95 protein-coding genes and 1 pseudogene (2 of these 96 cut by a window edge) are annotated in these 115,343 nt (G+C 62.3%); 53 read left to right on the top strand and 43 right to left on the bottom strand.

Going from position 1 to position 115,343, the window contains the following annotated elements:
* Positions 1 to 51, bottom strand: partial view of a MazG-like family protein gene (locus HBO24_RS16495; RefSeq protein WP_057437589.1) — the start only. The gene continues 258 nt to the left of window position 1, outside the view; only the first 51 of its 309 coding nucleotides appear in the window; its start codon is at positions 49 to 51; the stop codon falls past the left edge of the window.
* 157 nt (positions 52 to 208) lie between these two features.
* Positions 209 to 2,539, bottom strand: coding sequence for a peptidoglycan glycosyltransferase PbpC (gene pbpC / locus HBO24_RS16490; protein ID WP_170060011.1), 2,331 nt, complete (start codon positions 2,537 to 2,539; stop codon positions 209 to 211).
* Between the two features lie 99 nt (positions 2,540 to 2,638).
* Between pbpC and HBO24_RS16485 the strand changes: the two genes are divergently transcribed.
* A complete protein-coding gene (locus HBO24_RS16485) occupies positions 2,639 to 2,932 on the top strand; it encodes a hypothetical protein (protein ID WP_057437585.1) in 294 nt (97 codons plus the stop codon).
* 127 nt (positions 2,933 to 3,059) lie between these two features.
* On the opposite strand, the gene HBO24_RS16480 is transcribed toward HBO24_RS16485, so the two are convergent.
* From HBO24_RS16480 to HBO24_RS16470, 3 genes are all read right to left on the bottom strand, one after another.
* Positions 3,060 to 7,955 (bottom strand): alpha-2-macroglobulin, encoded by a 4,896-nt coding sequence (locus HBO24_RS16480; RefSeq protein WP_170060010.1) that lies wholly within the window; start codon positions 7,953 to 7,955, stop codon positions 3,060 to 3,062.
* 130 nt (positions 7,956 to 8,085) lie between these two features.
* The gene (locus HBO24_RS16475; RefSeq protein ID WP_170060009.1) at positions 8,086 to 9,039 is read right to left on the bottom strand and encodes a LysR substrate-binding domain-containing protein; all 954 of its coding nucleotides are present in this window, start codon (positions 9,037 to 9,039) and stop codon (positions 8,086 to 8,088) included.
* Complete coding sequence (locus HBO24_RS16470; RefSeq protein ID WP_170060008.1) at positions 9,039 to 9,887, bottom strand: EamA family transporter; 849 nt, start codon at positions 9,885 to 9,887, stop codon at positions 9,039 to 9,041. The genes HBO24_RS16475 and HBO24_RS16470 overlap by 1 nt, the downstream gene beginning before the upstream one ends.
* A 216-nt stretch (positions 9,888 to 10,103) precedes the next feature.
* Here HBO24_RS16470 and HBO24_RS16465 point away from each other — a divergent pair, with 216 nt between their 5' ends.
* Positions 10,104 to 11,447 (top strand): MATE family efflux transporter, encoded by a 1,344-nt coding sequence (locus tag HBO24_RS16465; protein WP_057958218.1) that lies wholly within the window; start codon positions 10,104 to 10,106, stop codon positions 11,445 to 11,447.
* 117 nt (positions 11,448 to 11,564) lie between these two features.
* On the top strand, positions 11,565 to 13,058 hold the full coding sequence (locus HBO24_RS16460) for a M91 family zinc metallopeptidase (protein WP_170060007.1): 1,494 nt from the start codon (positions 11,565 to 11,567) through the stop codon (positions 13,056 to 13,058).
* 4 nt (positions 13,059 to 13,062) lie between these two features.
* Here the strand turns inward: HBO24_RS16460 and speA are convergent, their stop codons facing one another.
* The 4 genes from speA to HBO24_RS16440 form a co-directional block, all read right to left on the bottom strand.
* Entirely contained in the window at positions 13,063 to 14,976 is a 1,914-nt protein-coding gene (gene speA / locus HBO24_RS16455; protein ID WP_029297633.1) for an arginine decarboxylase, read from the bottom strand.
* Positions 14,977 to 15,172: 196 nt separating this feature from the next.
* Positions 15,173 to 15,544, bottom strand: coding sequence for a translation initiation factor Sui1 (locus tag HBO24_RS16450; RefSeq protein ID WP_029297635.1), 372 nt, complete (start codon positions 15,542 to 15,544; stop codon positions 15,173 to 15,175).
* A 182-nt stretch (positions 15,545 to 15,726) separates the two neighbouring features.
* Complete coding sequence (locus HBO24_RS16445) at positions 15,727 to 16,263, bottom strand: NUDIX hydrolase (RefSeq protein ID WP_057437578.1); 537 nt, start codon at positions 16,261 to 16,263, stop codon at positions 15,727 to 15,729.
* Between the two features lie 3 nt (positions 16,264 to 16,266).
* Positions 16,267 to 17,334: a DUF2333 family protein gene (locus tag HBO24_RS16440; RefSeq protein WP_057437575.1), complete on the bottom strand. Its 1,068-nt coding sequence runs from the start codon at positions 17,332 to 17,334 to the stop codon at positions 16,267 to 16,269.
* A gap of 274 nt (positions 17,335 to 17,608) precedes the next feature.
* On the opposite strand from HBO24_RS16440, the gene HBO24_RS16435 reads away from it, so the two are divergent.
* The 13 genes from HBO24_RS16435 (at position 17,609) to HBO24_RS16375 (ending at position 34,648) form a co-directional block, all read left to right on the top strand.
* Positions 17,609 to 19,279 carry a PleD family two-component system response regulator gene (locus HBO24_RS16435; RefSeq protein ID WP_115127297.1) on the top strand — a complete coding sequence of 557 codons (1,671 nt, stop codon included), beginning with the start codon at positions 17,609 to 17,611 and terminating at the stop codon, positions 19,277 to 19,279.
* Between the two features lie 54 nt (positions 19,280 to 19,333).
* Positions 19,334 to 21,295: a methyl-accepting chemotaxis protein gene (locus HBO24_RS16430; protein ID WP_170060006.1), complete on the top strand. Its 1,962-nt coding sequence runs from the start codon at positions 19,334 to 19,336 to the stop codon at positions 21,293 to 21,295.
* 300 nt (positions 21,296 to 21,595) lie between these two features.
* Positions 21,596 to 22,051, top strand: coding sequence for a type II 3-dehydroquinate dehydratase (gene aroQ, locus HBO24_RS16425; protein ID WP_057437567.1), 456 nt, complete (start codon positions 21,596 to 21,598; stop codon positions 22,049 to 22,051).
* A gap of 24 nt (positions 22,052 to 22,075) precedes the next feature.
* Positions 22,076 to 22,540: an acetyl-CoA carboxylase biotin carboxyl carrier protein gene (accB, locus tag HBO24_RS16420; RefSeq protein WP_057437565.1), complete on the top strand. Its 465-nt coding sequence runs from the start codon at positions 22,076 to 22,078 to the stop codon at positions 22,538 to 22,540.
* 17 nt (positions 22,541 to 22,557) lie between these two features.
* Positions 22,558 to 23,919, top strand: coding sequence for an acetyl-CoA carboxylase biotin carboxylase subunit (gene accC / locus HBO24_RS16415; protein WP_003188188.1), 1,362 nt, complete (start codon positions 22,558 to 22,560; stop codon positions 23,917 to 23,919).
* 273 nt (positions 23,920 to 24,192) lie between these two features.
* On the top strand, positions 24,193 to 25,071 hold the full coding sequence (gene prmA / locus HBO24_RS16410) for a 50S ribosomal protein L11 methyltransferase (RefSeq protein ID WP_057958210.1): 879 nt from the start codon (positions 24,193 to 24,195) through the stop codon (positions 25,069 to 25,071).
* 30 nt (positions 25,072 to 25,101) lie between these two features.
* Positions 25,102 to 26,310, top strand: coding sequence for a DUF3426 domain-containing protein (locus HBO24_RS16405; RefSeq protein ID WP_057958209.1), 1,209 nt, complete (start codon positions 25,102 to 25,104; stop codon positions 26,308 to 26,310).
* A 186-nt stretch (positions 26,311 to 26,496) separates the two neighbouring features.
* Complete coding sequence (gene dusB / locus HBO24_RS16400) at positions 26,497 to 27,510, top strand: tRNA dihydrouridine synthase DusB (protein ID WP_057437552.1); 1,014 nt, start codon at positions 26,497 to 26,499, stop codon at positions 27,508 to 27,510.
* On the top strand, positions 27,507 to 27,827 hold the full coding sequence (gene fis / locus HBO24_RS16395) for a DNA-binding transcriptional regulator Fis (protein ID WP_003186237.1): 321 nt from the start codon (positions 27,507 to 27,509) through the stop codon (positions 27,825 to 27,827). The genes dusB and fis overlap by 4 nt, the downstream gene beginning before the upstream one ends.
* 81 nt (positions 27,828 to 27,908) lie before the next feature.
* On the top strand, positions 27,909 to 29,516 hold the full coding sequence (purH, locus tag HBO24_RS16390; RefSeq protein ID WP_057958208.1) for a bifunctional phosphoribosylaminoimidazolecarboxamide formyltransferase/IMP cyclohydrolase: 1,608 nt from the start codon (positions 27,909 to 27,911) through the stop codon (positions 29,514 to 29,516).
* 131 nt (positions 29,517 to 29,647) lie between these two features.
* Positions 29,648 to 30,940 carry a phosphoribosylamine--glycine ligase gene (gene purD, locus HBO24_RS16385; RefSeq protein ID WP_057437548.1) on the top strand — a complete coding sequence of 431 codons (1,293 nt, stop codon included), beginning with the start codon at positions 29,648 to 29,650 and terminating at the stop codon, positions 30,938 to 30,940.
* Positions 30,941 to 31,042: 102 nt separating this feature from the next.
* The gene (locus tag HBO24_RS16380; RefSeq protein ID WP_057958207.1) at positions 31,043 to 33,820 is read left to right on the top strand and encodes a hybrid sensor histidine kinase/response regulator; all 2,778 of its coding nucleotides are present in this window, start codon (positions 31,043 to 31,045) and stop codon (positions 33,818 to 33,820) included.
* A 231-nt stretch (positions 33,821 to 34,051) separates the two neighbouring features.
* Positions 34,052 to 34,648, top strand: a complete 597-nt coding sequence (locus tag HBO24_RS16375; RefSeq protein WP_057437546.1) for a MarC family protein — start codon at positions 34,052 to 34,054, stop codon at positions 34,646 to 34,648.
* Positions 34,649 to 34,656: 8 nt separating this feature from the next.
* Here HBO24_RS16375 and HBO24_RS16370 read toward each other — a convergent pair whose 3' ends face one another.
* From HBO24_RS16370 to cobG, 5 genes are all read right to left on the bottom strand, one after another.
* The gene (locus HBO24_RS16370; RefSeq protein WP_120731444.1) at positions 34,657 to 35,439 is read right to left on the bottom strand and encodes a hypothetical protein; all 783 of its coding nucleotides are present in this window, start codon (positions 35,437 to 35,439) and stop codon (positions 34,657 to 34,659) included.
* Between the two features lie 298 nt (positions 35,440 to 35,737).
* On the bottom strand, positions 35,738 to 37,375 hold the full coding sequence (cobJ, locus tag HBO24_RS16365; RefSeq protein ID WP_170060005.1) for a precorrin-3B C(17)-methyltransferase: 1,638 nt from the start codon (positions 37,373 to 37,375) through the stop codon (positions 35,738 to 35,740).
* Entirely contained in the window at positions 37,375 to 38,106 is a 732-nt protein-coding gene (locus tag HBO24_RS16360; protein ID WP_029297692.1) for a precorrin-2 C(20)-methyltransferase, read from the bottom strand. The genes cobJ and HBO24_RS16360 overlap by 1 nt, the downstream gene beginning before the upstream one ends.
* The gene (locus tag HBO24_RS16355; protein WP_170060004.1) at positions 38,106 to 38,732 is read right to left on the bottom strand and encodes a precorrin-8X methylmutase; all 627 of its coding nucleotides are present in this window, start codon (positions 38,730 to 38,732) and stop codon (positions 38,106 to 38,108) included. The genes HBO24_RS16360 and HBO24_RS16355 overlap by 1 nt, the downstream gene beginning before the upstream one ends.
* The gene (cobG, locus tag HBO24_RS16350; protein ID WP_170060018.1) at positions 38,725 to 40,023 is read right to left on the bottom strand and encodes a precorrin-3B synthase; all 1,299 of its coding nucleotides are present in this window, start codon (positions 40,021 to 40,023) and stop codon (positions 38,725 to 38,727) included. Before cobG ends, HBO24_RS16355 begins: the two co-directional genes overlap by 8 nt.
* A gap of 111 nt (positions 40,024 to 40,134) precedes the next feature.
* Here cobG and cbiE point away from each other — a divergent pair, with 111 nt between their 5' ends.
* From cbiE to HBO24_RS16295, 11 genes are all read left to right on the top strand, one after another.
* Complete coding sequence (cbiE, locus tag HBO24_RS16345) at positions 40,135 to 41,340, top strand: precorrin-6y C5,15-methyltransferase (decarboxylating) subunit CbiE (RefSeq protein ID WP_170060003.1); 1,206 nt, start codon at positions 40,135 to 40,137, stop codon at positions 41,338 to 41,340.
* Positions 41,337 to 42,047: a cobalt-precorrin-6A reductase gene (locus HBO24_RS16340; protein ID WP_115127290.1), complete on the top strand. Its 711-nt coding sequence runs from the start codon at positions 41,337 to 41,339 to the stop codon at positions 42,045 to 42,047. Before cbiE ends, HBO24_RS16340 begins: the two co-directional genes overlap by 4 nt.
* A gap of 272 nt (positions 42,048 to 42,319) precedes the next feature.
* Positions 42,320 to 42,715 carry a DUF2946 domain-containing protein gene (locus HBO24_RS16335; protein WP_057437532.1) on the top strand — a complete coding sequence of 132 codons (396 nt, stop codon included), beginning with the start codon at positions 42,320 to 42,322 and terminating at the stop codon, positions 42,713 to 42,715.
* 45 nt (positions 42,716 to 42,760) lie between these two features.
* Positions 42,761 to 43,243: a copper chaperone PCu(A)C gene (locus HBO24_RS16330; protein WP_115127288.1), complete on the top strand. Its 483-nt coding sequence runs from the start codon at positions 42,761 to 42,763 to the stop codon at positions 43,241 to 43,243.
* 19 nt (positions 43,244 to 43,262) lie between these two features.
* Positions 43,263 to 43,685 carry a DUF2946 domain-containing protein gene (locus HBO24_RS16325; protein WP_115127287.1) on the top strand — a complete coding sequence of 141 codons (423 nt, stop codon included), beginning with the start codon at positions 43,263 to 43,265 and terminating at the stop codon, positions 43,683 to 43,685.
* 93 nt (positions 43,686 to 43,778) lie between these two features.
* Complete coding sequence (locus HBO24_RS16320) at positions 43,779 to 45,854, top strand: TonB-dependent copper receptor (RefSeq protein ID WP_170060002.1); 2,076 nt, start codon at positions 43,779 to 43,781, stop codon at positions 45,852 to 45,854.
* Positions 45,855 to 45,954: 100 nt separating this feature from the next.
* Positions 45,955 to 47,337: a PepSY domain-containing protein gene (locus tag HBO24_RS16315; protein ID WP_170060001.1), complete on the top strand. Its 1,383-nt coding sequence runs from the start codon at positions 45,955 to 45,957 to the stop codon at positions 47,335 to 47,337.
* A gap of 153 nt (positions 47,338 to 47,490) precedes the next feature.
* Positions 47,491 to 49,599 carry a TonB-dependent receptor gene (locus HBO24_RS16310; RefSeq protein ID WP_170060000.1) on the top strand — a complete coding sequence of 703 codons (2,109 nt, stop codon included), beginning with the start codon at positions 47,491 to 47,493 and terminating at the stop codon, positions 49,597 to 49,599.
* A 37-nt stretch (positions 49,600 to 49,636) separates the two neighbouring features.
* On the top strand, positions 49,637 to 50,425 hold the full coding sequence (locus HBO24_RS16305; protein ID WP_170059999.1) for an ABC transporter ATP-binding protein: 789 nt from the start codon (positions 49,637 to 49,639) through the stop codon (positions 50,423 to 50,425).
* On the top strand, positions 50,422 to 51,369 hold the full coding sequence (locus HBO24_RS16300) for an ABC transporter substrate-binding protein (RefSeq protein WP_170059998.1): 948 nt from the start codon (positions 50,422 to 50,424) through the stop codon (positions 51,367 to 51,369). Before HBO24_RS16305 ends, HBO24_RS16300 begins: the two co-directional genes overlap by 4 nt.
* On the top strand, positions 51,366 to 52,376 hold the full coding sequence (locus HBO24_RS16295; protein ID WP_169959872.1) for an iron ABC transporter permease: 1,011 nt from the start codon (positions 51,366 to 51,368) through the stop codon (positions 52,374 to 52,376). The genes HBO24_RS16300 and HBO24_RS16295 overlap by 4 nt, the downstream gene beginning before the upstream one ends.
* A 52-nt stretch (positions 52,377 to 52,428) precedes the next feature.
* Here the strand turns inward: HBO24_RS16295 and HBO24_RS16290 are convergent, their stop codons facing one another.
* Entirely contained in the window at positions 52,429 to 58,356 is a 5,928-nt protein-coding gene (locus HBO24_RS16290) for a DUF4329 domain-containing protein (RefSeq protein ID WP_170059997.1), read from the bottom strand.
* A 301-nt stretch (positions 58,357 to 58,657) separates the two neighbouring features.
* Here HBO24_RS16290 and urtA point away from each other — a divergent pair, with 301 nt between their 5' ends.
* From urtA to HBO24_RS16230, 12 genes are all read left to right on the top strand, one after another.
* Positions 58,658 to 59,923 carry an urea ABC transporter substrate-binding protein gene (urtA, locus tag HBO24_RS16285; RefSeq protein ID WP_057437515.1) on the top strand — a complete coding sequence of 422 codons (1,266 nt, stop codon included), beginning with the start codon at positions 58,658 to 58,660 and terminating at the stop codon, positions 59,921 to 59,923.
* A 92-nt stretch (positions 59,924 to 60,015) separates the two neighbouring features.
* A complete protein-coding gene (urtB, locus tag HBO24_RS16280) occupies positions 60,016 to 61,518 on the top strand; it encodes an urea ABC transporter permease subunit UrtB (RefSeq protein WP_128593127.1) in 1,503 nt (500 codons plus the stop codon).
* Positions 61,518 to 62,597, top strand: coding sequence for an urea ABC transporter permease subunit UrtC (gene urtC / locus HBO24_RS16275; protein ID WP_057437513.1), 1,080 nt, complete (start codon positions 61,518 to 61,520; stop codon positions 62,595 to 62,597). The genes urtB and urtC overlap by 1 nt, the downstream gene beginning before the upstream one ends.
* 23 nt (positions 62,598 to 62,620) lie before the next feature.
* Complete coding sequence (gene urtD / locus HBO24_RS16270) at positions 62,621 to 63,454, top strand: urea ABC transporter ATP-binding protein UrtD (protein ID WP_169960030.1); 834 nt, start codon at positions 62,621 to 62,623, stop codon at positions 63,452 to 63,454.
* Between the two features lie 181 nt (positions 63,455 to 63,635).
* A complete protein-coding gene (gene urtE / locus HBO24_RS16265) occupies positions 63,636 to 64,334 on the top strand; it encodes an urea ABC transporter ATP-binding subunit UrtE (protein WP_170044485.1) in 699 nt (232 codons plus the stop codon).
* A gap of 31 nt (positions 64,335 to 64,365) precedes the next feature.
* On the top strand, positions 64,366 to 65,205 hold the full coding sequence (locus HBO24_RS16260) for an urease accessory protein UreD (protein ID WP_057444483.1): 840 nt from the start codon (positions 64,366 to 64,368) through the stop codon (positions 65,203 to 65,205).
* An 86-nt stretch (positions 65,206 to 65,291) separates the two neighbouring features.
* A complete protein-coding gene (locus HBO24_RS16255) occupies positions 65,292 to 65,594 on the top strand; it encodes an urease subunit gamma (RefSeq protein ID WP_032862374.1) in 303 nt (100 codons plus the stop codon).
* 9 nt (positions 65,595 to 65,603) lie between these two features.
* A complete protein-coding gene (locus HBO24_RS16250; protein WP_115127280.1) occupies positions 65,604 to 66,134 on the top strand; it encodes a GNAT family N-acetyltransferase in 531 nt (176 codons plus the stop codon).
* 5 nt (positions 66,135 to 66,139) lie between these two features.
* Positions 66,140 to 66,673, top strand: a complete 534-nt coding sequence (locus HBO24_RS16245; RefSeq protein WP_057437504.1) for a GNAT family N-acetyltransferase — start codon at positions 66,140 to 66,142, stop codon at positions 66,671 to 66,673.
* A complete protein-coding gene (locus HBO24_RS16240) occupies positions 66,670 to 66,978 on the top strand; it encodes an urease subunit beta (RefSeq protein ID WP_057958190.1) in 309 nt (102 codons plus the stop codon). Before HBO24_RS16245 ends, HBO24_RS16240 begins: the two co-directional genes overlap by 4 nt.
* Positions 66,979 to 67,119: 141 nt before the next feature.
* Positions 67,120 to 68,820: an urease subunit alpha gene (ureC, locus tag HBO24_RS16235; protein ID WP_170059996.1), complete on the top strand. Its 1,701-nt coding sequence runs from the start codon at positions 67,120 to 67,122 to the stop codon at positions 68,818 to 68,820.
* A gap of 100 nt (positions 68,821 to 68,920) precedes the next feature.
* Entirely contained in the window at positions 68,921 to 70,045 is a 1,125-nt protein-coding gene (locus HBO24_RS16230; protein WP_057958188.1) for a HAMP domain-containing sensor histidine kinase, read from the top strand.
* Positions 70,046 to 70,822: 777 nt separating this feature from the next.
* Here the strand turns inward: HBO24_RS16230 and HBO24_RS16225 are convergent.
* A complete protein-coding gene (locus tag HBO24_RS16225) occupies positions 70,823 to 71,767 on the bottom strand; it encodes a DnaJ C-terminal domain-containing protein (protein ID WP_057437496.1) in 945 nt (314 codons plus the stop codon).
* Between the two features lie 272 nt (positions 71,768 to 72,039).
* Here HBO24_RS16225 and HBO24_RS16220 point away from each other — a divergent pair, with 272 nt between their 5' ends.
* On the top strand, positions 72,040 to 73,308 hold the full coding sequence (locus tag HBO24_RS16220; RefSeq protein WP_170059995.1) for an Hsp70 family protein: 1,269 nt from the start codon (positions 72,040 to 72,042) through the stop codon (positions 73,306 to 73,308).
* Positions 73,309 to 73,345: 37 nt separating this feature from the next.
* On the opposite strand, the gene HBO24_RS16215 is transcribed toward HBO24_RS16220, so the two are convergent.
* The 4 genes from HBO24_RS16215 to HBO24_RS16200 all read right to left on the bottom strand — a co-directional run bounded on the left by HBO24_RS16215 (position 73,346) and on the right by HBO24_RS16200 (position 76,181).
* Entirely contained in the window at positions 73,346 to 73,687 is a 342-nt protein-coding gene (locus HBO24_RS16215; RefSeq protein ID WP_057437492.1) for a thioredoxin family protein, read from the bottom strand.
* A gap of 123 nt (positions 73,688 to 73,810) precedes the next feature.
* Complete coding sequence (locus HBO24_RS16210; protein WP_057958180.1) at positions 73,811 to 74,824, bottom strand: AI-2E family transporter; 1,014 nt, start codon at positions 74,822 to 74,824, stop codon at positions 73,811 to 73,813.
* A 197-nt stretch (positions 74,825 to 75,021) separates the two neighbouring features.
* A complete protein-coding gene (locus tag HBO24_RS16205; protein WP_057437488.1) occupies positions 75,022 to 75,321 on the bottom strand; it encodes a PsiF family protein in 300 nt (99 codons plus the stop codon).
* A 71-nt stretch (positions 75,322 to 75,392) separates the two neighbouring features.
* Positions 75,393 to 76,181 (bottom strand): helix-turn-helix transcriptional regulator, encoded by a 789-nt coding sequence (locus HBO24_RS16200; RefSeq protein ID WP_120734393.1) that lies wholly within the window; start codon positions 76,179 to 76,181, stop codon positions 75,393 to 75,395.
* Positions 76,182 to 76,278: 97 nt separating this feature from the next.
* Here HBO24_RS16200 and HBO24_RS16195 point away from each other — a divergent pair, with 97 nt between their 5' ends.
* The gene (locus HBO24_RS16195) at positions 76,279 to 77,151 is read left to right on the top strand and encodes a DMT family transporter (protein WP_115127276.1); all 873 of its coding nucleotides are present in this window, start codon (positions 76,279 to 76,281) and stop codon (positions 77,149 to 77,151) included.
* Here the strand turns inward: HBO24_RS16195 and HBO24_RS16190 are convergent.
* Positions 77,148 to 78,038 (bottom strand): triacylglycerol lipase, encoded by an 891-nt coding sequence (locus HBO24_RS16190; RefSeq protein WP_170059994.1) that lies wholly within the window; start codon positions 78,036 to 78,038, stop codon positions 77,148 to 77,150. The genes HBO24_RS16195 and HBO24_RS16190 overlap by 4 nt on opposite strands.
* Before the next feature lie 175 nt (positions 78,039 to 78,213).
* On the opposite strand from HBO24_RS16190, the gene HBO24_RS16185 reads away from it, so the two are divergent.
* The gene (locus HBO24_RS16185; protein ID WP_029297770.1) at positions 78,214 to 78,744 is read left to right on the top strand and encodes a ferritin-like domain-containing protein; all 531 of its coding nucleotides are present in this window, start codon (positions 78,214 to 78,216) and stop codon (positions 78,742 to 78,744) included.
* A gap of 132 nt (positions 78,745 to 78,876) precedes the next feature.
* Here HBO24_RS16185 and HBO24_RS16180 read toward each other — a convergent pair whose 3' ends face one another.
* Entirely contained in the window at positions 78,877 to 80,946 is a 2,070-nt protein-coding gene (locus HBO24_RS16180; protein ID WP_057958176.1) for an AsmA family protein, read from the bottom strand.
* 367 nt (positions 80,947 to 81,313) lie between these two features.
* On the opposite strand from HBO24_RS16180, the gene HBO24_RS16175 reads away from it, so the two are divergent.
* Together HBO24_RS16175 and HBO24_RS16170 are read left to right on the top strand one after the other, a co-directional pair.
* Positions 81,314 to 81,733, top strand: coding sequence for a hypothetical protein (locus tag HBO24_RS16175; RefSeq protein WP_169959877.1), 420 nt, complete (start codon positions 81,314 to 81,316; stop codon positions 81,731 to 81,733).
* A gap of 152 nt (positions 81,734 to 81,885) precedes the next feature.
* Entirely contained in the window at positions 81,886 to 82,518 is a 633-nt protein-coding gene (locus tag HBO24_RS16170; RefSeq protein ID WP_057958175.1) for a TetR family transcriptional regulator, read from the top strand.
* A 5-nt stretch (positions 82,519 to 82,523) separates the two neighbouring features.
* On the opposite strand, the gene HBO24_RS16165 is transcribed toward HBO24_RS16170, so the two are convergent.
* Positions 82,524 to 83,042: a C40 family peptidase gene (locus HBO24_RS16165; protein ID WP_057437473.1), complete on the bottom strand. Its 519-nt coding sequence runs from the start codon at positions 83,040 to 83,042 to the stop codon at positions 82,524 to 82,526.
* Positions 83,043 to 83,384: 342 nt separating this feature from the next.
* On the opposite strand from HBO24_RS16165, the gene ureE reads away from it, so the two are divergent.
* The 5 genes from ureE to HBO24_RS16140 all read left to right on the top strand — a co-directional run bounded on the left by ureE (position 83,385) and on the right by HBO24_RS16140 (position 87,070).
* On the top strand, positions 83,385 to 83,885 hold the full coding sequence (gene ureE / locus HBO24_RS16160) for an urease accessory protein UreE (protein ID WP_057437471.1): 501 nt from the start codon (positions 83,385 to 83,387) through the stop codon (positions 83,883 to 83,885).
* Positions 83,882 to 84,556, top strand: coding sequence for an urease accessory protein UreF (locus HBO24_RS16155; protein ID WP_170059993.1), 675 nt, complete (start codon positions 83,882 to 83,884; stop codon positions 84,554 to 84,556). The genes ureE and HBO24_RS16155 overlap by 4 nt, the downstream gene beginning before the upstream one ends.
* A gap of 9 nt (positions 84,557 to 84,565) precedes the next feature.
* Positions 84,566 to 85,180, top strand: coding sequence for an urease accessory protein UreG (gene ureG / locus HBO24_RS16150; protein ID WP_003217431.1), 615 nt, complete (start codon positions 84,566 to 84,568; stop codon positions 85,178 to 85,180).
* 21 nt (positions 85,181 to 85,201) lie between these two features.
* Positions 85,202 to 85,774 (top strand): HupE/UreJ family protein, encoded by a 573-nt coding sequence (locus HBO24_RS16145; RefSeq protein WP_170059992.1) that lies wholly within the window; start codon positions 85,202 to 85,204, stop codon positions 85,772 to 85,774.
* 174 nt (positions 85,775 to 85,948) lie between these two features.
* Positions 85,949 to 87,070, top strand: coding sequence for an AGE family epimerase/isomerase (locus HBO24_RS16140; RefSeq protein ID WP_057437461.1), 1,122 nt, complete (start codon positions 85,949 to 85,951; stop codon positions 87,068 to 87,070).
* A 120-nt stretch (positions 87,071 to 87,190) separates the two neighbouring features.
* On the opposite strand, the gene HBO24_RS16135 is transcribed toward HBO24_RS16140, so the two are convergent.
* The 9 genes from HBO24_RS16135 to HBO24_RS16095 all read right to left on the bottom strand — a co-directional run bounded on the left by HBO24_RS16135 (position 87,191) and on the right by HBO24_RS16095 (position 98,280).
* Complete coding sequence (locus HBO24_RS16135; RefSeq protein ID WP_057437459.1) at positions 87,191 to 88,096, bottom strand: cation diffusion facilitator family transporter; 906 nt, start codon at positions 88,094 to 88,096, stop codon at positions 87,191 to 87,193.
* Positions 88,097 to 88,268: 172 nt separating this feature from the next.
* Positions 88,269 to 89,033 (bottom strand): SDR family oxidoreductase, encoded by a 765-nt coding sequence (locus HBO24_RS16130; protein ID WP_057437457.1) that lies wholly within the window; start codon positions 89,031 to 89,033, stop codon positions 88,269 to 88,271.
* A gap of 800 nt (positions 89,034 to 89,833) precedes the next feature.
* A complete protein-coding gene (locus tag HBO24_RS16125; protein ID WP_170059991.1) occupies positions 89,834 to 90,550 on the bottom strand; it encodes an ABC transporter ATP-binding protein in 717 nt (238 codons plus the stop codon).
* On the bottom strand, positions 90,547 to 91,422 hold the full coding sequence (locus tag HBO24_RS16120) for an ATP-binding cassette domain-containing protein (protein WP_057437448.1): 876 nt from the start codon (positions 91,420 to 91,422) through the stop codon (positions 90,547 to 90,549). Before HBO24_RS16120 ends, HBO24_RS16125 begins: the two co-directional genes overlap by 4 nt.
* Entirely contained in the window at positions 91,419 to 92,696 is a 1,278-nt protein-coding gene (livM, locus tag HBO24_RS16115; RefSeq protein WP_115127266.1) for a high-affinity branched-chain amino acid ABC transporter permease LivM, read from the bottom strand. The genes HBO24_RS16120 and livM overlap by 4 nt, the downstream gene beginning before the upstream one ends.
* Before the next feature lie 2 nt (positions 92,697 to 92,698).
* Positions 92,699 to 93,613 (bottom strand): branched-chain amino acid ABC transporter permease, encoded by a 915-nt coding sequence (locus tag HBO24_RS16110; RefSeq protein ID WP_057437447.1) that lies wholly within the window; start codon positions 93,611 to 93,613, stop codon positions 92,699 to 92,701.
* Between the two features lie 222 nt (positions 93,614 to 93,835).
* The gene (locus tag HBO24_RS16105) at positions 93,836 to 94,972 is read right to left on the bottom strand and encodes a branched-chain amino acid ABC transporter substrate-binding protein (protein ID WP_057437446.1); all 1,137 of its coding nucleotides are present in this window, start codon (positions 94,970 to 94,972) and stop codon (positions 93,836 to 93,838) included.
* Between the two features lie 389 nt (positions 94,973 to 95,361).
* The gene (locus HBO24_RS16100) at positions 95,362 to 96,645 is read right to left on the bottom strand and encodes an FAD-binding oxidoreductase (RefSeq protein WP_170059990.1); all 1,284 of its coding nucleotides are present in this window, start codon (positions 96,643 to 96,645) and stop codon (positions 95,362 to 95,364) included.
* A gap of 144 nt (positions 96,646 to 96,789) precedes the next feature.
* Positions 96,790 to 98,280 carry an aldehyde dehydrogenase family protein gene (locus tag HBO24_RS16095; protein ID WP_057437443.1) on the bottom strand — a complete coding sequence of 497 codons (1,491 nt, stop codon included), beginning with the start codon at positions 98,278 to 98,280 and terminating at the stop codon, positions 96,790 to 96,792.
* 154 nt (positions 98,281 to 98,434) lie between these two features.
* On the opposite strand from HBO24_RS16095, the gene HBO24_RS16090 reads away from it, so the two are divergent.
* From HBO24_RS16090 to nadE, 3 genes are all read left to right on the top strand, one after another.
* Entirely contained in the window at positions 98,435 to 99,325 is an 891-nt protein-coding gene (locus HBO24_RS16090) for a LysR family transcriptional regulator (protein ID WP_057437442.1), read from the top strand.
* Between the two features lie 169 nt (positions 99,326 to 99,494).
* Positions 99,495 to 100,709 (top strand): nicotinate phosphoribosyltransferase, encoded by a 1,215-nt coding sequence (pncB, locus tag HBO24_RS16085; RefSeq protein WP_057958168.1) that lies wholly within the window; start codon positions 99,495 to 99,497, stop codon positions 100,707 to 100,709.
* Positions 100,710 to 100,712: 3 nt separating this feature from the next.
* Positions 100,713 to 101,540 (top strand): ammonia-dependent NAD(+) synthetase, encoded by an 828-nt coding sequence (gene nadE / locus HBO24_RS16080; RefSeq protein WP_057437440.1) that lies wholly within the window; start codon positions 100,713 to 100,715, stop codon positions 101,538 to 101,540.
* Between the two features lie 133 nt (positions 101,541 to 101,673).
* Here the strand turns inward: nadE and azu are convergent, their stop codons facing one another.
* Positions 101,674 to 102,120: an azurin gene (azu, locus tag HBO24_RS16075; RefSeq protein WP_057437438.1), complete on the bottom strand. Its 447-nt coding sequence runs from the start codon at positions 102,118 to 102,120 to the stop codon at positions 101,674 to 101,676.
* Positions 102,121 to 102,502: 382 nt separating this feature from the next.
* Between azu and HBO24_RS16070 the strand changes: the two genes are divergently transcribed.
* Complete coding sequence (locus tag HBO24_RS16070; RefSeq protein ID WP_057437435.1) at positions 102,503 to 102,691, top strand: hypothetical protein; 189 nt, start codon at positions 102,503 to 102,505, stop codon at positions 102,689 to 102,691.
* A gap of 193 nt (positions 102,692 to 102,884) precedes the next feature.
* Here the strand turns inward: HBO24_RS16070 and HBO24_RS16065 are convergent, their stop codons facing one another.
* From HBO24_RS16065 to HBO24_RS16025, 10 genes and pseudogenes are all read right to left on the bottom strand, one after another.
* Positions 102,885 to 103,775, bottom strand: a complete 891-nt coding sequence (locus HBO24_RS16065; protein WP_115127263.1) for a transglutaminase family protein — start codon at positions 103,773 to 103,775, stop codon at positions 102,885 to 102,887.
* On the bottom strand, positions 103,775 to 106,261 hold the full coding sequence (locus tag HBO24_RS16060) for a circularly permuted type 2 ATP-grasp protein (protein ID WP_057437433.1): 2,487 nt from the start codon (positions 106,259 to 106,261) through the stop codon (positions 103,775 to 103,777). Before HBO24_RS16060 ends, HBO24_RS16065 begins: the two co-directional genes overlap by 1 nt.
* A gap of 194 nt (positions 106,262 to 106,455) precedes the next feature.
* A complete protein-coding gene (locus tag HBO24_RS16055; RefSeq protein WP_170059989.1) occupies positions 106,456 to 109,740 on the bottom strand; it encodes a transglutaminase family protein in 3,285 nt (1,094 codons plus the stop codon).
* 237 nt (positions 109,741 to 109,977) lie between these two features.
* On the bottom strand, positions 109,978 to 110,436 hold the full coding sequence (locus tag HBO24_RS16050; protein WP_057437428.1) for a hypothetical protein: 459 nt from the start codon (positions 110,434 to 110,436) through the stop codon (positions 109,978 to 109,980).
* A 12-nt stretch (positions 110,437 to 110,448) separates the two neighbouring features.
* Positions 110,449 to 110,898, bottom strand: coding sequence for a hypothetical protein (locus HBO24_RS16045; RefSeq protein ID WP_143110324.1), 450 nt, complete (start codon positions 110,896 to 110,898; stop codon positions 110,449 to 110,451).
* A gap of 58 nt (positions 110,899 to 110,956) precedes the next feature.
* A complete protein-coding gene (locus HBO24_RS16040; RefSeq protein WP_170059988.1) occupies positions 110,957 to 111,406 on the bottom strand; it encodes a hypothetical protein in 450 nt (149 codons plus the stop codon).
* Positions 111,403 to 111,558: pseudogene (locus HBO24_RS29610) on the bottom strand (NAD synthetase); the annotation flags it as partial. The gene HBO24_RS16040 and the pseudogene HBO24_RS29610, both read right to left, overlap by 4 nt.
* A gap of 21 nt (positions 111,559 to 111,579) precedes the next feature.
* Positions 111,580 to 112,023 (bottom strand): hypothetical protein, encoded by a 444-nt coding sequence (locus tag HBO24_RS16035; RefSeq protein WP_057958160.1) that lies wholly within the window; start codon positions 112,021 to 112,023, stop codon positions 111,580 to 111,582.
* The gene (locus HBO24_RS16030) at positions 112,023 to 112,940 is read right to left on the bottom strand and encodes an NAD synthetase (protein ID WP_170059987.1); all 918 of its coding nucleotides are present in this window, start codon (positions 112,938 to 112,940) and stop codon (positions 112,023 to 112,025) included. The genes HBO24_RS16035 and HBO24_RS16030 overlap by 1 nt, the downstream gene beginning before the upstream one ends.
* A 220-nt stretch (positions 112,941 to 113,160) precedes the next feature.
* A protein-coding gene (locus HBO24_RS16025) for a YgiQ family radical SAM protein (RefSeq protein WP_057958158.1) crosses the window boundary here: on the bottom strand, positions 113,161 to 115,343 show its 3' portion. 121 nt of this gene lie beyond the right edge of the window; the window shows 2,183 of its 2,304 coding nt (coding positions 122-2,304); the start codon falls outside the window, past its right edge; it ends in the stop codon at positions 113,161 to 113,163.

Here is a 115,343-nt window from a genome sequence, read left to right as displayed (position 1 = left end):
GTTGTTATCGCGGATGCGATGCATGCGTTCGGTAAGGTGTTCGAGATTCATGGGGCGCTCCTGAAGGGGTATAGCTTCAGGCTCAAAGGCGGGGATGGCAAATAAATTTGCGGTGCTTGTCAGGGCGCTATCGCAGGCAAGCCAGCGCCCACATTGGACGGTGTTAACAAATCAAACTGTGGGAGCCGGCTTGCCTGCGATGGCGATTTTAATCAACCACGCTGAACTCAACCCTGGCCGTCTGCCCCGCCTCATCGAGCACACTCAGTTGATAGCGCCCCAACTGCTCCAGGCTGGCATTGATGCTGTCCTGGTTGGCACTGTCGCCCAGCGGCGCACCATTGAGGAACCACCAGCGCCGCCCACTGCCGCCCAGGGCCGAGAGCTTCAGGCGCAGTTGCTGCTGGCTGCCCGCCGGCAAGCGCAGTTGATCGCCCTCACGTACACCCACCACCGACAACGGCGACGACGCCGCCAGCGCCGGTGGCGGGCAATCCGGGTCTGGCGCGGGGATGCGTGCGTCACGCCGCTCGATCCTCGGCAACCACGGTTCCAGCGGTGCCGGCCACAGGGCAATGTCCCGCGATACCGCGCCTGGGCAACTGGCCGCCACGCGCAGGCCCTTGGCATTGACCCACACGGTTTCCATCAAGCCGACACCCAAAGGTTGGTCCAGGGCCTGCAAGGTCGGCGGCGTGGTGTTGTCCAGCGTCCAGGCAAACCGCTGGCGCCGGCAATTGGCGTCGCTGCGGCTCATGGGCTGGCCCAGGGGCCAACAGATCGCCGCCACGCCGACATTCATCGGCACGGGTTTAACGGGTGCGGTAATGCCGCGCTGGCTGTCGCGGTTGGTCAACACATCGTGCACTTGCAGCATCAACGGCGCCGCCGACGCCAGGCCAAACTGGCCGGGCACCGGGGTGCCGTCCGGGCGGCCGATCCACACACCAATCAAATAGCGCGGCCCGACGCCAATGGCCCAGGCATCGCGAAAGCCGTAGCTGGTGCCCGTCTTCCAGGCCAACACCGGGCGCTGCACCAGCTCGGCCCGGGGATCACGGTCCGGCCGCGCCTGGCCACTGAGGATGCGCCGCACAATCCACGCCGAACCCGGCGATAACAACGGCCGCTCCTTGAGCACATCATCGGGCTGCAAACGGATGGCCGCGCTCTTGCCGTCACGGGCCAACGCGCTGTAGCCACCGACCAGGTCTTCCAGGCGGCTGCCGGCGCCGCCCAGGATCAACGCCAGGTTCGGCTCGGCCAGCGCCGGCAGCGCCAGGGGCATGCCGCCGATGCGCATTTCGCCAGCAAAGCGCTTGGGCCCATAGGCTTCCAATAGTTGCACCGCCGGCAGGTTCAGCGAGCTGGACAGCGCCGTACTGGCCGGCACCGCGCCGGTAAAGCCCATGGAGAAGTTGCCCGGCCGGTAATCGCCATAGCGCCGAGGCACATCCTGCAACAGCGATTCGGAGTGAATCAGCCCCGCGTCCAAAGCCATGCCATACAGGAAGGGTTTGAGGGTCGAGCCCGGCGAGCGCAGAGCGCTGATCATATCCACATGGCCAAAGCGCCGCGCATCGTTGATATCCACCGAGCCCAGGTAGGCGCGCACGGCCATGCTTTCTTCTTCGACCACCAGGATCGCGGCCGAGGTGTGCTCCGGCAGCCGCGCGCGCCAACCCAGCAGCAGGTCTTCGAGACGGCGTTGCAGGGTCGCGTCGAGAGTGGTGCGAATCAGCGGCGGGCTGTCGGGACGGTTCAGGCGGCGCGCCAGCAGCGGCGCCAGGCTGGGCTCCAGGCGCGGCGCCAGCAACAGGGGTTCTTCCAGGGCTTCGTCGACCGCCGATTGCGGCCACACCTGGAACTCGGCCAGGCGCCGCAGCACTTTGTCCCGGGCCTCCTGGGCGCGCTGCGGGTGGCGGTCCGGGCGCAGACGGCTCGGCGCCTGGGGCAGTACCGCGAGCAACGCTGCTTCGGCGCGGGTCAGCTGTTGCGGCGACTTGCCCAGATACGCCCAACTGGCTGCCGCCACGCCCTGCAAGGTGCCGCCAAAGGGCGCGCGATTGAGGTACAGGTTGAGTATCTGGTCTTTGGACAGGTGCCACTCCAGTTGCGCGGTGCGCCACAGCTGGCGCAACTTGCCCGGCAGGGTGCGCGAATGGGGATCGAGCAGGCGCGCCACCTGCATCGACAAGGTGCTGCCGCCAGACACTACCCGCGCGCCGGTCAGGTTCTGCCAGGTCGCCCGCACGAGGGCCAGCGGGTTGACGCCGGGGTGCTGGTAGAACCAACGGTCTTCGTAGGTCAGCAGCGCATCGAGGTAATACGGCGAGACTTCATCGGTCGCCACCGGGTAACGCCATACGCCGTTGGCATCGGCAAAGCGCCACAACGGCGTGCCGTCCTCCGCCAGTACCACGCGGGCCAAGTCGTCCTTGGGCAACGGCAGGGGCCAGAGGCGGTCGGCCAGCCACAGCAGGGCTATCACCACCAGCAGGCTACCCAGGGTAGCGCGTGCAACTATTCGCAAATTCAAACGGGCAAACCTCTATGCTTCTAGGGAACTCGCCCAAGGGATTGGCGACCAAAGGCTCAGGTCCGGCAGATACGCCCACCCTTTCATCAGGAAACTCATATGCAGGTAGAAAGCTTTTTCGAATGGCTGGGCCAGGCGCTCGGTTCGGTCATCCGCTTTATCGTCGACGGGCTCAGCGGCTTGTTCGGCGCCCTGACCAATGCCGGCGGCAACTTTATCGACGGCCTGTCGCGCACCCTGGGCATGGACACCTCGATCATCAGCATCATCACCCTGATCATTGGCCTGATGCTGCTGTACTCGGCAGTCCGGGCGTTTATGCGGGCCTCGATCATCATGGGGATTATCTGGTTGATGCTGGGGTTGTGGCTGCTCAGTTGGGTTGTGCATTAAATACAGACCCTGCGGGAGCGAGCTTGCTCGCGATAGCGGTGTGTCAGTCGCCGAATACATCGGCTGAAAAACCGCTATCGCGGGCAGCTCCCACATTAAAGGCAGCACCAGCTCCTACAGGAGGCGCTTAACGCCCCTTGATCACCATATCCACTGGGGTTTCCCCCACGGCCTGCCAGTTCGGCCGGTACATCGACTCCACTTGCGGCGGCGGTACGCGATAAGTCCCAGGGGTGACAGCGCGGGCCAGGTACAGCAGGTGCGTGGTGCCGTAGCCGTCCAGGTTCAGCGCGGCCACATAGCGATCATCGCGGTATTCCTGATGCTTGATCGACGCATTCTGCATCGACTCGCGCCATTCCTTGACCTGACTGCTGGCGTTTTCCAGGCTGGCGGCGCTTTGGCCCAGGTTCTGGTTCTCCAGCTCCAGGCCAGCTGGTAGCAGGTCGACCACCAGTGCATCCGGCACCCGTTGCTTGTTGGCGCTGACCGCAATGTGCACCAGCACCAAGTCGCCGCTGCGCAGGTTTTGCAGGTTCAGCGGCTGGCCGTTCATCCCCAGGTACTCACGACGAATACTCAGGTTTTCGCCACCCGCTACCGGCGCGTGCTGTGGATAACCGGAGATGCTCAGTTGCTGGTAAATCGGCTCGCTGCCCGGGTTGCGCAGGGTCAGCGGTGAAGCCAGCAACGGGCCTTCCAGCTTCAGGCCGGACTGGCCGTTGTTCAGCTCGCGGGTTTCGCCGCCGCTGCTCAACTGCGCCGTCCAGTTGGTTTCCGGTTTGCCCAGCAGGCCACGGCCGGCGAGGAACAGCGAGTTGCGCTCCTGGGTCGACAGCCATGGGCTGGCCGCCATCTGGTCCGACAGCTCGAACAGGCGCTCTTCACGCTTGCCTTTGGCCAGGTCGTTTTCTTCCAGCAAGGCCAGGATCATCGCCTGATCACGCAGCGGGCTGCCGTAGTCGGCCAGCCATTCATTGGCTTTGCGCTTGACCGCCAAACCGGCAAGCAATGCCTGGTCGGCGCGCGGCTGGTCGCCCATTTTCTGCAAGGCAATCGCCAACTGCACCAGAGGCAGGCCGGAACGCGCATCGCTGCGGCGTTCGAACAAGCTGCGCAATGCGCCCAGCGGCGCCTGTTGACTGCGCGCAAGCACCAGCCCGGCGTAGGCCTGCACGGCAAAGCGCGTGTGGTCGGCGTTGTCGCTGTAGTCGACTTCAATCAGATTGCGTTCCTGCACATAGCGCAGCAGGCGTTCGCTGGCCTTTTTCAGCGCTTCAGGCGGTACGGCAAAACCCTGGTCGCGGGCGCGCAGCAGGAAGTCGGTGACGTACGCCGTCAGCCAGTATTCTTCCTCGCCATCGGCGCCCCACAAACCAAAGCTGCCGTTGTAGCGCTGCATGCCCAGCAGGCGCTCGATGCCCAGTTCGATCTTGCGTTTGCGCTCGGCATCCGGCTCGCCGGTCAACCCCAGGCGTGTCAGCACGGCGGCGTCGGCGTACAGCGACGGGTACAGGCCGCTGGCGGTTTGCTCCAGGCAGCCATACGGGTAGGCCTTGAGCGCACGGATCTGCTCGCCCAGGTTCAACGGCGGGCGGCTCGACAGGCTCAACAGTGCCTCACGCCCGGCCGGTTCAAACAGGGCCAGTTCGCTGTCCGGCAGGCTCCAGGCTTCGTCCTTGAGCACTGCGCGGTATTGCTTGAGCAGCGCCGGATAAGCCGGACGCACGCCCAATGTCCATTCGCGGGTAAACGCCGGCAGGTTCTCGCCCGGCAGGTCCAGGCCGTTGACCGTGACCTTGATCTTGCCCTGGCCAAAACCGCCCAGCGCACGCACTGGAATCTGCAAGGTGGTGCGCTGGCCCTGGGTCAGTTGCACGCTTTGCGATGGCTCGCCCAGCAGGGTCAGTTGACCTTCGGCGGTCAGTTGCACATCGAGCTTCTGCGCCTTGCCCGACAGGTTGGACAGGTCCAGCGCCAGGCGCGTCTGGTCGCCGCCAGCAAGGAAGCGTGGGGCCGACAGCTCGGCAATCAAGGGCGCGGCGATCACGGTCTTGGCTTCGGCCATGCCGTAGCGGTCATCGCTCCAGGCCTGGGCCATCAGGCGCAGCTCGCCGTTGAAGTCGGGGATATTGACGCTGACTTCGCCCTCGCCTTTCTCGTTCAGGGTCACCGGCGCGCTTTGCAGGGCGACGATGGTGACGCTGGTGTCCGGGCGCTTACCGCCCTTGGCCAGCGCCGCGTCACCACCAAAGGCCAGGCTGGCCAGGCGGCCCTGGCCGGCTTCGATCAACTGCCCATAGATATCGAACTGATCCACGCCATACGCCTTGCGGCCGAACAGGCTGGAGTAAGGATCCGGGGTCGGGTACTCGGTGATATTGAGGATGCCCACGTCCACCGCCGCCACCAGCACATGCACCTGTTTCGGCACGCTGCCATCGGCATTTTTTGCCGCGACCTTGACCGTCAGTGGCTGCTTGGGGCGCATTTTTTCCGGTGCAGTCAGGGTCAGGCCCAGTTTGCGCTGGGTACGATCCAACGGCAGGTGCAGCAAGCCCACGGCGCGTTTGGGGGTGATGTTGGCTTTGCGCTCGCCGGGACGGATCACCAACGCGCTGACATACAGATCATGACGCGACCATTTCGGATCGAGCTTCACTGCAAAGCTCTTGCCTTCGGCCGGCACCTCGATTTCCTGCCACCACAACGGGCCTTCACTGGATTCGACCAACAGGTAGCCCTTGCCGGCTGCCGGCGGGGTGACGGTGACGTTGGCCGTATCGCCATCGCCATATGCCGGTTTGTCCAGCGCCAGCTTGACCTGGTCCGGGCGCACGGCGCCGCCTTCGGTGTTGTCCTGGGCCTGGTAGCCAGCCCAGAAGCGCTTGCTGCTGATCAACCCGGTCTGTGGGTCTTCGACTTCGACGCGGTAAGGGCCCCACTCCACCTGGAAGCTGACCTTGGCCGTATCGCCGGCCTTGATGTTGACGGTCTGCTCATCGAGGTTGAGGAATTTCTCGTTGTAGTGATAGCTCCAGCCGTCGTTGTCCGAGTAGTTCCAGTAGTAGTCGCGGCGCTCGCGGATCAGGCGGACCTTGAGGTTGTCCGCCGCCAGCTTGTCACCTTGCTGGTTGGCCAGCAGTACTTCGAATTCCGCCGGGCCATCGCCATCGGTCTCCTTGCCATCGAACAAGCCGCGCAGGCCGGGCAGTTGCTCGGCCGGCCATACCGGCTGTACCAGGCGGCGGGTGATCGGGCGCCCGCCGGACTCTTGCAGGCTGGCCTGCACGATCAGTTGCAGCGGCGACCTGGCCTCGCTCCATTTGCTTTCCAGGGTCAGCTTTTCCTGGCCCTGGGCATCGAGCACGCTTTCGTCCAGTTCAAAATCCTGGCTCAGCTCTTCTTCCGTTACCGAGCCAAACTCGTAGCCCGGCAGGGCTTTGACCGCCTCGCGCAGCGGGCGCACATACACTTGCCCGCTCAGGCGATTGCCCGCCGCCGGGGCGCCGTAGAGGTAGCGGCCGTTGACCTGGATAACGGCGTTGTCCGCCGGGCTCAACGGCGTGTCGCTGCCCTTGAGTTCCAGGGCCAGGCGCTCGGGCAGGAAGTCCTCGACGAGGAATTCATACAGCTGCGGCTTACCGTCACCCAGGTCGAACACCAGTTGCCAGCGCCCGGTCGGCGCTTCGCCGGCCAACTGCAACTGGTACTGATAGAGGCCAGAGGCATCGGCGTCCCATACGAATTTGCGGCTGACCTGCTCATCCGGGCGGCGCACTTCGACACTCACGGGCTGCGGCTTGACGGCATTGCCGTCCTTGTCGCGCAGCAAGGCGTTGAGCAGCACGGTTTCGCCAGGGCGGTACAGATCACGCGGGCCGAACACAAAGAATTGCAGCGGGTGCGCGGGCTGGCCGCCGATATCGAACTCGGCCAGGTCCAGCGCTGCGCTGTCGAGGCGCAACAGGCTGGTTTGCTCGCCCTGCTTGGCCAGCAGTACCTGGGCCTTTTTCGGCAATGGCAGTTCGGCGTGGCCGCCCTTCTCGGTCTTGCCCTGGCCCAACACGCGGCCTTCGGCATCGAGGATTTCCAGCTCGACGCCATCGAGTGCCTTGCCGCCTTCCAGCGCCTGGGTAAACACATCCAGGCGGTTGGCGTAACGGTGCACCGACAGGCCGATATCACTGAGGGTGAACAGCGTGGCCGGTTGCGAATAGTTGTAAGTGCCCGAGGCGCGCATCACCGCCAGGTACACGCCCGGCTGTTGCAGTTGCTTGAGGCCGGCGATGGGCAGCAGCAGGGTTTCACGGGTGTTGCGCGCAGGATTCAGGTCGAAACGGCCGCCGTACACCAGGTCGGCCATGGGCAGCAGTTCACGGGACTCATAGCTTTGCAGGCTGGTATTGCGGCCCCACTGGGCGAGAAACGCCGGCAGCGATTCGGGCTTGATGCGGAAGAATTCGACGTCGATCTTGTCGACATTCAGCGCGATCACCGGCAAACCTTCGGCCAGACGGGTGGGCAACAGGGTGCCACGGCTGGCGAAGCCGACGGTGGCTTGCAGGTCGCGGGTTTCCAGGCGGCTGACGTACTCGGCGGCGAGCTTGGCGTCATTCACCCCACGCAGGCCGGCGTCCACGGTCAGCACCAGTTTGCGCTGGGGCTCCAGGTGACGCAGGCGCAGCTCCATCAGGTTGTCGGAAAGCTCCCAGGCACCGTCGACCTTGCCGGATTTGCTGTCCACCAGGTGCAGCTTGTCGGCGAACTTCTGGTCCGGGTCCAGCGGGATCGAAAAACTCACCGACAAGGTGCTGGCGCCATCCAGTTGCACCTCAGACACGTCCACCACGCTTAACTCACGGCCGGCATAACGCTGCTTGAGCGTCGCCACGTCTACCGCGGCCTTGGCCGGCGCCGTCACCGCTGCCGCAGGGGCCGCTGGCGCTGCTGGTTTGTCGGAAGAATCGCAGGCGCTCAGCAGGGCCAGCGCGCAGGCCAGGAACAATCCTTTGTTAAGCATGGGGCACTCGTTGTGAGGGTGTCTGAGGGGTGAACTATATATCAGCGCCAGTGAAGCGGGTGATGGTGGCGATCACATTGACCGACGGAGGGCGATTTGGTTCTGTGTGCAGACCAAGTCAGGTCAAACCCTACCTCTGAAATGCTCCAGCGCCCGCTATTTGCGGATGCCTCGCCCCAACCTCCCGCAGAAACTCACCCGCGCTGAGCTTGAGCCACTCAATCAACCGGGCGATGGCCGGCTCGGACTGTCGACCCTTGCGGCAAATAATGTAGTACGCCGCCGGCGACATCATCACCGGGCTGCTCAAGGCAACCAATCCCCCCTCTTCCAACTGGTCATATACCAACGCCGTCCTGCCCAGTGCGATCCCAGCCCCCTTGAGCGCAAGGCTTATAGCCAGGCTCGAATCCGGAAACCGAGGCCCAGGGTGATACGGGGGGGCCGCCACCCCCTGGAACGCAAACCAACTCTCCCACCCCGGACAGATCTGATCATCCGCCCGGTGAATCAATGGGTACCGGGCGATATCCTTCGGCGCAATATCGCCATGCTCGCGATAAAACGCCGGCGAACATACGGGAAACACCGCATCGCGCATCAGCAACTCGACATGATGCTCCGGATAGTCCCCGCCCCCTATGACTACTGCGACATCAAATTGATGAGCACCCAGGCTGGCAGGGCTCATATCTGCGCTGGTCAGCACCAGGTCGAGATTGAACGAGGCGTCAGTATGCGAGCCATGCACTCTGGGAATCAGCCAGGTCGAACAGAGTGAAGAGGTGCACGAGAGGTACAACGGTTGGGCTTTGCGCGGATTGAGAACCTGCAACGCCGCCTCCAGCCCTTTGAAAAACCCATCAGTGACCGGCAACAAGGCGTGCCCTGCCGACGTCAGCTTGACGCCGCGCGAGTGCCGCTCAAACAACTGCACGCCCCACCACTCTTCCAGGCCCGCAATTTGATGGCTGATGGCACTGGCGGTGAGGTTAAGCTCAGATGCCGCACGCGCGAAACTGCCCGTTTGCGCGGCGCTGACAAAAGCCTGAAGCATCGCAGTGGGTGGAGGACGCTGAGCCATCAAGTGCTCACTTTGATCAGGATGATCCCGCAAACAATGACGCACGCCGAGAGCATCCGTCGCCAGCCGAACCGTTCATGAAAGAACAGCGCGGCAATAATGGCGCCGATAATAACACTGGTTTCCCGCAGCGCTGAGACCTTGGCCACCGCGTCCAGCGACAGCGCGAACAACACCAGGCCGTAGGATGCCAGGTAAAAAACACCCCCCAAGGCCCCCACTCGCCAATGACTGCCCATGGCCTGGACAAGTGCCGCACGCTCCTTGCAAAACGCCAGCAGCGGGATAGGAATGCTCTGGAACACCGTCAGGTAAATAATGTATTGCAGCACCGTTTCACTGGCTCTCACACCCTTGGCGTCCACCACTGTGTAGGACGCAATAAACACTCCAGCGCCCACCGCCATCAGGATCGGCTTGAGCATGTGCGCGGTCATCCTGCGTACAAATGTCAGGCTGATGATCCCCAGGCAAATCAACAACACCCCGGCCATCGCCTGGAACGACAGTTGCTCATGCAGCAGAAAGTAGGAAAACAACGCCACCAGCACCGGCGGCACACCGCGCATCACCGGGTAGACCTGACCGAAGTCGCCCGTCTCATAGGCCTTGATCAGAAACAGGCGATAGACCGTATTCAATATCACCGAGAGCAGTACATAACCCCAGACTTGCAGGCTCGGCACATTGACCAGCGGCAGCGCCGCCAGGCAGATCACCAGCGCCGTGCCATCGACGACGGCCAGGGTCATGAAGCGGCTGCTGCCGGCTCGGACAACAGCGTTCCAGGTGGCGTGCATGAAGGCGGAGATCAGGACCAGGGTGATCGCGATATCGGAGTTATCCATGGAGTTTGGCTGTTCTGAGGAGAAGGCGGGTATTTAACTCAGCCTCGCGTGCTGGCCAGAAGCGAAAGCTCATCAGCGCAGCCATGAGCCTTCATCATGCCGACATTGCCACCCACAACGCTGGGACCTGCTGTGGGAGCTGGCTTGCCTGCTCCCACATTGGGTCTGCGATGCTGCCCAGGCAGCGTTACAATGCCGCTCCCCCAAGGAGCCCGCATGTCCACCTTACTTACCGACTGGCGTCATCGCCCCACTCACCGCCGTGTCTGGGCCCTGGCCGCGCCGATGATTCTGTCGAATATTTCGGTACCGCTGGTGGCGCTGGTGGACAGCATGGTCATCGGCCACCTGCCCCACGCCCACCAATTGGGCGCCGTGGCCGTAGGGGCCAGCCTGTATACCTTCCTGGCCTGGGCCATGGGCTTTCTGCGCATGGGCACCACCGGGTTTGCCGCCCAGGCCGCCGGGCGCAATGATGGCGCGGCGCTGCGGCAAATCCTGCTGCAAGGTCTGCTGCTGGCACTGGGGTTGGCGATGGTGCTGGGCACGGTGGGCATTCCCCTGAGCCACCTGGCGCTGGAGTGGATGCAGCCCTCCGCCGAATTGAATCAACTGACCCGCGAGTTCTTCCACACCCGCCTGTTCGGCCTGCCCGCCGCCCTGGCTACCTATGCCTTGGTGGGCTGGTTCCTGGGCACGCAAAACGCCCGGGCGCCGCTGGCGATTCTGTTGACCACTAACCTGGTGAATATCGCCCTGAACCTGTGGTTTGTGCTGGGCCTGGACTGGGGCGTAGTCGGTTCGGCACGGGCCTCGGTGATTGCCGAATGGACCGGCGCCCTGCTCGGCCTGGCCCTCACGCAAAAAGCCCTGCGCGCCTACCCTGGGCATATCGCCTGGGCGGCGCTCAAGGTCTGGCAAAGCTGGCGCGCGCTGCTGGCGGTCAACCGCGACATCTTTATCCGCAGCCTGGCGCTGCAGTCGGTGTTTTTCATGATCACGGTGCAAGGCGCACGGTTGGGCGATGCCACCGTCGCGGCCAATGCCCTGCTGCTCAACGGGCTGTTGCTGACCGCCCATGCCCTGGACGGTTTGGCCCACGCGGTAGAAGCGCTGTGCGGCCACGCCATCGGCGCCCGTGACCGTCAGGCCCTGCGCCGCTCACTGGTGGTCGCTTGCGGTTGGTCGCTGATCGCCAGTCTCGGCTTCGCCCTGCTGTTTACCTTCGGCGGGCACCTGTTTATCGCCATGCAGACCGATATCCCCAGCGTGCGCGCAACCGCCGATCTCTACCTGCCGTACCTTGCGGTACTGCCGTTGATTGCGGTGTGGAGTTACTTGTTGGACGGTTTGTTTATCGGCGCGACCCGTGCGCGGGAGATGCGCAATGGCATGCTGCTGACGGTGCTGATTATGCTGCCGCTTGCCTGGGCGCTGCAGGGTTTGGGTAACCACGGGCTGTGGATAACGTTCCTGCTGTTTATGGCGGTGCGCAGTCTGACGTTGTGGGCGATTGCGTGGCGACTGAACAAACAGGACCGCTGGCTCGGCCAACCCTGAGAACGCGGGCTATCTGTTGATTGTTACAAAACAGCTTGGCTGTTTTCGGGGAGCAGACCACAGAGCATTTACACCTTCGAGGTCAAACATCACCTCTCATCCAAGGTAGGTCTGTGAATGAATATACTCCCGACACCAGCAACCGCAGCCCCCCTTTCACCACGCGTCACTCCACCGGCGGAACCGGTCGGCACCCCACATATCAGCGTTTTAGCGGATGATGGAAACACCAAGATCCAGCAGATTTCAACCTATAAAACAGACCCTCAAGGCAAGCGTGTGCCCGGTGTCAGCAGAGTGCTGATTACCACCTCCGACCGGGCTGACAACGTCAGTATTACCGTAGGCGCAAACCACCAGCTCAACGCGCGTATCAATGGCAAAGACTACAAACTCCCACTGACAGCAAACAACAACGCGCACTCACTGAGGATCAACACTGCTGGAGGCAATGACCGCATTACCGTCGACAAGTACGTCAACATCGAAATGCACATAAACAGCGGCGACGGTGATGACGATATTGTTTCAAATGGGCGAGTGGGGACCGTGATCGGTGGAAAAGGAAACGATCACATACGCCTGGGCACCGGCGATATGGCGGTAACTGGCGGTGATGGCGACGACACAATTACTGCCGGCACGGGCAACGCTGCGATATCGGGAGGAAAAGGAAACGATCACCTGTATGCAGGCTTTGGTCCTGCCAACAGAGTGTTATTCCTCAACGGCGATAGGGGAGATGACCATCTTTATGCTGGGCCTGGCAAGGTTGTACTAAACGGGGGAAGGGGCAATGACACACTGAGTGGTTATTACCGGACTACTTTTTATAGCGGCGAGGGCGCCGACACCATTAACTCTTATGATAAAAACGATAAGATCTATGCCAAATCTACCGACACAATTAACAACCAAGGCAACTCTAAAATCATCCCTGTTACATATTCCGAGAGCGGTAGAAAAGGCTTGGTAATAAAAGGTACAGAACAATTCATAGAACAGACGGAAGATGTTATAGACCGACTAAGAGCCTCACCAGCGGGTCAAAAAGCACTCGAAGCCATGGATCAATTTGTTGAAGACGGGCATAGGCCTATCGTCCTTACCGAATCGCACACCCCAGGCTTTAGCGCCTACGGATTCAGGAATGAGTACACCTCAAACGCTGAGCTCAGGAAAGACCCTTTCCGCCCTGAGTTTGGTTATATAAAAGACAACAAACCGGGTTCAGTTTCGACCCAGCCCGAAATCGTTTTCGAACCCGCTGACTTTGACCAGACCTTTTCCATCTCCCCGGAGATTACGCTCCATCATGAACTCGCTCACGCGTTCAATGGAGCCACAGGGACGGGCATACCTGGCAAACAAATCCTGAAGGACGCTAATGGAGCCCCCCTCCTCAGAGGCGGAGTGCCGAGAACCGTAAACAACGAGGAATACCAAGTGGTTGGAATTCCCACGGATGCCACGCCTTTCGACTTTGACAATAACCCCAACACTCCAGCGACCAACGTCAACCCTTATCCCTTCACGGAAAACGCCCTCCGTGAGGAAATGGGCGTTCCGCTGCGCGACCGTTATGACGTGGATGAGGCGCCGCGCATCTGATAATTCAGGAAGACAGGTACGAGGAGCGGGTCAGGCCCAGGCGCAAAGCATCCAGGAACTGCGTACGCTCCGCCGCCGTGATCTTCGCGCTGGCGCACTTGTCACGGTAGTGGGTCATCAACTCCTCCGGCGACAAGTGCACGTAGCGCAGCATGTCTTCGATGGTGTCGTGGGTCTCGATCCCGGCGCTGTAGACCGTGCCGTCGTCGCGCTGGTAGATGTTCACCGAGTCGGTGTCACCGAACAGGTTGTGCATGTCCCCGAGGATTTCCTGGTAGGCGCCCACCAGGAAGATGCCCAGCAGGTAATCTTCGCCTTCGTTCAAACCGTGCACCGGCAAGCTGGTCTCGATGCTCTGCTCGTCGACGTATTGCTTGATCTTGCCGTCGGAGTCACAGGTCAGGTCTTGCAGTACTGCACGGCGCAGCGGCTCTTCGTCGAGGCGATGCAGCGGCAGAATCGGCAGTACCTGGCCGATGGCCCAGGTGTCCGGCAGGCTCTGGAATACCGAGAAGTTGCAGATGTACTTGTCGGCCAGCTTGTCATTGAGTTCGTCCAGCACCTGGCGGTGCGAGCGCTGGCGGGCCTTGAGCGAGTTGTGCAGGCGGCGGCATACGGCGAAGTAGCACTGTTCGGCCAGGGCTTTTTCCGCGAGGGTCAGTTTGCCGTCGGCGTACTGGGCGGCCACGTCGCTCATGTAGTGGGTGGCGCGCCAGTAGGTTTCGGTGACCATTTCAATGTCGGTCGGGCCCAGCAGGTCAACCAGCCATTGCACGGTTTCCGGCAGGCTTTCCTTGTTCTCGATCACCGGCACGTCGTCGTTGTGTTTCTCGACGTCGGTGACTTGCACCACCAGCATGGCGTGGTGAGCGGTCAGGGAGCGGCCGCTTTCGGAGAAGATGTTGGGGTGCGGCAGGTTCTGCGCGTCGCAGAATTCCTTGAGCATGCCCACCACCACGCCGGCGTAGTCATCCATGTCGTAGTTGATCGAGCTGGCGTTGCGCGAGTGGGTACCGTCGTAGTCCACGCCCAGGCCGCCGCCGACGTCGATGTGGTCCACCGGCAGGCCAAGGTTGCGCAGTTCGCCGTAGTAGCGGATGGCTTCCTTGAACCCGTGCTGGTAGTCCGCCAGGTTGGCGATCTGCGAGCCCATATGGAAGTGCAGCAGGCGGATGCCCTGGTCCAGGCCCGCGGCGCGGAAGCGCTCGACCACCGACAGCAACTGCGCCGCCGACAGGCCGAACTTGGACTTCTCGCCACCGGTGTCTGCCCACTTGCTCGACGCCAGGGACGACAGGCGCACCCGCAGGCCGACCTGTGGCTTGACCTTGAGGTTGGCGGCTTCTTCGATCACCAGGCCCACTTCGGACTCTTTCTCGATCACGATAAACACGTTGTGACCCAGCTTCTGCCCCATCAGCGCGAGGCGGATGAACTCACGGTCCTTGTAACCGTTGCAGACGATGGTGCCGCCTTTCGGTGCCAGGGCCAGGACCGCCAGAAGCTCAGGCTTGGAGCCGGCTTCCAGGCCGATGGACACGTCCTGGGTGGCGATGATGTTCTCGATCACCGCTTCCTGCTGGTTGACCTTGATCGGGTACAGCGCGGTGTATTTGCTCTGGTATTCCAGGCGCTCGATGTTCGCGTCGAAGGCGCCGGTCAGCTGGCGCACGCGGTCTTGCAGGATATCCGGGAAGCGCACCAGCAATGGCAGGGACAGGCCGCTTTTGCGCAGCTCGTCCACTTGCTCGTACAAGTCGATGGGCGAGCTGTTCGGGCCGTTCGGACGGACTTCAACGCGACCGGCATCATTGATCGCGAAATATCCGGCCCCCCAATGGCGAATCCCGTAAACACTGCGGCTGTCCGCAACTGTCCATTGGCTGCCATCGTCTTTGCGTGTGCGTCGTACGGACATCGAAGTCCCCTATATAAAGTCGAAGAGCGCCACCCAAGTCAGAGGCTGGCGCAGTCTAAAGAGTGAAAATGACGATTTGCCTGTGAGAGAGGTAGACCCCGCTCGCAGGACAGAGTTTAGACACCGGTCAGGAACAGGCTCTGTGAAACCATGGAAACGACGAGCGCGCTCGTCGGTGCGGGTTTCACAGAGGCTGCTAGCCGCCGGATTTCTTCGCCTTGTAACCGAGCTTGATCAACTCGGCCAACAGCAACTCGACGTGATCGCCCTGGATTTCGATGATCCCGTCTTTCAGGGCGCCACCGGTGCCACAGCGCTTTTTCAGCACGGTGGCCAACTCCTTGAGTGGCTCGGCCGCCAGAGGCACGCCGGTGATGGTGGTCACCGTCTTGCCGCCACGGCCCTTGCTCTCGCGGCGTACGCGGGCAATACCGTCACCTTCGGGAATCAGGGTCTGTTTGCAGGTACAGGCGTCCACGGGCTGGCGACAGTCCGGGCAATGCCGACCTGCGTCGGTGGAAAACACCAGGCCACCAAGGGCGGCGAAGGATGCGGCTTTTTTGGCCACCGGCAATCCTCTTGGGAGGATGAAGACTGATCAGTGCCCGTCAACCGGCCACCAACCGCGAAGCCCCACTCAGGCAGGGGCAGCGCTACCGAACCGCCAAGGCAGTTCGGCTTGAAAAGTCGCGCAGTGTAACGGCAAAAAGCCTACTTGCTAAGAGCCAAATGGCGCCAATTTATGCAACTTTAGCGACGCGCCGCCAGATAGCGTTTTAAGGCGGCCAGGGAGTCGGGGCAATAGGACTTTTGCTCGATATCGGCCAGGACTGCCTCAATGGACATAAAACGCGCTTCCAGCACCTCTTCGGGCTGCAACTGCAGCGGCCCATCCCAGACCGCCGAAAACGCCGAGCACCAGAGCCGGTTGCCCGTATCCTCGAAAAAGAAGTGGTCGTGGGCGGTCAGTTCTACACCGCTGACGCCCAATTCTTCTGCCAGCTCACGGGCGGCCGACTGCTCGTAGGTCTCGCCAGCCCCGACCATGCCGCCCGCCGCCACGTCCCAATAACCGGGATAGATGGCTTTGCTCAGGGTGCGCCGGTGCACGCACAGTTCACCCTTCGAGTTAAACAGCATGATGTAGGTGCCGCGCCCGATCAGCCCGCGCTCGCGCAGGTCAGCACGCACCAGGGCGCCGAGCAGGTTGTCCTGCTCGTCGACCCAGGCGATGTGTTCGGCATCCGAGGCCGCGCGGTGCGCGACCTCCTTGGCGCTATCGACCATGACTCAACCCTGGTTCAGCAGTTGACGCAAGTCGATCACCGCCGCGTTGGCGCGGGAGATGTAGTTGGCCATCACCAGCGAGTGGTTGGCCAATACGCCATAGCCGCTGCCATTGAGGATCATCGGGCTCCACAGGGTTTCCTGGGACGCCTCCAGCTCACGAATGATCTGGCGCACGCTGACGGTGGCGTTTTTCTTGGCCAGCACGTCGGCAAAGTCGACTTCGATGGCGCGCAGCAGGTGGGACAGGGCCCAGGCCTGGCCGCGGGCCTCGTAGAACACGTTGTCGATCTGCATCCATGGGGTTTCCACCACTTCTTCATCGAGCTGCGGCACTTCGCCCGGCGCCAGCGTTTCGGTTTTCAGCGCGGTATTGAGCTTGACCCGGCCGACACTGGCCGACAGGCGCTGCGACAACGAACCGAGGCGGGTAGCAACATCGCCCAGCCAGTTGTTCAGGTTGTCGGCACGCGCGTAGAACAACGCGCCTTTCTGGTTGGGGTCGGACAGGCGCGCCTGATAGCGGTTCAGGGAGTTGATGCCTTCCTGGTACTCCGATTCGCTGGAGGGCAGCACCCAGCTCTTGTTGTCGAAGTTAAAGCGCGGCTCGGCCTTGGCCAGGTCGGCGTCTTCTGCCGATTGCGATTGCGAGCGGGCGAAGTCCTTGCGCAGGGCACGGGTCAGGTCACGCACCTGCACCAGCACGCCATATTCCCAGCTGGGCATATTGTCCATCCACAACCCAGGCGGGAAGCGGTCATTGGAAATATAACCACCAGGCTTGTTCAGCAGGGTACCCACCACGGTCTTGACGGTTTCGACAGTGGTAAAGCCGATGACCATTTGCTTGCCGTCTTTTTCGGCGGCAATTTGCGCGTTTTGCTGGACCGGGAACAACGCTGGCTCCTGGCTCCAATACCAGCCCAGGCCACCGGTGACCAACAGGTAAATCACCACCAGGGTCATCAGGGCACGGCTCATCAACAGATTACGAAAATAGCTGCGGGAGGCCGACTTGGGCGCAGGGCTTGGGCCTGGGGCGCTGCCTGCACGGTTTTTCCAGTCCAGCATGGCGGATATCCTTTCAGTCACTTGAGTTCAATAGCTACGACCACAACCCTACCCCATCGTGCCCGTCGGTGCGGGGCTTTTAATCAAGGTGGCGTAAAGCTGGCACTCAACTATAAAGGATGGGCGCCGATGCGCCTACGCGACCCAAGGGTCAGCAAATGAATCCACAGGACGCTGCAGTTAATTGACGTATGACACTCGTGCGAATGAAAAGAGGTGCTAGCATAGAGCCACCAGTCGACCTCAGCATGCACCCTTACCTAGTAGTCAGGATATGACCGAGCCAGAAGACCCCAGTCGTGAGCGTCTCAAGCACCACTTTGCCCAGCGGGTAATTCATCAGGCGCGTCAAATTCTTGAGATCTGGCAGCGTTTACAGCGCAGCGAATGGTCGAACGCCGAATTGAATGAACTCAGCGAGGCCAATCTGCGCCTGCTGCGTTTTGCCGAACGCTTCGAACAACCCGAGCATGGCCAACTGGCCCGGCACATCATCGAGTCGCTTAAAGCCGTGGACGAAAACCGCGGCCGCCTGAGCAGTCACCTGATCACCGACCTCAACCGTTTGATGCAGCGCCTGTCGCGGACCGGCCTGCGTCAGGGCGACCAGTTGGACCAGACCTTCCTGCCGCCGATGCGCAAGCCGATCTACGTGATGCTCGCCGATCACGACCGCGCCGAGCGCCTGGCCAAGCAGCTGGAATTCTTTGGCTTGAGTGCGCAGTCCCTGGACAGCGTGGCCGCCTTCCGTTCGTCCATGGCCGAACGCCTGCCGGCGGCGATTGTGATGGACGTGGACTTCTGTGGCGCCGGCCTGGGCCTGAAGTTGGCCGCCGAAGCCCAGGAAGGCCTGGAGCAGAAACTGCCGCTGCTGTTCTTCAGCCTGCACGAAACCGACACCCCCACCCGCCTGGCCGCCGTGCGCGCCGGTGGCCAGGAGTTCCTTACCGGGACCCTGGAGGCGTCGAGCCTGCTGGAAAAAATCGAGGTGCTGACCTGCGTCGCCCAGTACGAACCCTATAAAGTGTTGATCATCGACGACTCCCGCGCCCAGGCGATGCACACCGAACGCCTGCTCAACAGCGCCGGGATCGTCACCCGCACCCTGATCGAGCCGATTCAGGCCATGGCCGAGCTGGCGGACTTCCAGCCCGACCTGATCATCCTCGACATGTATATGCCAGCCTGTACCGGCACCGAGTTGGCCAAGGTGATCCGCCACAATGACCGCTATGTCAGCGTGCCGATCATTTATCTGTCGGCCGAAGATGACCTGGATAAACAGCTGGACGCCATGAGCGAAGGCGGCGACGACTTCCTCACCAAGCCGATCAAGCCGCGCCACCTGATCACCACCGTACGCAACCGCGCCGCCCGCGCCCGCCACCTCAAGGCGCGGATGGTGCGCGACAGCCTGACCGGCCTGTACAACCACACCCATATCCTGCAACTGCTGGAAGACTGCAGCTTCCGCTCGCGCCGCGAGAACAAGCCGTTGAGCTTTGCCATGCTCGACATTGACCACTTCAAGCGGGTCAACGACAGCCACGGCCACCCCATGGGCGATCGCGTGATCAAGAGCCTGGCGCTGTTTCTCAAGCAGCGCCTGCGCAAGACCGACTACATCGGCCGTTACGGCGGCGAAGAATTCGCCATCGTGATGCCCGACACCGACCTGGACGCCGCTTGCAAAGTGCTCGATGAAATCCGTGGGCGCTTTGCCGAAATCCACTACCCGGCCCAGCCCCAGGACTTGTGGTGCACCTTCAGCGCCGGAGTGGTCGAGCTGTGCGACGGCTCCGACAGCCTGATGATGGCCGCCCAGGCCGACGAAGCGCTGTACCGGGCCAAGGACGCCGGGCGCAATCGCGTGCACGCCGCAGGCACATCAAGGCAAAGTGCCACCTTTTCATCGGATTCCACTCAGTCCGTCATAACGCTGTAACGAAAACGCAATAACTTCAGGCACTTATTCTTCCGCCGTTGGTTGAAACCACGCATGCGCCTGAAGCTGCTGACAAATCTCAATACCCTTCTGCTGGTCGCCGTTTGCCTGGCCCTGGGCGCTACGCTCTGGTGGTCGCAACGGGCGCTTGAACGCCCTTATGTGCTGATGGAGCGCTACCTGGGCCTGTCCCAAGCCTTCCAGAACCAGACCGCGCGCAATATCGACGACTATTTGGCCAGCGGCGATGCCTTGCGCCTGAGCGCTGCCGGCCATAGCCTGGAAAGCCTGGCGCTGAACCTGGACGAACTGCCGCCTGAGCTGAGCGAAAAATTGCGCCCCGGCTTGCTGGACCTTGAGGGTTTCAGCAAGACCGACCTGCTGGCCGCCGGCAAGCTGGCCGGCGACCCACAAGCCTTGCTGCTGCAAGCCGAGCGGGAGCTGGGGGCCAATCTGGAGCAACTGAGCCAGTACGCCATCGGCGTCAGCTCACCGGACGCGGCGCGTTATCTACCACCGTTGCTCGCCGCCGCGCAGCATCTGGGGCGGCTATCCCTGGCGCGGGACAAACTGGTGAGCAGTGGGCGCAGCGAGCTGGCGGCCGATGTGGAGCGTGAACTGGCCAACATCCGCAGCCAGGCGGACTTGATTGAGCAGCTACCACTGTTGGGCGTGACCGCCAGCAGTGCCTCCAACAGCGATGATTTTTCGGCGTTGATGGGCCTGGAAAGCAGCGAAACCACGGTCGCCGAAGACACCGGCGTAGGCCTCAAGCGCGAGCTCAACAGCCTGCTCACGCGCTACCCTTCCGAACTGGCGCGGACCCGCGAGCAAATCCAGAAACGTACCGAACTGGCCGCCGCCACCCACCTGAAAATCAACACCGTGCAGCACGCCATTGCTGCGCTGGAGCCCGAAGTGCGCGCCCAGCACGCTCGAATCCAGGGCGAAGTGCGGGTGATCCAAGGCGTAATGATTGGCCTGATCCTGCTGATCGCCCTGCTCATCGACACCCTGCAACGGCGCCTGGCGCGGGTGCTGACCAGCCTGGCGCCGGCCCTGTCGACCTGGGCCGAGGGCGACTTCAGCCAGGAGATCGCCCTGGGTGCAACCAACCGTGAACTGCATGATATTGAAGCCTCGCTCAATCGCCTGCGGACTTACCTGGTGAACCTGGTGGGCACTATTCGCGCAAATGCCGAGCAAGTGGCCGGCAGCAGCCGCGCCCTGGCCGAACTGAGCGGCGGCCTGCATGACGGCGCCGAACGCCAGGCCGGGGACACTGCGCAAATCCGTGATTCATTGGGCGAGTTGGAGGCCACTATCCAGCAGGTCGCGGGTGACGCCAGCCAGGCCGCCGGGGCCAGCCGCAGCGCCGGCGAGGCCGTGGAGCATGGGCAACGGGTGATCGGCTTGAGCCTGACCGGCCTGCACGCGCTGGTGGGCGAAGTGCAGGGCAATGCGCAAATGATCGAGAAACTCGCCGAAGAGTCCGCGACCATTGGCAACGTGCTCACGGTGATCCGCTCGATTGCCGAGCAGACCAACCTGCTGGCGCTCAACGCCGCCATCGAAGCCGCCCGCGCCGGCGAGGCCGGGCGTGGGTTTGCCGTGGTCGCCGACGAAGTACGCTCCCTGGCCCAGCGCACGGCGGGCGCCACCGCCGAGATCCAGACCTTGATCGCCGGCCTGCAAACCGCAGCACGGCAATCGGTGGAAGGCATGCGCGCCCAGGTCGAACACGCCGAAGCCACCGCCCAGCAAGCCGAAGCGGCCGACGGCGCACTGGACGAAATCGTCGGCGCGATCCAGACCATTTCCGACACAGCCATCCGGATTGCCGATGTAACGGCCCAGCAGAGCGGCGCGGTCAGTGAGATCCGCGATAATAGCGAGCGCATCCACCAGTTGGGTGAGGACAACCTGTTGCGCATTGGCCAGGGCCGCCGCCAGGGCGAACATCTGTTGGTGCTCGGCGGGCAACTCAACACGGCAGTGCAGGCATTTCGCGTCTGATTCCATCCTCCAAATCAGACGGACATCAAAAATGTGGGAGCGGGCTTGCTCGCGAATGCGGTGTATCAGTCAACCTATCCATCACTGACCCACCGCATTCGCAAGCAAGCCCGCCCCCACATTTGATCTCCTGTGTACTCGCAACCGTGTTACCAATGACCGGATCCAAGGCCCTAGTCACAAATTTTGCGCAATCCTCGCTAATCGTGCTGGCTATTGCAGAGAACTGGACAGTCACAAAGGCTTTGCGGCATAGTCGCCGGGTTCTGACGTACCCACATCAATAACAAGGAACAGCCGATGGCGACCTTACTGGTTCTGCACGGACCCAACCTGAACCTGCTCGGCACCCGCGAACCGGGTGTGTACGGTGCAGTCACCCTCGAACAGATCAACCTCGATCTGGAGCGACGGGCCCGTGAAGCCGGCCACCATCTGCTTTACCTGCAAAGCAATGCCGAGTATGAATTGATTGATCGCATTCACGCCGCGCGCAGCGAAGGCGTGGACTTTATCCTGATCAATCCCGCCGCTTTTACGCACACAAGTGTTGCTTTACGTGACGCGCTGCTGGCGGTGAGCATCCCATTCATCGAAGTGCATTTATCGAACGTGCATAAACGCGAAGCTTTCCGCCATCACTCTTACTTCTCCGACGTAGCGGTAGGAGTGATCTGCGGCCTTGGCGCCAGCGGTTACCGACTGGCCCTGGAGGCCGCCCTGGAACACATTGAAGAACAGGCTAAACGCCCCTGACCGACCCTTGGGAGTTGATGATTCATGGATATCCGTAAAGTTAAGAAACTGATCGAACTGCTGGAAGAATCCGGTATCGACGAGCTGGAAATCAAGGAAGGCGAAGAATCCGTACGGATCAGCCGTCACAGCAAGACCCCGGCCCAACAGTTCTACGCACCCCAGATGCAAGCGCCGGCGCCTGCCGCTGCTGCTCCAGCCGCCGCACCTGCTGCTAGCGCTGCACCTGCCGCACCTGCTGCCCCTGCGCTGAACGGTTTCGTGGTCAAGTCGCCAATGGTCGGTACTTTCTACCGCACCCCGGCACCGACCTCGCCAGCCTTCGTTGAAGTGGGCAAGACCGTGAAAGTGGGCGACACCATCTGCATCGTGGAAGCGATGAAGATGATGAACCACATCACGGCCGAAAAAGCCGGCGTCATCGAATCCATCCTGGTAGAAAACGGTCAGCCGGTTGAGTACGACCAGCCGCTGTTCACCATCGTTTGAACCGCGGAGCGCCTTCGATGTTGAAACCTGCGAAGAAACTGCAAAAAGTCCTGATCGCCAACCGCGGCGAGATCGCGCTGCGGATCCTGCGCGCCTGTAAGGAAGAGGGCATCAAGACCGTCGCTGTTTACTCGACGGCCGATACCGAATTGATGCACGTGAAACTGGCGGACGAAAGCATCTGCATTGGCCCGCCACTGGCCACGAACTCGTACCTGAAGGTCTCGAACATCATCGCCGCGGCTGAAGTGACCGGCGCTGACGGCATCCACCCTGGCTACGGCTTCCTCGCGGAAAACGCCGATTTCGCCGAACAGGTGGAAAAATCCGGCTTCGCCTTCATCGGCCCGAAAGCCGAGACCATTCGCCTGATGGGCGACAAGGTGTCGGCCAAGGACGCGATGATCGCAGCCGGCGTGCCAACCGTTCCAGGCTCCGACGGCCCACTGCCGGAAGACGAGGAAACCGCCCTGCGCATTGGTCGCGAAGTCGGTTACCCGGTGATCATCAAGGCCGCCGGCGGCGGTGGTGGTCGCGGCATGCGCGTGGTGCACAAGGAAGAAGACCTGATCGAAGCGGCCAAGCAGACTCGCTCCGAAGCGGGTGCCTGGTTCGGCAACCCGATGGTCTACCTGGAAAAGTACCTGACCAACCCACGTCACGTGGAAGTCCAGGTACTGTCCGACGGCCAGGGCCACGCCATCCACCTGGGCGACCGCGATTGCTCGCTGCAACGCCGTCACCAGAAAGTCCTGGAAGAAGCTCCGGCACCGGGCCTGGATGAAAAAGCACGTCAGGAAGTCCTGGCACGCTGCGTCAAGGCTTGCATCGATATCAACTACCGTGGCGCCGGGACTTTCGAGTTCCTCTACGAGAACGGCCGCTTCTACTTCATCGAGATGAACACTCGTGTGCAGGTAGAGCACCCGGTTTCGGAGATGGTCACCGGTATCGACATCGTCAAGGAGATGCTGAGCATCGCCGCTGGCAACGTGCTGTCCTTTACCCAGGACGACGTGAAGATGCACGGTCACTCCCTGGAGTGCCGGATCAACGCCGAAGACCCGAAAACCTTTATCCCGAGTCCAGGCCTGGTCAAGCATTTCCATGCACCAGGCGGCAACGGCGTTCGCGTCGATTCGCACCTGTACAGCGGCTACAAGGTTCCGTCCAACTACGACTCGCTGATCGGCAAGCTGATCACCTGGGGCGCCACTCGCGACGAGGCCATGGCCCGTATGCGCAATGCCCTGGACGAAATCGTGGTCGACGGCATCAAGACCAACATCCCTCTGCATCGGGATCTGGTTCGTGATGAAGGCTTCTGCGAAGGTGGTGTGAACATTCACTACCTGGAACACAAGCTGGCCAACCAGTAAGTTTGTGCTCCACCCACAAAACCGCCTTCGGGCGGTTTTGTCGTTTATGCGCACACAAGAACACCACAAAACCCTGTAGGAGCTGGCTTGCCTGCGATAGCGGTAGGCCAGGCACTGATGAGCAAGCTGACACCCCGCCACCGCAGGCAAGCCAGCTCCCACATTTGGCTCCCATGCTGTCAGTGGTGTCGTCTTCTGGCCTGCTCTCGCGTAAACTTGCGCCCTTTCGCAGCCCCACCCCGCTGCACACTCATTTTTTCAAAGGTGCCCGCCATGCCTTGGCTGCAAGTCCGTCTCGCCATCAGCCCAGAACAAGCCGAAACCTATGAAGACGCGTTCCTCGAAGTCGGCGCCGTGTCGGTGACCTTCATGGACGCCGAAGACCAGCCGATTTTCGAGCCTGAGCTGAACACCACGCCGTTGTGGTCCCACACCCACTTGCTGGCCCTGTTCGAAGACGGCACCGACGCCAGCAGCGTGTTTGCCCATATGGAACTGCTGACCGGCGGCCCGCTGCCCGAGCACCATAGCGAAGTGATCGAAGACCAGGACTGGGAGCGCAGCTGGATGGATAACTTCCAGCCCATGCGTTTCGGCCAGCGCCTGTGGATCGTACCAAGCTGGCACGCGGCCCCGGAGCCTGAGGCGGTCAACCTGCTGCTGGACCCGGGCCTGGCGTTCGGCACCGGCACCCATCCGACCACCGCCCTGTGCCTGGAATGGCTCGACGGCCAGGACCTGCAAGGCTGCAACGTGCTGGACTTCGGTTGCGGCTCGGGCATCCTGGCCATCGCCGCGCTGTTGCTGGGCGCCAAGGAAGCCGTCGGTACCGATATCGACGTGCAGGCCCTGGAGGCCTCCCGCGATAACGCCGGGCGCAACAACATTCCTGAAGGCAAATTCCCACTGTACCTGCCGGAGCAATTGCCTCAGGTGCAGGCCGATGTATTGGTCGCCAATATCCTCGCCGGGCCGCTGGTTTCGCTGGCTCCGCAACTGTCGAGCCTGGTCAGGCCCGGTGGGCGCCTGGCGCTGTCGGGGATCCTCGCCGAGCAGGGCGAAGAAGTCGCCGCCGCCTACGCCCAGGACTTCGACCTGGACCCCATCGCCAACCGCGATGGCTGGGTACGCATCAGCGGTCGTCGGCGCTAGAATGAGCGCCTGCATGAATCGGATGGCCGCATGACCGACAGTTTCGTCACCCAGTGCCCGCATTGCCAAACCCGCTTCCGCGCCAGCCATGCTCAATTGAGCGTGGCCCGTGGTGTGGTTCGTTGCGGCTCGTGCCTGCAAGTGTTCAATGCCGCCCGGCAACTGCTGGAGCAACGCGCCCACGCGCCTGAAGCGCCGGCTGCCGAAGCCCCGCCACGCGCCATCAGCCAGAAGCAATGGACCGCCGAAGAGCTGGACCTGGACCACCTGAACCTCGACGAAGAATTGGCCAAGCTCGAGCGCCGGGAGATCCAACACACCCAGCCCCAGGGCAGCGACCGCCGCCAGGCCGGCGCGGACCGTCGGCAAAAAGACGAGTCGATGATCGCCAGCCGCGATACGGTCAAGGCTGAAGAAGAACAGTGGGCCGCCAGCCTGTTCAGCGACCCGCCGGACGAACGGGCTGCGACAATCGCCCACACCGAGGAAACCGTCGAACCAGCCCCGGCCCCCACGGGCAAGCCCCAGCGTACCGAGCCCTCGATGTCCTTCGACATTCACGAGGTGGACGATGAGCCCGTGCTGCGTGCCGACGACGCTCTCGACCCGCCCGAGCCAACGCTCAGCAGCGAGCCGGACGAACCCGAGCCTGAACCACGCCGCAAGCGCACACGCGCCACGGGCAACGTCCATGACGAGATGCTGCAGGACCTGGAAGACGACCCGCTGCACCTCTACGCCGGCAAGCGCCCCGCCGGCTGGGGCCGCCGCCTGCTCTGGCTGACCCTGGTGCTGCTGGCCGCCGCCGCCCTCGCCGGCCAGTACATTGCCTACCAGTTCGACGACCTGGCCCGCCAGGACAAGTACCGCCCATGGTTCCAGGAACTGTGCCCGAAACTGGGCTGTACCGTGCCGTCGCGGGTGGATATTGCCCATATCAAGAGCAGCAACCTGGTGGTGCGCAGCCATCCGGAGTTTGCCGGCGCGCTGGTGGTGGATGCCATCATCTATAACCGTGCGACGTTCTCCCAGCCGTTCCCGCTTCTGGAGCTGCGCTTTGCCGACCTTAATGGCCGGATGATCGCCAGCCGGCGCTTCAAACCCGCCGAATACCTCAGCGGCGAGTTGGCCGGCCAGACCGAGATGCCGTCCCAGACCCCGATCCATATCGCCCTGGACATTCTCGACCCAGGCAACAAGGCCGTGAACTACAGTTTGAGTTTCCACTCCCCCGAGTGATTGATTGCGCGCGTCAAGGTTCGGACGGCAGGTTATTGACTTGCTCGTCCACGACCAAACCGCTGGCGATAAGAAAATAACTGCTCAGATTTTATCCAATTCAGCCTTTAACCAGTCATCGAGAGCGGGTATCATGCCAACCCTTTTTCGAACTCTAATGATCCGGCCCCACAACAGGGAAGTCCTATGTCGGCGGTACGCATCGGCCCATATACATTGCCAAACGCTTTGATTCTCGCCCCGATGGCGGGCGTCACTGACCAGCCCTTTCGTCAGCTGTGCAAACGTTTGGGGGCAGGGCTTGTAGTCTCGGAAATGGTCACCAGCGACATGAGCTTGTGGAACACCCGCAAATCGCGGATGCGCATGATCCACGAAGGTGATCCCGAGCCCCGCTCGGTGCAGATCGCCGGCGGTGATGCGCAAATGCTGGCGGATGCAGCCCGAGCCAACGTAGAGCTGGGTGCACAGATTATTGATATCAACATGGGTTGCCCGGCAAAAAAGGTCTGCAACAAGGCCGCCGGTTCCGCCCTGTTGAAGGATGAGCAGTTGGTGGCCGAGATCCTGCACGCCGTGGTGGGTGCAGTGGATGTGCCGGTTACCCTGAAGATTCGCACCGGCTGGGACCGGGACAACAAGAACGGCCTGACGGTGGCGAAGATCGCCGAACAGGCAGGCATTGCAGCATTGGCGGTGCATGGCCGCACCCGCGCTGACCTTTATACCGGCGAGGCCGAATACGACACCATTGCCGCGATCAAGCAGGCAGTGTCGATTCCGGTCTTTGCCAACGGCGACATCGACTCGGCCGAGAAAGCCCGGCGCGTATTGCACGCAACCGGTGCCGATGGCCTGTTGATCGGCCGGGCCGCCCAGGGGCGGCCATGGATTTTTCGTGAGATCGAGCATTTCCTGCGTACCGGCGAAATCATGCCGGCACCGGGGCTGATCGAGGTGGAACGTATTCTGCTAGAGCATCTGGCCGCCCTGCACATCTTCTATGGGGACGTGATGGGCGCGCGCATTGCTCGCAAGCATGTGGGTTGGTACCTCGCAACCCTGCCCGGCGCCAAAGAGTTTCGCACCGGGTTCAATCGTTTGGATGAAACGCAAGCACAGGTCACCGCCGTTCGTGAGTTCTTTGCCGAACGAGACAAGAGCCTGAGAGCAGGGGACGGAGAAGGGGTGGCCGCATGACGATGATGACCGAGACTTTAGTGAGTGGAACAACACCCGTGAGCGACAACGTCAATTTGAAACAGCACCTCAACACGCCGAGCGAAGAAGGCCAGACCCTTCGCGGGAGCGTCGAGAAAGCGCTGCACAATTATTTCGCCCACCTTGAGGGCGCGGCCGTCACGGATGTGTACAACCTGGTGCTCTCCGAAGTCGAGGCGCCCTTGCTCGAAAGCGTGATGAACTACGTCAAGGGCAACCAGACCAAAGCCAGTGAGCTGCTGGGCCTGAACCGTGGGACCCTGCGCAAGAAGCTCAAACAGTACGATTTGCTGTAAGCATTCAATCAAACCAGAAAGGCGCCCGCGTAAAACCGGTCGCCTTTTTTGCTGACTCCTTTGCTTTTGATGGAAATTGAGATGACCGACCAGACTACCCGCCTGCCGATCCGCCGCGCCTTGATCAGTGTTTCCGACAAGACCGGGATCCTCGAATTTGCCCGGGAGCTGGAAGCCCTGGGTGTGGAAATCCTCTCCACGGGCGGGACCTTCAAACTGCTGCAGGACAACGGCGTGGCCGCAGTAGAAGTCGCGGACTACACCGGTTTCGCAGAAATGATGGACGGTCGGGTCAAGACCCTGCACCCGAAAATCCACGGCGGCATCCTCGGCCGTCGCGGTATCGACGATGCCATCATGAACGAGCACGGCATCAAGCCGATCGACCTGGTGGCCGTCAACCTCTACCCGTTTGAAGCCACCATCAACAAGCCAGGCTGCGACCTGCCGACCGCTATCGAGAACATTGATATCGGCGGCCCGACCATGGTGCGCTCGGCAGCCAAGAACCACAAAGACGTGGCCATCGTGGTCAACGCCAGCGACTACGCCCAAGTATTGGAAAGCCTGAAAGCTGGCGGCCTGACCTACGCCCAGCGTTTCGACCTGATGCTCAAGGCCTTCGAACACACGGCGGCCTATGACGGCATGATCGCCAACTACATGGGCACCGTGAACCAGGCCGCCGAGACCCTCAGCACTGAAGGCCGCAGCCAGTTCCCGCGTACCTTCAACAGCCAGTTCATCAAGGCCCAGGAAATGCGCTACGGCGAGAACCCGCACCAGAGCGCGGCGTTCTACGTGGAAGCCAAGCCTGCCGAAGTCGGGATCGCCACCGCGACCCAACTGCAGGGCAAAGAGCTGTCCTACAACAACGTGGCTGATACCGACGCCGCGCTGGAATGTGTGAAGAGCTTCGTCAAGCCGGCCTGCGTGATCGTCAAGCACGCCAACCCGTGCGGCGTGGCCGTGAGCCCGGACGCTGAAGGCGGGATCCGCCAGGCCTACGAACTGGCCTACGCCACCGACACCGAATCGGCATTCGGCGGCATCATCGCCTTCAACCGCGAACTGGACGCCGAGACCGCCAAGGCCATCGTCGAGCGTCAGTTCGTCGAAGTGATCATTGCCCCATCCGTCAGCGAAGAGGCCCGCGCCATCGTCGCCGCCAAGGCCAATGTGCGCCTGCTGGCCTGTGGCGAGTGGTCGGCTGAGCGTGCCGCTGCCTGGGACTACAAGCGCGTTAATGGCGGCTTGCTGGTGCAGAGCCGCGACATCGGCATGATCGGCAGCCAAGATCTGAAAGTGGTGACCAAGCGCGCACCGACCGAGCAAGAGATCAACGACCTGATCTTCGCCTGGAAAGTAGCCAAGTACGTTAAGTCCAACGCCATCGTCTACGCCAAGAACCGTCAGACCATCGGTGTCGGCGCCGGCCAGATGAGCCGCGTGAACTCGGCGCGTATTGCGGCGATCAAGGCCGAACACGCCGGCTTGCAGGTGGTCGGTTCGGTGATGGCCTCGGACGCGTTCTTTCCGTTCCGTGATGGCCTGGACAACGCTGCAAAAGCGGGCGTGACTGCGGTGATCCAACCGGGTGGCTCGATGCGTGATGCTGAAGTGATTGCCGCCGCTGATGAAGCCGGCATTGCCATGGTCTTCACCGGCATGCGCCACTTCCGTCACTGATTGATCGCGCCCACGCTCCGCGTGGGTGCGCAGCCCGGGACGCTCCGCGTCCCTCGGACGCAGAGCGTCCGTAGAGGCATTCCCACGCAGAGCGTGGGAACGATCAACTAACAGAATTTGAGGTTTTTGAAATGAATGTTTTGATCATTGGCAGCGGTGGCCGTGAACACGCCCTGGCCTGGAAAGTCGCCCAGGACCCTCGCGTCCAGAAAGTCTTCGTCGCGCCCGGCAACGCCGGTACCGCCATTGAAGCCAAGTGCGAAAACGTCGCCATCGACGTCTTGGCCCTGGAGCAACTGGCCGACTTCGCCGAAAAGAACGTGTCCCTGACCATCGTCGGCCCTGAAGTACCGCTGGTGGCCGGCGTCGTGGACCTGTTCCGCAGCCGTGGCCTGGACTGCTTCGGCCCTACCGCTGGCGCCGCCCAGTTGGAAGGTTCGAAAGCCTTCACCAAGGATTTCCTGGCTCGCCACAAGATCCCGACTGCCGACTACCAGAACTTCACCGAGATCGAGCCCGCCCTGGCTTACCTGCGTGAGAAAGGCGCCCCTATCGTGATCAAGGCCGATGGCCTGGCCGCCGGTAAAGGCGTGATCGTGGCGATGACCCTGCAGGAAGCCGAAGACGCGGTGCGCGACATGCTCGCCGGCAATGCCTTCGGTGACGCCGGTTCGCGGGTGGTGATCGAAGAATTCCTCGATGGCGAAGAAGCCAGCTTCATCGTGATGGTCGACGGCAAGAACGTCTTGCCGATGGCCACCAGCCAGGACCACAAGCGCGTCGGCGACGGCGACACCGGCCCGAACACCGGCGGCATGGGTGCCTACTCCCCTGCCCCGGTGGTCACCGCCGACGTGCACCAGCGCGTCATGGACCTGGTGATCTGGCCGACCGTGCGCGGCATGGCCGATGAAGGCAATGTCTACACCGGCTTCCTGTACGCCGGGTTGATGATCGACAAGGCCGGCAACCCGAAAGTCATCGAGTTCAACTGCCGCTTCGGCGACCCGGAAACCCAACCGGTGATGCTGCGTCTGCAGTCGAGCCTGGTACTGCTGGTGGAAGCCGCCCTGGCGCAAGCGCTGGACAAGGTTGAAGCCCAGTGGGATCCACGCCCAAGCGTCGGCATCGTGCTGGCCGCCGGCGGCTACCCTGCCGACTACGCCAAGGGTGACCTGATCCAGGGCCTGGACGCCGCGGCTACGCTGGAAGGCAAGGTGTTCCATGCTGGGACCGCGCTCAAGGATGGCCAGGTGGTTACCGCCGGTGGCCGCGTGCTGTGCGCCACCGCCATGGGTGCCAGTGTCGATGCCGCCCAGCAGCAAGCCTACAAGCTGGCTGCAAAAATCGACTGGCAGGGCTGTTTCTACCGCAAGGACATCGGCTATCGCGCCATTGCCCGTGAGCGGGGCGAGAGTCAGTAAACAGCTATCCGTTCGGCTAGGCAGGGGCCTTTGGCCCTTGCCGTCCCATTACGGTCCCGCGCATAGTTAACCCCGTGCATTAACCTACGAAGGGATTTCGCCGTGCGCTGGCTCAGGATCGCCATAATCTTCACGGTCAGTCTGCTGACCCTGCTCTGTCTGTTGCCGGCCCAGGCCGTTGCGCAAGGCAGTGGCTGGGCCGTATTGCTTGATGAACAGGCCGACCTGCAATTGAGCGATATTCGCTCGCCACGCTACATCAACCAATTCAGCCCTATTGAACTGGAACGGATCACCGCCGCCGAACCCAACGGTGCGCTATGGGTACGTTTCAAGCTGCAACCCGGCAAGCACGAGCAAGTGCTGCGGGTCTTCGCGCCGGACCTGGCGCATCTCAATCTGTATGTGCTGGACGGCGACACGCTGATTGAGCAGATCAACACCGGCACCCGCCAACCCCAGGCCGAACGCCCACTGCCCAGCAGCGAATTCATGCTGCCCATGCCCCAGAGCCAGAAGCCCCTGGATGTGTATGTGCGCCTGGTCTCGGAGCATGAGCTGCGGCCCTACCTGACCCTGGAACCGGCCGTGCAGGCCGCCGCCAACCAGACCCAGACCCTGGTCTACGGCCTGTTGTTCGGCTGCCTGCTGATGCTGATCCTGCACAACCTCACCCGCTACGCCTACCATCGCTCGCGCAGCAGCCTGTGGCTGGCGGCCTGCGAAGTGCTGCTGATGCTCAGCCTGTTGCTGTTGCTCAACCTGCTGGGCCCGTGGCTGCCGAACTGGCAGGCGGTGCAAACCCCGGGCGCCTACATGGCGTTGCTGCTGACCGCGCCATGCGGCCTGATGTTCGCCTACCGTTTCTTCGCGCCATTGGGCCCGCACCCGCTGAACAAGTTGCTGATGGCGGACATCCTGTTGATCGTGCTGTGCGGCCTGTTGCTGCTGTTCGTCAACACCCTGCCGCTGAATATCATCACCTACGCCCTGGTGGCGCTGGCCGGCCTGAGCATGCTGTTTGTCTCGGCCTACCACTGGCAAAAAGGCTACCGGCCGGCACGCCTGTTCCTGCTCGCCATGGTGGTGTTCAACACCGGCACGCTGATTATCCTCCCGGCCCTGCTGGGCCTGACCCTGGTGGCGCCGCAAGGCCTGATCATCACCTTGCTGGCGGTGATCTGCGTCAGCGGCCTGTTGATGAGCCAGGCCCTGGGCGAGCGCCAGCGCAGCATCGTCGAGGATCGCTTCAGCCTCAGCCGCGACCTGGCTGCCAGCAATGCCGAAATTGCGGCCAAGGCCGAGTTCCTGGCGAAGATCAGCCACGAAATCCGCACCCCCATGAACGGCGTGCTGGGCATGACCGAGTTGCTGCTGGGCACGCCGCTGTCGGTCAAGCAGCGCGACTACGTGCAGACCATCCACAGCGCCGGCAATGAACTGCTGACCCTGATCAACGAGATTCTCGACATCTCCAAGCTCGAGTCCGGGCAGATCGAACTGGACGATGTGCAGTTCGACCTCAATGCCCTGATCGAAGACTGCCTGAGTATTTTCCGCGCCAAGGCCGAGCAGCAGAACGTCGAACTGATCAGCTTTATCCAGCCCCAGGTGCCACGGGTCATCAGTGGCGACCCGACGCGCCTGCGCCAGGCCCTGTTGAGCCTGCTGGAAAACGCCCTGCAAAAGACCGACGAAGGCGAAGTGCTGATCGTGGTCGCCCTGGATGAGCGCAGCAGCAAACCGCGCCTGCGCATCGCCGTGCAAGACAGCGGCGTGCCGATGGAGGCCGCCGAGCGCGATGCCCTGCTGCACAGCGAACTGCACAGCAAGAACTTCCTCTCGGCCACGCGCCTGAGCGGCCACCTCGGCCTGGTGATCGCCCGCCAGCTGATCCTGTTGATGAATGGCGAGTTCGGCATCAAGGCGGGCAGCCAGCAAGGCAGCACCCTATGGCTGACCTTGCCCCTGGACCCGGAGCGCCTGGAACACCCGACCTCCGACCTCGACGGCCCGCTGCAAGGCGCGCGGGTGTTGGTGGTGGACGACAACGACACCTGCCGCAAGGTGCTGGTGCAGCAGTGCACCGCCTGGGGCCTGAATGTCAGCGCCGTGCCATCGGGCAAGGAGGCCCTGGCCCTGCTGCGAACCAAGGCACACCTGCGCGACTATTTCGATGTGGTGCTGCTGGACCAGAACATGCCCGGCATGACCGGCATGCAACTGGCGGCGAAGATCAAGGAAGACCCGAGCCTGAACCACGACATCCTGCTGATCATGCTCACCGGCATCAGCAATGCGCCGAGCAAGATCATCGCGCGCAACTGCGGGATCAAGCGCATCCTGGCCAAACCAGTGGCGGGCTACACCCTCAAGACCACCCTGGCCGACGAGTTGACCCAGCGCAGCAAGGGTGTGGTCCAGCCGCGCCATGCCGCGCCGAACGTCCCCGTGACCATCACCGTGCCCAGCGATTTCCGCATCCTGGTGGCCGAAGACAACAGCATCTCCACCAAAGTGATTCGCGGCATGCTCGGCAAGCTCAACCTGCAACCCGACACGGCCAGCAATGGCGAGGAAGCCTTGCAGGCGATGAAGGCCCAGCGCTATGACCTGGTGTTGATGGACTGCGAAATGCCGGTGCTCGATGGCTTCTCCGCGACCCAGCAGTTGCGGGTCTGGGAAGTCAGCAACCAGCGCACCCGCACGCCGGTGGTGGCGCTGACCGCGCACATCCTCTCGGAACACAAGGAACGCGCACGCCAGGCCGGGATGGATGGGCATATGGCCAAGCCGGTAGAACTGTCGCAACTGCGCGAGCTGGTGGAGTACTGGGTGACACAGCGCGAGCAGCCGCAGGAGCAGGTGCACACGTCCTGAATCACCACACATCCCTGTGGGGGCCAGAGCTGGTTTGGGGGAACTGGCTTGTGTGGGAGCTGGCTTGCCTGCGATGCAGGCACCCTGGTTTTCCAGTTGCACCGAGGTGATGCTATCGCAGGCAAGCCAGCTCCCACACAAGCCCACTCCCACATTGGTTCGCAGTCGCGCCTTCTGGCCCACAAGCCTGATAAACTCCCCCTCGCCCTTCCTTCGCTGTGAGCTCCCACCATGCTCCACGTGTTGTTCAGCGTTTATTTGAAGATGCTGGTGCTGTATAGCCCCTTCTTCGTCCTGTCCTGCTTTATCAGCCTCACCCGGGGCTATTCCAGCAAGGAGCGGCGACGCCTGGCCTGGAAGGTCGCCCTGGCGACGCTGGTGTCGAGCGTGTTGCTCTACCTGTTTGGCCGGGTGATTTTCAGTGTATTTGGCATCACCGTGGACGCCTTCCGCATCGGCGCCGGCAGTGTGCTGTTTATCTCCGCCCTGGGCATGGCCCAGGGCAAGTCGGCAGTGCAGACCGACAATGTGCAGCAGGACGTGACTATCGTCCCCCTGACCATCCCCTTGACCGTCGGCCCCGGCACCATCGGCGCACTGCTGGTAATGGGCGTCAGCCAGCCCCATTGGGATGACAAGCTCATGGCCATTCTCAGCATCGCCCTGGCCAGCCTGACAGTGGGCGTGGTGTTGTATCTGTCCAACCGCATCGAACGCATCCTCGGCGACCAAGGGCTGCAGATTGTCAGCCGCCTGATGGGCTTGTTCGTCTGTGCGCTGGCGGCGCAGATCATCTTTACCGGCGTACGCGGTTACCTGGTGCCCTGAGGCCCCGGTCAGATCCGGTATTGGGCGATGGCCAGCAAGACCTTGTCGCCCGCACTCTCACGCAACTGCTGGAGGGTTGCGTCGTTGACCACGGCAGGGTTGAGCATCAGGCAGGTCTGGCCGCTGTAGGCTTCGACCGTGGAGCTGTCCCATTCAAAAAACGGCACCCCCACTTTCTTGCTGACGCCCTGGGCGCTGTAGGTCACCAGCACCATCAACACCTCACCGTCGACCTCGGAACAGGACGCCAGGCCAAAGTCGCCGCCCTCATGGTTGACGATGTTGCGCTTGAACAGATCAAAGGGTGCCGACAGCTGTTTCAAGGCGTCGAAAGCATCCGCCGCCAATTTGGGCAGCACCATCGCCAGGGAGCCTGACAGAAAAGTCGAGGCCACCGTGGAGGTGATGATATTCAGCGCCGCCACCTGCACGCTCAGCCCCTTCACGGAGGTGGTGACGCGCTCGAAACTGCTGCGTATCGGCAGCCACCCCAGGTTACCCATGACCTTGATGAACTCGTCGTACCAGGCCTGCGTGCCGCGCCCCACTTTCAGCACATCACTCACGTAGCTACTGGCCAACAGGTAACTCTTGCGGGTGTATTCCTTGTTGAGGCGGCTCATGCCCGCGACAAACGAAAACACACTGTTATTGATCACCGCGCCATTCAGGTCGCCGTCAGCCTGCACCGGCGCCGGCGAACCCGCCGGCCGGCTGCTCAGCGGCAGTCGGTACGCTGCGATCAGCTTGTTCTTTTTAGCCAGATTGATTCGTTTATGTTTGCGCTCCATAACTGTTTCTCCACAAAAACCCACATGGGCTTACAAGAAACACTAGTCGCGTGATTGAACTTTTTTCAGGGGGTACGCAGAGCGTCATTTCACCGTAGGAAAAATCAGAGTTTGTTGCACCCCGCGTAAATACTGGGGATGGGGTGACGCCTGATAATCGCAGGCTTACTTTCTGCAACTGAAAGAGAGGAACCGTTAATGGCATTGCGAAATGACGCGGCAGAACACAGAGGTTTCTGTCATCAATGATTAGCCTTTTCTGACAGATTAGCGGCCCCATTGCGGGGCCGCTGCCGTTTCAGGAGGCCGGTTTCTCGCCATACCAGCGTGGCGTGTACACCCACTCACCACCGCCCACCCGAGGGAACGCGCAGGTGGTGGACGAACCGATCAGCACCATGGTGCGCATGTCCACCTGGTCCGGGGTCAGTTGGCCCAGGGTGGTGGTGCGCAGCGTTTGCCCGGGGCGCCCGATATCGCGCCCCAGCACTACCGGCGTGGCGGCGAGGCGGTGCTGGGCGACGATTTCCAGGGCACGCCCCAATTGCCATGGGCGCGAACGGGAGATGGGGTTGTAGAACGCCAAAGCCAGGTCGGCCTGGCAGGCCAAGTCCAGGCGTTTCTCGATGATGGACCAAGGCTTGAGGTTGTCCGACAGCGACATCACGCAGAAGTCATGGCCCAACGGCGCACCCGCCTGGGCCGCGGTGGCGAGGGACGCCGAGACCCCCGGCAAAATCTCCAGCTCGACCCGCTGCCAGGCCGGGTCGCTGGATTCGTGCAGCGCCTCCAGCACCGCCGCAGCCATGGCGAACACCCCTGGGTCGCCGGAAGACACCACCACCACCGAACGCCCCTGGGCCGCCAGCTCGAAAGCATGCCGTGCCCGCTGCATCTCTTCGCGGTTATCGGTGCAGTGCTGCACCTGGTCGGCGCGAAACGGCCCGGCCATGCGCACATAGGTTTCGTAACCCAGCACATCGCTGCAGCGCGCCAGTTCAGCCTTGACCGCCGGCACCATCAACTCGGCTGCGCCGGGGCCCAGGCCGATCACGGCGAGACGGCCACGGGGGCGGCCCAGTTGCGCCAGGTCCACGGGCCCGGCGGCCGAGTGGATGATGATATCGGGGCCTGCCGCCAGCGCCGTAAAGCGCAGCGGCACGCCCAGTTCCAGCGCCGCCTCATGCAGTTCGCCACTGGCCATGTCGGCGTCATCGGCCAGCAGGCACGCCAGGGACTGCACGGCGATGCCGTCCTGCTGCAACGCCTGGCGCACCCGCGCGGCCAAGCCGACGCCGGGGCGGCAGGTGGCCCAAGTATTTTTCGGATAGATCAGCAGCTCATTGGCCGCCGGCACGCGCTCGGCACTGCTGACATGAATGCTCAGGCGCGCCTGCTGGTCCTGCGGCAGGTTGGCCTGCTCCAGCCATGGTGCGGCGCCTTCAATGCGCACCTGTTCGCCGGCCAGCAGGTCCGAGACAAAACGCTTGCCCAGCTCAAGGTCCGCCAACTGATAACCCTGGGGCGGGTTGAGCAGGCAGGTGCCAAAGCGCAGTTCACCACTGGTGGTAATCGCAGCCGCCACCCCCAGGGCCGCCGCGATTTCCCGCGCCATGATATTCACCCCGCCCAGGCCGCCGAGCAACGGTACCACCGCGCTGCCGTCTTCAGCGACGGCCAGCACCGCCGGCTCTTCGCCTTTCTCCAGCAACAGCGCCGCCAAGGTGCGGATCACAATCCCGGCCGCGCACAGGGCAATGATCGGCGTGCCCTGTTGATACAACTGGCGCACGGTCGCGCCAAATTCGCTGTAGGCCTGGTCGGCGCCTTCCACCCGGCCGGCCAGGCCGTGGATCAAGGCGCCGGGGTACACCTGCTGGATGCTGCGCGCGGTGGCGAGGCTGCCCTGGCCGAGAATGACGATCGCCGGCGTCATCACCCTTGCCACCTTTCGCCCGGCACGATGATCAACGAGAAATATGGCGAAGACATGGGCTCCACCTGATCCAGCGCGACGATTTTCTGGTTGGCCATGGTGGCGCGCTCCACATACAGCGCACGCCCGGCCAGCCCCAGCTCCTCCAGCACCTGGCGCACCTTGGTGAAGTTGCGTCCCAGCTTCATGATCACCGCCGCATCGGCATCCGCCAGGCGGCGCTTGAGTTCGTCGTGGGGCAGCACCCCGGACAATACCGACAGGCTCTGGTTGCGATACACCAACGGCGCACCCAGCACCGAGGCACCGCCGAGCATCGAGCACACCCCGGGGATGACTTGGGCGTCATAGCGCTCGGCGAGGCGGTCATGCAGGTACATGTAGGAGCCGTAGAAGAACGGGTCGCCTTCGCAGATCACCGCCACATCGCGCCCGGCATCCAGATGCGCGGCCACATCAACACTGGCCGCGTCGTAGAAATCGCTGATCACCTGTTCATAGGACAGCGGCGCCGGCAAGGCTTCGGTGGTCACCGGGTACACCAGCGGCATCAGCGTCTGCTGGGGCACCAGGTGTTCTTCGATAATGCCGAACGCATTGCCCTTCTTGCCCTTGGCGACGAAGTACGCCACCACCGGCGATTCGCGCAGCAGGCGCAGGGCCTTGAGGGTAATCAGTTCCGGGTCGCCGGGGCCGACGCCCAGGCCGATCAAACGTCCACGTGCCTGCATCATTCGACCTCCGTGGCCAGGGCGTTGACCGCTGCGGCGGCCATCGCACTGCCGCCCAGGCGGCCTTGCATGATCACAAACGGCACGCCACGGCTGTCTGCGGCGAGCATCGCCTTGGACTCGGCGGCGCCGACAAAACCCACCGGGAAACCGAGGATCAGCGCCGGCTTGGGGGCGCCGGCGTCGAGCATTTCCAACAGATAGAACAAAGCAGTCGGCGCGTTGCCGATCACCACCACACTGCCTGCCAGGTGCGGGCGCCACAACTCCAGGGCGGCAGCGGAACGGGTGTTGCCCAGCTCCCGCGCCAGCTCCGGCACGCTATCGTCACGCAAGGTGCAGATCACTGGGTTATTGGCAGGCAGGCGCGCACGGGTCACGCCTTCGGAGACCATCCGCGCATCGCACAGGATCGGCGCACCGGCGGCCAGGGCCTCACGGCCGGCTTTGCCTGCGCCTTCAGAAAACTGCAAACCGTCGATAGCCTCGACCATGCCGCAGGCGTGAATCACCCGCACGGCGAGTTTTTCCAGGTCGGTCGGGATGCGATCCAGCTTGGCCTCTGCGCGAATGATCGCAAAGGAGTTGCGATAGATCTCCTGACCGTCGCGGATGTAATCAATCATCGGTGTTGCTCCGTGGACGGGCACGCAACACGGCGCCCGCCGCTTCAATAGAAAGGTTGTGCGCGTGCAGGCGGCCGAAACCCGGCTGGCCTGCATCGCGAAAATAGAGGTCGTAGTGCCCGGTGCCCACTGCCAGCAGGGTGACCGGGGCAATGTGTGCCGCAGCGCAGGTGCGTGGGCAGCCAGACAGGTGCACATCAAGGCCATGGCCCTGGAGCAGCGTGGCCAGGTGCAGGGCGTCGGCCTTGGTGTCGGCCAGGGCCTTGGCGCAGCCGCTGGAACCGGTGCAGGCAATCAGCCGCGCCAGGGCCTGGTCGGCGGAACAGAGGAAGCCCAATTGCGCCAGGCCCGTCGTCACGCGTACGGCGGCGTCCGGCGCCAGGTTGGGCAGCAGCAGGCCTTGCCACGGGGTGAAACGCAATGTGCCGTCGCCCTGTTCGAGGGCCAGTTGCGCGGCGCCACGCAGCATGCTCGAGTCCAGGCGTCCTAATGGCGTGCCCGCCGCCACGTAGACTTGCTGCGGTTGGCGCTGTGGATAAGTGCCCAGGCGCAAACTGCTCGGGTTGGCGCGGCGACGATAGCCATCGGCGGGCAGTACCGGCAGGCGCAAGCGCCCGACGAAGTTATCCACAGACGTGTGTGTCAGCAGGTCGCGCATGCGGTTCTGGTCGGGTCGGGCCAGCTCAAGAAACAGTTCCAACACAGCCACGACCAACTCATGGCCTTGCTCCAGGGGTACGGCGCCCAGCGGCCTGTCATGCCCCGGGCAACCGGCCAGGCCGAATGCCAACAAGGTCTGGCCCTGCGCGGGGTAAGCCGATAACCACAGGTCGTGATGATGTTCGAGCATCGCCAGGGCTTCGCCGCCATCCAGTTGCACGGCGAACTTGGCCGACAACTCATGGAACCGTGGATGGGTTTGCAGGGTAGCGAGGATCTGCTCCGCCAGGGGCCGGGTGTCCAGCAGCATGTCGCGGTCGATGCCCGCGCCGGGGCTGAGCATCACATTGCGCACATCATCGCCCGCAGCGGTGGTCGGGCCCAGGCCTGCGGCTAGCAGGTGCGCGATCAAACCCTCGTGCTCCAGGCCAATGCCGCGGATCTGCAGGTTGGCGCGGTTGGTCGCCTCGATCACCCCGCCGGCGTAGGTCTGCGCGGCGTGTGCCACGGCCAGCGCCTGCGCGGCGGTGATGGCACCACCGGCCAGTTTGATCCGGCAAATCCCGCCATCCAATGCCTGGACAATACGCAGCAACCCCGGACAACCCGAGGGACGTTTGCTGGCGGACAGAGGAAGTGGCTTCACGGGGGCTACCGGTTCACGGGTAAAGGCGCGGTATTATGCCTGCTTTGTCCGGCAGCATGAAAAGCCTGCCCGTCGGATGTCGTTCAAGGAATCAATATGTCGCCCTGGCTGACAGTAGTAGGCATTGGTGAAGATGGCTTCAAGGGCCTGGGCAGGAATGCCCGGCATGCTCTGTTGCGCGCCTCTCGTATCATTGGCGGCCAGCGCCAGCTGGATTTGCTGCCGGTGTGCATCCGCGGCGAACGCGAGCTGTGGCCCAGCCCGTTTTCCCTGGAGCCGCTGCTGGCAAGGCGCTTTGAGCCGGTGTGCGTACTGGCCAGTGGCGACCCGATGTTCTACGGCGTCGGCGCCAGTCTGGCGCGGCAGGTGGCGGCGGATGAGCTGTTGATCCTGCCGGCGCCTTCGTCGGTGTCACTGGCGGCGGCGCGCCTGGGCTGGCCGTTACAGGACGTGGTGACACTGTCGGTGGTCGCCCGCCCGGTGGCCGCGCTCAATGCTCATCTGGCCAGCGGCGTGCGCTTGCTGGTGTTGAGCAACGACGGCCAGAGCCCGACGGCCATCGCCGCGTTGCTGCGCGCCAGCGGGTTTGGCCCGAGCCGCCTAAGTGTGTTTGAACACCTCGGTGGCGCGGCCGAACGGCGTATCGATGGCCACGCCGAAAGCTGGCAAGACCCAGCCATTGCCGCGCTGAACCTGGTCGCCATCGACTGCCTCGCCGACGCCAACACCCCACGCCTGTCGCGCCTGGCCGGCCTGCCGGACTCAGCGTTCAAGCATGACGGCCAACTGACCAAGCGCGATGTGCGGGCGATGACCCTCGCGCGCCTCGCCCCCACCCCGGGCGAATTGCTGTGGGACGTCGGCGCCGGCAGCGGCTCCATCGGCATCGAGTGGATGCGCGCCCATCCCAGCTGCCGCGCCCTGGCGATTGAAGCCGACGCTGGCCGCCAGCAACTGATCGAACATAACCGCGACGCCCTCGGCGTGCCTGGCCTGCAATTGATTCGCGGCAGCGCGCCCCAGGCCCTGGCAGGGCTGGAAGCGCCTGATGCGATTTTCATCGGCGGCGGCGTGACCCGCGACGGCGTGCTCGACACCTGCTGGCAACACCTGCGCCCCGGTGGGCGGCTGGTGGCCAATGCCGTGACCCTGCAAAGCGAAATGACTCTGATGGCCTGGCGCGCGCAACACGGCGGCGAGTTGACCCGCATCCACCTGGCCCAGGCCCAGCCCCTGGGCGACTTCGATACCTGGCGCCAGGCGCTGCCCATCACCTTGCTTGAAGTGCTCAAGCCGCTATGAAGCGCATCCTGCTGCTGGGCGGCGTGACGGAAGCCCTGGCCATCGCCCGCACCCTGGGGCCCCAGCATATCTACAGCCTGGCCGGGATTGGCCGGGTGCCCACTGACCTGAGGTGCCAGGTGCGCGTCGGTGGTTACGGCGGCGCCGCAGGGCTGGCGCAGTTTATTCGCGAACAGGGCATCGACCTGCTGCTGGACGCCACCCATCCCTACGCCGCACAAATCAGCGCCAACGCCGCCCAGGCCGCGCGCTTGTGCACGATCCCCTGCTGGGCCCTGCGCCGTCCCGCCTGGCAGCCACAACCGGGTGATGACTGGCGTGAAGTCAGTGACTGGGCCGGGCTGATCGAGGCGTTGAAACCCTTCCAGCGCCCACTGTTCACCCTCGGTCGCGAACCGCTGCAACACCTCGATGAAATCCCCGCCGGGCAGTTCTGGACCTTGCGCGCCCTGGACGTCTACCCCGGCAACGAACGCTGCGAAGTGATCGGCGCCCGTGGGCCGTTTTTGATCGAGGATGAACGGGCGTTGTTCGAACGACGGCGGATTGATGTGCTGATCAGCAAGAACAGCGGCAGCAGCGCCACCGAACCCAAGCTGGAAGTGGCCCGCGAGCGCGGCATACCGGTGGTGGTTTTGCAGCGGCCGGTGTTGGCGGGGGTGGATCGGGAGTTTTTGACGGTCGACGCGATACTGCAGGCTTTATAGAACAACACAGCTCAAATGTGGGAGCGGGCTTGCCCGCGATAGCGGTGTATCAGTCAGCATATTTGATCCTGACATACCCCAATCGCGGGCAAGCCCGCTCCCACATTTAGGACTGTGGTGTTTTCGCGATTGGTAATCCTGCGTTCGCGTCTATCATGATAAGCACAGCCACTGACATCACTGCGACACCAAACCACACCAGCAACTTTTACTTATGCCCCCCGATCAGGCTAAATACCCACCTGATCGCTTAACCCTACGGATTGTCCGCCATGGCCCGTCAACGCTTTGCATTTGCCTGGATCGCCTGCCTTGCAGTGCTGTTCAATGCGTTTGCCATGCCATTGGCCGGGGCAATGCAACAGGGTAAAAGCCCTGCCGAGCAATTGCTGTGGGGCAGTTTCTGTTCGTCCAATGGCAGCAAGCTGGTGGCGATGTCCCTGGGCACGCTGGATATACCGGCGCCGCAGCAGGACGAACATTCCAGCATGCAGCATTGCTGGTGCTGTTCGGGCTCGGCGCCGTTGGTGGCGCTGCCGGGGCATGTGCCGCAGTTGTATCTCACACGAATCGACCCGGCGCCTGGCCTGCCATCGCCTGCCCTGCAAGCCCCGACTCCGCGCCAGCAATGGCCGAGCCTCAGCCCCCGCGCCTCTCCTACCGTTTGATCACTTCGCAATTGAACTGCGTTTGAATCGTTCTGGAGAACTGCCATGCTCAAATCTTCCCTGCTTCTGGCGGCCTTGCTGCTGCCTGCGTTCAGTGCCGCCAATGCCGATGACTACAAGGCCGGCGACCTGCTGGTGAGCGACCCCTGGTCACAGGAATTGCCGCCCAATGCGCCGACGGTAGCCGCCTACTTTGTGATCCATAACCAGGGTGAAGCCCCGGACCGCTTGCTCAGTGTCGACACGCCAGTGGCGGCCAAGGCCGAGCTGCATGAGCATGTGATGCACGGTGACCTGATGAAGATGCAGCAGGTGCCCAGCGTGGCCGTGCCGTCCAAGGGCGAGCTGACCTTTGCGCCGATGGCCTATCACGTGATGCTCCTGGATCTTAAAGATCGCAGCCAGTTGCGCGACGGCCAGCACTTCCCGCTGACCTTGAACTTCGAAAAGGCCGGGCCGGTAAAAGTGCAAGTCTCGGTGCAAAAAGTACCGCCGATGGCCGAGCACGGACACAAGCACGCCCATTAACCAGCCCAGGCCGCTCCCCATGGGTGCTCGCGCCAATAGGTCGACCACGCGCCGCCGCCAGCCTTTAAGGTTGGCGGGCGGCAGTTGGATCAGCCTGTTCGCCATGCTGATGATCTTTATCGGACCGCTGATTTCCCAAGCGATGCCGATGGATCATCACGCCGGCATGTCTATGCAGATGTCCATGGACGACACCTGCCATGCCGCGCCCCAGCACCCGGCCGAGCACGCCAAGGTCCCCGCCGCCGACCACGTGATGTGGGAGAAATGCGGCTATTGCAGCCTGTTGTTCAGTTGCCCGGCCCTGCCTGGCAGCGTGTCATTCGTGGCCCTCGGCAGCCCGCCGCCGGCCACTGGCCTGATCCCCGCACCGCGCCTGGGCCATGCCCGGCAGAGCATTTTTCCCGGCGCCCGCAGCCGCGCCCCGCCCAGCCAGTCGTAGACCGCCAATAACACACAACTTCGCACGGCCGCCTTCACACAGACAGCCGCAGGCTGCTGGCCGTGTTGTTTACGACTGATTGATGGAATTTTTATGTCCAGGTTTCCTGCTGACACCCGTATGGGACGTACCCCTGTGCTCGCCGTTTTGTGCGGCGCACTGTTGGCGCCACAGGCGCATGCCGACGAACACGCCGAGCATCACAATGAGCTGAGCCCGACAGTGATTACCGGCGTCGCCCCCAGCTCCCCCCTGACCATCGTCACCAACCCCAAGGACCCGCGCCAGCCGGTACCGGCCAGTGATGGCGGTGATTACCTCAAGACCATCCCCGGCTTTGCCCTGGTGCGCAATGGCGGCACCAATGGCGACCCGGTGCTGCGCGGCATGTTCGGCTCGCGCCTGAATATCCTCACCAACGGCAGCATGATGCTCGGCGCCTGCCCTGGCCGCATGGACGCACCCACCTCCTATATCTCGCCGGAAACCTACGACAAGCTGACCGTGATCAAAGGCCCGCAAACCGTGCTCTGGGGCCCGGGCGCCTCGGCCGGTACGGTGCTGTTCGACCGTGAGCCGGAGCAGTTCGGCGAGTTGGGCACCCGAGTCAATGCGAGCATCCTCGCCGGCTCCAACGGGCGCTTCGACAAAGTCGTGGATGCCGCCGCCGGCGGTTCACTGGGCTACATTCGCGTGATCGGCAACCAGGCTCACTCCGACGATTACAAGGACGGCAACAACGACACCGTCGCCTCGCGCTACGACAAATGGAACGGCGACGTCGCCCTCGGCTGGACCCCAGACGCCGACACCCTGCTGGAGCTCACCGCCGGCCGTGGCGATGGCGAAGCGCGTTACGCCGGGCGCGGCATGGACGGCTCGCAGTTCCTGCGCGAAAGCCTCGGCCTGCGTTTCGAGAAATCCAACATCGGCGAGGTGCTGGACAAGGTCGAAGCGCAGGTCTACTACAACTACGCCGACCACGTGATGGACAACTACAGCCTGCGCACGCCGTCGGGCACCGGGATGATGGCCGGACCCATGGCTTCCAACGTCGACCGCCGTACCCTCGGCGCGCGGATCAAGGCCACCTGGCGCTGGGCCGATGTGCAACTGATCAGCGGTATCGACGCACAGACCAACGAACATCGCCAGCGCAGCAGCGCCGGGGTCGACACCTACAAGAACCTGCCGCGCAACAAGGACGCCGACTTCCATAACTACGGGGTGTTTGGCGAGTTGACCTGGTACGCCGCCGACAATGACCGGCTGATCACTGGCGCCCGCCTGGATCGCGCCTCGGCCAAGGATTACCGCCAGCGCACCGGCAGCGGCATGATGAGCCGCGCCAACCCGACCGCCGGCGATACCCGCGCCGACACTCTGCCGTCCGGTTTCGTACGTTATGAACATGACTTGGCCGACAGCCCGACGACCCTCTACGCCGGCCTTGGCCACGCCGAACGCTTCCCGGACTACTGGGAGCTGTTCTCCCCCGGCAAAGGCCCAGCGGGTTCGCTGAATGCCTTTGATGCAGTCAAGCCAGAGAAAACCACCCAACTGGACTTCGGCCTGCAATACAAAACCGCTGACTTGGAAGCCTGGGCCTCCGGGTATGTCGGCCAGGTGCGCGACTACATCCTGTTCAACTACACCCCGGGGATGATGGGCATGACTTCCCAGGCGCAGAACATCGACGCGCGGATCATGGGCGGTGAATTGGGCGCAGCCTACAAGCTGACGTCCAACTGGAAAGCCGATGCGACCCTGGCCTACGCCTGGGGCAAAAACAGCAGTGATGGCAAGGCCCTGCCACAAATGCCGCCATTGGACGCGCGCTTCGGCCTGACCTACAGCGAAGACGACTGGAGCGCCGGCGCCTTGTGGCGCGTGGTGGCGGCACAAAACCGCATCGACCAGAACAAGGGCAACGTGGTCGGCAAGGACTTCGCCAAGAGCGGTGGCTTTGGCGTGTTCTCCCTCAATGCGGCGTACCGCATCAACAAGAACTTCAAGGTCAGCACCGGCGTCGACAACCTGTTTGGCAAGGCCTACGCCGAACACTTGAACCTGGCCGGCAACGCCGGGTTCGGCTACCCGGCCAACGACCCGCAAGCCATCAATGAACCAGGGCGCACGCTCTGGACCAAGGTGGATATGAGCTTCTAACAGCTAGTGGGAGGTGGCTTTGTGTGGGAGCGGGCTCGCTCCTACACAGGCCCGTACCTCCAGACCTACCTATAAATAAAAAACCTTGCGGAGCACCCTGATGAACCCGCCAAAAATTTCCTTCTACAACCTGGCCTGGCGCTGGCATTTCTACGCCGGGCTGTTTGTCGCGCCCTTCATGGTGTTGCTGGCAGTGACCGGCATCATCTACCTGTTCAAACCCCAGCTGGACCCGTTGATGTATGGCGACCTGCTCAAGGTCGAGCCCGCCGCGCATGTCCTCAGCGCCGACGAGCAATTGCAGCGCGCCAAGGCCGCCTACCCCCAAGCCACCCTCAGCAAATACCTGCCACCTGTGGACGCCAGCAGCAGCGCGCAATTTGTCCTGCACAACGCCGGCCACGAACTGACAGTGTTCGTCGACCCCTATCGCGGCAACGTGCTCGGGGAGCAGGACGCGACCTACAACCTGCAAGCCATCGTCCGTGCCCTGCATGGCGAGTTGATGATCGGCACCACTGGCGACCGCCTGATCGAACTCGCGGCGGGCTGGGGTGTGATGCTGGTGGTGTCCGGCCTGTACCTGTGGTGGCCGCGCGGCCGATCGGCCGCCGGGATCCTGTGGCCACGCCTGGGCAGTCGCGGGCGCCTGTTCTGGCGCGACCTGCACGCGGTCACCGGGTTTTGGGGCGCGGCGTTCCTGCTGCTGATGATCCTCAGCGGCCTGACCTGGACCGGCTTCTGGGGCAAGCAATACGCCGACCTTTGGAACCGCTTCCCGGCCGCCATGTGGAACGACGTGCCGCAATCCGACCAGCAAGCCCGCAGCCTCAATACCGCCACGCAACAGACCGTGCCCTGGGCCATGGAAAACACCCCCATGCCGATGTCCGGCGAGCATGCCGAGCACATGCAGCACGGCGGCATGCACCACGGTCCTGCCGCCCCGACAATCAGCCTGCAGCAGCTGGTGGACCTGGCCACCGCACGCCAGGTCGAGCCGGGCTACAGCATCACGTTCCCGACCACAGCCACGGGCGTGTTCACCCTCGCGGTGTTCGCCAACGACCCGCGCAATGATGCGACCCTGCATGTCGACCAATACACCGGCAAGGTCCTGGCCGATGTGCGCTGGGAGCACTACAACACCGTAGCGCGGGTCACCGAGTCCGGGGTGATGCTGCACGAGGGCAAGATGTTCGGCGTGGTCAACCAGATCATTGTGCTGCTGGTGTGCCTGATGATTCTGCTGAGTTCGGTCAGCGGCCTGGTGATCTGGTGGAAGCGCCGGCCACAGGGTGGCCTGGGGGTTCCGCCGTTGCGCCATGACTTGCCGAAGTGGAAAACCGCGATGGTGATCATGCTCGCCCTGGCGATTGTTTTCCCGCTGGTCGGCGCCTCGCTGATCGTGGTCTGGGTATTGGATCGGCTGGTCTTGTCACGCCTGTTCAAGCAACGTGAATCGGCCTCATCTTCTGCATGAGGTAGGCGAGATGCCCTACATAGAGACGTTATGTAGTCTTACGCGGGCTTTCATCCTCCACGTAAGAAGTGTTAACTTATAACACTTGTTGCTCTGTCCCCACTCGCCGCGCCCAGCGGCGAGTACCGTCTCGAAGAAGCGATCTGCCGCCCGATGAACAAGTACCTTGCCAGCGGCCTGTGCCTGCTTGCCTTGCACAACAGTGCCCAGGCCCTGACCCTGCCCGTCAGCCCCGTGACCGCCCCGGCGGTGGACAGCGCACCGGTCGACCTCAACACCCCGACCACCGCCGGTTCGCGCCTGGGCCTCAGCGCCTTGCAAACCCCCGGCAGTGTCGAAAGCCAGACCGGCGAGCAGATCCGCGAACGCGCTGACGCCAGTGTGCAAGACGCCATCTCCCGCGCCACCGGCATCAGCCGCACCGGCACCCCGGGCGACGGCGGTACCTCGCTGCAGGCTCGGGGTTTTGCCGGCCAGGGCTCAGTGATGCAACTGTATGACGGCAACCGCCTGTACAACGGCATGGGCACCTCGACCTTTCCGGTCGACACCTGGGCCGTCGAGCGCGTGGACGTGCTGCGCGGCCCGGCATCGGTGCTGTATGGCGAAGGTGCCACCGGCGCGGTGGTCAATACCGTCGCGAAAAAGCCCTTTGAGGGCGAGATCGAAAACCACATCCGTCTCGGCTACGGTTCCTATGATCGCCAGCAACAGGCCCTGGACAGTGGCGGCTCGCTGACCGACACCCTGAGCTATCGCCTGAACCTCAACCGCCTGCGCAGCCATGGCTTTATCGACCGTGGCGACTCGGCCAGCGATTTTGCCAGCGGCGCCCTGCGCTGGCAGGCTGCCGACAACCTGAGCTTCACCCTGGCCCACGACTACGGCGACCAGCGCCCGCAGAACTACTTCGGCACACCACTGCTCAACGGCCACTTGCACAAGGGCCTGCGCGACAAGAACTACAACGTCAGCAACGACACCCAGCATTACAACGACCAGTGGACCCGCCTGAGCAGCGAGTGGCAGATCAACGACAGTGTCAGCGCGCGCAACGAGCTGTACTACCTCAAGGCCCAGCGCCGCTGGCAGAACGCCGAGAACTACAATTTCAGCGCCGGGCAGCTGACCCGCAGCGGCTTCTACGGCATCAAGCACAACCAGGAACAGGTCGGCGACCGCCAGACCTTTACCTTCAAACACACCCTGTTTGGCCTCGACAGCCAGACCGTGACCGGCGTGGAATACAACCGCATCCGCTTCCGCCTGGCCAGCAACTATCCGTTTACGGATGCAGTGACCGGCGGCCAGCCCATTGACCTGAAACACCCGGCCCAGGCACCGTTTGAAAGTGCCACCCCGTTCCTGCCGCTGTTCGCCACCACCACCAAGCAGTTCGCGGGCTTTGCGGAAAACCGCCTGCAACTGACTGACCGGCTCTCGCTGATCACCGGCATCCGTCGCGACTACGTGCACCTGGACCGCGATGAACTGCGCAGCGGTGAACGCAACGACAAGACCCTCACCGGCAACAACTGGAAGGCCGGCCTGGTGTTTACCCTCACCCCGGACACCTCGGTCTACGGCCAGTACGCCACCAGCACCGATGGGGTCGGCGGCCTGATCTCCCTGAGTTCAAGCCAACAGGCGTTCGACCTGTCCACCGCCAAACAGACGGAAATCGGCATCAAGCAAGCCTTCTGGGACCAGCGCGGCGAGTGGACCCTGGCGGCCTACCATATCGTCAAAAAGAAACTGCTGACCGATGTACCGGGCAACCCGCAGTTCAAACAGCAGGTGGGCCAGCAATCCTCCGACGGCCTGGAGGCCAGCCTCGACCTGCAACTGCCCCACGCCTGGCAACTGCAGGCCAATGCGGCCATCGTGCGGGCGCAGTACGACGACTTCCAGCAGGACGTCGGCGGCGTGCAGGTTTCGCGCGACGGCAATCGCCCGGTGGACGTGCCGCGCCGCACCGCCAACCTGTGGCTCAGCAAGGCCGTGACCGATGACATCCGTGCCGGGGCCGGCGTGCGTTATGTGGATGCGCGTTACGCCGACATGGCCAACCGCAATGAGCTGCCCAGCTACACCGTGGTCGACGCCACTGTTTCGTGGAAAGCCCTGCGCAACACGACATTGGGCCTGCAATTGAATAACCTGTTCGACCGCACCTATGCCGTAAGCCAATACAATGACGGCCAGCAATGGATTCTGGGGGAGCCGCGCTCGTTCTTCGTGACGGCGGACTACACCTTCTGACCCCCACCCCGGATCGCTGTTTGACTTGAGATATTTGATGCCCACACTCAACCTTCACCACCTCGCTTGGTCCCCCCTGGGGCATGGCCACTGCCATCACCAGTTCCATCTGCGTGATGCCAGCCTGCAGGTGGGTGCCGGGGAGTTTGTCGGGTTGATCGGGCCCAATGGCAGCGGCAAGACCAGCCTGTTGCGCTGCGCCTACCGCTTCAGCAAACCCGAGCAGGGCGAAGTGCACCTCGATCACCAGAACGTGTGGAAGCAATCCTCGCGCTGGTGCGCCCAGCGCATCGCCGTGGTGCTGCAGGAATTCCCCGATGCCTTCGGCCTACGGGTCGATGAAGTGGTCGCCATGGGCCGCACTCCGCACAAAGGGCTGTTCGACAGCGATACCCTGCACGACCGCCAATTGATTCAACAGGCCCTCGAGTCCGTCGGCCTGCTGGGCTTTGAAGACCATGCCTTCGCCACCCTGTCCGGCGGTGAAAAGCAGCGCGTGATCCTCGCCCGCGCCCTGGCCCAGCAACCGCAACTGCTGATCCTCGACGAGCCGACCAACCACCTCGACCCGCGCTACCAGCTGGAGCTGCTCAAGCTGGTCAAGCGCCTGCAGATCGGCACCCTGGCCAGCATCCACGACCTGAACCTGGCCGCGGCCTTCTGTGATCGCCTGTACGTGATCAACCATGGCCGCATCGTCGCCAGCGGCACGCCCCACCAAGTACTGACCGTCGAGCTGCTGCGTGAGGTGTTCGGGGTTGATGCCTTGATCGACCCCCACCCTTTGTCCGGCTACCCACGAATCACCTGGATAACCCAACCATGATCCTGCGTTCCCTGCTGTGCCTTACCCTGCTGTGCGGCGCAACCCAGACCTTTGCCGAAGCCACCCGCTACCCGTTGAAGATCCAGAGCTGCAACCGCGAGGTAACCTTCAATCAAGCCCCTGAACACGCGGTCAGCCACGACATCAACATGACCCAGATGATGCTCGCCCTGGGCCTCAAGTCGCGCATGGTCGGCTACAGCGGCGTGACCGGCTGGAAAGCGGTGACCCCGCAAATGGCCACCCTTCTCGACGGCCTGCCGGAGCTGGCGGCCAAGTATCCGTCGGTGGAAACCCTGCTCAATGCCAACGTGGATTTCTTCTTCGCCGGCTGGGACTACGGCATGCGCGTCGGTGGCGACCTCACCCCGCAAACCCTGCAACCGTTGGGCATCAACGTGCTGGAATTGACCGAGTCGTGCGCATTCGTGATGAAGCGCCCGGCTGCGACCCTGGACGACACCTATAACGACCTGCGCAACCTGGGCCGGATCTTCGACGTGCAGGACCGCGCCAATGCCCTGATCGCCCGGATGCAGGCCCAGGTCGGCGCCGTGCAGAAAACCCTGCCCGCCGAACAGCCACGGGTATTTCTCTACGACAGCGGCGAAGACCGCGCCATGACCTCCGGCCGCCTGGGCATGCCCCAGGCGCTGATCGCTGCCGCCGGCGGGCGCAATATCCTCGAAGATGTGGATGCCAGCTGGACCCGGGTCAATTGGGAGACCGTCGTCGAGCGTAACCCCCAGGTGATCGTGATCGTCGACTACAGCGAAATCACTGCCGAGCAGAAAATCCAGTTCCTGTTGGATAACCGGGCCCTGCAATCGGTGGATGCGATCAAGCAGCGACGCTTTATCGTGATCCCCTACGTGCAGGCCACGCCGGGCATCGACAATGTGCTGGCGGTGGAAACCCTGGCCAAGGGGTTCCACGGCCAATGATCGAGCGCCGCTATGCCCTGCTGCTCGCCGCCCTGGGTGCGGTGCTGCTGGTGTCCTGTGTGGTCTCGCTGGGCTTCGGCTCGGCGCGGGTGCCGGTGGACGTGGTGTGGCGGATTCTGTTGTACAAGGCCCTGGGGATCGGCGAAGTGGATTGGTCGGTGGGCCAGGAGCATATCGTCTGGCTGATCCGCGTGCCGCGCATGGTGCTTGGGGCACTGGTGGGCGCCGGGCTGGCGCTGATCGGCGCGGTCTTGCAGGCAGTCACCCGCAACCCGCTGGCCGACCCGCACCTGTTGGGCGTGACCTCGGGCGCAACTCTGGGCGCAGTGATTGTGGTGCTGCATGTCGGCCAGATCATCGGCCTGCTGACCCTGCCCATCGCCGCCTTTATCGGCGCCTTGCTGAGCATGCTGGTGGTGCTGGCGGTAGCCAGTCGCAACGGCCGGCTAGAAAGTGATCGCCTGTTGCTGTGCGGCGTGGCGGTGTCGTTTGTGATGATGGCGGCGGCCAATCTGCTGCTGTTCATGGGCGACCATCGCGCCGCGTCGGCGGTGATGTTCTGGATGCTCGGCGGCCTCGGCCTGGCACGCTGGGAACTGCTGGCGATTCCCAGCGCCACCGTGCTGTTGGGCCTGCTGTTGCTGCTGGGCATGGCCCGCCCACTGAACGCGCTGATGGCCGGCGAGCAGACCGCCGTGACCCTGGGCCTGAATGCCCGCACGGTACGGCTGCGGGTGTTTTTGATTGCCTCGCTGATGACCGGCGTACTGGTGTCGATCAGCGGCTCTATCGGCTTTGTCGGGCTGATGGTGCCGCATATCGCCCGGCGCCTGGTGGGCGCCGAGCACCGGCGCTTATTGCCGGTGTGCGTGCTGGTGGGCAGCCTGTTCCTGGTCTGGGTGGACGTCGCCGCGCGCACCCTGATCGCCCCCGAAGACCTGCCGATAGGCGTGGCCACGGCGGCGATTGGCGGGCTGTTTTTTATTGGCCTGATGCGCAGGCGCTAGGCCTCCTCAACACTCATCGACCGGCGGCGTATCGGCAGGTTGACCCTCGCCCTTACAACTCATCGCGGTCGCGTATCCTCAACGCTTCATCCATCTGGATTTCTTCGGTTTGCGTGTCGTCGCGGGTATCGACCTGAGCGTCTGACAGGCGTCCCTCGTACCGCCATAAGGCATCCCGCTCCAGTACAAAAAGCTCGCCGCTACTGGTCACGCGTTTCAAGAAGACACTGGGCTGAAGACCGGTGCCCAACACCATGACTTCCTCTTCCATCCTGGAAAAACTCGGGATGTATTTGAGGAGCGCCCCTTCGCGAACCGACAGATAAACGCTGGCTGGCCGTTGCGCATGGGCACGTACCACGCGCAGATAGAATCCGAGGAGGGTCGGGCCGACAAAGTTGTTGATCAGCCTCTGTTCCTTGGGATCACTGCTTTGAGTAGACGGCATGCTTTTATAGACAAGCTGGGCAGCGACCACTTCATAGCGCGATGGGAACACGGGTAACGGCACCGGGCGGCCCACCGGCTGTACCAGAGGCTGTACCGGCCCGTCGGGCCCCGTGTAGAAAAGTGCCAGTTGCTGCGCCGTATCGAGCCCGGCCGCCAATGGTTGCGTGCCGACAAACGAGGTGCGCGTGGGGTTACCCAATACGGCGGCCAGGTACTCCCGCCCCCGATACGGCGCGAGCCTGCGATGGATGGAGCGCGCTGCATCGTCGGCAAGGGAAAACAGCGGGCCACAGGCCTGCCAGGTTGCAAAAAAGCCTTCCCCCGTACCGGGTCGCCAATCGGCGGCGACCCGCACAGTGCCGGACCAGACCCGGCCCTCGATCAATATATCCAGATTGCCTCGGGCAATCAGGCTGCGCACGTAGTCGAGCATGCGGGCGCCCCCCTGCAGTAGCTGCAAACGCAGGGTCTGTAGCGTGCCCAGGGTGTCCAGTTGCTCATCAGTGCCAAGGTACTGATACCTGAGCAGCGCGCCGTCCAGGCACGACAGGTAAAACGTTAGTTTTTTGTCCTTGAGCCCGTGAATGGAGAAGCGTATCCCCGTATCAATATCCGAGGGCAGAAAGAACGCCTGATGCAACGGGTCATCCTCCGCGGTCAGAACCTCCCGGGTAGCACAGAGGTAGAAACCTTCGAGCGTATAGCCCTGGGGAAACAGGCCCTGGGGGAAAACCTGGTTGTAGTCGCGATAGCTCTGGCGCACCAGCGGCAGACTGACCATGTAATGCCCCGATCTGTGCGACTTGAAGATGTAGCCGAACTGTAGGCTTTCGCCGTGCCTGCAGTGCTCATGGGCATAGCGCACGGCATCCTGTTCCTGAGTGAAGACCGGGCTGAACGGCGGATCGGCCAGCGAGTTCCTGATCAATAACGGCTCAGGTCGGTCAAGGTTGGCAATGAACGGGGTGCTGATCCTGCGCGGCAGGCCCCACACCTGGCTCCCCTCCACGACCCGCAATACACCGGCCTGGCCCAACCGGGAAACAAACTCGACCGGGGTCAGCGTGCCATCGCGCATCTGGCGCTCGACAAGGTTATCCAACAGTTCCGCCCGTTCGAGCGTCAACGGCAGCAAGGCCTTTTTCAGGTCATCCTCCAGGACTGTATGGCTTCGGGTGTAACTGAGCACACAGCCGTCACTGCCCAATAGATACTCACGGGTCAGGCGCGTGTCCGGGGACTGCAACGATGAACTGATCACCCGGGTGGAGAGCATGTTGCGATAGACGTTTTTTTGCGTGACCTCCAGAGCAAACGGCAACTCCCGCACCGGGCTGGTGCGGTAGCGCGCGACAATCGTGTGTCCCGCCGGAAAGCCCCCGGAGGCGACCACTTCATCCGGCAGGATCCACTTGGGATCGAAATCTTCCCGAGGCACCCTCAACGGTTCGGTCGCCACGAACAGGCCGTCAGGGCGTTTGAGGATCACCCCCCCCATCCCTCCGCTATCGTGATTGCTCAGCTGCGAGCGCACATGCCGCACCGCATCATCCTGCTCCTGGAAAGCCGGCCCCAGGCGACGACGGACAAAGTTCCTGTAGGGCCGCCATAACACAGCGTTTTCGCTCACCGGGCCCCGTCGGTCCCAGCACTGGCTGCTGTACAACACCCGCAAGTCCCCGGCCTTGGCAATCAGCGAAATATAGCGGCGGGTATCCAGGGAGCCATTGCGCAGGCTCATGCCCTGGATCGTCACACCGTCCCCGCCACTACTCTGCTTGAGCAATGACGAAGCCTGGGGCTGATACCGCAGCAAGGCCCCGTCCAACGTCGAAAAATACACCGGCAGCACGGGAGTGGTGGAAGACCGCGGTAAATTCCGGGCATCCTCTTCAGCACGCAACAACACCTCGGGCGTGACAAAAAAACTCGTCAGCCAGGCCTCTGTCGTGGATAGCCCCACGGGCAGCCATTGCTGTGAATACAGCAGGCCCACCAGGACAAACCCCTTGGCGAAATCGCCACCGGCCAGATACCCGGCGCCTCGGGTGGAATCACTCAACCAACGCCCGTCCGGCTTGACCGGCAACAGTTCACTGACCACGAATTCATCGCGTTGCGGGTGTTTGAGGATGTAGGCCGCCCCTCCCTGGGCATCCAGGTTCCTGCCGTACCAGCGAACGTGGGCGTTGAGTGCCGCCGCGTCCTGGCTGTTGAAAATCGCACCAAACGCCGGGGCTTGCAGAGCCACTTCGGCGTACTCGAAGTTGGGCGTCCAGTCGTTGTAGACCTTGCCACGCGGCCCCCACAACTGGCTGCGAATCAGCACCTGCAGATTGCCCGCCTCCGCCAGGCGGCTGACAATGTCCACGGGCTTGAGCTTGCCGGTTTCCAACCGTTCGAAATACCCATGCTGGCCCGGCTCGCGGGTGGTGTTGTTCAGCACCAGCAATTCATTGGCCGAGCCACTGGGGGTGTAGCCGATCAGGTTGTTCGGCGACCCGCTCAGATAGGCCGGCTGCCGGGATTCGATCACCGAGCGGATCTCCCTGTCCGAGAACATCGTGATATTCACCTCCAGGTCGGCAGGGGTCCAGCCAAGACGCCGCTGGCGCCCCAGGTCACTCAAGGACAAAGCCGCATGGGACGCGTAGCGGGCATAAATTTCATAACCCGCCGGGGGCACCAGCAAGCCACTGCCCTGTGTCGGCAGCAGCAGGTCGGAGGCAAAGCCGTCACCGTGGATGCTCACCGGATCAGTGAACACAAACCGCCCGTCGGTCTTCTTGAGGAGGTAGCCACCCAGAGCGGTCCCACGGCGAAAGCCGATCTTCTCGTGGGCATGGCGTGCGGCGTCATCGGCCGTCAGGAACGAGGCACTGAGCACCATGGCGCCCGAGCCCAACGGCAGTTGCTCAAGGTCATGCAGCGGCCCCAGGACGTTCCATAACCCGCCCTGCTGAAGCACCACCAACTCGCCAGCGCGGATAACCCGGCGCACGAACTCGCGCGGGGTCAGCGAGCCATCGAGCAAGGCGGCCTGGTTGCCGTTGTCGGTTACTGCCTGGCCCGCCACGCTGAACAGTTCGTTGGCGGCCTGCGCACTCGGCACCTGCCAATGCAGCAGCGCATTGTCGGCGGTCTGCAGATACAGCTTGAACCCCAGTCCGGCGATTTGCAGGCCGAAGGTGGCGATGGCCTGAGTCATGGCGTCCACCCACAGCGCCGGGCTGGCAAAGCGCTTGTACAACCAGGCTTCGCTGGCCGGCAACTGCCCGGGCTCGAAGCGCGGTGCGTTACGGTAAACGCCGACCACCCGATAGTTAGAGAGCAATTTCGGCTGACCGTCGGCGCGGGTCGGGAACAGGCTTGCCAGGGTCGAGCCCGCCGCCACCGGTAACGTCGCGACATACGACGAGCGGGTCTGATGCTTGAGAACAAACCCCTGGTACGCAGCAGGCGGCAGCGAGTCGAGATTATTCAGGGCGATCAGCGCCGCCACATGCCCCATGCCGGCGACCGGTGTAAAGAACGGCTGTTCCTGCACACTGCCGGCGGGGGCGACCGGGTTGCCGAGACGCCAGCCTCTGGATATCCGACCGCGAGCACCGCCCCAGACACGATTGGGCAAAACCACCCGCAGGTCTCCAACATCCGCAAAGCCCCAGATGGCCCCTTCAAAGTCAGTGAATGGCTCGATCTCCAGCTCGCCGGTCAGTTGCTTGAGCAGCTTCTGCTCCGCTGCCGAGCCGCTGCTCATGTACTTGAGCAAAGAGCCCTCCGGCCCCGAGAGATAGTGGGCCGGGGCGAACTCACGGTTACCGATGATAAACGCCTGGTCGGCCGACGAGAAAAAGCTGATAAACACCCTGACCTGGTCGGCGGAAAACTGTTCATGCAGCTGTTGTTCCCCAGCGGAGCCTGCCGGATGCGAATGGTAGAAGGCGTGGCAGTCATAGGGCGACGGTGCAATGAAGTAGTCATGCTCGTCGGTGGCCATGATGGTGCGGAAATCAAACTGAATGGACGCACCGGCCACCGGCTCAGTGGCGAAATAACACCCGCCCTGTTTCAGTACCGCGCCGCCATACTCCTTGTCACGCCGCTCGCCGATCCGATTGTGGGCCCAGCGGGCAGCATCGTCGGCCGTGGCAAAAGGCGGGCTCAAGACGGGCTTGGGAATCAACGAACAAGCACGCCAGTGCCCATCGACCGGGCCAACCTTGTCCCAGATCTTCCCTGCCCGGATCACCGCCAAATGCCCGGCCGCTGCCACGCGCAGTACAAAATCCCGCGGCCGCAACGTGCCGGCAAGCAGCGCCGAATCAATCTGGTTATCCACCACCCGCCCGCTGGGCGCGACGCGAAAAAGCTCCGTCTCAGCCGCCGAAAACCCACAGGTGTATCGCAACAACGCGCCATCGTTGAGGTTGCGATAGAACCACAGCTGGCGCCCCGGCCCCAGTAAATCCGTGGCCTGGTGCCCCTGATAAAGCTGGGTCGCCAGCTCAAGCGGAGTAAAGAAGTTACGGTACAGCCAGGGTTCCAGGGCGGCGAGCCGCACTGGCGTCGGGGTTTTTCCCAGATAGACCCCGACCCAATGAAAATGGTCGTGCACCACGCGCTTGCCATCCGGGGTGCGCGGGAAGAGCTGTTGAACCGACAGCGCCGGTGCGCCATCGGCCTGGGGTTCGCTCAGCACATAGTCTTCTTTGTCGACGTGCTTGAGGATAAACACCGGCCGTGTCCGCTGGGGGCTGCGCGCCTGCAGCACCGCCAACGCAGCCGTCAGTCCCGCCTGGACAGGCCCGCAGGCAGGCAGGTCGTAGGTGTGTGAAGCAAAGGGTGAATACGCCTGCCACTGCTTGGGAACGGTGCCCACCGAACCGCCCCACAAGGGACTGGACACCACAAAGGACAGTTGGCTGACACTGAGCACCTTCTTGATAAGGCTTTCCGGTTTGTTGTCGGGGATCCCGTCCTCATGATTGAAGTGCAGCTTTTGATCAAGCCAGACCCCGAAACGGCGCTCCTCTTCCGAGCCGCTGGTGACATGCTTGAGCAACGCGCCGTCGGGAGCAGACAGATAGGACGCAGAGAAAAAACCGCGCTCCAGAATATTGATGGCCAGATCAATGTCCGAAAAAAAGCCGTTCAGCGCCCGGACCTGACGATCGGAAAACTGCGGATTATTGGCTTCGAACTCATCGAACAGATCGGGGTGAGAGTGGTAGTCGGCCACACACCGATAGCCTTCCGGGGCCAGGTACTGCCCATTGCTGTCGACTTTCAGTACCTTCCAGTGATCGAAACTATTGCGCTCCCCGGCGATGGGCTCGGTGGAATGAAAGTAACCATCCGCCAGGCTCTCCAGAATCACTCCGCCGTACTCCACATCCCGCCGCCGACCAATCTGCTGATGAGCATAACGAGCCGCATCATCCATGCTGGCAAAGGCCGGCCCCACTGGCGGCAGCACCGCATCTGACTGCAAACCGCCCCCGAACCAGCCGCGTTTAGGTCGCTCCATGACATCCCCTCCAATTGGATAATCGCTGTGGCCAGACGCTGGCCACACAGCCAGCCAAATAATCACCGCTGCGGCCTGGCAGGGGGCGCTAGATAGTTATCTGCCGTCGCGCCCTGCCCTATTCGGGCGCGCCTCACGCACCAGCATGCAAAACAGGCCCTCACTTGGTGCAGCGTGCCTTGCCCACCCAGTCGATAGCCCCTGCAACCGCGCGGTGCAGGCACTAGGCACAGCCTTTGCAAACGCTCCAGCAATGCCCCTATCTGCCCTCATGAAAATAATCAGTTCTGGAGATCGCACCATGAAGCGTCGCAGCTTGATCAAGGCTTTCACTCTGTCGGCATCCATTGCCGCCATGGGCCTGACCTGGACCGTCCAGGCCGCCGAGACCATCAAGGTCGGCATCCTGCATTCGCTGTCCGGGACCATGGCCATTTCCGAAACGTCCCTCAAGGACATGGCGCTGATGACCATCGACGAGATCAACGCCAAGGGCGGAGTGAACGGCAAGATGCTCGAAGCGGTGGTGGTCGACCCGGCCTCCAACTGGCCGCTGTTCGCCGAGAAGGGCCGACAGTTGCTGACCCAGGACAAGGTCGCGGTGGTGTTCGGCTGCTGGACCTCGGTGTCGCGTAAATCGGTGCTGCCGGTGTTCGAAGAACTCAACGGTCTGCTGTTCTACCCGGTGCAATACGAAGGCGAAGAGATGTCGCCCAACGTCTTCTACACCGGCGCCGCGCCGAACCAGCAGGCGATCCCGGCGGTGGAATACCTGATGAGCGAAGAAGGCGGCAGCGCCAAGCGTTTCTTCCTGCTGGGCACCGACTACGTGTACCCGCGCACCACCAACAAGATCCTGCGTGCGTTCCTGCACTCCAAAGGCGTGGCCGACAAGGACATCGAAGAGGTCTACACCCCGTTCGGCCATAGCGATTACCAGACCATCGTGGCCAACATCAAAAAGTTCTCGGCGGGCGGCAAGACCGCCGTGGTCTCCACGGTCAATGGCGACTCCAACGTGCCGTTCTACAAGGAACTGGCCAACCAGGGCCTGAAGGCGACCGAGGTACCGGTGGTGGCGTTCTCGGTGGGCGAAGAAGAACTGCGCGGCATCGACACCAAGCCGCTGGTGGGCAACCTGGCGGCGTGGAACTACTTCCAGTCGGTAGAGAACCCGGTCAACGCCAAGTTCGTCGCCGACTGGAAAGCCTACGCCAAGAAACACAACCTGCCGGGCGCCGATAAAGCGGTGACCAACGACCCGATGGAAGCCACCTACGTCGGCATCCATATGTGGGCGCAGGCCGCTGAGAAAGCCAAGTCCACCGACGTCGACAAGGTGCGCGAAGCCCTGGCCGGCCAGACTTTTGCGGCACCGTCGGGCTACACCCTGACCATGGACAAGACCAACCACCACCTGCACAAGCCGGTGATGATTGGCGAGATCCAGTCCGACGGCCAGTTCTCGGTGGTGTGGCAGACCGAAGGGCCGATCCGTGCCCAGCCGTGGAGCCCGTACATCCCTGGCAATGACAAGAAGCCGGATCACGCGGTGAAGAGCAACTAAACCGCACCACAGATCAAATGTGGGAGCAGGTCGAGTCGTCGCACCGCCGCTCCCACATAAACCTAGTCCGCGCATGACCAGGACATTTGTTTATGCCCACTGCCCTCCACCGCTTCCTCCTGGCCTGCCTGCTGCTGCTGCCCCTGGCCGCACACGCCGGTGATGCCGAAGACTTCCTCGCCGCCAACCCGAGCCAACAAGCCAAGCTGTTGCAGGACTGGGCCGCCCAGCCTGACCCGGCGCGCATCGAGTTGGTCAACGCCCTGCAACAAGGCCAACTCACGGTCAACGGCGAACCCAAGACCGTGCGCCTGAACAACCGCCTGCGCGGCCTGATCGATAATGTGCAGGCCAGCCAACAACTGCTCGCCGCCGATCCCACGGTGCGCCTGGCCGCTGCGCGGACCCTGCAAAAAAGCGCGCAGCCTGCGCAACTGAAATTCCTCGACCAGCAACTCGCCAGCGAAGCCGACGACGACGTCCACAGTGCCCTGAGCCTGGCCCTCGCCAACCTGCAACTGGTCGACCCCGATCCGGCCGTGCGCCTGGCTGCCGTGCGCCTGCTTGGCAGCACCGGCGACCCGCTGGCCCGCACGCGCCTGGAAGCCTTGCTGGCGCCCGGCGTGGAAACCGATGCCGGGGTGCACACCGCCGCCGAAACCAGCCTGGCCCAGGTCAAGCGCAAGTTGCTGGTGGGCGAGATCCTCGGGCAAGCCTTCAGCGGCATGTCCCTGGGTTCGATCCTGCTGCTGGCGGCCCTGGGCCTGGCGATCACCTTCGGCTTGCTCGGGGTGATCAACATGGCCCACGGCGAGATGTTGATGCTCGGTGCCTACTCCACCTACGTGGTGCAGTTGCTGATGCAGCGCTACATGCCCCAGGCAATCGAGTTCTACCCGCTGATCGCGCTGCCGGTGGCGTTTTTTGTCACCGCCGGCATCGGCATGGCCCTGGAACGCACGGTGATCCGTCACCTCTACGGCCGCCCCCTGGAAACCTTGCTCGCCACCTGGGGCATCAGCCTGATGCTGATCCAACTGGTGCGCCTGCTGTTCGGTGCACAGAACGTCGAAGTGGCCAACCCGGCCTGGCTGTCGGGCGGGATCCAGGTGCTGCCCAACCTGGTGCTGCCGTACAACCGCATCGTGATCATCGGCTTTGCGTTGTGCGTGGTGGTGCTGACCTGGCTGCTGCTGAACAAGACCCGCCTGGGCCTCAACGTGCGTGCCGTGACCCAGAACCGCAACATGGCCGCCTGCTGCGGCGTGCCCACCGGGCGTGTGGACATGCTCGCCTTTGGCCTCGGCTCGGGTATCGCCGGCTTAGGTGGCGTGGCCCTGAGCCAGATCGGCAACGTCGGCCCAGACCTGGGCCAGAGCTACATCATCGACTCGTTCCTGGTGGTGGTGCTCGGCGGGGTCGGCCAGTTGGCCGGCAGCGTCATGGCCGCCTTTGGCCTGGGGATCGCCAACAAGATTCTCGAACCGCAGATCGGTGCCGTACTCGGCAAGATCCTGATCCTCGCGCTGATCATTCTGTTTATCCAGAAACGCCCGCAAGGACTCTTCGCACTGAAAGGACGGGTGATCGACTGATGAACCAGCCATTGATGCTTACAGCCGCGCAAAAGGCCGGCCCCAAGGTAACGATCGCGGTGGGTGTGGTGATCCTCGCCGTGCTGCTGGCGTTGCCGCTGCTGTCGCTGCTGCCTGCCGATAACGCATTGCATGTCTCGGCCTACACCCTGACGCTGGTGGGCAAGATCCTCTGCTACGCCATCGTCGCCCTGGCCCTGGACCTGGTGTGGGGCTACGCCGGTATGTTGTCCCTGGGGCACGGCCTGTTTTTTGCCCTAGGCGGTTATGCCATGGGCATGTACCTGATGCGCCAAGCCGCCGGCAGCGAGTTGCCGGCGTTCATGACCTTCCTGTCGTGGACCGAACTGCCGTGGTATTGGCTCGGCACCCAGCACTTCCTCTGGGCCCTGTGCCTGGTGGTGTTGGCCCCGGGTTTGCTGGCGCTGGTGTTCGGCTTTTTCGCCTTTCGCTCGCGGATCAAGGGCGTGTATTTCTCGATCATGACCCAGGCCCTGACCTTTGCCGGGATGCTGTTGTTTTTCCGCAACGAGACCGGCTTTGGCGGCAATAACGGCTTTACCAACTTCCGCAGCATCCTGGGCTTCGGTATCACCGAGCCCGGTACCCGTGCGGTGCTGTTCCTGGCCACGGTGCTGCTGTTGGTGGGCAGCCTGTTTATCGGCTGGCGCCTGGCCCGGAGCAAGTTCGGGCGGGTGCTGACGGCCCTGCGCGACGCGGAAAACCGTCTGATGTTCTGCGGCTATGACCCGCGTGGCTTCAAGCTGTTTGTGTGGGTGTTGAGCGCGGTGCTGTGCGGCCTCGCCGGGGCGCTGTACGTGCCGCAAGTGGGCATCATCAACCCCAGTGAAATGTCGCCGACCAACTCCATCGAAGCCGCCGTATGGGTGGCCCTGGGCGGGCGCGGCACACTGATCGGCCCACTGCTGGGTGCCGGCGTGGTCAACGGCATGAAGAGCTGGTTCACCGTGGCCTTCCCGGAGTACTGGCTGTTCTTCCTGGGGGCACTGTTCATTATCGTCACCCTGTACCTGCCCAAGGGCATCATCGGCCTGCTGAAGAAAAGGGGCGAACAATGAGAGTCACGGCAACCGACCAGTTCATGCTCGAACCGATCATCGAACCGAACCGCGACCAGGGCACCAGCCGCGACGCCATCGGTCTCGGCCAGGCCGCCGGCAAGGGCCTCAATACCCGCCATGGCACGATCCTGACCCTGGAAGATATCAGCGTCAGCTTCGATGGTTTCAAGGCCCTCAACGACTTGAACCTGTACATCGGCGTCGGCGAATTGCGCTGCATCATCGGCCCCAACGGCGCGGGCAAGACCACGCTGATGGACGTGATCACCGGCAAGACCCGCCCCAGCCACGGCAAGGCGTGGTTCGGTGAAACCCTGGACCTGACGCGCATGAGCGAAGTGCAGATCGCCCAGGCCGGTATCGGCCGCAAGTTCCAGAAGCCCACGGTGTTCGAGGCCCTGAGCGTGTTCGAGAACCTGGAGCTGGCACAGAAGACCGACAAATCGGTGTGGGCCAGCCTGCGCGCGCGTCTGAGCGGTGAACAGAAAGACCGCATTGAGGAGGTGCTCGACACTATTCGCCTGACCACGTCGGTACAGCGCCCGGCCGGCTTGCTGTCCCACGGCCAGAAGCAGTTCCTGGAAATCGGCATGCTGCTGATGCAAGACCCGCAACTGTTGCTGCTCGACGAGCCGGTGGCCGGCATGACCGACGCCGAGACCGAGTTCACCGCCGAACTGTTCAAGCGCCTGGCGGGCAAGCATTCGCTGATGGTGGTGGAGCACGACATGGGCTTTGTCGGCTCGATTGCCGACCATGTGACGGTGCTGCACCAGGGCAGCGTGCTGGCCGAAGGGTCGCTGGAGCAGGTGCAGGAAAACGAGCGGGTGATCGAGGTATACCTCGGTCGTTGAGCCAGACACAGACCGCTTACTGTGGGAACCAAATCAAATGTGGGAGCTGCCTTGTCGGATCGCCGCATCGCTGCGATCCAGACAACTCGGTATGTCTGATGGACCGAGGTGATGCCATCGCAGGCAAGCCAGCTCCCACAGTTGATCCGGTTCCTACTAGGGATTTGAGGAGAGTTTGAACATGTTGCAAGTCGACAAGCTGCACCAGTACTACGGCGGCAGCCACATCCTGCGCGGCCTTTCGTTCGACGTGAAAGTCGGTGAAGTCACCTGCCTGCTCGGCCGTAACGGCGTGGGCAAGACCACCCTGCTCAAATGCCTGATGGGCCTGCTGCCCGCCAAGGAAGGCGCGGTGAACTGGGAAGGCAAGGCCATCACCGGCTTCAAGCCGCACCAGCGGGTACACGCCGGCATCGCCTACGTGCCCCAGGGCCGCGAAATTTTCGGCCGGCTGACGGTGGAAGAAAACCTGCTGATGGGCCTGTCGCGTTTTCCCGGCAGCGAAGCCAAGCAAGTCCCGGCGTTTATCTACGAGCTGTTCCCCGTGCTGCTGCAAATGAAGCACCGGCGCGGTGGCGACCTGTCCGGTGGGCAACAGCAACAACTGGCCATCGGGCGCGCCCTGGCCAGCCGTCCGCGCCTGTTGATCCTCGATGAGCCCACCGAAGGTATCCAGCCGTCGGTGATCAAGGAGATCGGCGCGGTGATCAAGAAGCTCGCCGAGCGCGGCGACATGGCGATTTTGCTGGTGGAACAGTTCTACGATTTTGCCGCCGAACTGGCCGATCAATACCTGGTGATGTCCCGGGGTGAGATCGTCCAGCAGGGCCGTGGTGAAAATATGGAGGCCGACGGTGTACGCGGCCTGGTTACCATCTAATCTGTAGCGTCCCGTTGATAAAGCCCTGACCATGACCGTTCCTGCCCCCACCGCCCTGTTCACCCCCAGCTGGCACGCCGCGCTGGAGTTGGGCTATGCACGCTTCGGCGCCAGCACACGCCCGGTGATGCGCCGCCACCTGGGCCCGCTGCGGGTGCAAAAGCACCTGTACGCCGAAGGCCCCGAGGTGTGCCAGCACATCATCGTGCACCCGCCGGGCGGGATTGCCGGAGGGGATCGCCTGGAGATCACCGCCCACCTGGCTGAGGGCGCGTGGGCGCAATTGACCAGCCCCGGCGCCGCCAAGTGGTACCGCGCCAGCGGGCCGGCCTATCAGCAGGTGGCTTTGACGGTCGAGGCCGGCGCCACCCTGGAGTGGCTGCCCCAGGAAACCATCGTGTTCAGTGCGGCCCAGGCCGAACTCAGCACCCGTATCGACCTGCACGGCGACGCCCGGCTGTTGTACTGGGATGTGGTGGCGCTGGGGCGCCCGGCCAGTGGCGAGCGTTTCGAGCGCGGGCACTTCCAGTCGCACCTGGACATCCGCCGCGACGGCCAGTTGCTCTGGCATGAGCGCCAGCGCATCGTCGGCGACGACGGCCTACTCGACTCGCCGATCGGCCTGGATGGCCAGCCGGTGTTTGCCACCTTGCTGGTGACCGGTGAAATCGACAGTGAACTGCTGGAACAGTGTCGCGCCCTGCCCCATGCAGTACGCGGCGACCTGACCCAGTTGCCGGGCTTGCTGGTGGCGCGCTGCCTGGCCAGCGAGACCCTGCTGGCGCGGGCGTGGTTGATTGATTTATGGCGACTGTTGCGCCCGGCACTGCTGGGGCGTGAGGCTGTACCCCCAAGAATTTGGAACACATGAAGGTGGAACCGGGCTTGTGTGGGAGCGGGTTCCCACAATGAATCTTCGGTGTTTTTTAGAATGCTTTTTATGACGGACTGCTGACCATGGACCTGACCCCAAGGGAAAAAGACAAACTGCTGATCTTCACCGCAGGCCTGGTGGCCGAGCGTCGCCTGGCGCGCGGGGTGAAGCTCAATTACCCGGAAACTATCGCCTATATCTCCGCCGCCCTGCTTGAAGGCGCGCGCGACGGGCGCACCGTGGCCGACCTGATGCACTTTGGCACCACCCTGCTCAGTCGCGAGCAAGTGATGGAAGGCATCCCGGAGATGATCCCGGATATCCAGGTTGAAGCCACTTTCCCGGACGGCACCAAACTGGTGACCGTCCACCAACCCATCGCCTGAGGCCCGGCCATGTCCTTGCTGATTCGTGACGCGGTACACGGCGACCTGCCGGCCATCTGCGATATCTACAACGATGCCGTGCTCAACAGCACCGCCATCTGGAACGACCAACCCGTGGACCTGGGCAATCGCCAGGCCTGGTTCAGTGCGCGCCAGGCGCAGTGCTATCCGATTCTGGTGGCGGTGGAAGCCGAGGAGGTGGTCGGCTATGCCTCGTTCGGCGATTGGCGGCCCTTCGACGGTTTTCGCCACACCGTCGAACATTCGGTGTACGTGCGCAACGACCAACGCGGCAAAGGCCTTGGCCCCTTGCTGATGCAGGCACTGATCGAACGCGCCAGGGCCTGCGACAAACACGTGATGGTCGCCGCCATCGAAAGCGGCAACCAGGCCTCGATCCGCCTGCATGAGCGCCTGGGCTTCAGTGTCACCGGGCAGATGGCCCAGGTAGGCACCAAGTTTGGCCGCTGGCTGGACCTGACCTTTATGCAACTGCTGCTCAACCCCGGCGCCCAGCCGCCGGCGGTTCACAAGGAGTAATAGCGATGAACGCTGCCCAACTGCGTCGAGTGAATGCCGAAAGTTTTGCCCATTACCGCCAGGGCTTGATTGAGTTGTTGCTGGACGCCGTGCAGCACGGCGCATCGGTAGGCTTCATGGCCGACCTCGACGCGGCCCAGGCGCGCAGCTACTTCGATGGCGTACAAGCCGGCGTCGAGGACGCCAGCGTGTTGCTGTGGGTGGTGGTGCGTAATGAGCAAGTCCTGGCCAGCGTGCAACTGGCGCTGTGCCAGAAAGCCAATGGCCTCAACCGTGCCGAGGTGCAGAAACTATTGGTGCGCAATGACGCCCGGCGCCACGGCCTCGGCCAGCAATTGATGAGCGCCCTGGAGCTGTGCGCGCGCCAGCACAAGCGCGGCCTGCTGTACCTGGACACCGAAGCTGGCTCCCCCGCCGAAGCCTTCTACCAGGCCCTGCGCTACACCAAAATCGGCGAGCTGCCGGACTACTGCCAAAGCCCGGACGGGCGCTACAGCCCGACCGCCATCTACTACAAGACCCTGGGGCAACCTGCATGATTCCTGGCCAATTCCAGATCCAGCCTGGCGACATCGAATTGAATGTGGGCCGGCGCACATTGAGCCTGAGCGTGGCCAACAGTGGCGACCGGCCGATCCAGGTCGGCTCCCATTACCATTTTTTCGAGACCAACGACGCGCTGACCTTTGACCGCGCCCTCAGCCGCGGCATGCGCCTGAACATCCCGGCGGGCACGGCGGTGCGCTTTGAACCGGGGCAGAGTCGCGAGGTGGAGTTGGTGGAGCTGGCAGGGTTGCGCCGGGTGTTTGGCTTTGCCGGACGGATCATGGGCGACCTCGACTGACTGATCGTTCCCACGCTCCGCGTGGGAACGCCGCCTGGGACGCTCCGCGTCCCGCTCTTAACGTCGTGACGCAGAGCGTCAGCGGATGCATCCCCACGCAGAGCGTGGGAACGATCAACACAAATTTTTCAGGACACCCCAATGAAAATCAGCCGCCAAGCCTACGCCGACATGTTCGGCCCCACCGTCGGCGACAAGGTCCGCCTGGCCGATACCGAGCTGTGGATCGAAGTCGAACAGGACTTCACCACCTACGGCGAAGAAGTGAAGTTCGGCGGCGGCAAGGTCATCCGGGACGGCCAGGGCCAGAGCCAACTGCTGGCCGCCGAGGTGGTCGACACGGTCATCACCAACGCGCTGATCATCGACCACTGGGGCATCGTCAAGGCCGACGTCGGCCTGAAAAATGGCCGCATCGCCGGGATCGGCAAGGCCGGAAACCCGGATATCCAGCCCGGCGTGACCCTGGCCATCGGCGCCAGCACGGAGGTGATTGCCGGCGAAGGCATGATCCTCACCGCCGGCGGCATCGACACCCATGTGCACTTCATTTGCCCGCAGCAGATCGAAGAGGCGCTGACCAGTGGCGTCACCACCATGATCGGCGGCGGCACGGGCCCGGCCACCGGCACCAACGCCACCACCTGCACCTCCGGCCCATGGCACCTGGCGCGCATGCTGCAATCAGCCGAGGCGTTTCCGATGAACTTGGGCTTTACCGGCAAGGGCAACGCCAGCCTGCCCGAGCCTTTGATCGAGCAGGTCAAGGCCGGGGCGATTGGCTTGAAGCTGCATGAAGACTGGGGCACCACCCCGGCCAGCATCGACAACTGCCTGAGCGTGGCCGACGAGTACGACGTGCAGGTGGCAATCCACAGCGACACGCTCAACGAGTCGGGTTTTGTCGAAACCACCCTCGCCGCCCTCAAGGGCCGCACCATCCACACCTATCACACCGAGGGTGCCGGCGGCGGGCATGCGCCGGATATCATCAAGGCCTGCGGCTTCCCCAACGTGCTGCCCAGCTCCACCAACCCGACCCGGCCGTTCACCCGCAATACCATCGACGAACACCTGGACATGCTGATGGTCTGCCATCACCTCGACCCAAGCATTGCCGAGGACGTGGCCTTCGCCGAAAGCCGCATCCGCCGCGAGACCATCGCCGCCGAAGACATCCTGCATGACCTCGGCGCCTTTTCGATGATCAGCTCCGACAGCCAAGCCATGGGCCGCGTAGGCGAAGTGATCATGCGCACCTGGCAAACCGCCGACAAGATGAAGAAACAGCGCGGGCCGCTGCCCGGCGACGGCGAGGGCAATGACAACTTCCGCGCCAAGCGCTATATCGCCAAGTACACCATCAACCCGGCGATCACCCACGGTATCAGCCATGAAGTGGGCTCCATCGAAGTCGGCAAATGGGCCGACCTGGTGTTGTGGCGCCCGGCGTTCTTCGGCATCAAGCCCACGTTGATCCTCAAGGGCGGGGCAATTGCGTCCAGCCTGATGGGCGATATCAACGGCTCGATCCCCACCCCGCAGCCGGTGCACTACCGCCCGATGTTCGCCAGCTTCGGCAGCTCGCTGCACGCCACCAGCCTGACGTTTATCAGCCAGGCGGCGCTGGCCGAGGGCCTGCCGCAGGCGTTGGGCCTGAAGAAGCAGATCGCCGTGGTCAAGGGGTGCCGCCAGGTGCAGAAGACCGACCTGATCCACAACGACTACCTGCCAGACATCGACGTAGACCCGCAGACCTACCAGGTCAAGGCCGATGGCGAACTGTTGTGGTGCGAGCCGGCGGACGTGCTGCCGATGGCCCAGCGTTACTTCCTGTTCTGACCGTTCATCGGCAGATACCCGCCGTGCCAGTGAAGCGAAGAGGTGTAAGGCGCTACGATGCGCCACGCTTCTTCACTGTCTTGCACTTGGGAACCTGGCTATGCGCCTATCCGAATTCATCGTGTTACATGCCGACCGGATCGTCGATGAATGGGAACAGTTTGCCGAAACCTTGACCCCGGCCGCCGAAACCCTGAACCGCACGCAACTGCGCGACCACGCGCACTCCATCCTGCTGGCCGCTGCGCGGGACATGAACACCCGCCAGAGCGCCAGCGAACAGGCGGCCAAGGCCAAGGGCGAAGGCCTGGAAAAAACCCCGAGCCTGGACGAAGCCGCCGCCAGCCATGGCGAGCTGCGCCATACCGTTGGCTTTGACCTGGTACAGATGACCTCCGAGTTCCGCCACCTGCGCGCTTGCGTGATCCGCCTGTGGGTCAATCACCTGGAATCGCCAGAGCTGACCTATTTCCAAGACATGATCCGCTTCAACGAAGCCATCGACGAAGCCCTGGCCGAATCCACGGCGGCCTACGCCGAGCAGGTCAATCGCTCGCGGGATATCTTCCTCGCCATCCTCGGCCACGACCTGCGCGCCCCCTTGCAGGCGGTGAAGATGTCCACCGAGATGTTGTTGCGCAAAGCCCCGCTGGACAGCAAAGGCCTGAGCCTGGTGGGCAATATCCAGAATGGCGCCCGGCATATGGGAGCGATGGTCAGCGATCTCTTGGAGTTTGTGCGCAGCCGGCTGGGCAGCAGCCTGCCGATCGAGCCCAAACCGATGAACCTGGCCGATGCAGCCAGGGAGGCCATCGCCGAAGCGTGCGCAGGCCGCCCGGATTGCCAGGTTCACTTGCATACCGACGGGGACACCCAAGGGCAGTGGGATCGCGGGCGCATTGATCAACTGCTGCAGAATCTGATCGGCAATGCGTTACAACACGGGCTCAACGGCCAGGTGCCGACCCTGAGCCTCGACGGCACCGCCGACAGCGTGGAACTGCGCATGCACAACTTTGGCCCGCCGATTCCCCAGGCGGCGCTAGGTACCGTATTCGACCCGCTGGTGCGCAGCGCCACTGAAGAACTGGGCAGCAACTCGACCAGCCTTGGGCTGGGGTTGTTTATCGTCAAGGAAGTGGTGCAGGCCCACCGAGGCACGATTGAAGTGGCGTCCAGCGAGGCGGCGGGCACCACGTTTACCGTGGTACTGCCACGCCGATAGGCCACGCAAATCCTTTGTGTGTCGAGCGATAGCGAGGCTGCACATCAACGCTGGCAATGCCGCCGCCATCGCAGCCTCGCCGGAGCTCGACAGCTCCCACATTGGGCTTGTGTTCCTGACACAGATTGAGAGGCGCCGCCAATCCCTGTGGGAGCTGTCGAGCTTTAGCGAGGCTGCGATAGCGGTGGCTCAGCCAACATCAACGCTGGCAATGCCGCCGCCATCGCAGCCTCGCTGGGGCTCGACAGCTCCCACAGTAAACTTGTGTTCCTGACACAGATTGAGAGGCGCCGCCAATCCCTGTGGGAGCTGTCGAGCTTTAGCGAGGCTGCGATAGCGGTGGCTCAGCCAACATCAATACTGGCAATGCCGCCGCCATCGCAGCCTCGCTGGGGCTCGACAGCTCCCACAGTAAACTTGCGTTCCTGACACAGATTGAGCGGCGCCGCCAATCCCTGTGGGAGCTGTCGAGCTTTAGCGAGGCTGCGATAGCGGTGGGTCAGCCAACATCCACGCTGGCAATGCCGCCGCCATCGCAGCCTCGCCGGGGCTCGACAGCTCCCACAATAAACTTGCGTTCCTGACACAGACTGAGAGGCGCCGCCAATCCCTGTGGGAGCTGTCGAGCTTTAGCGAGGCTGCGATAGCGGTGGGTCAGCCAACATCCACGCTGGCAATGCCGCCGCCATCGCAGCCTCGCCAGTGCTCGACAGCTCCCACAGTAAACTTGCGTTCCTGACACAGATTGAGAGGCGCCGCCGATCCCTGTGGGAGCTGTCAGCGGCTCCAGGTTTCCCGTGGATCAAAGTTGGCCTTTTTCGCCAATTCCTGCCACAGCGCCTTGACCTCTTCGTCGCTGCTTTTTGGCATCACTGCCTTGAGCTGCACAAACAGATACCCGCGCTGCCCGGCCTTGTTCAGCAAGCCATGGCCCTTGGCCCGCATGCGCTGGCCATTCTGGCTGCCGGCCGGGACTTTGAGGTTGATCTTGCCGGTCAGGGTCGGCACCGCGACTTCTGCACCCAGGGCCAATTCCCACGGTGCCAGCGGCAAATTAATCACCAGGTTTTCGCCTTCCACCTCAAACTTCGGATGCGGCGCAAAGCGGATGATCAGGTACAGGTCGCCATTCGCGCCGCCACCAATCCCCGGTGCGCCCTGGCCCTTGAGGCGGATGCGCTCGCCATCGGCCACGCCGGCCGGGATCTTCACGTTCAGGCTCTTGGTGGTGTTGCTGACGTGCTGGCCCGCCGCATTGTATTGCGGCACCTGGAAGCTGATCGCCTTGGACTCGGTAGACAGCGTCTCTTCCAGGAACACCGGCAGCTCCATCTCCACATCCTGGCCGCGACGGCCGGGGCTGCGCCCTTGAGCGCCGCCGAAGCCGTTGCCACGCGAACCAAAGATCGAGCTGAAGAAGTCCGAAAACTCGCCCGTGTCCTGGCCACCGCCAAACCCGCCACGGCTCTGCCAGCCTGGCGGCCCCTGGAAAGGTTGACCGTGCTGGCCATAGCGGCGCAATTCGTCATATTCGGCGCGCTTGTCGGCACTTTTCAGCGCTTCATAGGCTTCCGAGGCGTCCTTGAACTTCTCTTCCGCGTCCTTTTCCTTGCTGACGTCGGGATGATACTTACGGGCCAGCTTGCGATAAGCGGCCTTGATTTGCTTGTCATCGGCCGTCGGCTCGACACCAAGAATCTTGTAATAGTCTTTGAAATCCATGGGGGCATCACCATCCGTTATCGAGATCGCACAGTCGAGCCCTGCCTGCCGGGGCATTGCGGGGCGATTCGAGGTGCGTCAGAAAAATATCGGCGGCTTGCAGGACAAACTTGATCCTTTCGACAGCCACCAACCGTATGCACAGGAGTTGGGGGCAAGGAGCCGACCTTTCAAGGTAACAAGTCTGCTGTATTTAGCGGATAGTCGGCCTACGCATCTGCACGCGAGTGACATACACTGCGCGGCCGTTTTTTAACCGGAACCTGTTAGACATGAACAACACCTCCCCAGCCCGTGCCTGCGGCATCGACTTCGGCACGTCCAACTCCACTGTCGGCTGGATCCGTCCCGGCATGGAAACGCTTATTGCGCTGGAGGACGACAAGATCACCCTGCCGTCGGTGGTGTTCTTCAACTTCGAAGAACGCCGCCCGGTGTACGGCCGCCTGGCGCTGCACGAGTACCTGGAAGGCTACGAAGGCCGCCTGATGCGCTCGCTCAAAAGCCTGCTGGGCTCCAAGCTGATCAAGCACGACACCAGCGTGCTGGGCACGGCCATGCCGTTCAAGGACCTGTTGGGCCTGTTTATCGGCCAACTCAAGAACCGCGCCGAAGCCACCGCCGACCGTGAATTTGAAGAAGTGGTGCTGGGCCGCCCGGTATTTTTCGTCGACGACGACCCGATGGCCGACAAAGAGGCCGAAGACACCCTGGTGGACGTGGCCCGCAAGCTCGGTTTCAAGGAGGTCTCGTTCCAGTACGAGCCGATTGCCGCGGCCTTCGACTACGAGTCCACCATTGAAAAAGAAGAGTTAGTACTGATTGTCGACATCGGCGGCGGTACCTCTGACTTCTCCCTGGTGCGCCTGTCGCCCGAGCGACGCAAGCATGACAACCGCCACGACGACATCCTCGCCACCGGCGGCGTGCATATCGGCGGTACCGACTTCGACAAACAGCTCTCGCTGGCGGGCATGATGCCGCTGTTCGGCTACGGCAGCCGCATGAAAAGCGGCGCCTACATGCCCACCAGCCACCATATGAACCTGGCCACCTGGCACACCATCAACTCGGTGTACTCGCAAAAATCCCAGCTGGCCCTGGGCAGCATGCGCTACGACATCGAAGACACCGGCGGCATCGACCGCCTGTTCAAGCTGATCGAACAGCGTGCCGGCCACTGGCTGGCCATGGAAGTCGAAGAGACCAAGATCCACCTCACCCACGAGGACAGCCGCCATGTGCCGCTGGACCGGGTAGAACCGGGCCTGAGCGTGGAACTGAGCCGCGCCCTGTTCGAGTCCTCCATCGACAACCTGCTGGAACGGGTGCGCAACAGCGTGACCCAACTGCTCGACGACGCCTCGGTGGATGTGGCCCAGGTCGACACGGTGTTCTTCACCGGCGGCTCCAGCGGCATCCCGGCCCTGCGCCAGAGCATCTCGGCGATGTTGCCCAATGCCCGGCACGTGGAAGGCAACATCTTCGGCAGTATCGGCAGCGGGCTGGCGATTGAGGCCAGTAAGCGTTACGGCTACTGAGTGAAGAAATCGCCTCGTGATGGCACGGGGCGATTCATCACAACTTGCCTGTGGCCAACTGATCGACCCATGCCTTGAAGGTATCGGCATAGTCATAAAAACCGACGACCGTACGGACTAATTTTCCGTCCCGGAAAAACAGCGTGGTTGGCGCGGACTGCACGTCATAAGCAGGCGTCTTCTCGATCGGACCATTGACTTCCAGCGTCTTGTCGAGGAACTCAATAGCCGTGCCCTGATCCCGGGCTGCAGCCTCCAATGTCACGACCATTCTGTTTGAAGAGGGCTTGCTGGCATTACTGAACAGCACAATCACTGGGGTCGTGGCCTTGAGCACACGACTTTCAAAGCTGCTGGCATCTACCGTAGGCAAAGACATGATTTAGCTCCTGTCGAAACGAAAAATGATATTCCGCACTCAGGAGCAGACCAGCAAACCCGTGGTGGGTCTACTGTCAGAAATAACAGGTGTGAGCCAAAGGCAGCCCCCTACCGCGGCTCTCTAAACCATCCCGCCCAGCTTCAATTCACTCTTCAAATACGCATAGTAGATCGGCCCCGCCACCACTCCCGGCAGGCCAAAGGCTGCCTCGAACACCAGCATCGCCAACAGCAACTCCCACGACTTGGCGCTGATCTGCCCGCCGACGATGCGCGCATTGAGGAAGTACTCAACCTTGTGGATCACGATCAGGTAGCCCAGCGCCGCCACCGCCACCCAGATCGACACCGACAACGCGACGATGGTGATCAGGGTGTTGGACATCAGGTTGCCGATCACCGGCAGCAGGCCCAGCAGGAAGGTGAGGACGATCAGGGTCTTGGTCAGCGGCAGGTGGATCCCCGCCAGCGGCAGCACCACCGCGAGGAATATCCCGGTGAAGATGGTGTTGAGGGCGGCAATTTTGATTTGCGCGAAGACAATGTTGCGAAAGGCCTGGACCAGCAGGTGCAGGCGGTCGAACAGCACGGCGGCCAGGGGTTTGCGCTTGGTCAGGTCGGGCACCCGCTGCAGGGCGATGATCGCCCCCAGGACCATACCGATCAGCAAGGTTACGAACATATGGGCGGCGTCTTTGCCCACCAGTTGCAGTTCGCTCAGGTGCTTGCTCAGCCATTCGCCGATGGCCACGCGAAACTCGGCGGCGCTGGCTGGCAGGTAGGCGTCGAGGAACGGCGGCAACTGGCCGCGCGCGCGGTCGACCACGCCCATGAATTTATCGAGGGAGGCCCCGGGGTTTTCCGCTTCGTGCAGCAGGAAACTGATGGCACCAGCGAAAATCAGGGTCAGCGCGCTGACAATCACAGTGCCAAGCAACGCCACCGCCAGCCAGCGCGCACGCCGGCCTTCGATCAGGCGTTGCAGCTGCGGGGTGAGCATGTTGACCAGTTCGAAAACCAGCAGGCCGGCCAACAGGCTGGGCAGCAGTTTTAACGGTAGGACCAGCAACAAGCCGCCGAAAATGATGATGTAGCTGGCCAGCAACAACACATGACGCTGAGAAAACGTTGGCATACAGCCTCTAAACGAACGGCGTTAAAGGATGGGCAGTCTGCCAGCCTTGGGACAATCAAGCGAGAAGTCTGATGGCTGTAAACGCCATCGACTGTGGGAGCGGGCTTGCCCGCGATGGCGCTGGCTCAGTCGATATCTCGCCGGCTGACACACCGCAATCGCGGGCAAGCCCGCTCCCACAGGGGTATTTAAGCGGGTCAGCCTTTGAGGCAGGTGCTCATAAAGGTTTTACGCGCATCGCCGGTCAGCGCCTTGGTTTTTGCCGACGCGTTGCAGTCCTTCATTTTTTGCTGCTGCGGGGTCAGGGTCTTGGCGTCGTTGGCGGCCGGGGCCGAGAGGCAGGTTTTCATGAAGGCCTTGCGCTCGTCGCCCTTCAAGGTCTTGGTCGAGGCTTCGGCATTGCAGGTGGTCATTTTGTTTTGCTGGGCAGTGGCCGCAAACCCTTGGGAACAGAGCAGCAGACCGATCATCAACAACGGAATACGCAACATCTTCATGGAGTTTTCTCCCTGTTACCACGCCGAGGGGCGCGGCCTCCCCTGCAGTGTAGACAAAGCCTGTTACACCTTCACCTGCTACGTAAGTTCGTTCGTCGATACTGCTCCGGCGTACAACCGGCCTGGCGCTGGAACATCGCAATAAATGCCGAGGCGGTGCTGTAGCCCAGGTCAAACGCCACTTCCTGCACGCTGCGCGTGCTTTCCAGGGCCTCGATGGCCGCCAGAAAGCGCAGGCGCTGACGCCACTCGCCAAAGCTCATGCCCAGTTCGCGCACAAACTGCCGGGCCAGGGTGCGCTCGCTGACATGCACCTGCTGCGCCCACAGCGCCAGCGCGCGGTTGTCCCCAGGATCGGCCTGCATGCCTTCAAGCACGCTGAGCAGGCCGGGGCTGCTGGCATACGGCAGGAAACAGTCATGCACCGGCGCCTGCTGGAGTTGGTCCACCAGCACCTGGGCCAGGCGCACGTCGGCCTCGTTGGCCGGGATGTTCACGTCGCGCTCGGCGAAATCACTGAGGATCGCCTTGAGGATGTTGCTGATGGTCAGGGTGCAGGGCTGCTTGGGCAACAGCTCGCACAACGACGGCGACAGGTACACCGAGCGGTAGACAATCGCCTGGGCATTGTAGGAACTGTGCTGGGTGTTGGGCGGGATCCACACCGCGTATTGCGGCGGCGACATAAACCGGTTGCCGCCCACTTCAAAGCGCATCACGCCACGGGCCGAGTAGTCCAGGGAGCCCCAGGCATGCTGATGGCGGGAGGCGCGGCTGTCGGCGGCAAATTCCGAGTAGCGGAAGTACACCGGGGCCGGTAGCACGTCGAAATCGGGCAGGTTGATGTAGGTCTTGGACATATTGTCTGGATACAAAGGCGGCTTGTCTGGATCAAAGTATAGGCTTCGATCCAGACAAAGGATAATCAACCCTCACTAACGTTCCTGGTTCCTTGCAATGCAATACGCTTATCCGCTGCTGGCCATCTTTATCTGGGCTGGCAATACCGTGGTCAACAAACTCGCCGTGGGCTCGATTTTTCCGGCCGAGATCGGTTTTTATCGCTGGCTGCTGGCGGCCATCCTGTTCACCCCGTTCATGCTCAAGCCGGTCATTGCCAACTGGGCATCGATCCGCCCCAACCTGGGCAAGATCGCTGTGCTCGGCGTGCTCGGCATGGCGGTTTACCAGAGCCTGGCGTACTACGCCGCGAGCCTGACCAGCGCCACCAATATGGGGATCATCCTGTCGCTGATGCCATTGATGGCCCTGACTGCAGCGATTATCAGCCTTGGCCAGCGCCTGACCTTCGGCGCCCTGACCGGGGCGGTACTGTCGTTTGCCGGGGTGGCGGTGGTGGTGTCGGCCGGCAGCCTCGGCGCGCTGCTGCAACACGGGGTGAACCTGGGTGACGCGATGATGTTGGTGGCCACCCTGGCATACGCGATCTACAGCACCCTGTTGAAAAAATGGCAGCTGCGCCTGCCGCCCCTGGTGCTCCTGTATTTGCAGGTGCTGGTGGCTGTGGTGGTGCTGTTTCCACTGTTCCTGGCCTCGGACAAGGTCGGCCTCGGCCCGTCGAATATTGGCCTGGTGGTGTACGCCTGCCTGCTGGCCTCGATGATTGCGCCGCTGGCGTGGATGCATTCGGTCAAGCAGTTGGGGCCGAGCCGGACCACGCTGTTTTTTAACCTGCTGCCGTTGATCACCGCGCTGATTGCCGCAGTGGTGCTCAAGGAACAGCTGGCGCTGTATCACCTGGTCGGCGGCGTACTGACACTGGGTGGGGTGATTTTGTCGGAGCGCTGGACGACGCCCGTAAGACGTTAAAGCCCGGCCGCCTTCAACCGCTGAGCATGCTCGACAAACAGGCGGATCGGCTCGGCCCCCTTGCCCACCAGGCCCAGCGACTGGTTGACGATATCGAAATGGTCCAGCGCATAGTCGTCACCGATCACCGTGCCCAAGTGTGAGCTGTAGCGCCCGACCATGCCGTCGCACTGGCCTTTCTCCTTGACGAAGGTCCGCGCAAACAGCCGGCAACTGCGGTTGGTGCCGTCCAGCAGGTTGCGCCCGCGATCGGTCTTGCCCGGCTGCAGGGTGCCGGACCAGGAGTAATAGCGCACACCGCCCACTTCCTCGGCGCCCTGCCCACCCCAGGTATCTGGCAGGCCCTGAGGGTACTGGCGATTGAACAGCGCCACACCCGCGCTGGTCAGCGACTGATGGGAGGCGTGGATATCCGCCGCAAAACGCGGGCCGCGATAGCCGGTTTCCAGAAGCCCCATCAGCACGCCCACCAGGCGCAACAGCGCACTCATGATCCGGCCCTTGGCGCTGTCGGCCGGGTAGTGGGTGTGCAGGTAGTCTGCCAACTCCGAGCCGTGATTGGGTCCCGCCACCGACGTCACCGAAGCCACCCATTCCGGGCGTTTGGCCGCTGCGTAACGGGCGGTGAGCGAGCCCTGGCTATGGCCGATCAGGTTGACCTTGTCGGCGCCGGTCTGGCGGCGTATCTGCTCGATCTGCACCAGCAACTGCTCGCCGCGCACCTCGCTGGAGTTGAGCGGCGCCACTTGCACCGCAAACACCTGCGCCCCGCCGGCACGCAAGGCCGGGATGATGCCGTACCAGTACGGGTACAGCAGCAACCGTACAAACCCGAGCATGCCTGGCACCAAAACCAGGGGATAACGTGTAGCCAATGTCTGCGTCATAGGGGCAAACGTCCTTGAAAGAGGCGATTAGGCTGATCCTAGACCAGCCCTGCCGCCACCGATATGACACCCGGCAACATCCGATAAAACTTTTTGCGCCGCGCAGCACTCACAACTTGGAGCGATCACGCCCCGAGAGTGTGGCGCAAAACCGGATTAGCCTCAGGAGATTGAAATGACTGACATGCATTTGTCTGACGTAAGCACCCTTCGCGAACGTGCACGCAAGAATGTGGAAAACGGCGCGGTGACCGAAGGCTACAGCGCCGACCGCGAAGAGATCCTGCGCCTGCTCAATGAGTCGCTGGCCACCGAACTGGTCTGCGTGCTGCGCTACAAGCGCCACTACTTCATGGCCAGCGGCCTGAAAGCCAGCGTCGCCGCCGATGAGTTCCTGGAGCACGCCAACCAGGAACTGGAACATGCCGACAAACTGGCCGAGCGCATCGTGCAACTGGGCGGCGAACCCGAGTTCAACCCGGACCTGCTGTCCAAGAACTCCCACGCGCAGTACGTAGCCGGCAAGACCTTGAAGGAAATGGTCTACGAAGACCTGGTGGCCGAGCGCATCGCGGTGGACAGCTATCGCGAGATCATCCAGTACATCGGCGAGAAAGACCCGACCACCCGCCGCATCTTTGAAGACATCCTGGCCCAGGAAGAAGAGCACGCTGACGATATGGCGGACATTCTCAAAGACCTGTAAGGCTGCCAGCACAGCTAACGACGGTGGGAGCGGGCTTGCTCGCGAGAGCGGTGTATCAGTCAGCATTTTAGCGACTGACCCACCGCTATCGCGGGCAAGCCCGCTCCCACATTGAGCTATCGGTTTCTTCAGTTAGCCTTTCACCGTTTTCGGTGCCTTGCCTTCCCGCATCTGCTGCAACAGCGGCACGCACTGGTTCGGCTCATCCCCACTCGGCGCCACCAGCGCCAGCAAGCCCGCCGCAGGGGCGACGATCACACCCAGCGCCACCATGCCTGCGCCACGCAACAACAGTGGCACCGTCTTGACCCCGGCATTGGGCTTGATAAACGGCCCGTTGACGTACAACGGCGAGCGCAGCGAGAACAGGCGAAAGCCCTTGGACTCTGGGCTGATCGTCAGGTCCAGCTGTTCGCTGGCCATGTTCGCGGTGCCGTCGATGTAGATGATCGCGTTCTCGGTATCGAACACAAACAGGCGGGTGGTGGCCAGGCCGGTCTTGATGCCGAAATCTGCCGCCGCGCAGTTGATCTTCACTTCCTTGTCGCCAAACAGTTTGCCGATCACATAGTTGCCCACGTTCAGCCCGGCGATTTCCATCAAGCCACGGCTGATCGCACCGTCGTTGATGAGCATTTTCAGATCGCCATTGGCACTGCCCAGCAACGCTGCCACCGAGTTGCCGCGCCCGGCGATATCGGCATCGCCATTGAGCTCGCCAAAGCTGGTCTTCATCGGTTCAAAGGTGGGGAACAGTTGCTTGAGCTTGAAGTTGCGCGCCGTCAGTTTCGCCCGGCCTTCCAGCGGGGTGATGCGGCCATTGAGGCGAATCTGCGCATCCAGCTTGCCGCCCGCCACGCCAAAGCGCAGGGGTTCGAGGCTCAGTTGGCCGTCGTTGAGCACCAGGTGCGTGTAGAGGTCGGTAAAGGGCAATTCGGCACTGTGGACGATGCGTTTGCCGGTGAACTCGACATCCGCGTCCATATCGCGCCAGCGCTCGGTGCGAAATTCCTCCACCGGCAACACCTTGGTCGCCGGTTGCTTGCTTTCACCGCCACGGGCTTTTTGCTTGGCATTGGAATCGGCACCGATCAGCGGCGCGAGGTCGGCCAGCAGCAGTTGATTGGACACCAGCGCGCCGCTGAGCTTGGGCCGTGGCTGGCTGGCGACATAGGCCAGGTCGCCGTGGATGTCGCTGTTGCCGATCTTGCCGTTGAAGTTCTCATAGCGGAACGACGCACCGCCGGCCTCCTGCAACTTGGCGATCAGGCGCCCATCGGTGGAATAGGCCGGCGAGTCCGGCAGGGTCACGCCGGTCAGTGGGTAAAGGTTGCCCAGGCTGGTGCCGGACAGTTTCAGGCGCAGGTCCAGGGCGCCGAGGTTCAGTGGGTCGGTCAGAGTGCCAGCCAGGGCAATACTGGTATCACCGATTTTCGCCTGGGCTTGCAGGGGGAATGGCTTGGCAGCGTCCTGCAGGGCCAGCAGCCCACCGATCTTGCCGCTGCCCGCGAGTTTCTGGCCGTGGTACTGGCCGCTGACCTTGAGGCCAAAGGCATAGTCCTGGGGTGTCGCGCCCTGCTCCAGGGCCTTTTTGGCATCGCGCTCGCCGACGATTTCGCTGAATGCGATGGGTTTGCCCAGGAGGTCGATCAGCACATCGAGACGGGTCTTGAGGGTCTGATCGTCGAGGGTCACGTGGCCCTTGTCGAAGCCAATGGCACCGATATCCACCACCCAGTTGGACGGTTCGGCATTCGGATCCTTGGGATCAAAGGTGAAGGTCCAGTTGGCGCGGCCATCGGCCAGGCGCTGCAACTCGGCGCTCGGTTCGGTCAGGTCGATGCGCGGGATCACCACGCGCTGGGCCAGCAAGGCCAAGGGCGAGATGCGCAGTTCAACGCGCTTGAGGGTGACCATCTGCGGTTTTTTCGACCACTCGGGGTTGCCCAGGCTCAGGTCTTCGGCCACCACATGGGGCCACGGCACCCAGGCGCGCCAACCGCCCTCGTCCGCCTCGCGCTGCCAGACCACCGCCAGGTTGCCATTGATGGCAAAGGCGCGATGCAGCTCTTCGGAGACTTTGGCATTGAGTTGCGGCTTGATCCGGTTCCAATCGAAGAACACCAGGATCAGTACCACTGCGGCGATCAGCAGGACGAAGCAAGCACTGCTCCAGGCGAGAATTTTACGAGTGCGCGTCATTGCACAGGGCTCCTGATTACGACTGCGCGTGCCACGGGCAACGCGCGCAAGGGCTAAAGCTTATATGGCTACGACTGGCAAATGGCCTGGGGGTTTAACCGCAGAGGGCAATTAGCAGTGAAAAGCGTTTTTTCTGACTAATCCGACAGCTTATTTCATCAATGACGCACCGTTGTTACCCACGCCCGTGTCGAAAATACCCACCTCGGTGCAAAAGCGCGTGCTTGAGAGCCGCGATTTAGAGCCTCGGCGCAGAACAATCAATTCTGTTGATTATTACCATTGCGTTTATGAACTTTTATATCGAGATATCGAGAGTAGCATTGGCTCCGTACCCACTTTATCGCCCTCCCAAGGAGCCACTCTCATGAAACGCCAATTACTGCTCAGTGTTGCACTCTCCGTCCTGGCCACCAGCGCTTTTGCCCTGCCAGCCACAGAACAAGCCATCCCACAAGCCAAGGCTGACGCCGCGCACATCAGCCAGACCGTTGCCGAAGGTGGCCGCGATCGCCTGGAACAGAAAGGTCTGGTTGAAGGCGGTTCCGACCGTCTGCAAGAGCGCAACGCCGTCGCCGAAGGCGGTCGCGATCGCCTGGAACAGAAAGGCCTGGTTGAAGGCGGTTCTGAGCGCCTGCAGAAACGTGAATTCGTAGCCGAAGGCGGCCGTGATCGCCTGGAACAGAAAGGTCTGGTTGAAGGTGGCTCGGACCGCCTGCAACAGCGCGAATTCGTTGCCGAGGGCGGCTCCGACCGTCTGGATGACATGCATAAAGCTACGAGCTAAGCCTGTGCCGGCCCTGAAAAAAGCCCGATCCCCAGTGATCGGGCTTTGACTTTGTGGGACCTACCCCCCTTTTGCCCTGTTTCAAGTTCGACGCCGGTAAAGTTGTTTTGCTAGAGTGCGTCGCTGTCCTTGTCTACAAAGCCCAGCTGCCAATGCTCCCCCGCGCCGAACAGAAGCAACAGACCCGCCTTGCCTTGATGGACGCAGCCCGCCATCTGATGGAGGGTGGCCGTGGGTTTGGTAGCCTGAGCCTGCGTGAAGTGGCAAAGAGCGCCGGCATCGTGCCCACCGGTTTTTACCGTCACTTTGCCGATATGGACCAACTGGGCCTGGTGCTCGTCAGTGAGGTCGGCCAGACCTTCCGCGCCACCATCCGCCTGGTACGCCACAACGAATTCGTCATGGGCGGCATCATTGATGCCTCGGTGCGGATCTTTCTCGATGTGGTAGCGGCCAACCGTTCGCAATTCCTGTTCCTGGCCCGCGAGCAATACGGCGGTTGCCTGGCCGTGCGCCAAGCCATCGGCGCGCTGCGCGAGGACATCACCTCGGACCTGGCAGCCGACCTGACGCTGATGCCCAAGCTCCAGCACCTGGATGCCGACGGCTTGCATGTGATGGCCGACCTGATCGTCAAGAGCGTGTTCGCCACCCTGCCCGACATCATCGACCCGCCCGCCGCCGCCCTGCCGCCGCATCTCACGCCCCAGGCCAAGATCACCCAGCAACTGCGCTTCATCTTTATCGGCCTCAAGCACTGGCAAGGCCTGGGCAGCACCGAGTAGCGCGGTCAACGCACCGTGTGAAAACGCTTGGCGGTGGTGTAGTTCTTCTTCCAGTAGTTGTTGGCCAGGGAGTCGATGCGGATGCTCTTGCCCTTGCGCGGCGAATGAATGAACTTGCCCTCACCCACATAAAGGCCGACATGGCCGACCTGGCTGCTGCCATTGGCCTTGAAAAACACCGCATCGCCGGGCTGCAGCGCATCACGCTTGATCGTCGCCGCCGTTGACCGGTGCATCGCCGCCGTGGTGCGCGGGATGACAATATTGGCCTCGGTCTTGAACAGATAGACCAACAAGCCACTGCAATCGAACCCCTGCTCCTGGGAGCTGCCGCCCCACGTGTACGCGGTGCCCAGCAACTCATGGGCGCGGTCGACCACACTCTCGATGGTGGGTTGCGGCACGGCCTGCAACGATGAACTGAAAGGGGCCAGGGAAGTGGTGCGCTTATTGAAGTTGGCCGAGGCCGATGAGGTGATGCCAAACAGACCGACCATGACTACACATAAAAATGACTTAAACATGAGGAACGTCGCAATGGATTAAACACGGGGGCGAAATCCTAGTGAAACGACGCGTAGAAATATGAACGAGGAATCCCCTATGCGCGTAGGAGCAATCCCAAATCAACCCTGGGACAAGTAGCTGAAGGAAACGCCCTGCAAAACACCTGGCGGGCTCCGCCAAAATCGCCCAATTCAGGTGCTTGCGCAGCCCCTGACGCACCACAATGAATCACTCCCTCACCACCCCCTCGCCCCGTTTAGTGGCGCAACGCCCCAGACCTACGGCGTTTTCCTACGTCCAGCAGGGTTGGCAAGCCCCTTGCTCTAGCCTGTTTATCGCTCATAGCTGGAAGCTTCCTGATGCTGGTGATCCACCGCCGAATCGCCCCCCAACCCACCTGGGCCGCAGAGTTGCTGCTGAACTTCGAAGCCCGCAGCAAAAGCCGCCTGCGCTGTTTCAGTGCCGAGGGAGAAGACGTCGGCCTGTTTCTGGAGCGCGGTCAGCCGCCGCTGCACGATGGGGAATTCCTACAGGCTGAAGACGGACGTGTCGTACGTGTCTGCGCGCGCCCTGAACAACTGCTGCACGTGACCTGCAGCAGCGCGTTCGAGCTGACCCGCGCGGCCTATCACTTGGGCAACCGCCATGTGGCCCTGCAAGTGGGTGACGGCTGGCTGCGCCTGCTTGATGACTACGTGCTCAAGGCCATGCTCGAGCAATTGGGGGCCCATGCCGAAACCCTCGAAGCACCGTTCCAGCCCGAGCACGGCGCCTACGGTGGCGGTCATCATCACTCACGCCACGGTGACGAAGACTTCAACTACCCGCCCAAACTGCATCAGTTCGGCGTGCGCCTGTGAATCCGGCCTGGGCGCTGTTGCGTCTGGCCAGTCCGCAATTGCCGATTGGCGGCTACAGCTATTCCCAGGGCCTGGAAATGGCCGTGGACAATGCCCGTGTCAGCGATGCCGACAGCGCCCGACGCTGGATCAGCGACCAACTGCTACTCAACCTCGCACGCTTCGAAGCGCCGCTGTTGCTTGCCCATTGCCAGGCCGCCGCCGACCAGGACTGGACGCGCCTGCGCCAGCTCTGCGAAGAGCATCGTGCCAGCCGCGAAACCCGCGAACTGTTCCAGGAGAGCCGGCAAATGGGCTACTCCCTGCAACAACTGCTCAACGGTCTGCCGGAACTGGATGACGCAGCGCGCCGCTTTCTCGACGCCACCCCCGAACCCCACCTGGCCCTGGGCTGGGCACTTGCCGCGCGCGCCTGGGCGATCAGCCCCGAGGATGCCCTGGCTGCCTGGCTGTGGAGCTGGCTGGAAAACCAGTTGGCGGTGCTGATGAAGACCCTGCCCCTGGGCCAGCAGGCCGCCCAACGCCTGACCAGCGAGCTGCTGCCGTTGCTGCAACAAGCCCAGCAGGACGCCCGCCAGTGCGATCCCCATCACGTTGGCAGCGCCGCGTTCGGCCTGTCCCTGGCATGCATGGCCCACGAGCGCCAGTACAGCCGCCTGTTCCGTTCCTAGGAGAAACCCATGAACACACAACCCCTGCGCGTCGGTATCGGCGGCCCCGTTGGCTCCGGCAAGACCGCCCTGACCCTGGCGCTGTGCCTGGCCCTGCGTGATCGCTACAACCTGGCGGTGGTCACCAACGACATCTATACCCGCGAAGACGCCGACTTCCTGGTGCGCAACCAGGCCCTGGCACCCGAGCGCATCATCGGCGTAGAAACCGGCGGCTGCCCGCACACGGCGATTCGCGAAGACGCGTCGATCAACCTCGAAGCCGTGGATCAACTGAACCGGCGCTTCCCAGGCCTGGACCTGATCCTGGTGGAGTCGGGCGGCGACAACCTGTCGGCCACCTTCAGCCCCGAGCTGTCGGACCTGACCATCTATGTGATCGATGTGTCGGCCGGCGACAAGCTGCCACGCAAGGGCGGGCCGGGGATCTGCAAGTCGGACCTGTTGGTGATCAACAAGATCGACTTGGCGCCGCTGGTCGGCGCCTCGCTGGAACTGATGAACAGCGACACCCAGCGCATGCGCGGCGGCAAGCCGTTTGTCTTCAGCAACCAGAAAACCGGCGTCGGCCTGGAAGAAATCGTCGCCTTTATCGAACGCCAGGGCCTGCTGACCGCAGCCTGATCCCCTACCAAGGAGCTGTTTATGAGCCTCAACAAACTGTTTGCCGCCGCCACCCTGCTACTGATCCCAGCCCTGGCCTTTGCCCATCCGGGCCACGGCGACAATGGCCTGGTGGCCGGCATCAGCCATCCCCTCGGCGGGCTGGACCATCTGCTGGCGATGCTGGCCGTCGGCCTATGGGCGGCGCAGCAACAAGGGGCGGCGCGTTGGGCGCTACCGTGTACGTTTGTCGGCACCATGCTGCTCGGCGGCGTGCTGGGGTTTGAAGGGTTGGCCTTGCCGGCCCTGGAAAGCGGGATTGCCGCGTCGGTACTGGCCCTGGGCCTGGCGGTGGCCTTGGCGATTCGCCCGCCGGTGGCGCTGGCCGTGGCCGCAACAGCGGTGTTTGCCCTGTTCCATGGCGTGGCCCATGGCCTGGAACTGCCGGACATGACCAGCCCTTGGGCGTATGCAGCCGGGTTTGTCGGGGCGACGGCGGTGCTGCACGCGGCCGGGTATGCGCTGGTGCGCTTCTTGCCGGCTGCGGCGGCGCCGCTGGTGCGGCTGGCGGGCGCGGCTTCGGCGGCGACGGGGGCCTGGTTGCTGGCGGGCTGAGCCTTGCGGTGCCTGTAAGGGATTCATCGCAGGCAAGCCAGCGCCCACATTTGAAGGGGTTCACACTTCAAAAATGGGGAGCGGGCTTGCCCGCGATAGCGCTCGCACAGACACCACTGTTCTCAAGCCTGCTACCATGCGCGGCAAACACCCCTGCCGTGACGACGCCAGCCGATGCCCATCGCTCCAAGCTCCGCCCACAAGCCTCAATTGAACGCCGTGCTCACGCACTTCAACGACCTGATCGTGCCGCTCTGGCAGGGTCCGGGCTGGAATGCCGAGCTGGCGTTGCCCTATGAGGCGCTGGACGCCGACCATCGCCCCTTGCCCCCGCAACGCTACCGCGCCATGGCCTGTGCCCGGCAGTTGTATGTGTTTGCCAGCCTGATCGGCGAGCCAGGCAAAGCGTTTGCGCAAGAGCGCGCTGCGGCGTTGTTTCGCTCGCTGCAACGGCACTTCCATGACGCCGAACACGGTGGCTGGTTCTACAGCATCGACCCCCACGGCAATCCGCTGGACCAGCGCAAAGACCTCTACACCCACGCGTTTATCATCTTCGCCTGCGCCCATTACTGGGCCAAGGTCCGCGAGCCGTTGGTGGAGTCGGTGCTCAATGCCGCCCTGGAAGTAGTCGCCGAGCGCTTTGCCACGGGCGACGGCCTGTATGAGGCGGTCCTGGAGCGTAACTGGTCGTCCCTCAAGTCCGGGCCGCTGCAGAACCCGCTGATGCACCTGGCCGAAGGCTTCCTCGCCACCCTCGCGGTGCGTGAAGACGCGGCGGTGCAACAGGCCCTGCTGGCACTGGCGACGGCCATGCAACAGCGCTTTATCGAGCGCCAGCATGGCGTGATGATGGAGAAACCCCTGGGCGCTGTGGATAACTGGTTCGAGCCAGGGCATCAGTTTGAATGGTTCTTCCTGCTGGAGTCCTCGCCCCTGCTGCGCGGCACTGCGCTGCATGCCTCGCTGAGCCGGGCATTTGCCTATGCCGAGCAAACCGGTGTGGATAACCTCACTGGCGCCGTCAGCGGCATGTTGGCACTGGACGGCAGCGTGCGTGACGCCACCCAGCGCATCTGGGCCCAGGCCGAGTACCTGCGGGCACTGACCTTGCGCCCGGGCAGCGCGGCGGTGCTGGAGCGACAGTTGCTGGCGTTGCAGCAGCACTTCCTGCATGCCAGGGGCTGGAATGAGTGCCTGGATGCCAAGGGTGAGGTGAGCCGGCGGGATATGCCGTCGACTACGCCTTACCATTTGGCTACCTGCTATCAGGGGTTGAGCGAGTTTCTCGGCTGATTTTCCCGGCCCCATCGCAGGCAAGCCAGCTCCCACACTTGAACGGGTTCCATCGTTGGAACGCAGTCGAATGTGGGAGCTGGCTTGCCTGCGAGAGCCTCACCTCGGTCTAACGGCCGATCACGCAATCCACTTGCGATCCCCAGTAAAACTGATCGTCAGCCATCGCGCCTTGTCCGGCGCGCCCAGCCCTGTGGATATCTCTTCGCGTAGCCCGTCGAGCGTCGCGACCTTATCCACCGGGTAATCGGCCGGCAACACCACATGGATCTCGATAAACCGCGCCCGCCCGTGTTTCTGCACGTAGGACACGTAGTCCTCGAAACCATGCCGGGCCTGGGCCGCATCCATCACTTCGCGCACCTTGTCGTCCAACTGGTCCGGGGCAATCCCCAGCACGTCACGCAAGGCCGGACGCAGGATCTTCAAGGCCGGCGCCAGCATGCTCAGGGCCAGCAGGATCAGGATCAAGGGGTCGACATACACCGCCCACTCGCCGTAGCCCTGGGACTTGAGCAACAACGCGGCCAGGAAGCTCACCAGCAGGCCCACGGAGAGCATCGCGTCCACCAACCAACTGATGTTGTCGAACTGGATCAGCGACGACTGCAGCTTGCGGTTGCGGTGGCGCACATAGAAGAAATAGGCGAACTCGACCACGGTAAACACCGCGGCGTAGATGATCACCAGCCCCAACTCGATCTCGCGCCCGCCATTGATAATGCCGAACACCCCGTTGAGAAACGCGTAGATGGCGATCAACAGCAGGAAACTGCCCTCGATCAGCAACACCATGGGTTCCAGGTGCCAGTAGCCGAACTGGAAGCGGTCATTGCTTTTCTTGGCGATCAGCTTGGCCGTGATCAGCATCAGCACCTTGATAAAGGTCGCGATCAGCGAGAAAAAGCCATCGAATAAAATGGATTGGGCGCCTGATATCACACCCGTGACAATCCCGGCGATCGCCACGGCGAACATCAGGATGGTCGATTGTTTGAGCAGTGCCTGCTCACCTCGGTTACTCACATATCCTCCTGTCAAAACCTTTAAACCGCTGGTTGCGGTGGGGTTTTCAGGAGTGGAGTGTACCTTATGTCGCCTTTTGGCCGATTTGCCGCCTTCGCCGGCAACCCCGGCTCCCCCATTTGATTGCATTTCAGAAGAGGGAGCCGCGCTGCAGGCGGCGCGGTGCTAAGCCTTATTTAGCCCCACGCTCAATCGCAAACCCAGCCCAGGTCTGGCTGACCGGCATCAGCTCCAGGCGGTTGATGTTCACATGCGCCGGGGTGTTCATCACCCAGAAGATGGTGTCAGCAATATCTTGCGGCTGGATCGGCTCGGCGCCCGCATAGGTGGCGTCGTAACGCGCCTGGTCACCGCCGAAGCGCACCAGGGAGAACTCGCTCTCGCACAGGCCCGGCTCGATGTTGGTCACGCGTACGCCGGTGCCTTGCAGGTCGCAGCGCAGGTTCAGGGAGAACTGTTTGACGAACGCCTTGGAGCCGCCATACACGTGGCTGCCCGGGTACGGGTAGTTACCGGCGATGGAGCCCAGGTTGATGATCCCGGCGCCACGACCATGGGCGATCAGGCGCGGCAGCAGCAGGCTGGTGGTGGTCAGCAGGCCCTTGATGTTGGTGTCGACCATGGTTTCCCAATCGTCGAGGCTGCACTTGGGCGCCGGGTCGGTGCCCACGGCCAGGCCGGCATTGTTGATCAGCCCACGCAGTTTGCTGAACGATGGCGGCAGGTTGGCAATTGCCTCTTCCATGCCCTTGCGATCACGCACGTCCACCACCAGGCCATGCACCTCGGTCTGCTTGGAAAGCTCTTCGACCAGGGCATTCAAGCGCTCGGCACGCCGGCCGGTGAGCACCAGTTTCCAGCCAGCCTCGGCAAAGCGACGGGCACAGGCTTCGCCGAAACCTGAAGTTGCGCCAGTAATAAACAGCGTGTTGGACATGGTGTTCTCCTTGCGGGCATCGGGAAAAAATCAGCCAGCAGAATGCCCTTACGCCGCCGTTGCGGCAACCGCTATGCACATAACGTCATGCACACCTGATCATTTTTTAATCACTCCAGGTAAAGCCTTATAAACCGTGGCCTGCAGCCATATGCGCGCAGGTTATCCACAGCTGCGCCCACAGTCTTTGGGGGCAAGTACAAAACCCTCCAGGCCGCTATATACAAGGCTTTCAGGGCGATTCAAAAAGTTTTTTGCTTGACCTTGGGCGGGCCATATGTAGGCCCCTGCGGGAGGATGAGTCGGGATGCATGGCTCCAGGCCAGTAAATCCGGCCTCTACACCAGTCTTTCCAGAGTTTAACCACAGACTTATCCACAGGCTTGAATGTCATGTTTCGGTCATATACCTGTGTCTATGAACAGGTTGACAAAACCTGCGACACTCCACAAAAAAGCCCCTGATCAAAAAACAACCATAGCGCTACAGGCCGCGTAGATAAAGGCTTGCAGCCAGCTACTCCCATGTTACCCACAGCCGGTTCCACAGTGGATGGGGACAAGTCATTTGTGTGACAAAACAGGGATTTGCGGCGGCTATATGTCGCGCTTGAGGAGGTGTGTGGATTTGTTTTCCACAATTTGCCGGAGGGCCTGTGGACGACCGAAAAATGCAGGCGCCCGCTGATCGTTCCCACGCTTCGCGTGGGAATGCCGCCAAGGACGCTCTGCGTCCCAAAGCGTGACGCGGAGCGTCACAGGATGCGCTCCCACGCGGAGCGTGGGAGCGATCAGGCCGGGTTAGTGCCCACCGAGGTAGGCGTTGCGCACTTCCTCGTTCACCAGCAACTCCTTGCCGGTGCCGGTCAAACGGATTTCGCCGTTGACCATCACATACGCCCGGTCAGACAGGCGCAACGCATGGTTGGCGTTCTGCTCCACCAGGAAGATGGTCATCCCGGTGGCGGCCAGCTCGCGCAAGGTGGCGAAGATCTGCTTCACCACAATCGGCGCCAGCCCCAGGCTCGGCTCATCGAGCAGCAACAGCTTGGGTCGGCTCATCAATGCCCGGGCAATGGCGAGCATTTGCTGTTCGCCACCGGACATGGTCATCGCCCGCTGGTTACGCCGCTCCTTGAGCCGTGGAAACAGCTCGAACATGCGCTGCATATCTTCGCTGGCGTGCTTGTCGCCAATGGGGATGGTGCCCATCAGCAGGTTTTCCTCGACGGTCATGTCCGGGAACACCCGCCGCCCTTCCGGGGACTGGGCGATGCCGTTGGAGGCGATGTAGTGGGACGACTTGTGGGTGATGTCCACGCCCTGGTAGAGGATCTGCCCGAACTCGGCGCGCGGCTGGCCGAAGATCGACATCAGCAGCGTGGACTTGCCCGCGCCGTTGGAGCCGATCAGGCTCACCGTTTCACCTTCGTCGATGTGCAGCGAGACTTTTTTCAGGGCCTGGATCGGGCCGTAAAACACGTCCAGGTCCTTCATTTCGAGGATAGGCGTACTCATACCAACTCCTCTTCATCGGCGCCCAGGTAGGCCGCAATCACTTTCGGGTCGTTACGGATCGCGTCCGGCCCGCCCTCGGCGATGACGTTGCCGTGGTCCAGCACCACGATGTGGTCGGAAATACTCATCACCATGCCCATGTCGTGTTCAATCAGCACCACTGTGAGGTCGTGTTCGTCGCGCAGCAGGCGAATCATCGCGCTGAGGGCTTCGGTTTCCTGGGGGTTGAGGCCCGCTGCCGGTTCGTCCAGGCAGATGATCTGCGGCCGGGTGCACATGGCACGGGCAATTTCCAGGCGGCGCTGCTGGCCGTAGGAAAGCTCGCCGGCCAGGCGGTTGGCACAGTCCACCAGGTCCACTACTTCCAGCCAGTAAAAGGCGTGGTCCAGTGCATCGCTTTCTGCCTTGCGGTAGCCCTTGGTGTTGAGAATGCCCGCCAGCATGTTGCGGTTGACCCACATGTGCTGGGCTACCAGCAGGTTTTCCACCACCGACATTTCCTTGAACAGGCGAATGTTCTGGAACGTACGGGCCAGGCCGGCACGGTTCACCAGGTGGGTGCCGCCGAACATCTTGTAGTACACCCGGCTGAAAAAGCTCTTGGGCGACACGAAGTCGGTGGGCTTGAAGCGCTCGCCGAGCAACTGGATCACGTTGGTCTGCTTGCCACGGATATTGAGTTCGATCTTGCCGCCGCTGGCCGTGTAGAAGCCGGTCAGGCAGTTGAACACCGTGGTCTTGCCGGCGCCGTTGGGGCCGATCAGGGCGAAGATCGAGTTGCGTTCGACCTTGAGGCTCACATCGCTCAAGGCCTTGATGCCACCGAAGTGCATCATCAGGTGTTCCACGTTGAGGACCACTTCCTTGCTCATGGCGCTACCCCCTTGCGTGGTGTCACACCGGCACGGCTGATCCGGATCAGGCCACGCGGTCGCCAGATCATCATCACCACCATCAACACGCCAAACAGCAGCACACGGTACTCGGAGAAGCTACGCAGCAGTTCAGGCGCCACGGTCAGCACGAACGCGGCAATCACCACGCCCACCGTCGAGCCCATGCCGCCCAGTACCACGATGGCGAGGATCAATGCCGACTCGAAGAAGGTGAACGAAGACGGGTTGACGAAGCCCTGGTAGCTGGCAAAGAACACCCCGGCCAGACCGGCCGTGGAGGCGCCGATGGTGAAGGCCGAGAGTTTGACCAGCACATGGTTCAGGCCCATGGAGCGGCAAGCGATCTCATCTTCACGCAGGGCTTCCCAGGCGCGACCCACTGGCATGCGGGTCAGGCGGTGCTTGATGTACAGCACGGCCAGCACCACCAGGAACAGCACGATGTAAATGAACAGGAATTTCACGTTGGGGTTGTAGGCGATGCCGAAGAACTCATGGAACGGCACCCCGCCTTCTTTGGCGCGGCGGCCGAACTCCAGGCCGAGGAAGGTCGGCGATGGCACCGGCATACCGTTCGGCCCGCCGGTAAACGACAGCCAGTTGTTGAGCACCAGGCGGATGATTTCACCGAAGCCCAGGGTCACGATGGCCAGGTAGTCACCGTGCATTCGTAACACCGGGAAGCCGAGTATGCACCCCGCCAACGCGGCCGCAATGGCCGCCAGCGGCAACACCGTCCAGAACCCCAGCCCGAGGTATTGGTACCCCAGGGCCAGGCCATAGGCGCCGATGGCGTAGAACGCCACGTAACCCAGGTCAAGCAACCCGGCCAGGCCCACCACGATGTTCAGGCCCAGGCCCAGCAACACGTAGATCAGCCCGAGGATCACCACGGTCAGCAGGTATTTGTTGGCAAAAAACGGAAAGACAATGGCGATCACGATCAGCGCCGGGATGATCCAGCGCAGCCGCGACTTGTAGTCCGGCGCCAGCACATGCACCCCGGAGCCCGAGCTTTCAAAGCCCTGGAGGATCTTCAAGCCCTTGGGCGTTTGCAGGAACAGGCTCATGACCAGCCGCCCGGCCATGACGATGGCGACCAGCAAGCCCACGCGGGCCGGCTCCAGGTTGAAGCTGTAGCCGTCCAGGACCACACCGACGATAGGGCCGAACACGATCAGGGAAATCAGCCCGGCGAGGACCGCATCGACCACACTTTTCTTGATATCAATAGACTTGGCAGCAGACATGTTTACACCTTCGCCACGAGAGGGCGACCAAGCAGGCCCTGGGGACGGAAAATCAGAATCACCACCAGCAGGGAGAAACTGAACACGTCTTTGTAGTCAGAGTTGATCAACCCCGAGAACAGCGACTCGGAAATCCCCAGGATGATCCCGCCCAGCATCGCCCCAGGCAGGGAGCCGATGCCGCCGAGTACCGCTGCGGTAAATGCCTTGATGCCGATGATAAAGCCGGCATAGAAGTCGAACGTGCCGTAGTTCAGGGTAATCAGCACACCGGCCAGGGCCGCCATGGCGGCACCGATGACAAACACGTAGGAAATCACGCGGTCGGTGTTGATCCCCAGGATCGAGGCCATCTTGCGGTCTTGCTGGGTCGCACGGCACATGCGGCCGAGCTTGGTGTACTTGATGATGTAGGTCAGCAGCGCCATACCGGCAAAGGCTGCGACCAGAATAAACACCTTGGTGTAGGTCAACTGGACGAACCCGGTGCCGATATCGACGCGCCAGGCGCCGGCCAGCAGAGTGGGAATGCCTTGTTGCTTGGCGCCCTGGGCGATCTGCGCGTAGTTCTGCAGGATCAGCGAAATCCCGATGGCGCTGATCAGCGGGGCCAGGCGCGTGGAGTTACGCAACGGTTTGTAGGCGACACGCTCGATGACCCAACCGTAGACGCCCGTGACGACAACGGTGAACACCAGGGTGCCAAGAATGAGCAGCGGGAAGGATTCGAGGCCGAAGTAAGCCAGCAGTGCCAGACTGATCGCCGCGAGGTAAGCGGAAATCATATAAACCTCGCCGTGGGCGAAGTTGATCATGCCAATGATGCCATAGACCATTGTGTAGCCGATGGCGATCAGGCCATAGACCGACCCGAGGGTCAGACCGTTGACCAGTTGCTGCAGGAAAATACCATCCATAACGCAATCTCACGCGGTGAGAACCTGCACACCGTGGGGTGTGCGGTCCTTCTGGAGGAAAAGACAGATCTGGTGCCGGACGCAATGGCCCGGGCAACCGCGATCCAGTGTGGGAGCTGGCTTGCCGGCGATAGCGGTCTCACATTCAACACAGGTGCTGGCTGTCAGTCCGTCATCGCGGGCAAGCCCGGCTCCCACAAGGGGTCGGTGGTGGCTGGTTGATTACTTCTGCTTTTCCAACTGGTGGTATTTGCCGTCCTTGTCCCACTGGTACACCACGTAGTCGGAGACTTTCAGGTCACCCTTGGTATCCCATTCTTTCTTGCCCATCACGGTTTGCACCGGGTTGGCCTTGAGCCACTTGGCTGCATCTTCGCCCTTGTTGGACTTGGCGCCGTTGAAGCCGGCGGCCAGGGCCTGGATCGAGGCGTAGGCGTACAGGGTGTAGCCTTCAGGCTCGGTGCCATTTTTGCGGAACTCTTCCACCACGGCCTTGCTGTCTGGCAGCAGGCGCGGGTCGGCGCCGAAGGTCATGTAGACGCCATTGACGTACTGCGCACCACCGGCGGTCGCCACCAGTTCGTCGGTCACGACACCGTCGTCGGACATGAACTTGACGTCGTTGAGGCCGGCTTCACGGATCTGGCGTACCAGTGGACCGGCTTCCGGGTGCAGGCCGCCGAAGTACACAACGTCGGCACCCAGCGAGCGGATCTTGGTGACCAGGGCGCTGAAGTCTTTTTCGCCACGGGTCAGGCCTTCTTCCAGCACCGGCTTGACGCCGCGCTTGGTCAACTGGGCGGCGGTGGCATCGGCCAGGCCTTTGCCGTAGGTGTCCTTGTCGTTGATGACCGCGACTTTCTTACCCTTGAGCACGTCGACGATGTAGTCGCCGGCCACGATGCCTTGCTGATCGTCACGCCCGCACATACGGAACATGGCCGCCAGGCCACGCTCGGTCACTTGTGGGTTGGTGGAGCCTGGAGTGATAGCGATGATGCCCGCTTCGTCGTACACCTCGGAGGCTGGAATGGTGTTGGACGAGCAGAAGTGGCCGACCACGCCGATCACTTTGTCCTGGTCGGCCAGGCGGTTGGCCACGGCCACGGCCTGCTTGGGTTCGCACGCATCGTCACCGGCCACCAGCTTGATCTGTTCGCCGTTGATCCCGCCCGCCTTGTTGATCACATCGGCTGCCGCCTGGGCACCTTTCATGTACTGCTCACCGAAGGCTGCGTTGGCGCCCGTCATCGGCCCCGCCACGCCAATCTTCACATCAGCTTGAACAAACGTAGAAACACCCAGCGCGGCAGCTACCGCGAGGGCCAGGAAACCTTTCTTGTAAAACGTCTGGGACATGAGTGGTGCTCCGAGTTTTTTGTTGAATGGGCACTGCAATTTCACTTCAAACTTTCACTTGAAACTTTCACCGGAAAGCTGAGAGCAAGCGGCGTGCCATTGCGTTTTTATATTTCAAAAAGACACGGTGTCATTGTTATTACAGGCGTTTCGGTGCCTTTTTGCCGGGACGTGCAACCCTCTGGAACGCAGAGGTGCAACCAAAGGCCCGAAAGAGTGAAACCCGCCGATTGGACTGATGTCAGCCAGCCATCAAGCGCCCCTTCGGACATCTGTAACCACGCGCGTAACGGAAGTGCACATTTACAGTGCGTCACTGCTACGACTCGCACCAATACAGATTAGTAGCCGGCTAAGAAAACGCCGGCTTTTGGGCGGTATTTCGCTGATCAGATGACAATTCGCAGGCATTGGCCGGCGTGATACAACGAAAACCCGGCTTCATACAGGCAACTGCGCAGGCCTACCCCGGCCAGAGGCTGCATCGGTGCAAACGGAATCGGCAGAGCCTGGGGATCCTGGTGACACAGGTAGTCGGCAAATGCCTTGCCCACCACCGTCCCGGTGGTCACGCCACGCCCGTTGTAGCCAGTGACGGCCACCAACCCGGGCGCGGGCTCGAACAGTCGCATCAGATGGTCCGGGGTAAAGGCGATACAGCCGGTCCAGGTGTATTCCCAGTCCACCTTCTTGAGGTACGGGAAATAGTGCTGCTGCACACGGTCGGCCCAGGCCTTGAGGAACCAGGCGGGCTTCTGGTTGCCGTTGCCCAGGCTGCCCAGCAACAAACGCCCGTCGGCATCACGCCGGATACTGCTCAGCACCTGACGGGTATCCCAGGAACCCTGGCCGCCCGGCAGGATTTGTTGCGCGGCGGCATCGGTCAACGGCGCGGAGGCTACCTGATAGTAATAACCGGGGAAAAAGTTGCGCCGCAGCTCGGTCCATTCACCTTCGGTGTAGGCGTTGGAGGCGATCACCACTTGTGCAGCCTGCACCGCGCCCTGGGCAGTTTGCACAGACCAGTGCTGGCCCTGGCGCTCCAGTTGGGTCACCGGGGAATGGTCGAACAATTGCCCACCCAGGCCCACGGCTGTATGGGCCAGGCCGCTGGTGTAGGCCATCGGGTTCAAGGTACCGGCACGCCGGTCGAGCAAGGCGGCGGCGATCTTTCGGGTGCCGGTGGCCTGCTCGCACGCGGCCCCCGTCAACAGTTCGACCGGCGCACCACGGCGCTTCCACTGCTCCTCGCGGCTACGCAGGTCCGCTTCGCCACGGGCGTTGTGCGCCATGTGCAACGTGCCCTCGCGGCGCAGCTGGCAATCAATGTTGTATTTGTCGATCAGGCTGAACACCAGGGACGGTGCCGCGCCGAGCATGCGGTTGAGCTGGCTGCCCACCGCCGTGCCGAAACCGGCCTCGATCTCGTCCGGAGGAATCCACATCCCGGCGTTGACCAGCCCCACGTTGCGCCCCGAACCGCCATGCCCGGTGCGATGGGCCTCCAGCACGCAGACACTTTTGCCTTGCTCCAGCAGGTGAATGGCCGCCGACAAACCGGTGATACCGGCGCCGATCACGCACACATCCACCTTGACCTCACCCTTGAGGGCGGCGCGATCCGGCCGGCCAGGGGTCAGTTGTTCCCACAAACACGCTTCGCGTAATGGCATTGCCAGACTCCGGGATCTAACCAACAACGCTTATTCTGAATTGCGAACCCAATCGGATGTGGGAGCTGGCTTGCCGGCGATAACGATGGTGAATCCAATACCGCTATCGCCAGCAAACCAGCTCCCACATTGACCGCACCTGATTCAGTCGAAGGTAATGCCCTGGGCCAACGGCAGTTCCAGCGAATAGTTCACGGTGTTGGTCTGCCGGCGCATATACCCGCGCCACGCGTCCGAACCCGACTCACGCCCGCCACCGGTCTCTTTCTCGCCGCCAAACGCGCCGCCGATCTCCGCGCCACTCGGGCCGATATTGACGTTGGCGATCCCACAATCACTGCCCACTGCCGACATGAACTGCTCGGCCTCGCGCACATCGGTGGTGAAGATGCACGACGACAAGCCCTGCGGCACCGCGTTATTCAGGCGCAATGCCTCGCTGAAGTCCTTGTAGCCGACCACATACAGAATCGGCGCGAAGGTTTCACTGCACACCACATCGCTCTGCTCGGGCATTTCGACGATGGCTGGCGACACGTAGTAAGCGTTGGGGAACTGGTCCTGCAACTGACGCTTGCCGCCAAACACCTTGCCGCCTTCGCTCAAGGCCTGCTCCAGGGCGTCCTGCATGTTTTCAAAGCTGTGTTTGTCGATCAGCGGGCCGACCAGGTTGCCTTGCAACGGGTGACCGATGCGCACCTTGGAATAGGCGGCCTTGAGGCGCGTGACGATTTCGTCCTTGACCGACTCGTGGGCGATCAGCCGGCGCAGGCTGGTGCAGCGCTGGCCTGCAGTACCGACCGCACTGAACAGGATGGCACGCACGGCCATGTCCAGGTCGGCGCTGGGGCCGAGGATCATCGCGTTGTTGCCGCCCAGTTCCAGAATGCTGCGAGCAAACCGTGCGGCGACTTTGGGCGCCACTTCGCGGCCCATGCGCGTGCTGCCGGTGGCGCTGATCAGCGCCACACGCGGGTCGTCCACCAGGGCGGCGCCGGCATCGCGCCCGCCGATGACCACCTGGCAGAGATACGGCGGCGCGTCGCTGAAGTTTTTCGCGACACGTTCAAACAGTGCCTGACAGGCCAGGGCGGTGAGTGGGGTTTTTTCCGAGGGTTTCCAGATCACCGGGTTGCCGCACACCAGCGCCAGCGCCGTGTTCCACGCCCACACCGCGACCGGGAAGTTGAAGGCGCTGATCACACCCACCACGCCCAACGGGTGCCAGGTTTCACGCATATGGTGGCCAGGGCGCTCGGAGGCGATGGTCAAGCCGTACAGCTGACGCGACAGGCCCACGGCGAAGTCGCAGATGTCGATCATTTCCTGCACTTCACCCAGGCCTTCCTGGGTGATCTTGCCGGCTTCCCAGGACACCAGCTCGCCCAGGTCGGCTTTGTACTCACGCAGCAGGTCGCCGAACTGGCGCACCAGCTCACCGCGACGAGGCGCCGGCACCTTGCGCCAGGCGTCGAATGCATGCTCGGCGCGACTGACCTGCTGCTCGACCTCGGCCGCCCCTTCCCAGTGCACACTGGCGATGCGGCTGCCATCTATAGGTGAATGCACAGGCTGTTTCCCCGCCTGGTACAACGCCGGGTCTACACCGAGACGATCAAGCAATGCGGCAACCATGGGTCACTCCTTCAATCCACCAACAGAAAAATTGCGCCGTGGCCCGCACGACGATCCAGACCTTATTTGTAGCTGGCCCAGGACTTGCCAACAAACGACGATTAGGCGAGATATCATTCCGTTTATTCATGCAAAACAAAAAAAGAGGCGTGCCGTGCTCAATAAAAGACATTTGCCCTCGATCACCGCCCTGCAGTGCTTCGAGGCCGTGACCCGCCACCTGAGCTTTACCCGCGCCGCCGAGGAACTGAACCTCACCCAGAGCGCCGTCAGCAAGCAGGTCGCACAATTGGAGGAGTTGCTGCAGCACCTGCTGTTTCGCCGGGTCCGCCGGCGCTTGCAGATGACCCCGGCGGGCGACCTGTACCTGGTGGAAGTGCGCAAGATTTTGAGCCAGGTGGAGATGTCGACCCACTACCTGCGCTCCTACGGCGGCGAAACCGAAGTGCTGCGCGTATCGACGCCCTATACCTTTGGCGCGCGCTGGCTGGTGCCACGGCTCAAGGGCTGGCGCCTGCGCCACCCGCAGATCCACCTGGACCTGTGCAACGAGCAGACGCCGGACGAGTTGCTGCAAGGCAAGGCCGACCTGGCCTTCTACTTCGGCACAGGCGCAAGGCCAGGCACCGAAAGCCTCAAGCTGTTCAGCGAGGAACTGGTGCCGGTGTGCGCCCCCGACAGCCTGCCGGCCCAGCCCTTCAGCGACCCCACGCAACTGAGCGAGTTGGTGCTGCTGCAAAATGCCTCGCGCCCCCAGGGCTGGCATGACTGGTTCGCCAGCCTCGGCTACCAGACCGAACACAGCTACCACGGGCCGCGCTTTGACACCTTCTATATGTGCATCCGCGCCGCGCAGGTAGGTTGTGGCGTGGCGCTTCTACCGCGGTTTTTGGTGGAAGAAGAGTTGGCAGACGGCAAGTTGGTGATCCCCTGGCAGCACGCAATGCCCAGCCAGGATGCGTACTACCTGGCGTATCCGGAGCATTCGGCAGAGGTGCCCAAGGTGCGGGATTTTGTGAAGTGGATGATGGAGCAGGTTGTTTAGCCCCTGGAATACCGCCATCGCAGGCAAGCCAGCGCCCACATTTGGAATGCATTCTCCTGTGGGAGCTGGCTTGCCTGCGATGACGCCAGAGGCCACGACAAAAAAACCTCTGGCAAAACAACACAGGTCTATGCGCCACTAGCGCCATTCTTGTCTGGAGATTCCCGTTATGAGCGAGAGTGTGTTTGCCGATCGCATCGTGCAGAACCTGCTCGACACCGACTTCTACAAGCTGACCATGATGCAGGCGGTGCTGCACAACTACCCCAACGTGGAAGTTGAATGGGAATTCCGTTGCCGTAACAGCGAGGACCTGCGCCCCTATCTGGCAGAAATCCGCTACCAGATCGAGCGCCTCGCCGAGTTGAGCCTGAGCCCGGACCAGTTGGGTTTCCTGGAACGCATCAGCTTTATGAAGCCGGACTTCCTGCGCTTCCTGGGTTTGTTCCGCTTCAACCTGCGCTATGTGCAGACCGGCATCGAGAACGGCGAGCTGTTTATCCGCCTGCGCGGCCCCTGGCTGCATGTGATCCTGTTTGAAGTGCCGCTACTGGCGATTGTCAGCGAAGTGCGCAACCGCTATCGCTACCCGACCATCATCCTGGAGCAGGCCCGCGAGCAGCTGTATCGCAAGTTCGACTGGTTGACCGCCAATGCCAGCAGCGACGAGCTGGCCGAGTTGCAGGTCGCGGACTTCGGTACCCGCCGGCGCTTCTCCTACCGCGTGCAGGAGGAAGTGGTGAATGTGCTCAAGCATGACTTCCCCGGCCGTTTCGTCGGCACCAGTAACGTGCACCTGGCCCGCGAACTGGACATGAAGCCCCTGGGCACCATGGCCCACGAATGGATCATGGCCCACCAGCAACTGGGCCCGCGCCTGATCGACAGCCAGATCGCCGCCCTCGATTGCTGGGTCCGCGAGTACCGTGGCCTGCTGGGGATCGCCCTGACCGATTGCATCACCACCGATGCCTTCCTCAGCGATTTCGATCTGTACTTCGCCAAGCTGTTCGACGGCCTGCGCCATGACTCCGGCGACCCGGTGCAGTGGGCCGAAAAAGCCATCGCCCATTACCACAAGCTGGGCATCGAGCCGATGAGCAAGACCCTGGTGTTCTCTGACAGCCTGACGCTGCCCAAGGCCCTGGAGATTTTCCGCGCGCTGCGCGGTCGGATCAATGTCAGCTTTGGCATCGGTACCAACCTGACCTGTGACATTCCAGGTGTGGAACCGATGAGCATCGTGCTTAAAATGACCGCCTGCAATGGCCAGCCCGTGGCGAAGATCTCCGATGAAGCGGGCAAGACCCACTGCACGGATCCGAACTTCGTCGCCTACTTGCGCCACGTTTTCAAAGTACCTGCCATCTCTAGCGAGGAGTGAATCATGCAAGCCGTACAGCGTGAGATTGCTGAACAGCTCAAGGTCCAACCACCGTTCCAGGACCACGCCGCCCTCGAAGCGGAAGTGGCCCGGCGGATTACCTTTATCCAGGACTGCCTGCTCAATTCGGGGCTCAAGACCCTGGTGCTGGGCATCAGCGGCGGCGTCGACTCCCTGACCGCCGGCCTGCTGGCCCAGCGGGCGATGAAAGAGCTGCGCGCGCTCAAAGGCGATGACGCTTACCGCTTTATCGCGGTGCGTCTGCCTTACGAGACCCAGTTCGACGAACACGATGCCCAGGCCAGCGTTGACTTCATCAACCCCGACGAACGCCACACGGTCAACATCGGCCCGGCGGTCAAGGCCCTGGCCAATGAAGTAGCGGCCTTCGAGGGCAAGGCGGCGGTGTCCCGCGATTTTGTACTGGGCAATACCAAGGCGCGGATGCGCATGGTCGCGCAATACACTATCGCCGGCGCGGCAAGTGGCCTGGTGATCGGCACCGACCATGCGGCGGAAGCGGTGATGGGGTTTTTCACCAAGTTTGGTGATGGCGCCTGCGACCTGGCACCGTTGAGCGGGCTGGTGAAAAACCAGGTACGGGCGATTGCCCGGTACTTTGGTGCGCCCGAGTCGCTGGTGGAGAAGATCCCGACAGCCGACCTGGAAGACCTCTCACCGGGCAAGCCGGATGAAGCGTCCCATGGCGTGACCTATACCGAAATCGATGCGTTCCTGCACGGCCAGCCGGTGCGTGAGGAAGCGTTCAGGATTATCTGCGAGACCTATCGCAAGACTGAGCACAAGCGGGTGATGCCGTTTGCGCCTTGAGGTGAGGCGGGTGGTTGTGTATTGATTGTCAGGCCGCTATCGCGGGCAAGCCCGCTCCCACAGTTGAATGTATTCATACATCAAAATGTGGGGGCGGGCTTGCCGGTGATGAACGATAACGCGGTCTGTGGCCTTACTTCAGGGTCACAGTGCCTTTCATCATCGCGATGTGGCCTGGGAACGAGCAGAAGAACATGTACTTGCCGTCAGCCTTGAGCTTGGACACATCGAAGGTCACCGAGTCGGTCTCGCCAGCGCCGATGATCTTGGTATGGGCGATGATGCGGGTGTCGTCTTTTTTCAGGTAGTTGTTGTCGATACCGGCGGCCATGCCCTCGGTTGCAACCGGCTGCATATCAGCCTCAGTGGTCAGCACCCAGTTATGGCCCATGACGTTCTTCGGCAGGTTGCCCGAGTGCTTCAGCTCAACGGTGAACGTCTTGCAGCTCTTGTCGATTTCAATGGCCTTGGTGTCGAAGGACATTTGGTCGGTGGAGTCGACAGTGACCTTGCACTCTGCAGCGAGCAACTGACCGCTGGCCAGAGTCAGCAGGGAAACAGCAACGATTTTGGCGAACATGTGAATCTCCAAGGCAGGGTTTAAAAAACGCATATGCGACAAGGGTGCCTGAGGCAGGCAGATGTTCCAATGATCTGAATCAACAGATTGTATACAACTTTAGGCTATCAGACTGATCGACAGAATCAACCAGCCAAAGTGCCGCACGCTGCCTATGATCGGCTCATCTTTCCTTCCTGGAGTCCGAGCCATGCACCTCAATAGCCTGTTATGCAGCCTGCTTGCCGCTTACGCCTGTGGCGCCAGCGGTACTTACGAAACGGTTAATGTCGACTAACGTTTAGTCAGCAGAGACGATTCTGAAACCCGATTACCCCTTGGAGCCCGTTTAAAGGCAGAATACCCGCCGCTCAACCTCACCTTCGACCCCAGAGGATCGCCCATGGCAAAACCTAATTACTCCTTCGCCAAACGTCAGAGAGACTTGGCCAAGGAACAGAAGAAAGAGGAAAAGCTGCAACGTAAGAAAGCTGCGGCCGACGAAGAAGCAGGCGCACTGAACCCGGATGCTGAAGGGGAAGTGATTGCTGACGAAACTGAAACCCCGAAAGACCCGGCACCCGAGGCCTGAACCCCCGCCTCAATGAATGCCTGACCTGTGGCGAGCAGGCTTTATGTGGCGAGCGGGCTTGCCCGCGTTGGGGCGCGAAGTGGTCCCAGAACTGGGACGGCTACGCAGTCCAGCGGGAGCAAGCGCCCTCGCCACAGCACACGCTCGCCACAGCGGCCTGCTCTCCACGGGAGCATTGGCCACACCGCATCGGTTATTCCAGCGGCATCACCGTCACCCGCACTTCCGGGTCATGGCTGCCCCCTCCCAGAATCACCCCGCGCAACGGCGAGACATCGGAAAAATCCCGGCCCCAGGCCAGGGTGATGTGCTCCAGTGCCGGCTGCACATTGTTCGTCGGATCAAAATCCACCCAGCCCGACAACGGGCAAAACACCGACACCCACGCGTGCGACGCATCAGCGCCGATCAGCCGTGGCTGGCCGGGCGGTGGCTGGGTCAGCAGGTAGCCACTGATGTAACGCGCCGCCAGGCCCCGTGAGCGCAGGCAGGCGAGCATCAGGTGGGCAAAGTCCTGGCACACCCCCCGTCGACGCTCCAGCACCTCCACCAGCGGCGTGGCGACCTGGGTGGCTTCGGCATCGAAGGTGAACTCGCTGAAAATTTTCTCCATCAACGCCTGCACGCCCAGCAACAGCGGCCGGCCAGCCGGAAAGCAGCTCTCGGAAAAATCGACGAAGTTTTTCTTCAAATGCACGTAGGGCGATTCGAAACGATAGCGGCACGCCTCGATCGCCTCTGCCGACAACGGCTGGCCACTATAGGTCAGGCGGTTGCGGGTCTGGTCCCAGGGCGGTGACTGGTTGAAATCCAGCACAGGCCGGGCCAAAACCTCCACGGTCAGGCCGGCGTTGACCAGCAATTCGTCATGGGGCCGCTCGAACGCCAGCCGGGTGATCGGGTTGCCAAACACATCCAGCTCATCACGGCGCGCCGTCGGCTCGGGGCTGATCTCCAATTGCCGCGAAGTGCAGCGCTGCCACGCACACGGGCGCGGCCATAAGTGCGCCAGTTGCTGGGCCAGGGACACCGGGCTGTCGTAGTGATAATGGGTATCGTGGAAAATCTGATAGCGCGCGCTCATTACACAGACACCGTTTGCTGGCTGACATCATCCACATGGGCAAAATGGCGCAGGGCCAGGCGATCAGAGACTTGCCCGCTTTCATCGGCGACCGCCTGCAACAGGTCCGCCAGGCCGTCGAGGGCCGCGCGCACGCTGGCGTCACCAAACAACGGGTTCTCCAGGCAACCCAGGTCAAAGCGCGACAAGCGCTCCACCAGCGGCGCCAGCCCGGTCTCCCGAGGCACACCGAAGTCATCGTTGAGGCGACGCAGGGTGCGACTCACCAGCTTGAGCTGGAACACCACCGCGTGGGGGTTCTGTTCATCCAGCAGCAACAGGTCCAGCACCGGAATCAATTGCGGCACTGCCAGGTAACGCGAGCGGTAGGTGATGCTGCTGTTGCCCAACTCCAGCAACCACTCCAGCCCGGCCTGGTCGAACACCGCCACGCCGCGCAGGAAGGCCGCGAGGCTGCTGCTGAGAAACTGCAGGCGCTCGATGCGCCGGCCCATCATCAAAAAGCGCCAGCCTTCGTCGCGGGTCATGTCGTCGAGGGCAAAGCCGGACAAGGCCGCCAGCGACATCACCAGGCGATTGAGAAAATCCAGCAGCTCGCCAAAATCCGGCGTCTCGCGCTCCAGCTCCAGGGCTTCGCGCTGCAACTCCACCAGAGCCTGCCAGTTCTCCCGGGACAGCTTGCCGCGCACCTGGGACGCCGCCCACTGCAAGCGCTGCAAGTTGGCGCGCAGGCTCGACGGCCAGTCATCACCGAGCAGGGCCTGCAGCAGGCGCTCGGGCAACTCGCCCTCCTCCGGCAGCAGGCGCAGGCTCTCACCGAGTTCTACGGCGGCCTGCAGGGCCAGCGGGTCGTCACCATCGACATAGCGCGCGAGCACCACACGCAGCCAGCGCGCACTGTTATCGCAGCGCTCGCAGTAACGGCCGAACCAGAACAGGTTTTCCACCACCCGCGAAGGCAGGTAGGGGTCGCGACGCACCAGGTCATGGGTGCCGATCACCCGCTGCGCGCGCCATTGCTCGCCACCGGGGGCACGCTCGCCCAGCACCCAGGTGTCCTTGCTCGCCCCGCCACGTTGCATCGACACCACTTCGGCGTCCGCGTGGGCTGCCACGCGGGTCAGGCCGCCCGGCAGCACCCGGTAGCCATCCTCACCGGCCACCGCGTACACGCGCATGCCGATGGCGCGATGTTGCAGATGATCATCCACGGTGTGCCAGACCGGCGCCTGGGACAGCTGCGCCAGCTCCTGGGCCACGTAGGCGTATGGGCGCGCCTGCATGCGTTCGGCCAGGGCCTGGCGTTGTTCGTTGTTCAAGTCGCGGCCAAACACCGGGGCAAAACTTTGCGAAGGAAACGCCGGCTTGATCAGCAACTCCGGCAGTTTTTCCAGGGCTTCGGCCAGTACCGGGGCCTCGCCGCACCACCAGGTGGCGATGGACGGCAGGATCAGTTCTTCGCCAAACAGAAATTGATTGATCTTCGGCAGGAAACCCAACAGTCCAGGGGACTCCAGCACGCCGGCGCCCAGGGCATTGGCCACCAGCACATTGCCCTGGCGTACCGCATCCAGCAGGCCGGGCACGCCCAGGGCCGAGTCGGTGCGCAGTTCCAGGGGGTCGCAGAAATCATCGTCCAGACGGCGCATGATCGCGTGCACGCGGCGCAGGCCGCTGAGGGTCTTGAGGTACACCGTGCTGTCGCGCACGGTCAGGTCGCCGCCTTCTACCAAGGGGTAGCCAAGCTGGCGGGCCAGGTACAGGTGTTCGAAATAGCTTTCATTGAAGCGCCCCGGGGTCAGCAGCACGATCAGCGGCGGCTGGTCATCACCGGGCGCCTGGCGGGCCAGGGTTTCCTGCAGGGTGCGGAAGAACCCGGTGAGGTGCTGCACCTGCAAGTCGCGATACAAATCCGGGAATGCACGGGAGACGATTGTGCGGTTTTCCAGGGCATAACCGGCGCCGGAGGGCGCCTGGGTGCGGTCTGCCGTGACCCACCAGCGGCCATCCGGGGTGCGCGCCAGGTCCACCGCGTACAGGTGCAGGAACACCCCATCGGGCGGCTGGATGCCCTGGCACGGCCAGAGGAAGTTGTTATGCCCAAACACCAGTTCTGCCGGCAGCAAGCCTTCGGCAATCAGGCGTTGCGGGCCATACAGGTCGGCCAGCACCGCATTGAGCAACCGCGCACGCTGGGCAATGCCTGCCGACAAGTGCGCCCACTCATCCGCCGCCAATACGTGGGGCAGAAGGTCCAGCTCCCATGGGCGGTCGGCGCCCTTGGGGTCGGCATAGACGTTGTAGGTCACGCCGTTTTCCTGGATCTGCCGCGTCAGCAACGCCTGGCGCTGGGCCAGTTGCGCCGGGGTGCTGCGCTGCAGGTGGTCGAGCAGGCGCTGCCAATGGGCGCGCACCGCGCCGCTGCCATCCAGCAGTTCGTGATAGGTGCCCGCAGTCAGCGGGTAACGGTCGAGCAAGTCGGACATGGAACGCTCGGCAGGGGCAAGGGAAGCCAGATTAACCTAACAAACACTGCAAATCCTCTGTGGAAACTGGCCGTGTGGGGAAGCGGGCTTGCTCGCGATAGCAGTGCGTCAGCCAATGCATGTCTTGGCTGATACTCGGTCATCGCGGGCAAGCCCGCTCCCACATGAGCCCGCGCCTACAGGTGGGGTTGTGTTTAGTCATTTTTATTGGGGAACCGCCGCAGATCCAGGGTCATTGGCAGTTCATCGTTGATCACCATCGCCGGCACCGGCAATTTGCCCGGGCTGTGACCCAGGCGGAAAAACCGCGCCATGCGCCGGCTTTCCGCTTCGTTGGCATTCACCGGCAAGCTGTCGTAATTGCGCCCACCCGGATGGGCCACGTGGTATTGGCAGCCGCCCAGGGAGCGTTGCATCCAGGTATCCAGCAAATCGAACACCAGCGGTGCATGCACCGCGATGGTCGGCTGCAGGCAATTGGCCGGTTGCCAGGCGCGATAACGCACGCCCGCGACGAACTCCCCCACCCGGCCGGTGGCGTGCAGTGGCACCGCCACCCCGTTGCAGGTCAGCACATAGCGCTGCGGCGCCAGGCCGCTGAGTTTTACCTGCAAGCGCTCCAGGGATGAATCCACGTAGCGCACCGTACCGCCCGCCGCGCCCTCTTCGCCCAGCACATGCCAGGGCTCCAGGGCCTGGCGCAGTTCCAACTCGATACCGCTGACGGCATAGTCGCCGACCTTGGGAAAACGGAATTCCAGGTGTGCCGCGAACCACTCGGCGCGCAGTGGATAACCGGCGGCGTTGAGCTCGACGATCACGTCGGCAAAGTCCTGCTCGATAAAGTGCGGCAGCAGGAAGCGGTCGTGTAGCTCCGTGCCCCAGCGCGCCAGCTTCGGCGGCGCGTAGGGCTCACGCCAGAAGCGCGCCACCAGGGCGCGCAGCAGCAGCTGTTGGGTCAGGCTCATGCGTGCATGGGGCGGCATCTCAAAGGCGCGCAGCTCCAGCAGGCCCAGGCGCCCGGTAGCACCGTCCGGCGAGTAGAGCTTGTCGATGCAGAATTCGGCGCGGTGGGTATTGCCGGTGACGTCGATCAGCAAGTTGCGCAGCAAGCGGTCCACCCGCCACGGCGGGCATTCCTCGCCTGGCGCGGGCATCTGCGCAAAGGCGATTTCCAGTTCGTACAACGCGTCATTGCGCGCCTCATCCACCCGTGGCGCCTGGGAGGTCGGGCCGATAAACAGCCCGGAAAACAGGTACGACAACGACGGATGGTTATGCCAGTAACTGATCAGGCTGCGCAGCAGGTCCGGGCGGCGCAGGAACGGCGAATCCTTGGGCGTGGCCCCACCCAGCACAAAGTGGTTGCCACCGCCGGTGCCGGTGTGGCGCCCGTCGATCATGAACTTTTCGGTGGTCAGGCGGGTTTGCCGGGCCTCTTCATAGAGGAACTCGGTGCGCTCCACCAGTTCGTCCCAGGTGGCGGACGGCTGCACGTTGACCTCGATCACGCCAGGGTCTGGCGTCACGCGGAAGTTGCTCAGACGCGGGTCGCTCGGCGGCTCGTAGCCTTCCAGCAATACCGGGCAATGCAGTTCCTGGGCGGTGGCCTCGATGGCGGTCACCAACTCCAGGTAATCCTCGACCCGCTCCAGGGGCGGCATAAACAGGTAGAGCCGCCCTCCCCGCGCTTCGGCGCACAAGGCAGTGCGGGTCAGCCAGTCGGCAGACTCGTCGACCTTGGGCACACGCTCGTCGCTGGGGGCCGGCTCGCCCGGGGCTGACGCGCTGATGGCCAGCGCCGGCAGATCTTGATTGGGATCGGTGGGGTGCACAAAGGGGTAATCTGCCGCCGTCACCCAGGGCTGCGAGGCCAGGGGCAAGCGATAGCCCAGCGGCGAATCACCCGGCACCAGCCGGCAATGGGTGTCGCGCAGGTACCAGCGGCCGCTCTGCCAGCGATCATTGGCTGCGGTGCGCGCCAGGGGCAGCACATGACCGATGACTTTATCCAGGCCCTGGCTGAACACCTTGCGCAGGCGTTCGCGCTCCAGTTCATCCTCCAGGCGCGAATCCTGGGCGCTGATGTTCTGTGGCAAGGCACCTTCGCGCCACAGGTAGTAAAAATTGTCCTCGAAGGCTGGGAATACAAAGCGCGCAGGGAGCTTCAGGCGCTCGGCAATGCTCGCCAGGAAGCGCCCGGCCATGACCTCATCCGCGCCGTAGTCTTGCTGCTCGTCGGCGATCAGCGCGTCGTTGTGCCAGACCGGCACACCGTCCCGACGCCAATGACAATTGAGCGACCAACGCGGCAATTGCTCACCGGGGTACCACTTGCCCTGGCCGAAGTGCACCAGGCCCTTGGGCGCGTAGTGCTTGCGCATGCGCTGGAACAGCTCGGCGGACAGTCGGCGCTTGTCCGGGCCCAGGGCAGCGGTGTTCCACTCGGCACCGTCGGGGTCGTCGATGGACACAAAGGTCGGTTCGCCGCCCATGGTCAGGCGCACATCGTCCTTGAGCAGGTCGCTATCAATCTGCCGGCCCAGGGCCTGGATCGCCAGCCATTGTTCTTCGGTGTAGGGCTTGGTCACCCGAGGGGCTTCCCAAATGCGCTCCACCGACATTTCGTGGGTGAACTCACACTCGCACGGCTCCACCAGCCCACTGATCGGGGCGGCAGACGATGGATCGGGACTACAGGCCAATGGGATATGCCCTTCACCGGCGAATAGACCGGAGGTGGCATCCAGGCCGATCCAGCCGGCGCCGGGCAAATACACCTCGCACCAGGCGTGCAAGTCGGTGAAGTCCACCTCGGTGCCGGAGGGCCCGTCGAGGGCTTTGACGTCGGCGGTCAACTGGATCAGGTAACCGGAGACAAACCGCGCCGCCAAACCCAGATTGCGCAGCAGCTGCACCAGCAGCCAGGCCGAGTCGCGGCACGAGCCGGAGGCGTTTTCGAGGGTGAATTCCGGGGTTTGCACGCCCGGCTCCATACGGATCAGGTAGCCGATATCCGCCGCCAGGCGCTGGTTGAGGCCGACCAGGAAATCCACGGCCGGCAGCGGCGTGCGGTCAATACCGGCCAGGTACGCAGCAAACTTCGGCGTCAGCGGCAGAGTTTCCAGATACGGCGCCAGCTCGCGCTGCTCGTCGGCGGCGTAGCTGAAGGGGATTTTTTCGGCGTAGGGCTCTAGGAAAAAGTCGAACGGATTGAACACCGCCATCTCGGCGACCAGATCGACCTCGATACGCAGCTCATCGGTCTTTTCCGGAAACACCAGGCGCGCCAGGTAATTGCCCTGGGGGTCTTGCTGCCAATTGATGAAATGCTGCTCGGGCAGCACCTTCAGCGCGTAGGACAGGATCCGCGTGCGGCTATGGGCCGCCGGTCGCAGACGCACAATCTGTGGGCCAAGCTCCACAGCGCGGTCGTAACGGTAATGCGTAACATGGTGCAACGCGACATGAATCGACACGGCGGCCTCCTGCGAGCCAGAGCATGAACACAAAGCGCGCAAGACTTATGCCAGCGCGGCGGTCATTGCGCTTTATTGAGGGAGCCGGTGCAGTACAGCACCAAAACGGCGCGAGAGCGGCCGTCGTGGTGCGAGGGTTGCACATATTTGTGGCGCAAGTGCGGGGCGCAGTGGTGAATCTACCCAATCAGCGCTTTTTGCGCGTTGCGTTGAAACCGGTTATCGAAGGCAACGCCTTCACATGCGACTACTCGATCTAGCGGTTGATTTGACAGACTGCCGAATGCGACGGATTCCAACGAGTTTTGTACGCATCTCTCGTTGAACCTTGCTGTTAAGTGTCAACAATCCAAGGAATGGGAATAACAGCGCCAACCCATAGAGAACTTTATGAGGCTGGTACTGAACCATTGGAACTACAAACACTAGACAGGCGAGGTAGATACCGACCATCACCCACACCCAGGAGGGTCGGCCCCGCAAAATCATAAAGTTGCTATGGACCGTCAACAGAATGAGCAGCGCCCCGACCAACATGATCTTGAGCCCCACTTGAGCCAGCGGCACATCACGAAAATAAGTGACGAACGCCAGCGCAACAGCCAATGCCAACGAAAAATACGCAGCGAATACACCACCCAGAAACGTCAGAAAGTATTGCCTGAAAAAGTCGCGTAGCGTCATTAACTCGTTCATTCGCTTACCCCATCAACGCTTTTTGCGCGCTGCGATTACGGCTTGGCGCAGGTGGCGTATTTCGAGCAGCCGCTGGCGCATTTCGCGATGGCGCTTGCTATTGAGCAGCAGCAAGCCCAGCAGTGGGAACAGTACGGTGGAGCCATAAACCAGACCATTGACGTCGTATTGAATCATCGGCAACACGAACAGCAGACAACTGCCCAGGTATCCCGCCACCAGCCTCGTAGCCCAAGAGTACCCACGCGCAATCATCACATTGCCAAACACCAGCACTGTCACCAGCACCAGGATCGCGCCCCCCGTATAGCTGGACTTGAGCGCAGGATCAACGCCGCGTAAATACGTCACGCCAGCCATGGAAATCGCCGCAGACCCCGAAAAGATCGCCATGAAGATGGTGCCCATGAACACGGGGAAATAACGGGCCAGGAAACGGCCCATGTCGGGAAAGCCGCTCACTGCGTTAACTCCTCGTACAGGCCGCTCGCGTTGAGGCAGGGCTAGTGAACATAAACAATCAAAGGTTTTTGTACTTTGCAGTCGCAGCCTCGCGCAGATGGCGCAGCTCAACGAGTTTCTGACGCATTTCCCGATGACGCTGACTATTGAGCAACAGCAAGCCCAGCAGTGGGAACAATAAGCTCAAGCTATAGATCAACGGATGCTGCTGATCACGGATGGCGGGCAACACACCTAGGAAGCACAACCCCAGGATCACCGCCAGCGGCCGCACCCATTGCGGACGCCCGCGAGCAATCATGAAATTGCAGTGCACCACCACCAAAGTGAGCGCGATGCCACCCAGGAACGAATACTTTGCATTGTCCTCCATGGGAAGGTCCTGAAAATAGCTGTCGAAAAACAACGGAACTGCAAATACCAACGTAAAAATGGACGCGAATATCCCCCCCATAAAGACCGGGAAATACTGCGACAGAAAACTACGAATGCTGGGAATCTCATTCATTGCTCGATCTCTTCGTACAGGCCTACAGCAACAGTCCGAACACTCCCCGAAACCGCACTGCCGGTAAAGCCGACCGCGGCACCCAAGGCATCCTTAATTTGCGTGACTGTTGCATGCTTGACTTCGGTAGGCGCGAAACGCTTGGGGAGTTCACGGCTAGTGAATCTGCACAATCACCGTTTTTTGTACTTTGCGGTCGCAGCCTGGCGCAGATGGCGCAGCTCGACGAGTTTCTGTCGCATTTCCCGATGACGCTGACTATTGAGCAACAGCAACCCCGCCAACGGAAACAGCAGCCCCATTACATACGCTGCCATATGTGGCCGATAGCTATAGGTTGGCAACACGACCAGCAAACATACAACGTAGAAGGCTGCGATAGCCCAAGCCCCCCATTCTCGCCCTCTGATCATGACGAAATGGCTGAACGCCAAGAGCAAGCCCAAGAAAACTGCCGCCAGAAAAGAGTAACGCGCCCGCTCTGGGTCACTGCGAAAAAATGTACTTGATGCCAATGAAATAGCGGCAGAGAGAGAGAAGCAGGCAAGGAAGAACGCGCATATAAACGCTGGAAAATATTGCGCCAAAAAAGCTCTTAATGAACCAGGACGATCCATCACTCAACCTCCTCATAGAGGCCAACTGCAATCGTTCGAATGTTGCCTGATATAGCGCTCCCGGTAAGACCAACGGCAGCCCCGAGGGAGTCTCTGATCTGCGTCACAGTAGCGTGATTGATCTCGCTAGCTGAATAGCGCTTGGCCAGCAGACCGGAGCGCTGGCGCAGTTTCAAGAGTTCATTGCTCAGTCTTGGATCTTTCAGGCTCAGCAACTCTTTGGTGAGCGCCTTGCGTTGCTGGCGGGTCAACCCCTTGGACAACTCGTACCAACTTCTGCCAGTAGTCACCTTTCGAGCCTGCAGCAGCCGAAGAGTGGTCAGAGTAGAGGCGCCGGCACCCAGCAGTGAAGCGGCGTCCAATACCGGCATTGCATAGCGATACCAGTCCTCGCTATCCATATCGTCGTTGGCTGCCGGGTCATTGAGTTCGTTGATAGTTCTCACCCCCCCGACGACACATTGCACAGTACTGGCCGCTGCAGCCGTCGCACCGATGCCCGCCACCACCAGGCTCGCGCCACCCGTGAAAGGCACGGCGACTGTACCGCTGAACACAACAATCCAACCGAGGATTGCGCCCGCACAAGACAGGGTCGTATTGACTGCTTCGCCCACCAACCGGGACTCACGCGGGTTGTTAGCCACCTGATTGGCAAACTGCGTCGGCGAAATGTACCTCTGCGCCTCACGCAAAATGATGCGCTTGGGCTTGATGCTGCAGATCGGCTTGAACTCGCGCAGGGTAATGACATTGAAGTCAGCGTCGATATACACCACCCCTGCGCCGACGATGCCGGGGTCGGCGTCGATGGCCGCGAACAGCCGTGGCAGGTTGATCTGGCTTTCGATGCGCTGGCGCGCCATGAACTGGGAGCGGTTGGAGTCCATGCCGATGTTGAGCAAGGGGTTGCTCATGGGGTGTTCTTCCTTGAAATAGGTGGGGTCTGAACTGGCGCCTTCGCGAGCAAGCCCGCTCCCACAGTTGACCGAGTTCCAGCATGAGAATGCGGTCGAATGTGGGAGCGGGCTTGCTCGCGAAGGCGATTCAATGGGCGCCACCTTAACAAACAGGTTTCCCACCCGCTAGAAAGCAAAACGCCAGCACGAGGCTGGCGTTTTGCATTTCAGGCTGCGATCAACGCGGTACGACCGGCTTACGCGCAGGCTTCTTGCCTTTGCCCTTGGCCGCGTCGGTGCGCTCTTTAGCCGCCTGCTTGTTGCGGGCCATGGCCGCGGCCTTGGCTTGTTCGCGCTTGTCCCACGGGTTGCTGCCGTCGCTGCCACGAGGCGGCAGGCCGGTGTGCTGGGTGAGGATCCTGGTGGTGGTTTCCTTGGCGACCTTATGGCTGCCCACCGGCGTCGAGTTCTTGCGACGGGCGCTCTGGTAGCTGTCGGTGGACGGCTGATGCAGCGGAATCAACTGATCCTTGCCCGGCCCGATCAGGTCGGCGCGGCCCATGCGGGTCAGCGCTTCACGCAGCATCGGCCAGCCTTTGGGGTCGTGGTAGCGCAGGAACGCCTTGTGCAGACGGCGCTGTTCTTCGCTCTTGACGATGGTCACCGCGTCGCTCTTGTAGGTGACCTTGCGCAGCGGGTTCTTGCCCGAGTGGTACATCGCGGTGGCGGTGGCCATTGGCGACGGGTAGAACGCCTGCACCTGGTCGGCGCGGAAGCCATTGCCCTTGAGCCACAGGGCCAGGTTCATCATGTCTTCATCGGTGGTGCCGGGGTGGGCGGCGATGAAGTACGGGATCAGGTACTGCTCCTTGCCCGCTTCCTTGGTGTACTTCTCGAACATGCGCTTGAACTTGTCATAGCTGCCAATGCCCGGTTTCATCATCTGGTTGAGCGGACCTTCCTCGGTGTGTTCCGGGGCGATCTTCAGGTAGCCACCGACGTGGTGGGTCACCAGCTCTTTGACATATTCCGGCGACTCCACGGCCAGGTCGTAACGCAGGCCGGAAGCGATCAAAATCTTCTTCACACCCGGCAAGGCACGGGCGCTGCGGTACAGCTGGATCAGCGACGAGTGGTCGGTGTTCAGGTTCGGGCAGATGCCCGGGAACACGCAGGACGGCTTGCGGCACGCGGATTCGATTTCCGGGCTCTTGCAGGCGATGCGGTACATGTTCGCGGTCGGCCCGCCAAGGTCGGAAATCACCCCGGTGAAGCCTGGGACCTTGTCGCGGATCTCTTCGATCTCGCGGATGATCGACTCTTCGGAACGGTTCTGGATGATCCGGCCTTCGTGCTCGGTGATCGAGCAGAAGGTGCAGCCGCCGAAGCAGCCACGCATGATGTTCACCGAGAAGCGGATCATGTCGTAGGCCGGGATTTTTTCCTTGCCGTACACAGGATGCGGGACACGGGCGTAAGGCATGCCAAACACGTAGTCCATTTCTTCGGTGGTCATGGGAATGGGCGGTGGGTTGAACCACACGTCCACTTCGCCGTGCTTCTGCACCAGGGCGCGGGCGTTGCCTGGGTTGGTTTCCAGGTGCAACACGCGGTTGGCGTGGGCATACAGCACTGCGTCGCCACGGACCTTTTCCACCGATGGCAGGCGGATCACGGTCTTGTCGCGGGTCATGCGCGGGCTGGCGAGGATCTGTACGACCTTGGCTTCTTCCGGGTCTTCAACCGGGCCCTTTTCCTGCTCGATGGCGCAGGCCTGGGTGTCCTGGGTATTCACGTACGGGTTGATGATCTTGTCGACCTTGCCCGGGCGGTCGATACGGGTGGAGTCCACTTCGTACCAGCCCGCTGGCGTGTCACGGCGAATGAACGCGGTGCCACGCACGTCGGTGATGTCTTCGATCTTGTGGCCCCACGACAGGCGCTGGGCAACTTCGACAATCGCCCGCTCGGCGTTGCCGTACAACAGGATGTCGGCGGTGGCGTCGATCAGGATCGAGTTGCGCACCCGGTCCTGCCAGTAGTCGTAGTGGGCGATGCGGCGCAGGGAAGCTTCGATGCCACCGAGCACGATCGGCACGTTCTTGTAGGCTTCCTTGCAACGCTGGCTGTACACCAGGCTCGCACGGTCCGGGCGTTTGCCGGCCATGCCGCCAGGGGTGTAGGCGTCGTCGGAGCGGATTTTCTTGTCGGCGGTGTAGCGGTTGATCATCGAGTCCATGTTGCCGGCCGCGACGCCGAAGAACAGGTTCGGCTCGCCGAGCTTCATGAAGTCGTCTTTGGACTGCCAGTTGGGCTGGGCAATGATCCCGACGCGGAAGCCCTGGGACTCCAGCAGCCGGCCAATGATCGCCATGCCGAACGAAGGATGGTCCACGTAGGCATCACCGGTGACGATGATGA

The organism is Pseudomonas sp. WS 5410, assembly GCF_012985645.1.
Classification (GTDB): domain Bacteria; phylum Pseudomonadota; class Gammaproteobacteria; order Pseudomonadales; family Pseudomonadaceae; genus Aquipseudomonas; species Aquipseudomonas shahriarae.
The sequence above is the reverse complement of the archived record's forward strand: the minus strand, read 5'-3'. Positions and strand labels throughout refer to the sequence as shown.

Excerpts from the sequence above, each read along its gene's own strand:
- HBO24_RS16485 (WP_057437585.1), top strand. The coding sequence starts at position 2,639 with ATGCAGGTAGAAAGCTTTTTCGAATGGCTGGGCCAGGCGCTCGGTTCG.
- HBO24_RS16480 (WP_170060010.1), bottom strand. The coding sequence starts at position 7,955 with ATGCTTAACAAAGGATTGTTCCTGGCCTGCGCGCTGGCCCTGCTGAGC.
- HBO24_RS16475 (WP_170060009.1), bottom strand. The coding sequence starts at position 9,039 with ATGGCTCAGCGTCCTCCACCCACTGCGATGCTTCAGGCTTTTGTCAGC.
- HBO24_RS16470 (WP_170060008.1), bottom strand. The coding sequence starts at position 9,887 with ATGGATAACTCCGATATCGCGATCACCCTGGTCCTGATCTCCGCCTTC.
- HBO24_RS16465 (WP_057958218.1), top strand. The coding sequence starts at position 10,104 with ATGTCCACCTTACTTACCGACTGGCGTCATCGCCCCACTCACCGCCGT.
- HBO24_RS16460 (WP_170060007.1), top strand. The coding sequence starts at position 11,565 with ATGAATATACTCCCGACACCAGCAACCGCAGCCCCCCTTTCACCACGC.
- speA (WP_029297633.1), bottom strand. The coding sequence starts at position 14,976 with ATGTCCGTACGACGCACACGCAAAGACGATGGCAGCCAATGGACAGTT.
- HBO24_RS16445 (WP_057437578.1), bottom strand. The coding sequence starts at position 16,263 with ATGGTCGATAGCGCCAAGGAGGTCGCGCACCGCGCGGCCTCGGATGCC.
- HBO24_RS16440 (WP_057437575.1), bottom strand. The coding sequence starts at position 17,334 with ATGCTGGACTGGAAAAACCGTGCAGGCAGCGCCCCAGGCCCAAGCCCT.
- HBO24_RS16435 (WP_115127297.1), top strand. The coding sequence starts at position 17,609 with ATGACCGAGCCAGAAGACCCCAGTCGTGAGCGTCTCAAGCACCACTTT.
- HBO24_RS16430 (WP_170060006.1), top strand. The coding sequence starts at position 19,334 with ATGCGCCTGAAGCTGCTGACAAATCTCAATACCCTTCTGCTGGTCGCC.
- aroQ (WP_057437567.1), top strand. The coding sequence starts at position 21,596 with ATGGCGACCTTACTGGTTCTGCACGGACCCAACCTGAACCTGCTCGGC.
- accB (WP_057437565.1), top strand. The coding sequence starts at position 22,076 with ATGGATATCCGTAAAGTTAAGAAACTGATCGAACTGCTGGAAGAATCC.
- accC (WP_003188188.1), top strand. The coding sequence starts at position 22,558 with ATGTTGAAACCTGCGAAGAAACTGCAAAAAGTCCTGATCGCCAACCGC.
- prmA (WP_057958210.1), top strand. The coding sequence starts at position 24,193 with ATGCCTTGGCTGCAAGTCCGTCTCGCCATCAGCCCAGAACAAGCCGAA.
- HBO24_RS16405 (WP_057958209.1), top strand. The coding sequence starts at position 25,102 with ATGACCGACAGTTTCGTCACCCAGTGCCCGCATTGCCAAACCCGCTTC.
- dusB (WP_057437552.1), top strand. The coding sequence starts at position 26,497 with ATGTCGGCGGTACGCATCGGCCCATATACATTGCCAAACGCTTTGATT.
- fis (WP_003186237.1), top strand. The coding sequence starts at position 27,507 with ATGACGATGATGACCGAGACTTTAGTGAGTGGAACAACACCCGTGAGC.
- purH (WP_057958208.1), top strand. The coding sequence starts at position 27,909 with ATGACCGACCAGACTACCCGCCTGCCGATCCGCCGCGCCTTGATCAGT.
- purD (WP_057437548.1), top strand. The coding sequence starts at position 29,648 with ATGAATGTTTTGATCATTGGCAGCGGTGGCCGTGAACACGCCCTGGCC.
- HBO24_RS16375 (WP_057437546.1), top strand. The coding sequence starts at position 34,052 with ATGCTCCACGTGTTGTTCAGCGTTTATTTGAAGATGCTGGTGCTGTAT.
- HBO24_RS16370 (WP_120731444.1), bottom strand. The coding sequence starts at position 35,439 with ATGGAGCGCAAACATAAACGAATCAATCTGGCTAAAAAGAACAAGCTG.
- cobJ (WP_170060005.1), bottom strand. The coding sequence starts at position 37,375 with ATGACGCCGGCGATCGTCATTCTCGGCCAGGGCAGCCTCGCCACCGCG.
- HBO24_RS16360 (WP_029297692.1), bottom strand. The coding sequence starts at position 38,106 with ATGCAGGCACGTGGACGTTTGATCGGCCTGGGCGTCGGCCCCGGCGAC.
- HBO24_RS16355 (WP_170060004.1), bottom strand. The coding sequence starts at position 38,732 with ATGATTGATTACATCCGCGACGGTCAGGAGATCTATCGCAACTCCTTT.
- cbiE (WP_170060003.1), top strand. The coding sequence starts at position 40,135 with ATGTCGCCCTGGCTGACAGTAGTAGGCATTGGTGAAGATGGCTTCAAG.
- HBO24_RS16340 (WP_115127290.1), top strand. The coding sequence starts at position 41,337 with ATGAAGCGCATCCTGCTGCTGGGCGGCGTGACGGAAGCCCTGGCCATC.
- HBO24_RS16335 (WP_057437532.1), top strand. The coding sequence starts at position 42,320 with ATGGCCCGTCAACGCTTTGCATTTGCCTGGATCGCCTGCCTTGCAGTG.
- HBO24_RS16330 (WP_115127288.1), top strand. The coding sequence starts at position 42,761 with ATGCTCAAATCTTCCCTGCTTCTGGCGGCCTTGCTGCTGCCTGCGTTC.
- HBO24_RS16325 (WP_115127287.1), top strand. The coding sequence starts at position 43,263 with ATGGGTGCTCGCGCCAATAGGTCGACCACGCGCCGCCGCCAGCCTTTA.
- HBO24_RS16320 (WP_170060002.1), top strand. The coding sequence starts at position 43,779 with ATGTCCAGGTTTCCTGCTGACACCCGTATGGGACGTACCCCTGTGCTC.
- HBO24_RS16315 (WP_170060001.1), top strand. The coding sequence starts at position 45,955 with ATGAACCCGCCAAAAATTTCCTTCTACAACCTGGCCTGGCGCTGGCAT.
- HBO24_RS16310 (WP_170060000.1), top strand. The coding sequence starts at position 47,491 with ATGAACAAGTACCTTGCCAGCGGCCTGTGCCTGCTTGCCTTGCACAAC.
- HBO24_RS16305 (WP_170059999.1), top strand. The coding sequence starts at position 49,637 with ATGCCCACACTCAACCTTCACCACCTCGCTTGGTCCCCCCTGGGGCAT.
- HBO24_RS16300 (WP_170059998.1), top strand. The coding sequence starts at position 50,422 with ATGATCCTGCGTTCCCTGCTGTGCCTTACCCTGCTGTGCGGCGCAACC.
- HBO24_RS16295 (WP_169959872.1), top strand. The coding sequence starts at position 51,366 with ATGATCGAGCGCCGCTATGCCCTGCTGCTCGCCGCCCTGGGTGCGGTG.
- HBO24_RS16290 (WP_170059997.1), bottom strand. The coding sequence starts at position 58,356 with ATGGAGCGACCTAAACGCGGCTGGTTCGGGGGCGGTTTGCAGTCAGAT.
- urtA (WP_057437515.1), top strand. The coding sequence starts at position 58,658 with ATGAAGCGTCGCAGCTTGATCAAGGCTTTCACTCTGTCGGCATCCATT.
- urtB (WP_128593127.1), top strand. The coding sequence starts at position 60,016 with ATGCCCACTGCCCTCCACCGCTTCCTCCTGGCCTGCCTGCTGCTGCTG.
- urtC (WP_057437513.1), top strand. The coding sequence starts at position 61,518 with ATGAACCAGCCATTGATGCTTACAGCCGCGCAAAAGGCCGGCCCCAAG.
- urtD (WP_169960030.1), top strand. The coding sequence starts at position 62,621 with ATGCTCGAACCGATCATCGAACCGAACCGCGACCAGGGCACCAGCCGC.
- urtE (WP_170044485.1), top strand. The coding sequence starts at position 63,636 with ATGTTGCAAGTCGACAAGCTGCACCAGTACTACGGCGGCAGCCACATC.
- HBO24_RS16260 (WP_057444483.1), top strand. The coding sequence starts at position 64,366 with ATGACCGTTCCTGCCCCCACCGCCCTGTTCACCCCCAGCTGGCACGCC.
- HBO24_RS16255 (WP_032862374.1), top strand. The coding sequence starts at position 65,292 with ATGGACCTGACCCCAAGGGAAAAAGACAAACTGCTGATCTTCACCGCA.
- HBO24_RS16250 (WP_115127280.1), top strand. The coding sequence starts at position 65,604 with ATGTCCTTGCTGATTCGTGACGCGGTACACGGCGACCTGCCGGCCATC.
- HBO24_RS16245 (WP_057437504.1), top strand. The coding sequence starts at position 66,140 with ATGAACGCTGCCCAACTGCGTCGAGTGAATGCCGAAAGTTTTGCCCAT.
- HBO24_RS16240 (WP_057958190.1), top strand. The coding sequence starts at position 66,670 with ATGATTCCTGGCCAATTCCAGATCCAGCCTGGCGACATCGAATTGAAT.
- ureC (WP_170059996.1), top strand. The coding sequence starts at position 67,120 with ATGAAAATCAGCCGCCAAGCCTACGCCGACATGTTCGGCCCCACCGTC.
- HBO24_RS16230 (WP_057958188.1), top strand. The coding sequence starts at position 68,921 with ATGCGCCTATCCGAATTCATCGTGTTACATGCCGACCGGATCGTCGAT.
- HBO24_RS16225 (WP_057437496.1), bottom strand. The coding sequence starts at position 71,767 with ATGGATTTCAAAGACTATTACAAGATTCTTGGTGTCGAGCCGACGGCC.
- HBO24_RS16220 (WP_170059995.1), top strand. The coding sequence starts at position 72,040 with ATGAACAACACCTCCCCAGCCCGTGCCTGCGGCATCGACTTCGGCACG.
- HBO24_RS16215 (WP_057437492.1), bottom strand. The coding sequence starts at position 73,687 with ATGTCTTTGCCTACGGTAGATGCCAGCAGCTTTGAAAGTCGTGTGCTC.
- HBO24_RS16210 (WP_057958180.1), bottom strand. The coding sequence starts at position 74,824 with ATGCCAACGTTTTCTCAGCGTCATGTGTTGTTGCTGGCCAGCTACATC.
- HBO24_RS16205 (WP_057437488.1), bottom strand. The coding sequence starts at position 75,321 with ATGAAGATGTTGCGTATTCCGTTGTTGATGATCGGTCTGCTGCTCTGT.
- HBO24_RS16200 (WP_120734393.1), bottom strand. The coding sequence starts at position 76,181 with ATGTCCAAGACCTACATCAACCTGCCCGATTTCGACGTGCTACCGGCC.
- HBO24_RS16195 (WP_115127276.1), top strand. The coding sequence starts at position 76,279 with ATGCAATACGCTTATCCGCTGCTGGCCATCTTTATCTGGGCTGGCAAT.
- HBO24_RS16190 (WP_170059994.1), bottom strand. The coding sequence starts at position 78,038 with ATGACGCAGACATTGGCTACACGTTATCCCCTGGTTTTGGTGCCAGGC.
- HBO24_RS16185 (WP_029297770.1), top strand. The coding sequence starts at position 78,214 with ATGACTGACATGCATTTGTCTGACGTAAGCACCCTTCGCGAACGTGCA.
- HBO24_RS16180 (WP_057958176.1), bottom strand. The coding sequence starts at position 80,946 with ATGACGCGCACTCGTAAAATTCTCGCCTGGAGCAGTGCTTGCTTCGTC.
- HBO24_RS16175 (WP_169959877.1), top strand. The coding sequence starts at position 81,314 with ATGAAACGCCAATTACTGCTCAGTGTTGCACTCTCCGTCCTGGCCACC.
- HBO24_RS16170 (WP_057958175.1), top strand. The coding sequence starts at position 81,886 with ATGCTCCCCCGCGCCGAACAGAAGCAACAGACCCGCCTTGCCTTGATG.
- HBO24_RS16165 (WP_057437473.1), bottom strand. The coding sequence starts at position 83,042 with ATGTTTAAGTCATTTTTATGTGTAGTCATGGTCGGTCTGTTTGGCATC.
- ureE (WP_057437471.1), top strand. The coding sequence starts at position 83,385 with ATGCTGGTGATCCACCGCCGAATCGCCCCCCAACCCACCTGGGCCGCA.
- ureG (WP_003217431.1), top strand. The coding sequence starts at position 84,566 with ATGAACACACAACCCCTGCGCGTCGGTATCGGCGGCCCCGTTGGCTCC.
- HBO24_RS16145 (WP_170059992.1), top strand. The coding sequence starts at position 85,202 with ATGAGCCTCAACAAACTGTTTGCCGCCGCCACCCTGCTACTGATCCCA.
- HBO24_RS16140 (WP_057437461.1), top strand. The coding sequence starts at position 85,949 with ATGCCCATCGCTCCAAGCTCCGCCCACAAGCCTCAATTGAACGCCGTG.
- HBO24_RS16130 (WP_057437457.1), bottom strand. The coding sequence starts at position 89,033 with ATGTCCAACACGCTGTTTATTACTGGCGCAACTTCAGGTTTCGGCGAA.
- HBO24_RS16125 (WP_170059991.1), bottom strand. The coding sequence starts at position 90,550 with ATGAGTACGCCTATCCTCGAAATGAAGGACCTGGACGTGTTTTACGGC.
- HBO24_RS16120 (WP_057437448.1), bottom strand. The coding sequence starts at position 91,422 with ATGAGCAAGGAAGTGGTCCTCAACGTGGAACACCTGATGATGCACTTC.
- livM (WP_115127266.1), bottom strand. The coding sequence starts at position 92,696 with ATGTCTGCTGCCAAGTCTATTGATATCAAGAAAAGTGTGGTCGATGCG.
- HBO24_RS16110 (WP_057437447.1), bottom strand. The coding sequence starts at position 93,613 with ATGGATGGTATTTTCCTGCAGCAACTGGTCAACGGTCTGACCCTCGGG.
- HBO24_RS16105 (WP_057437446.1), bottom strand. The coding sequence starts at position 94,972 with ATGTCCCAGACGTTTTACAAGAAAGGTTTCCTGGCCCTCGCGGTAGCT.
- HBO24_RS16100 (WP_170059990.1), bottom strand. The coding sequence starts at position 96,645 with ATGCCATTACGCGAAGCGTGTTTGTGGGAACAACTGACCCCTGGCCGG.
- HBO24_RS16095 (WP_057437443.1), bottom strand. The coding sequence starts at position 98,280 with ATGGTTGCCGCATTGCTTGATCGTCTCGGTGTAGACCCGGCGTTGTAC.
- pncB (WP_057958168.1), top strand. The coding sequence starts at position 99,495 with ATGAGCGAGAGTGTGTTTGCCGATCGCATCGTGCAGAACCTGCTCGAC.
- nadE (WP_057437440.1), top strand. The coding sequence starts at position 100,713 with ATGCAAGCCGTACAGCGTGAGATTGCTGAACAGCTCAAGGTCCAACCA.
- azu (WP_057437438.1), bottom strand. The coding sequence starts at position 102,120 with ATGTTCGCCAAAATCGTTGCTGTTTCCCTGCTGACTCTGGCCAGCGGT.
- HBO24_RS16070 (WP_057437435.1), top strand. The coding sequence starts at position 102,503 with ATGGCAAAACCTAATTACTCCTTCGCCAAACGTCAGAGAGACTTGGCC.
- HBO24_RS16065 (WP_115127263.1), bottom strand. The coding sequence starts at position 103,775 with ATGAGCGCGCGCTATCAGATTTTCCACGATACCCATTATCACTACGAC.
- HBO24_RS16060 (WP_057437433.1), bottom strand. The coding sequence starts at position 106,261 with ATGTCCGACTTGCTCGACCGTTACCCGCTGACTGCGGGCACCTATCAC.
- HBO24_RS16050 (WP_057437428.1), bottom strand. The coding sequence starts at position 110,436 with ATGAACGAGTTAATGACGCTACGCGACTTTTTCAGGCAATACTTTCTG.
- HBO24_RS16040 (WP_170059988.1), bottom strand. The coding sequence starts at position 111,406 with ATGAATGAGATTCCCAGCATTCGTAGTTTTCTGTCGCAGTATTTCCCG.
- HBO24_RS16035 (WP_057958160.1), bottom strand. The coding sequence starts at position 112,023 with ATGGATCGTCCTGGTTCATTAAGAGCTTTTTTGGCGCAATATTTTCCA.
- HBO24_RS16030 (WP_170059987.1), bottom strand. The coding sequence starts at position 112,940 with ATGAGCAACCCCTTGCTCAACATCGGCATGGACTCCAACCGCTCCCAG.